This window comes from Pseudomonas sp. Root569, assembly GCF_001427465.1.
GTDB lineage: Bacteria > Pseudomonadota > Gammaproteobacteria > Pseudomonadales > Pseudomonadaceae > Aquipseudomonas > Aquipseudomonas synxantha.
This window is the reverse complement of record NZ_LMGQ01000007.1, coordinates 55,914-171,256: the sequence shown is the minus strand read 5'-3', so window position 1 is coordinate 171,256 and position 115,343 is coordinate 55,914. Positions and strand designations below refer to the sequence as shown.

Annotated in this window: 89 protein-coding genes and 2 pseudogenes (2 of these 91 cut by a window edge); 46 read left to right on the top strand and 45 right to left on the bottom strand. The window is 60.8% G+C overall.

Features of this window, described 5'->3' with window-relative positions; translation table 11 throughout:
- On the top strand, positions 1-1,347 hold the 3' portion of the coding sequence (locus tag ASD70_RS08775; RefSeq protein WP_056846220.1) for a TerC family protein. The gene continues 216 nt to the left of window position 1, outside the view; only the last 1,347 of its 1,563 coding nucleotides appear in the window; its start codon lies off the left edge, out of view; the stop codon is at positions 1,345-1,347.
- A gap of 43 nt (positions 1,348-1,390) precedes the next feature.
- Here ASD70_RS08775 and ASD70_RS28255 read toward each other — a convergent pair.
- A pseudogene (locus ASD70_RS28255) lies at positions 1,391-1,669 on the bottom strand (thioredoxin family protein); the annotation flags it as partial.
- 339 nt (positions 1,670-2,008) lie between these two features.
- Here ASD70_RS28255 and ASD70_RS08770 point away from each other — a divergent pair.
- The 8 genes from ASD70_RS08770 (at position 2,009) to ASD70_RS08735 (ending at position 8,572) form a co-directional block, all read left to right on the top strand.
- On the top strand, positions 2,009-2,857 hold the full coding sequence (locus tag ASD70_RS08770; RefSeq protein WP_005788838.1) for a transporter substrate-binding domain-containing protein: 849 nt from the start codon (positions 2,009-2,011) through the stop codon (positions 2,855-2,857).
- 52 nt (positions 2,858-2,909) lie between these two features.
- Complete coding sequence (locus ASD70_RS08765; RefSeq protein WP_043051429.1) at positions 2,910-3,572, top strand: amino acid ABC transporter permease; 663 nt, start codon at positions 2,910-2,912, stop codon at positions 3,570-3,572.
- Positions 3,573-3,583: 11 nt separating this feature from the next.
- Entirely contained in the window at positions 3,584-4,246 is a 663-nt protein-coding gene (locus tag ASD70_RS08760) for an amino acid ABC transporter permease (protein ID WP_046068496.1), read from the top strand.
- Complete coding sequence (locus ASD70_RS08755) at positions 4,243-5,025, top strand: amino acid ABC transporter ATP-binding protein (RefSeq protein ID WP_056846219.1); 783 nt, start codon at positions 4,243-4,245, stop codon at positions 5,023-5,025. Before ASD70_RS08760 ends, ASD70_RS08755 begins: the two co-directional genes overlap by 4 nt.
- Positions 5,026-5,040: 15 nt before the next feature.
- On the top strand, positions 5,041-5,430 hold the full coding sequence (locus ASD70_RS08750; RefSeq protein WP_005788829.1) for a RidA family protein: 390 nt from the start codon (positions 5,041-5,043) through the stop codon (positions 5,428-5,430).
- Positions 5,431-5,575: 145 nt separating this feature from the next.
- Positions 5,576-6,340 carry an IclR family transcriptional regulator gene (locus tag ASD70_RS08745; protein ID WP_046072489.1) on the top strand — a complete coding sequence of 255 codons (765 nt, stop codon included), beginning with the start codon at positions 5,576-5,578 and terminating at the stop codon, positions 6,338-6,340.
- Between the two features lie 9 nt (positions 6,341-6,349).
- The gene (locus ASD70_RS08740; RefSeq protein WP_046068494.1) at positions 6,350-7,558 is read left to right on the top strand and encodes an amino acid deaminase; all 1,209 of its coding nucleotides are present in this window, start codon (positions 6,350-6,352) and stop codon (positions 7,556-7,558) included.
- A 108-nt stretch (positions 7,559-7,666) separates the two neighbouring features.
- The gene (locus ASD70_RS08735; RefSeq protein ID WP_056846218.1) at positions 7,667-8,572 is read left to right on the top strand and encodes a sugar kinase; all 906 of its coding nucleotides are present in this window, start codon (positions 7,667-7,669) and stop codon (positions 8,570-8,572) included.
- 120 nt (positions 8,573-8,692) lie between these two features.
- On the opposite strand, the gene ASD70_RS08730 is transcribed toward ASD70_RS08735, so the two are convergent.
- The 12 genes from ASD70_RS08730 to ASD70_RS08675 form a co-directional block, all read right to left on the bottom strand.
- The gene (locus ASD70_RS08730) at positions 8,693-8,968 is read right to left on the bottom strand and encodes a peptidylprolyl isomerase (protein ID WP_003174397.1); all 276 of its coding nucleotides are present in this window, start codon (positions 8,966-8,968) and stop codon (positions 8,693-8,695) included.
- 43 nt (positions 8,969-9,011) lie between these two features.
- Positions 9,012-11,549, bottom strand: coding sequence for a PAS domain-containing hybrid sensor histidine kinase/response regulator (locus ASD70_RS08725; RefSeq protein WP_056846217.1), 2,538 nt, complete (start codon positions 11,547-11,549; stop codon positions 9,012-9,014).
- A 139-nt stretch (positions 11,550-11,688) separates the two neighbouring features.
- Positions 11,689-13,644, bottom strand: coding sequence for an acetoacetate--CoA ligase (locus ASD70_RS08720; protein WP_056846216.1), 1,956 nt, complete (start codon positions 13,642-13,644; stop codon positions 11,689-11,691).
- Between the two features lie 162 nt (positions 13,645-13,806).
- Complete coding sequence (locus ASD70_RS08715) at positions 13,807-14,580, bottom strand: 3-hydroxybutyrate dehydrogenase (RefSeq protein ID WP_046068490.1); 774 nt, start codon at positions 14,578-14,580, stop codon at positions 13,807-13,809.
- A gap of 7 nt (positions 14,581-14,587) precedes the next feature.
- Positions 14,588-15,979, bottom strand: coding sequence for a GntP family permease (locus tag ASD70_RS08710; RefSeq protein ID WP_056846215.1), 1,392 nt, complete (start codon positions 15,977-15,979; stop codon positions 14,588-14,590).
- Between the two features lie 281 nt (positions 15,980-16,260).
- Positions 16,261-17,664, bottom strand: a complete 1,404-nt coding sequence (locus ASD70_RS08705) for a sigma-54 interaction domain-containing protein (RefSeq protein WP_056846214.1) — start codon at positions 17,662-17,664, stop codon at positions 16,261-16,263.
- Between the two features lie 22 nt (positions 17,665-17,686).
- Positions 17,687-19,258, bottom strand: a complete 1,572-nt coding sequence (locus ASD70_RS08700) for an ABC transporter ATP-binding protein (RefSeq protein WP_056846213.1) — start codon at positions 19,256-19,258, stop codon at positions 17,687-17,689.
- A gap of 10 nt (positions 19,259-19,268) precedes the next feature.
- Positions 19,269-20,291, bottom strand: coding sequence for an ABC transporter permease (locus ASD70_RS08695; protein WP_043050504.1), 1,023 nt, complete (start codon positions 20,289-20,291; stop codon positions 19,269-19,271).
- Entirely contained in the window at positions 20,291-21,349 is a 1,059-nt protein-coding gene (locus ASD70_RS08690; protein WP_056846212.1) for a microcin C ABC transporter permease YejB, read from the bottom strand. The genes ASD70_RS08695 and ASD70_RS08690 overlap by 1 nt, the downstream gene beginning before the upstream one ends.
- Positions 21,349-23,208: an extracellular solute-binding protein gene (locus ASD70_RS08685; RefSeq protein ID WP_056846211.1), complete on the bottom strand. Its 1,860-nt coding sequence runs from the start codon at positions 23,206-23,208 to the stop codon at positions 21,349-21,351. Before ASD70_RS08685 ends, ASD70_RS08690 begins: the two co-directional genes overlap by 1 nt.
- Positions 23,209-23,338: 130 nt before the next feature.
- Positions 23,339-23,620 carry a peptidylprolyl isomerase gene (locus tag ASD70_RS08680; protein ID WP_044274278.1) on the bottom strand — a complete coding sequence of 94 codons (282 nt, stop codon included), beginning with the start codon at positions 23,618-23,620 and terminating at the stop codon, positions 23,339-23,341.
- A 108-nt stretch (positions 23,621-23,728) separates the two neighbouring features.
- Positions 23,729-24,223: a DUF1543 domain-containing protein gene (locus ASD70_RS08675; RefSeq protein ID WP_046068484.1), complete on the bottom strand. Its 495-nt coding sequence runs from the start codon at positions 24,221-24,223 to the stop codon at positions 23,729-23,731.
- A gap of 106 nt (positions 24,224-24,329) precedes the next feature.
- Between ASD70_RS08675 and ASD70_RS08670 the strand changes: the two genes are divergently transcribed.
- Positions 24,330-25,151 (top strand): aldo/keto reductase, encoded by an 822-nt coding sequence (locus ASD70_RS08670; protein ID WP_046068483.1) that lies wholly within the window; start codon positions 24,330-24,332, stop codon positions 25,149-25,151.
- Between the two features lie 53 nt (positions 25,152-25,204).
- On the opposite strand, the gene ASD70_RS08665 is transcribed toward ASD70_RS08670, so the two are convergent.
- Positions 25,205-25,720: an Hcp family type VI secretion system effector gene (locus ASD70_RS08665; protein ID WP_043050510.1), complete on the bottom strand. Its 516-nt coding sequence runs from the start codon at positions 25,718-25,720 to the stop codon at positions 25,205-25,207.
- 467 nt (positions 25,721-26,187) lie between these two features.
- Here ASD70_RS08665 and tssA point away from each other — a divergent pair, with 467 nt between their 5' ends.
- Genes tssA through ASD70_RS08590 form a run of 15 tightly spaced genes read left to right on the top strand, consistent with a single transcriptional unit; the run spans position 26,188 to position 43,463 of the window.
- Positions 26,188-27,741: a type VI secretion system protein TssA gene (tssA, locus tag ASD70_RS08660; RefSeq protein WP_056846268.1), complete on the top strand. Its 1,554-nt coding sequence runs from the start codon at positions 26,188-26,190 to the stop codon at positions 27,739-27,741.
- A 25-nt stretch (positions 27,742-27,766) separates the two neighbouring features.
- The gene (gene tssB / locus ASD70_RS08655; protein ID WP_056846210.1) at positions 27,767-28,276 is read left to right on the top strand and encodes a type VI secretion system contractile sheath small subunit; all 510 of its coding nucleotides are present in this window, start codon (positions 27,767-27,769) and stop codon (positions 28,274-28,276) included.
- Between the two features lie 15 nt (positions 28,277-28,291).
- Entirely contained in the window at positions 28,292-29,770 is a 1,479-nt protein-coding gene (tssC, locus tag ASD70_RS08650) for a type VI secretion system contractile sheath large subunit (RefSeq protein ID WP_046068481.1), read from the top strand.
- A gap of 14 nt (positions 29,771-29,784) precedes the next feature.
- The gene (gene tssE / locus ASD70_RS08645; protein WP_046068480.1) at positions 29,785-30,186 is read left to right on the top strand and encodes a type VI secretion system baseplate subunit TssE; all 402 of its coding nucleotides are present in this window, start codon (positions 29,785-29,787) and stop codon (positions 30,184-30,186) included.
- A complete protein-coding gene (gene tssF, locus ASD70_RS08640; RefSeq protein WP_056846209.1) occupies positions 30,176-31,963 on the top strand; it encodes a type VI secretion system baseplate subunit TssF in 1,788 nt (595 codons plus the stop codon). Before tssE ends, tssF begins: the two co-directional genes overlap by 11 nt.
- The gene (gene tssG / locus ASD70_RS08635) at positions 31,927-32,952 is read left to right on the top strand and encodes a type VI secretion system baseplate subunit TssG (protein ID WP_056846208.1); all 1,026 of its coding nucleotides are present in this window, start codon (positions 31,927-31,929) and stop codon (positions 32,950-32,952) included. Before tssF ends, tssG begins: the two co-directional genes overlap by 37 nt.
- Positions 32,945-34,471, top strand: a complete 1,527-nt coding sequence (locus ASD70_RS08630) for a sigma-54 interaction domain-containing protein (protein ID WP_056846267.1) — start codon at positions 32,945-32,947, stop codon at positions 34,469-34,471. The genes tssG and ASD70_RS08630 overlap by 8 nt, the downstream gene beginning before the upstream one ends.
- 35 nt (positions 34,472-34,506) lie before the next feature.
- The gene (locus ASD70_RS08625) at positions 34,507-34,638 is read left to right on the top strand and encodes a hypothetical protein (protein WP_056846207.1); all 132 of its coding nucleotides are present in this window, start codon (positions 34,507-34,509) and stop codon (positions 34,636-34,638) included.
- A gap of 17 nt (positions 34,639-34,655) precedes the next feature.
- Positions 34,656-35,846, top strand: a complete 1,191-nt coding sequence (gene tagH, locus ASD70_RS08620; protein ID WP_056846206.1) for a type VI secretion system-associated FHA domain protein TagH — start codon at positions 34,656-34,658, stop codon at positions 35,844-35,846.
- A 5-nt stretch (positions 35,847-35,851) separates the two neighbouring features.
- Positions 35,852-36,337 (top strand): type VI secretion system lipoprotein TssJ, encoded by a 486-nt coding sequence (tssJ, locus tag ASD70_RS08615; RefSeq protein ID WP_056846205.1) that lies wholly within the window; start codon positions 35,852-35,854, stop codon positions 36,335-36,337.
- Position 36,338: 1 nt separating this feature from the next.
- Entirely contained in the window at positions 36,339-37,667 is a 1,329-nt protein-coding gene (gene tssK / locus ASD70_RS08610; RefSeq protein WP_056846204.1) for a type VI secretion system baseplate subunit TssK, read from the top strand.
- Between the two features lie 5 nt (positions 37,668-37,672).
- Entirely contained in the window at positions 37,673-38,533 is an 861-nt protein-coding gene (gene icmH / locus ASD70_RS08605; RefSeq protein ID WP_046068429.1) for a type IVB secretion system protein IcmH/DotU, read from the top strand.
- Positions 38,534-38,548: 15 nt separating this feature from the next.
- A complete protein-coding gene (gene tssM, locus ASD70_RS08600) occupies positions 38,549-41,899 on the top strand; it encodes a type VI secretion system membrane subunit TssM (protein WP_056846203.1) in 3,351 nt (1,116 codons plus the stop codon).
- A complete protein-coding gene (locus ASD70_RS08595; RefSeq protein WP_056846202.1) occupies positions 41,896-42,627 on the top strand; it encodes a PP2C family protein-serine/threonine phosphatase in 732 nt (243 codons plus the stop codon). Before tssM ends, ASD70_RS08595 begins: the two co-directional genes overlap by 4 nt.
- Complete coding sequence (locus ASD70_RS08590; RefSeq protein WP_056846201.1) at positions 42,624-43,463, top strand: serine/threonine-protein kinase; 840 nt, start codon at positions 42,624-42,626, stop codon at positions 43,461-43,463. The genes ASD70_RS08595 and ASD70_RS08590 overlap by 4 nt, the downstream gene beginning before the upstream one ends.
- Positions 43,464-43,471: 8 nt before the next feature.
- Here the strand turns inward: ASD70_RS08590 and ASD70_RS08585 are convergent, their stop codons facing one another.
- Together ASD70_RS08585 and ASD70_RS08580 are read right to left on the bottom strand one after the other, a co-directional pair.
- Positions 43,472-43,801 carry a DUF6388 family protein gene (locus ASD70_RS08585; RefSeq protein WP_046068425.1) on the bottom strand — a complete coding sequence of 110 codons (330 nt, stop codon included), beginning with the start codon at positions 43,799-43,801 and terminating at the stop codon, positions 43,472-43,474.
- Between the two features lie 11 nt (positions 43,802-43,812).
- Complete coding sequence (locus ASD70_RS08580; protein WP_233518707.1) at positions 43,813-44,067, bottom strand: hypothetical protein; 255 nt, start codon at positions 44,065-44,067, stop codon at positions 43,813-43,815.
- Positions 44,068-44,410: 343 nt separating this feature from the next.
- On the opposite strand from ASD70_RS08580, the gene ASD70_RS08575 reads away from it, so the two are divergent.
- Positions 44,411-46,480, top strand: coding sequence for an EAL domain-containing protein (locus ASD70_RS08575; RefSeq protein ID WP_056846200.1), 2,070 nt, complete (start codon positions 44,411-44,413; stop codon positions 46,478-46,480).
- A gap of 527 nt (positions 46,481-47,007) precedes the next feature.
- On the opposite strand, the gene ASD70_RS08570 is transcribed toward ASD70_RS08575, so the two are convergent.
- Genes ASD70_RS08570 through ASD70_RS08560 form a run of 3 tightly spaced genes read right to left on the bottom strand, consistent with a single transcriptional unit; the run spans position 47,008 to position 50,291 of the window.
- On the bottom strand, positions 47,008-47,850 hold the full coding sequence (locus tag ASD70_RS08570; protein ID WP_046068422.1) for a metal-dependent hydrolase: 843 nt from the start codon (positions 47,848-47,850) through the stop codon (positions 47,008-47,010).
- A 15-nt stretch (positions 47,851-47,865) separates the two neighbouring features.
- Positions 47,866-48,756 carry an SDR family NAD(P)-dependent oxidoreductase gene (locus tag ASD70_RS08565; RefSeq protein WP_056846199.1) on the bottom strand — a complete coding sequence of 297 codons (891 nt, stop codon included), beginning with the start codon at positions 48,754-48,756 and terminating at the stop codon, positions 47,866-47,868.
- On the bottom strand, positions 48,753-50,291 hold the full coding sequence (locus tag ASD70_RS08560; RefSeq protein WP_056846198.1) for a flavin-containing monooxygenase: 1,539 nt from the start codon (positions 50,289-50,291) through the stop codon (positions 48,753-48,755). The genes ASD70_RS08565 and ASD70_RS08560 overlap by 4 nt, the downstream gene beginning before the upstream one ends.
- Positions 50,292-50,576: 285 nt before the next feature.
- Between ASD70_RS08560 and ASD70_RS08555 the strand changes: the two genes are divergently transcribed.
- The 11 genes from ASD70_RS08555 (at position 50,577) to ASD70_RS08510 (ending at position 64,626) form a co-directional block, all read left to right on the top strand.
- Positions 50,577-51,575, top strand: coding sequence for an alpha/beta fold hydrolase (locus ASD70_RS08555; RefSeq protein WP_046068419.1), 999 nt, complete (start codon positions 50,577-50,579; stop codon positions 51,573-51,575).
- Between the two features lie 309 nt (positions 51,576-51,884).
- The gene (locus ASD70_RS08550; protein WP_056846197.1) at positions 51,885-53,165 is read left to right on the top strand and encodes an alkane 1-monooxygenase; all 1,281 of its coding nucleotides are present in this window, start codon (positions 51,885-51,887) and stop codon (positions 53,163-53,165) included.
- A gap of 124 nt (positions 53,166-53,289) precedes the next feature.
- The gene (praA, locus tag ASD70_RS08545; RefSeq protein WP_046068418.1) at positions 53,290-53,784 is read left to right on the top strand and encodes an alkane oxidation protein activator PraA; all 495 of its coding nucleotides are present in this window, start codon (positions 53,290-53,292) and stop codon (positions 53,782-53,784) included.
- A 134-nt stretch (positions 53,785-53,918) separates the two neighbouring features.
- Positions 53,919-54,401 (top strand): alkane oxidation protein activator PraB, encoded by a 483-nt coding sequence (praB, locus tag ASD70_RS08540; protein WP_046068417.1) that lies wholly within the window; start codon positions 53,919-53,921, stop codon positions 54,399-54,401.
- 92 nt (positions 54,402-54,493) lie between these two features.
- The gene (praB, locus tag ASD70_RS28895; RefSeq protein ID WP_145916475.1) at positions 54,494-54,985 is read left to right on the top strand and encodes an alkane oxidation protein activator PraB; all 492 of its coding nucleotides are present in this window, start codon (positions 54,494-54,496) and stop codon (positions 54,983-54,985) included.
- A gap of 51 nt (positions 54,986-55,036) precedes the next feature.
- Complete coding sequence (locus tag ASD70_RS08535; protein WP_056846196.1) at positions 55,037-56,482, top strand: outer membrane protein transport protein; 1,446 nt, start codon at positions 55,037-55,039, stop codon at positions 56,480-56,482.
- A gap of 193 nt (positions 56,483-56,675) precedes the next feature.
- Positions 56,676-59,201, top strand: a complete 2,526-nt coding sequence (locus ASD70_RS08530) for an acyl-CoA dehydrogenase (protein WP_056846195.1) — start codon at positions 56,676-56,678, stop codon at positions 59,199-59,201.
- A 156-nt stretch (positions 59,202-59,357) separates the two neighbouring features.
- A complete protein-coding gene (locus tag ASD70_RS08525; RefSeq protein ID WP_046068414.1) occupies positions 59,358-60,701 on the top strand; it encodes a 3-oxoacyl-ACP reductase in 1,344 nt (447 codons plus the stop codon).
- Between the two features lie 4 nt (positions 60,702-60,705).
- Positions 60,706-61,596, top strand: a complete 891-nt coding sequence (locus tag ASD70_RS08520) for a MaoC/PaaZ C-terminal domain-containing protein (RefSeq protein ID WP_056846194.1) — start codon at positions 60,706-60,708, stop codon at positions 61,594-61,596.
- Positions 61,593-62,891, top strand: coding sequence for an acetyl-CoA C-acetyltransferase (locus tag ASD70_RS08515; RefSeq protein WP_056846193.1), 1,299 nt, complete (start codon positions 61,593-61,595; stop codon positions 62,889-62,891). Before ASD70_RS08520 ends, ASD70_RS08515 begins: the two co-directional genes overlap by 4 nt.
- A gap of 31 nt (positions 62,892-62,922) precedes the next feature.
- The gene (locus ASD70_RS08510; protein ID WP_056846192.1) at positions 62,923-64,626 is read left to right on the top strand and encodes an AMP-binding protein; all 1,704 of its coding nucleotides are present in this window, start codon (positions 62,923-62,925) and stop codon (positions 64,624-64,626) included.
- A 24-nt stretch (positions 64,627-64,650) separates the two neighbouring features.
- Here ASD70_RS08510 and ASD70_RS08505 read toward each other — a convergent pair whose 3' ends face one another.
- Positions 64,651-66,726 carry a M10 family metallopeptidase C-terminal domain-containing protein gene (locus ASD70_RS08505; protein ID WP_236708697.1) on the bottom strand — a complete coding sequence of 692 codons (2,076 nt, stop codon included), beginning with the start codon at positions 66,724-66,726 and terminating at the stop codon, positions 64,651-64,653.
- 390 nt (positions 66,727-67,116) lie between these two features.
- Positions 67,117-68,232, bottom strand: coding sequence for a Gfo/Idh/MocA family protein (locus tag ASD70_RS08500; protein WP_046068409.1), 1,116 nt, complete (start codon positions 68,230-68,232; stop codon positions 67,117-67,119).
- 331 nt (positions 68,233-68,563) lie between these two features.
- Here ASD70_RS08500 and ASD70_RS08495 point away from each other — a divergent pair, with 331 nt between their 5' ends.
- Positions 68,564-69,604: a WD40/YVTN/BNR-like repeat-containing protein gene (locus ASD70_RS08495; RefSeq protein WP_046068408.1), complete on the top strand. Its 1,041-nt coding sequence runs from the start codon at positions 68,564-68,566 to the stop codon at positions 69,602-69,604.
- 16 nt (positions 69,605-69,620) lie between these two features.
- Positions 69,621-71,996: an efflux RND transporter permease subunit gene (locus tag ASD70_RS08490; RefSeq protein ID WP_046068407.1), complete on the top strand. Its 2,376-nt coding sequence runs from the start codon at positions 69,621-69,623 to the stop codon at positions 71,994-71,996.
- Between the two features lie 56 nt (positions 71,997-72,052).
- On the opposite strand, the gene ASD70_RS08485 is transcribed toward ASD70_RS08490, so the two are convergent.
- Positions 72,053-77,002, bottom strand: coding sequence for a hypothetical protein (locus ASD70_RS08485; RefSeq protein ID WP_236708696.1), 4,950 nt, complete (start codon positions 77,000-77,002; stop codon positions 72,053-72,055).
- Positions 77,003-77,231: 229 nt separating this feature from the next.
- Here ASD70_RS08485 and ASD70_RS08480 point away from each other — a divergent pair, with 229 nt between their 5' ends.
- The 3 genes and pseudogenes from ASD70_RS08480 to ASD70_RS08470 all read left to right on the top strand — a co-directional run bounded on the left by ASD70_RS08480 (position 77,232) and on the right by ASD70_RS08470 (position 79,020).
- Complete coding sequence (locus tag ASD70_RS08480; RefSeq protein WP_046068406.1) at positions 77,232-77,522, top strand: DUF5629 family protein; 291 nt, start codon at positions 77,232-77,234, stop codon at positions 77,520-77,522.
- Positions 77,509-78,684 (top strand): annotated as a pseudogene (locus tag ASD70_RS08475) (lactonase family protein). The gene ASD70_RS08480 and the pseudogene ASD70_RS08475 overlap by 14 nt, the downstream one beginning before the upstream one ends.
- Positions 78,685-78,840: 156 nt before the next feature.
- On the top strand, positions 78,841-79,020 hold the full coding sequence (locus ASD70_RS08470) for a hypothetical protein (RefSeq protein ID WP_043050891.1): 180 nt from the start codon (positions 78,841-78,843) through the stop codon (positions 79,018-79,020).
- Positions 79,021-79,077: 57 nt separating this feature from the next.
- Here the strand turns inward: ASD70_RS08470 and ASD70_RS08465 are convergent, their stop codons facing one another.
- The 10 genes from ASD70_RS08465 to ASD70_RS08420 form a co-directional block, all read right to left on the bottom strand.
- Positions 79,078-79,671: a glutathione S-transferase gene (locus tag ASD70_RS08465; RefSeq protein ID WP_056846190.1), complete on the bottom strand. Its 594-nt coding sequence runs from the start codon at positions 79,669-79,671 to the stop codon at positions 79,078-79,080.
- Positions 79,668-83,306: an AAA family ATPase gene (locus ASD70_RS08460; RefSeq protein ID WP_056846189.1), complete on the bottom strand. Its 3,639-nt coding sequence runs from the start codon at positions 83,304-83,306 to the stop codon at positions 79,668-79,670. The genes ASD70_RS08465 and ASD70_RS08460 overlap by 4 nt, the downstream gene beginning before the upstream one ends.
- On the bottom strand, positions 83,303-84,544 hold the full coding sequence (locus ASD70_RS08455) for an exonuclease SbcCD subunit D C-terminal domain-containing protein (protein WP_056846188.1): 1,242 nt from the start codon (positions 84,542-84,544) through the stop codon (positions 83,303-83,305). Before ASD70_RS08455 ends, ASD70_RS08460 begins: the two co-directional genes overlap by 4 nt.
- A 328-nt stretch (positions 84,545-84,872) precedes the next feature.
- Positions 84,873-86,513, bottom strand: coding sequence for a BatD family protein (locus ASD70_RS08450; RefSeq protein ID WP_056846187.1), 1,641 nt, complete (start codon positions 86,511-86,513; stop codon positions 84,873-84,875).
- Positions 86,510-88,249, bottom strand: a complete 1,740-nt coding sequence (locus ASD70_RS08445; RefSeq protein ID WP_046068401.1) for a tetratricopeptide repeat protein — start codon at positions 88,247-88,249, stop codon at positions 86,510-86,512. The genes ASD70_RS08450 and ASD70_RS08445 overlap by 4 nt, the downstream gene beginning before the upstream one ends.
- Positions 88,246-89,334, bottom strand: a complete 1,089-nt coding sequence (locus tag ASD70_RS08440) for a vWA domain-containing protein (protein WP_056846186.1) — start codon at positions 89,332-89,334, stop codon at positions 88,246-88,248. Before ASD70_RS08440 ends, ASD70_RS08445 begins: the two co-directional genes overlap by 4 nt.
- Positions 89,327-89,821: a DUF4381 domain-containing protein gene (locus ASD70_RS08435; RefSeq protein WP_046068399.1), complete on the bottom strand. Its 495-nt coding sequence runs from the start codon at positions 89,819-89,821 to the stop codon at positions 89,327-89,329. The genes ASD70_RS08440 and ASD70_RS08435 overlap by 8 nt, the downstream gene beginning before the upstream one ends.
- Entirely contained in the window at positions 89,818-90,750 is a 933-nt protein-coding gene (locus ASD70_RS08430) for a DUF58 domain-containing protein (RefSeq protein ID WP_056846185.1), read from the bottom strand. The genes ASD70_RS08435 and ASD70_RS08430 overlap by 4 nt, the downstream gene beginning before the upstream one ends.
- A 5-nt stretch (positions 90,751-90,755) precedes the next feature.
- On the bottom strand, positions 90,756-91,715 hold the full coding sequence (locus tag ASD70_RS08425; RefSeq protein WP_046068397.1) for an AAA family ATPase: 960 nt from the start codon (positions 91,713-91,715) through the stop codon (positions 90,756-90,758).
- A gap of 256 nt (positions 91,716-91,971) precedes the next feature.
- Positions 91,972-92,325 carry a hypothetical protein gene (locus tag ASD70_RS08420; RefSeq protein ID WP_056846184.1) on the bottom strand — a complete coding sequence of 118 codons (354 nt, stop codon included), beginning with the start codon at positions 92,323-92,325 and terminating at the stop codon, positions 91,972-91,974.
- A 479-nt stretch (positions 92,326-92,804) separates the two neighbouring features.
- Here ASD70_RS08420 and ASD70_RS08415 point away from each other — a divergent pair, with 479 nt between their 5' ends.
- Positions 92,805-97,664: an NAD-glutamate dehydrogenase gene (locus ASD70_RS08415; protein WP_046068395.1), complete on the top strand. Its 4,860-nt coding sequence runs from the start codon at positions 92,805-92,807 to the stop codon at positions 97,662-97,664.
- A gap of 96 nt (positions 97,665-97,760) precedes the next feature.
- Here ASD70_RS08415 and ASD70_RS08410 read toward each other — a convergent pair whose 3' ends face one another.
- From ASD70_RS08410 to ASD70_RS08395, 4 genes are all read right to left on the bottom strand, one after another.
- The gene (locus ASD70_RS08410) at positions 97,761-98,765 is read right to left on the bottom strand and encodes a tetratricopeptide repeat protein (RefSeq protein ID WP_156382913.1); all 1,005 of its coding nucleotides are present in this window, start codon (positions 98,763-98,765) and stop codon (positions 97,761-97,763) included.
- A gap of 65 nt (positions 98,766-98,830) precedes the next feature.
- On the bottom strand, positions 98,831-99,526 hold the full coding sequence (locus ASD70_RS08405; RefSeq protein ID WP_046068393.1) for a GntR family transcriptional regulator: 696 nt from the start codon (positions 99,524-99,526) through the stop codon (positions 98,831-98,833).
- A gap of 17 nt (positions 99,527-99,543) precedes the next feature.
- Complete coding sequence (locus ASD70_RS08400; RefSeq protein ID WP_046068392.1) at positions 99,544-100,245, bottom strand: FadR/GntR family transcriptional regulator; 702 nt, start codon at positions 100,243-100,245, stop codon at positions 99,544-99,546.
- An 81-nt stretch (positions 100,246-100,326) separates the two neighbouring features.
- Positions 100,327-101,637, bottom strand: coding sequence for a C4-dicarboxylate transporter DctA (locus ASD70_RS08395; protein WP_043051317.1), 1,311 nt, complete (start codon positions 101,635-101,637; stop codon positions 100,327-100,329).
- 231 nt (positions 101,638-101,868) lie between these two features.
- Between ASD70_RS08395 and ASD70_RS08390 the strand changes: the two genes are divergently transcribed.
- Positions 101,869-102,498: a DNA-3-methyladenine glycosylase I gene (locus ASD70_RS08390; protein WP_046068391.1), complete on the top strand. Its 630-nt coding sequence runs from the start codon at positions 101,869-101,871 to the stop codon at positions 102,496-102,498.
- Positions 102,499-102,713: 215 nt separating this feature from the next.
- Here ASD70_RS08390 and ASD70_RS08385 read toward each other — a convergent pair whose 3' ends face one another.
- The 7 genes from ASD70_RS08385 to ASD70_RS08355 all read right to left on the bottom strand — a co-directional run bounded on the left by ASD70_RS08385 (position 102,714) and on the right by ASD70_RS08355 (position 108,830).
- Entirely contained in the window at positions 102,714-103,115 is a 402-nt protein-coding gene (locus ASD70_RS08385; protein ID WP_046068390.1) for a cupin domain-containing protein, read from the bottom strand.
- An 84-nt stretch (positions 103,116-103,199) separates the two neighbouring features.
- A complete protein-coding gene (gene pdxR, locus ASD70_RS08380; RefSeq protein WP_056846182.1) occupies positions 103,200-104,633 on the bottom strand; it encodes a MocR-like pyridoxine biosynthesis transcription factor PdxR in 1,434 nt (477 codons plus the stop codon).
- A 70-nt stretch (positions 104,634-104,703) separates the two neighbouring features.
- A complete protein-coding gene (locus tag ASD70_RS08375) occupies positions 104,704-105,471 on the bottom strand; it encodes an SDR family oxidoreductase (protein WP_043050946.1) in 768 nt (255 codons plus the stop codon).
- Positions 105,472-105,492: 21 nt separating this feature from the next.
- Positions 105,493-106,560, bottom strand: coding sequence for a phosphotransferase family protein (locus ASD70_RS08370; RefSeq protein WP_056846181.1), 1,068 nt, complete (start codon positions 106,558-106,560; stop codon positions 105,493-105,495).
- 129 nt (positions 106,561-106,689) lie between these two features.
- On the bottom strand, positions 106,690-107,643 hold the full coding sequence (locus tag ASD70_RS08365; protein WP_056846180.1) for a 2-hydroxyacid dehydrogenase: 954 nt from the start codon (positions 107,641-107,643) through the stop codon (positions 106,690-106,692).
- Between the two features lie 179 nt (positions 107,644-107,822).
- Positions 107,823-108,257, bottom strand: coding sequence for a hypothetical protein (locus tag ASD70_RS08360; RefSeq protein ID WP_046068386.1), 435 nt, complete (start codon positions 108,255-108,257; stop codon positions 107,823-107,825).
- 72 nt (positions 108,258-108,329) lie between these two features.
- Entirely contained in the window at positions 108,330-108,830 is a 501-nt protein-coding gene (locus tag ASD70_RS08355; RefSeq protein ID WP_056846179.1) for a DUF4822 domain-containing protein, read from the bottom strand.
- A gap of 478 nt (positions 108,831-109,308) precedes the next feature.
- Here ASD70_RS08355 and ASD70_RS08350 point away from each other — a divergent pair, with 478 nt between their 5' ends.
- Positions 109,309-110,586, top strand: coding sequence for a serine/threonine transporter (locus ASD70_RS08350; protein ID WP_056846178.1), 1,278 nt, complete (start codon positions 109,309-109,311; stop codon positions 110,584-110,586).
- 413 nt (positions 110,587-110,999) lie between these two features.
- Here the strand turns inward: ASD70_RS08350 and acnB are convergent, their stop codons facing one another.
- Positions 111,000-113,609 carry a bifunctional aconitate hydratase 2/2-methylisocitrate dehydratase gene (gene acnB / locus ASD70_RS08345; RefSeq protein ID WP_056846177.1) on the bottom strand — a complete coding sequence of 870 codons (2,610 nt, stop codon included), beginning with the start codon at positions 113,607-113,609 and terminating at the stop codon, positions 111,000-111,002.
- 396 nt (positions 113,610-114,005) lie between these two features.
- On the opposite strand from acnB, the gene ASD70_RS08340 reads away from it, so the two are divergent.
- Positions 114,006-114,476 carry a DUF1289 domain-containing protein gene (locus tag ASD70_RS08340; protein ID WP_056846176.1) on the top strand — a complete coding sequence of 157 codons (471 nt, stop codon included), beginning with the start codon at positions 114,006-114,008 and terminating at the stop codon, positions 114,474-114,476.
- A gap of 38 nt (positions 114,477-114,514) precedes the next feature.
- Here the strand turns inward: ASD70_RS08340 and ASD70_RS08335 are convergent, their stop codons facing one another.
- Positions 114,515-115,343, bottom strand: the 3' portion of a protein-coding gene (locus tag ASD70_RS08335; protein ID WP_056846175.1) for a universal stress protein. The gene runs 35 nt beyond the window's last position; only the last 829 of its 864 coding nucleotides appear in the window; its start codon lies off the right edge, out of view — the gene reads right to left on this strand; it ends in the stop codon at positions 114,515-114,517.

Genomic DNA, 115,343 nt, shown 5'->3' with positions numbered 1-115,343 from the left:
CAGCCGCTGTTCGAGGTGTTCGACAAGAGCTTCTCCGGTCGCGACCTGATCATGCTGTTTGGTGGTGTGTTCCTGTTGTTCAAGGCCACCATGGAATTGCATGAGCGCCTCGAGGGCCACGTGGCCCACCACAAGGGCAGTGTGGCCTACGCTATGTTCTGGCCGATTGTCGCGCAGATTGTGGTGCTGGATGCGGTGTTCTCCCTCGACGCTGTAATTACCGCCGTGGGCATGGTGGACGAATTGGCGGTGATGATGATCGCCGTGATCGTCTCCATCGGCCTGATGATCGTGGCGAGCAAGCCGTTGACCCGCTTCGTTAACGCGCACCCCACGGTGATCATGCTGTGCCTGGGCTTCTTGATGATGATTGGTTTCGCCCTGACCGCCGAAGGCTTGGGCTTCCATATTCCGAAGGGCTACCTGTACGCGGCCATTGGCTTCTCGATTCTGATCGAGCTGTTCAACCAGATCGCCCGGTCGCGGCGCAAGAAGTCGGCGCAGGGTGTGCTGCCCGTGCGTGAGCGTACTGCCCATGCGGTAATGCGCTTATTGGGCGGCCGCAGCCTGGCGGTGGAGGAGGTGGGTGAGGATGTCGCTGATCTGTTGGGCGAGCCGGATGCAGCCCAAGGTCCGCTGTTTGACCGACGCGAGCGGGTGATGATCAGCGGTGTGCTGCAACTGGCCGAGCGGCCGATTCGCTCCTTGATGACGCCTCGGGCCAAGGTTGACTGCATCGACCTGGCGGACGATCCCGAGACTATCCGCCTGAAGTTGATGCATTCGTCCTACTCGCGCCTGCCGTTGATCCGCAATGGCGCGGTGGATGAGCCCCTGGGCTTTGTGCACAAGAAAGAGCTGCTCAAGGAATACCTGGCCGGTAACGAGCCGAACCTGGAGCACTTGGCGCGCCGGGCAATCAACCTGCTGGAGAGCTTTTCGATCCTCAATGCCCTTGAGCAGATGCGCCAGGAGTCCACCCACATCGCCTTCGTGATCAACGAATTCGGGGACTTCATGGGCGTGTTGAGCATGACCGATATTCTGGAATCCATCGCCGGTGAATTGCCCGATGCCAGTGAAATCGAAGGCCCGGACATTGTCGAGGAGGGCGCGGGCTTTCGTGCCAATGGTGCCTTGAATCTTAATCAGGTGAGCCGACGCACCGGCTTCAAGGCCGTGGCGACGGAAGATTACCAGACCCTGGCAGGCCTGGTGATGAGCCTGTTGGATCGCTTGCCGGTTGTGGGCGATAGTCTTGAATACGAGGGGTGGCGCCTGACTGTGGTCGCGGTGGAAGAGCGGAGGGTGACGCAGGTTTGTTTGTCGCCGCTAACGGCCCCTTGATCTGAAGGCGAGCGAACCGCTTGAACGCGTCTTCAAGCGCTTGCTCGCCGAGTCCGGGAACGGTTTCCTGAAGCTGTTGGTCCTGGTAGATCAGCAGCATTGGAATCCGGTCCACGCTTGGATGGCGCGGTGTTTCGGCGCAATCGAGGATCATGATCTTGACCTGGTTCTCGTACCGTTGGCTTATCCGCATGAAGCGTGGCATCGCATCAGTGCATGCCGCGCAACCATGGGAAATGAATACAACGAATACGGGCTGCTTCGTATCGAGTTCGCGGTCAAATTGCGCCTTATCTCTGATCACTGCATTGACGTAGTCCATCGGGCATCTCCTGTCACTCCATGGCTCACGCTAAGTCGGAAAATCGTCCAGGTCTACTGTCAACCTTCACAGGGCCGTCTTCACGCACCTTGCATCTGGAGCGTCATCCAGGCACCCAGATAGGTGCGCAGTAACACCGTTGTGGGGCGTTGCGTAGCAAAACCCTACGCTTTCGGCGCAACGCCGTTAAGCGCTTCAATACCTATCTTACTGAACCATAAAGAGTTTCCCGACAGCATATTTTTCCTGCCGTGGCTGTGGCACACTTTCTGCTGTCTATTCCGTTGTTACATACCAAGTTCCGGTATAGCGGAATAAACAATCCCTGGAGTGCTTGTCATGCATCACCGACCTTCCGTATTCAAAGCGTGTGTATTTCTTGTTGCCGCATCGGCTTCCTTCACAAGCATGGTGCAAGCGGCGGACAGCAAGCTGGATGATGTGCTCAAGCGCGGGCACCTTATCGTGGGTACAGGCAGTACTAATGCGCCGTGGCACTTCCAGGGAGCGGACGGCAAGTTGCAGGGGTTCGATATCGACATCGGCCGCATGGTGGCCAAGGGTTTGTTCAATGACCCGAGCAAGGTCGAGTTTGTGGTGCAGTCGTCCGACGCACGCATTCCCAACCTGCTCACCGACAAGGTCGATATGAGCTGCCAGTTCATCACCGTCACAGCCAGCCGTGCGCAGCAGGTGGCCTTCACCCTGCCGTACTACCGCGAAGGTGTCGGCCTGTTGCTGCCGAACAACAGCAAGTACAAGGAAATCGAAGACCTGCAGGCGGCGGGCGATGACGTCACTGTGGCTGTGCTGCAAAACGTGTATGCCGAAGAGCTCGTGCACCAGGCGCTGCCCAAGGCCAAGGTCGACCAGTACGACAGTGTCGACCTGATGTACCAGGCCGTGAACTCCGGTCGCGCCGATGCCGCCGCCACCGACCAGTCTTCGGTCAAATACCTGATGGTGCAGAACCCTGGCCGCTACCGCAGCCCCACATACGCCTGGAGCCCGCAAACCTACGCGTGCGCGGTCAAGCGCGGCGACCAGGATTGGCTGAACTTCGTCAACACCGCGCTGCACGAAGCCATGACCGGTGTGGAATTCCCCACCTACAAAGCTTCATTCAAGCAGTGGTTTGGCGTGGACCTGCCAGAACCGGCGATTGGTTTTCCCGTGGAATTCAAGTGATCCGCAACAATAGGGGCGTGCCTGAACACGCCCCACTCAGGTATTGCTAACCATGAACTATCAGTTGAATTTTGCCGCCGTCTGGCGTGATTTCGACACCTTGCTGGCGGGGCTCGGCCTGGGCCTGCAGTTGGCGTTGCTGTCGATTGCCATCGGCTGCGTGATCGGCCTGCTGATGGCGTTTGCCATGCTGTCCCGGCACCGCGCGTTGCGCATCCTGGCTTCGGTGTACGTGACGGTTGTGCGCAATACGCCGATCCTGGTGCTGATCCTGTTGATCTACTTTGCCTTGCCGTCCCTGGGGATCCGCCTGGACAAGATTCCCTCGTTCATCATCACCCTGTCGCTCTACGCCGGTGCCTACCTGACCGAAGTGTTCCGCGCCGGGCTACTGAATATTCCCAAGGGCCTGCGCGAAGCCGGGCTGGCCATCGGACTTGGCGAGTGGCGGATCCGCGCCTATATCACCGTGCCGGTGATGTTGCGCAACGTGTTGCCGGCGCTGTCGAACAACTTTATCTCGCTGTTCAAGGACACCTCCCTGGCCGCTGCGATTGCGGTGCCGGAGCTGACCTATTACGCCCGCAAGATCAACGTCGAAAGCTACCGGGTGATTGAAACCTGGCTGGTCACGACTGCGCTCTACGTGGCTGCCTGCTACCTCATTGCCATGCTGCTGCGTTACCTTGAGCAGCGTCTGGCGATCCGTCGTTAAGGAGGGTTTCCATGTACGAATCCCCCAGTTGGCTGCATGAATTATGGGTCGCCCGCGATACGCTCTGGGCCGGCTTCCAGGCCAGTGTATACGTGTCGGCCCTGGCGATTATCTTTGGCACCCTGATCGGCATCGTCGCCGGGTTGATCCTGACCTACGGCAAGTTCTGGATGCGCGCGCCGTTTCGCCTGTACGTCGATTTGATCCGGGGCACACCGGTGTTTGTGCTGGTACTGGCGTGTTTCTACATGCTGCCGGCGCTCGGCTGGCACATCAGCGCATTCCAGGCCGGTGCGGTTGGGCTCACGTTGTTCTGTGGCTCCCATGTGTCGGAAATCGTGCGCGGCGCGCTGCAAGCCATTCCCCGTGGACAGCTGGAAGCAGGCAAGGCAATTGGCCTGACGTTTTACCAGTCCCTGGGCTACGTGCTGTTGCCCCAGGCGCTGCGGCAGATCCTGCCGACCTGGGTCAATTCTTCCACGGAAATCGTCAAGGCCTCGACCTTGCTGTCGGTGATCGGCGTGGCTGAATTGCTGCTCAGTACCCAGCAGGTGATCGCACGCACCTTCATGACCCTGGAGTTCTACCTGTTCGCCGGGTTTCTGTTCTTTGTCATCAACTACGCCATTGAATTATTCGGGCGCTACATTGAAAAGCGGGTGGCCTTGCCATGAACCAAGCTCAAACCAACCAACCGCTGCTGGCTATTCGCGGGCTGCGTAAACAATACGGCGAGGTGGAAGTGCTCAAGGGCGTGGACCTGTCCATGCAGCGCGGCAATGTAGTGACCTTGATCGGCTCCAGCGGCTCCGGCAAGACCACCTTGCTGCGCTGCGTGAACTTGCTGGAAGAATTCCAGGGCGGGCAGATCACCCTGGATGGCGAGTCCATCGGCTACCGCGAGGTCGGCGGCAAGCGCGTGCGCCATCCGGAGCGGGTGATTGCCCAGCACCGCGCCATGACCGGCATGGCGTTCCAGCAATTCAACCTGTTCCCGCATCTGACCGCGCTGCAGAACGTCACCCTTGGCTTGCTCAAGGTCAAGAAGATGGGCAAGGATGAAGCCGTGGCCTTGGCCGAAAAGTGGCTGGACCGCGTCGGCCTGCTGGAGCGGCGCAACCACTTTCCCGGCCAATTGTCTGGTGGTCAGCAACAGCGCGTGGCGATTGCCCGCGCCATTGCCATGAACCCCAGCCTGATGCTGTTCGACGAGGTCACATCGGCCCTCGATCCGGAGCTGGTAGGCGAAGTGCTCAGCGTGATCAAGGGGCTGGCGGAGGAGGGCATGACCATGTTGCTGGTCACCCACGAAATGCGCTTTGCCTATGAAGTCTCCGACCAGATCGTCTTCATGAACCAGGGCCGCATTGAAGAGCAGGGTACCGCCAAAGATATCTTCGAGCGGCCGCAGTCGCCGCGCCTGGCGGAATTTCTCAAGAACATTCGTTTTTAACAAGGAGCAACTTTCATGAGCATTACTCGTTACGGTACCGGCAGCACCGCAGGTGGCGGCCAGCCACGTCCATTCGCCCGTGCGGTAGAGGCCGATGGCTGGCTGTATGTGTCAGGCCAGGTGCCCGCCGTGGACGGCGAAATCATCAGCGGCGGCATCGTCGAGCAAACCCGGCAGACCATGCGCAACGTGGTGGCGATCCTCGAAGAGGCCGGCTACGAACTCAAGGATGTGGTGCGCGTGGGTGTGTGGCTGGAAGACCCACGGGACTTCTGGAGTTTCAACAAGGTCTTCGGCGAATACTTCACCCCGGAACACGCCCCGGCGCGGGCCTGTGTGCAGGCCAATATGATGGTCGATTGCAAGGTCGAGATCGATTGCGTGGCCTACAAGAAAAAGGGCTGAATATTCAAACCCTGTAGGAGCGAGCTTGCTCGCGAAGATCGTCAATGATGACGCGGGTATTCTGTATGAACGCGTTGTCCTGAAGTTTTTCGCGAGCAAGCTCGCTCCTACAGAAGACTTCATACCACTCGGGACCGAGTCCGCCATGACCGAAGACCTCATCAAGCGCCGCGCCAAAGGCCTGGACCGTGCGTTCGATATCCTTGATTTTCTCAAGGAGATCGGCCAGCCCCTGCGCCCGAATGACATTGCCAGCGGCATCGGCAGCCCAAAATCAACGGTCTATGAGCTGGTCGCTTCGTTGCTCGAACGGCGCATTTTGGAGACCGTGGGCAAGGACGGTCACGTGTATCTGGGCCGCCAGCTGTATTTTCTCGGCCAGGCGCACCTGCGCCACTTCGACCTGACCCGCGAGGCCGACCATGCCCTGCAGGACATCGTCAGCCAGACCCACGAAACCGCGCAGATGTGCTTGCTCAATGGGCGCAAATACACGGTGGCGCTGATGCGCGAGGGCCAGCGGCATTTCAGGATTTCTTCGGATATCGGTGAAAACGCGCCGATCCCGTGGACCGCTTCCGGGCGCCTGCTGCTCGGGCATTTGAGCGACCAGCAGATCATCGACCTGATCGACCCCGACGATTTCATCCTGCCGGACGGCCAGCGCCTGCCGTTGCACATCTTCCTGGCACAGATCCGCCAGGCCACCCTCGATGGCTTTTTTTCCTTCGACAGTGTGGCCGACACCTTTACCCATTGCTTTGCCGCCCCGGTGCGGGACGCCCAGGGCGTCAGCATTGCGACCCTGTGCATCGTCGCCCCCCGGGCCGATGCCAGCAAAAACTACCACGACTATCGCCGGGTGCTGATCGACAGCGCCAACAGCCTGGCCCGGCGTATCAACGAATAGGAGTTTTCCATGTCTGCCCTCAATGCCGTTGAAAAAGGCGCCGCCGCTATCGGTGCCCACTTGGTCCGCGACGTCAGCCTGCCGGCCCTGGTGCTGCACCGCGACGCCCTGGAACACAACATTCGCTGGATGCAGGACTTTGTCAGCCGCAGCGGCGCTGAGCTGGCGCCCCACGGCAAGACCAGCATGATGCCCGCGCTGTTCCAGCGCCAGCTCAGCGCCGGCGCCTGGGGCATCACCCTGGCCAGCGCCGTGCAGACCCGTGCCGCCTACGCCGGTGGCGTGCGTCGCGTGCTGATGGCCAACCAACTGGTGGGCGCGCCGAACATGGCGTTGATCGCCGAGCTACTGGCCGACAAGGATTTCGACTTCCATTGCATGGTCGATCACCCGGATAACGTCGCCGACCTGGGACTGTTCTTCGCCGCCCGTGGCCTGCGCCTGAACGTGATGATCGAGTACGGCGTGGTCGGCGGCCGTTGCGGTTGCCGTAGCGAGCAGGAGGTGCGCGAGCTGGCCAAGGCAATCAAGGCCCAGCCCGCGCTGGCCCTGACCGGTATCGAAGGCTACGAAGGGGTGATCCACGGTGAGCACGCCATCAGCGGCATTCGTGACTTCGCCGCCAGCCTGGTGCGCCTGGCGGTGGACTTGCAAGACAACGGCCTGTTCGACCTGCCCAAGCCGATCGTCACGGCCTCGGGCTCGGCCTGGTACGACCTGATCGCCGAGTCGTTCGAAGCGCAGAATGCCGCCGGGCGTTTCCTCAGTGTATTGCGCCCCGGCAGCTATGTGGCCCACGACCATGGTATCTACAAAGAAGCCCAATGCTGTGTGCTCGAGCGCCGCAGCGACCTCAACGAAGGCCTGCGCCCGGCGCTGGAAGTCTGGGCCCATGTGCAGTCGCTGCCGGAGCCGGGCTTTGCGGTGGTTGCCCTGGGCAAGCGCGATGTGGCTTATGACGCCGGTTTGCCGGTGCCGCTCAAGCGCTACAAGGCCGGGATTGTGCCGGCCCAAGGCGATGATGTGAGTGCCTGCAAGGTCACGGCGGTGATGGACCAGCATGCGTTCATGACCGTGGCACCGGGGGTTGAGTTGCGCATTGGCGACATCATTTCGTTTGGTACTTCCCACCCTTGCCTGACCTTCGACAAATGGCAGCTGGGCTGCCTGGTGGATGAGCAGTTGCAGGTGGTCGAGTCCCTGCGTACCTGTTTCTAGACCGAGTCGCTCCTATCGGGGGCAAGCCCTTCCCATATTTGGAATGCGTTCCCCTGTGGGAGGGGGCTTGCCCCCGATGAGGCCATCAGCCCCACCGAGACCGCAGCCATGACCAACCAACCGCGTATCGCCCTTATCGGCGAATGCATGATCGAACTGCAACACCGCGCCGACGGTAGCCTGCATCAGAGCTTCGGTGGCGACACCCTGAACACGGCGGTGTACCTGCGCCGCGAACTGGGCGAGGTCGGCAGCGTCGACTATGTCACCGCCCTGGGCGATGACAGCTTCAGCGATGCCATGTGCCAGCAATGGCACGAAGAGGGCGTTGGCCTGGGCATGGTCCAGCGCCTGCCCGGACGCCTGCCGGGCTTGTATTGCATCCAGACCGATGCCAATGGCGAGCGCAAATTTCTGTATTGGCGCAACGAAGCGGCGGTGCGCGACTGCTTCACCACGCCGGCGGCCGAGCCGATACTGGCGGCGCTGCCGGATTATGACGTGGTGTATTTCAGCGGCATTACCCTGGCGGTGTTGGGAGCGGTGGGGCGCGGGCGCCTGCTGCAAACCTTGGTGCAAACCCGCCGTCGGGGTGGCAGGGTGGTGTTCGACAACAATTACCGGCCACGGCTGTGGGCTGATGTCGCAGCGGCCCGTGAGGCTTATAGCAAGGTGCTGGCCGAAGTGGATATCGCCTTGTTGACCGAGGATGACGAGTTTGCGTTGTTTGGCTATCAGGACAGCGAGCAGGTGTTTTCGGCGTATCCATCGATTGCAGAGGTGGTGCTCAAGCGTGGGGCGGACGCCTGTCTGATTCGTTGTGCGGGGGAGCGTTTCGTGGTGCCGGCGTTGAAGGTGGAGAAGGTGGTGGACACCACGGCGGCGGGGGATTCGTTCAGTGCGGGGTATTTGGCTGGGCGGCTTAAAGGTGAGTCGCCGCAAGAGGCTGCCTTGGCGGGGCATCGGTTGGCGAGTCGGGTGATTCAGGTGTCGGGGGCTTTGATACCGAGGTGAATGGCCGCCTGGGGCGGATCGGGAGCAAGCCCCCTCCCACATTAGACTGCATTCCTTCAGTTGGAACAGGGGCAAGTGTGGGAGGGGGCTTGCCCCGATGAGGGCTGAAAGCCAAGCCCATCAGTCCCGGTAAAACACCTGCACCAGGTGATACCCGAACTTGCTCTTGATCGGCCCATGCACCACCTTCACCGGCTTCTTGAAGATCACCGCATCAATTGCCCCCACCATCTGCCCTGGCCGCACTTCACCCAGGTCGCCGCCGCGCTTGCCCGACGGGCAGGTGGAGTACTTCTTGGCAAGCACATCAAAGGCTTCGCCCTTGGCAATGCGCTGTTTGAGCTGTTCGGCTTCTTCGCTGGTTTTCACCAGAATATGACGGGCTTGGGCTTTCATTGGTCTCTACCAGCTGTGCGACGGCGCGCGATTATGCCTGAACTCATGTCTCGACGCCGAGCATGCTGCGGATTTTAGTGGCCAGCAGGTCGATGGAAAACGGCTTGGCCACCATGTCCATGCCGTCTTCCAAGAAGCCTTGGCGCTCAGCGGCTTTTTCGGCATAACCGGTCATGAACAACACCCGCAGGACCGGGCGATGCTGGCGGGCGATTTCTGCCAGTTGCCGACCGTTCATGCCCGGCAGGCCGACGTCGGTCACCAGCAGGTCGACGCGCAGGTCCGACTCCAGCAGCGGCAGCGCCGCGCGGGCATCCGCCGCCTGGTGGGCGGTATAGCCCAGCTCATTGAGCACGTTGACCACCAGCATGCGCACCGCCGGGTCGTCCTCGACCACCACCACGGCTTCACCGGCCTGGGCCACGGGGGCTTCGGCCAGGCTGGCGGGCAGGTTGCTTTCCAGCGCGGTGCCATACAGGCGTGGCAGGTACAGGCGCACACAGGTGCCCTGGCCCGGTTCGCTCTGGATGGTTACATGGCCTCCAGACTGCTGGGCAAATCCATAGATCATCGACAATCCCAGGCCGGTGCCTTGGCCGATGGGCTTGGTGGTGAAGAATGGATCGAAGGCCTTGGCGAGGATTTTCGGCGCCATGCCGCTGCCATTGTCGCTCACGCCGAGCATCACATAGTCGCCGGCCTTGACCGGCTCCAGGGTGGTGATGTCGGTGCCGTCCAAATAGCTGTTGGCGGTTTCGATCAGCAACTCGCCGCCATCGGGCATGGCATCGCGGGCGTTGATCACCAGGTTGAGCAGGGCGTTTTCCAGTTGGCTGGCGTCGGTGTTCACCGGCCAGATGTCCTTGCCCAATCGCACATTGAGTGTGATATGCGCGCCCTTGGTGCGCTGGAACAGGTCTTCCAGGGACGCCACCAGCTGGTTGGGATCGGTGGGGCGCCGGTCCAGCGACTGGCGCCGCGAGAACGCCAACAGGCGATGGGTGAGGGCCGCGGCACGGTGGGCGGAGGCGACGGCGGCGTCGGCAAAGCGGCCGATATCGTCGCTGCGTCCGGCGGCGATGTAGCGTTGCATCAGGTCGAGGCTGCCGATGATGCCGGTGAGCATATTGTTGAAGTCATGGGCGATACCGCCAGTGAGCTGGCCCACCGCTTCCATCTTTTGCGCGTGACGCAAGGCATCTTCGGCGCGCTCGCGCTCGAACATCTCGTTTTGCAGGCGCTGGTTGGCTTCGGCCAGGGCCTGGGTGCGCTGGGCCACGCGTTCTTCAAGGTTTTCGTTGAGATGGCGCAGCGCTTCTTCGGTGAGCTTGCGTTCGGTCTCATCAATCACAAAGATGTAGAAACCATTGACCGAGCCGTCGTTGCTGAAGCGCGGCAGGTACTTCATCAGCGCGTGGCGCGGGCGACCGTCGCGATGGGGCGTGATGGTCATGAAACTGCACGCCTTGCCGTTGAGGGCGGCTTCGATCTTGTCTGCGCGCCCGGCATACACCTCGTCGCCGAGCACTTCGCGGATGGTCTTGCCGTACAGCTCCTGGGGGGTCATGCCGTACCAGTCGAGGTAGGCGCTGTTGTTGAGGCGAAAGCGCTGCTCATGGTCGACATAACCGATCAGCACCGGCATGGCGTTGATGATCAATTGCAGCTCGGTCTGGCTTTGGCGCAGGGCCTGTTCGGTGTGCTTGCGCTCGGTGAGGTCCAGCGCGGCGCCGAGGAACCGCGCAGGGCGGCCCTGCTGATCCTTGTAGCAGCGGCCACGAGCGAACACCCAGCGCACTTGGCCGTCGGCTTGCAGCAGGCGGTATTCCTCGGCGTATTCGGTGCCAAAGGTGATGCAATGCTTGATGCTGCGCGCCACCATGCCACGGTCTTCGGGGTGCACGCCTTGCAGGTAGGCACTGATGGGCAACAGGCCGGCGTCATTGGGGTCGACGCCATGCAGGTGGGCGAAATGGGCGTCGGCGATAAAGCGGTCTTCGCCGATATCCCAGTCCCAGGTGCCTACCGCATCGGTCGCCGCCAGGGCCAGTTGCAGGCGCTGCTCGGTGCTGTGCTGGGCCTTGAGGCTCTCTTCGGAGCGCTGCTGCAGTTCGAGGGCTTTGCTGCGCCGCTCGTTGGTTTCGATGGCGGTGACCAGGATACCGGCCACCAGGCCGCTTTCATCGCGCACCGGGCTGTAGGTCAAGTCGAGCCAGATGTCGGTGTCGCGGCCCTGGCGTTGCACCACGAAGCGCTGCTCGCTGAAGGTGCGCACCTGGCCGCTGAGGACCGCGTCGTAGACCGGCCCGGCGAAGCTTTCCAGCTCAGGCCACGTATGGTGCGCCGGCTGGCCAAGGGCGCCGGGGTGCTTGTTGCCCACCAGCAGGGCAAAGGCGTCGTTGTAGAGTTGAGTGAGTTGCGGGCCCCACAGCAGCACCATCGGCATCGGGGAATGCACGACGATATCGACGGCGGTGCGCAGGCTCTGCGGCCAATCAGTGGCCTCACCGAGGGGGCTTTGCGCCCAGTCCAGCCGCTTGATCAATGCAGCGGCTTCGCTACCGGTGGATGTTCCATTCATGAAAAAGCCCTGAGCATGACGCTTTGAAATATGACAACACCCATTGTCCCAAGGGATAACAACGGGTGACTACCCCCGAAAAATAACATGTCTTGAGGGTTTTTCTTCAAAACGCTGCGTCAGCGCTGAAACCTTTCATCTAATAATCCAGTTCAGCCCGATTGCGAAACTGGTCCAGCGCCTGGGGGTTGGCCAGGGCATCGGTGTTCTTCACCGGCTCCCCGTGCACCACGTTGCGCACGGCCAATTCAACGATCTTGCCGCTGATGGTGCGGGGGATATCCGTGACAGCGAGGATCTTTGCCGGTACGTGGCGCGGTGTGGTATTGGCGCGGATCACCTGGCGGATCTGCTGTTGCAGCGCCTCAGCCAGCTCGACTCCATCATCGAGACGCACAAACAGCACCACGCGCACATCGTCCTGCCAGCGCTGGCCGATGGCGAGGCTTTCCAGCACCTGGGGGAGTTTTTCCACCTGGCGATAAATCTCGGCGGTGCCGATGCGTACGCCGCCGGGGTTGAGCACCGCGTCCGAACGCCCGTGGATCAAGAGGCTGCCATTGGCGCGTTGCTCGGCGTAGTCACCCTGGGCCCACACACCGGGAAACTGGCTGAAATAAGAGGCGCGTAGTTTTTGCTGGTGCGGGTCGTTCCACAAGCCGATGGGCATGGCGGGAAAGTGCCGGGTGCACACCAGTTCGCCTTTCTCCCCAAGCAGTGGTCGGCCCTGGTCGTCCCATACTTCAATGGCCATGGCCAAGCTCTTGCACTGCATCTCACCGCGCCGCACCGGCAGTACCGGATTGCCAATCACAAAGCAGGAGACGATATCGGTACCGCCGGACATCGACGACAGGCACAGCTCGGCCTTGATCTCGCGGTACACATAGTCATAACTCTGGGGCGACAGCGGCGAGCCGGTGGAAATCAGGCCCTTGAGGCTGCTCAGGTCGTGGCTCAGGCGCGGTTGCAACCCGGCTTTCTCCAGGGTCGCAAGGAACTTGGGGCTGGTGCCGAACACACTGATTTTTTCCGCATCGATCAGGTCGATCAAGCGCTCGGGGCCGGGATGAAACGGTGAGCCGTCGTACAGCACCGCGGTGGCACCGAGCGCCAGTACCGACACCAGCCAGTTCCACATCATCCAACCGCAGGTGGTGTAGTAGAACAGGCAGTCCTCGCGGCCGAGGTCGGCATGCAGGCCGTGCTCCTTGAGGTGGGTGAGCAGCACTCCGCCGGTACCATGGATGATGCACTTGGGCACGCCGGTGGTGCCGCTGGAGTAAAGGATATACAGCGGGTGATCGAACGGCACCGCGACAAATTCGGGCTCGCCACCAGCTTGGTAAAAGTCGTTCCACAGCGCGACCCGGGCTTGGGTGCGGTAGTCCCCGACCTGCGCCTGGGGCTGAGCGTAGGGCACGATGATCAACTGTTGCAGGGACGGCAGGCGTTCGAGGATTTCATTGAGCTTGGCGCTCTGGTCGATGGCCTTGCCGGCATAGCGGTAGCCGGCGCAGGTGATCAGCACCTTGGGTTCGATCTGGCCGAAGCGGTCGATCACGCCCTGGGTGCCGAAGTCCGGCGAGGAGCATGACCAGATTGCACCAAGGCTGGTGGTAGCCAGCATGCCCACCAGGGTTTGCCAGGTGTTGGGCATGCACGCCGCCACCCGGTCGCCGATGCCCACACCTGCCGCCCGCAGGCTGCGTTGCAGGCCGGCGACGTGGGCGGCCAGTTCGGCATAGCTCAGTTGTTCGCGCTGGCCGTCCTCGCTGATGGCCACCACGGCGGGGTGATCGTCGCGGCGGCGCAACAAGTGTTCGGCAAAGTTCAGGGTCGCGCCGGGGAACCACTGGGCGCTGGGCATTTCAGCGCCCTCGACCAGGGTCGTGGTGGGTGGGCTGCGAAATTGCACGTCGAAGAACGCGACAATCGCCTGCCAGAAGTCCGGGCGCTGGTCGATGCTCCATTGGTGCAGGGCAGGGTAGTCGTGGAGCTGCAGGCCGTGGCGATCATTGATAAAGCGCCGGAACTGGTCCATCCGCGTGTTGGCGATGCGTTCGGGGGAGGGTTGCCAGAGGATGTCGGACATAGCGAAATCTCTTGTTCTTGTATCGGTCTTCCAAACAATAGAGTTCCAATGTGGGAGGGGGCTTGCTCCCGATAGCAGTGTGTCAGGCAAACGTCTGTAACTGAACCACCGCTATCGGGAGCAAGCCCCCTCCCACATTTTGATCTCCGGTGTCTGGGAGGGTTATTGGGCCAGCCAGCCGCCGTCGATATTCCACGCGGCGCCACGTACCTGGCTGCCGGCCTCGCTGCACAGGAATAACACCAGCTCGCCCAGTTGCGAAGGCGTGACGAACTCCAGAGACGGCTGTTTCTCCGCGAGCAAATCCTGCTGCGCCTGCTGCGGGTCGACCCCCGTGGCCACCCGGTCGTCAATCTGCTTCTGCACCAACGGCGTCAGCACCCAGCCCGGGCAGATGGCGTTGCAGGTCACGTTGCTGGTGGCAGTCTCCAAACCCACCACCTTGGTCAGGCCAATCACCCCATGCTTGGCCGCCACATACGCGGCCTTGCCCACTGAGCCGACCTGGCCGTGCACCGAGGCGATGTTGACGATGCGCCCCCAGCCCTTGGCCTTCATGCCCGGCAAGCCCAGGCGTGTGCTGTGGAACACCGAGGACAGGTTGATGGCAATGATCGAGTCCCAGCGTTCCACTGGAAAGTCTTCCACCGCCGCCACATGCTGGATGCCGGCGTTGTTGACCAGGATGTCGACGCCGCCGAACTCGCGCTCGGCGTAGGCGAACATGTCGGCAATCTGCGCCGGGTCGCTGACGTCTGCCGGGTGGTGCCCGACCTTGCCGCCAAACGCCTGCACCTGGGCGATCACCGCGCTGGCGTCGCCGAAGCCATTGAGGATCAGGCTGGCACCGGCCTTGGCCAGGCTCAAGGCTATGCCTAAGCCGATGCCGCTGGTGGAGCCGGTGACCAGGGCGGTCTTGCCATTCAAAGTCGTCATGAAAACCTCACACAATGCCAGTGGCGTAGAAAGTACCGATCACCACGAACACCGCGAGGGTCTTGATGATGGTGATGCCGAAAATGTCCTTGTAGGCCTCGCGGTGGGTCAGCCCGGTGACCGCCAGCAGGGTGATCACCGCGCCGTTGTGGGGCAGGGTGTCCATGCCGCCGCTGGCCATGGCCGCGACCCGGTGCAGCACTTCAAGGGGGATATTGGCCGCGTGGGCCGCCGAAATAAAGCTCTCGGACATCGCCGCCAGGGCGATGCTCATGCCGCCGGAAGCCGAACCGGTAATACCGGCCAGCAAGGTCACGGTAATCGCTTCGTTGACCAACGGGTTGGGGATGCCCTTGAGCCAGTCCGCCAGTACCAGAAAGCCTGGCAATGAGGCGATCACCGCGCCAAAGCCGTATTCCGAAGCGGTGTTCATGGCGGCGAGCAACGCACCGCTTACCGCGCTCTTGCTGCCTTCGGCCAGCTTGCTTTTGATTGCGGAAAAGCCGAACACCAACACCACGATAATCCCCACCAGCAACGCCGCCTGCACCGCCCAGATGGCGGTGAGCTTGGCGATTTCGGTGGACACCGGCGCGCTCATGCCTGGCAGGCTGAGGCTGTGGGTCTTGCCGTACCACTGCGGGATCCAGTGGGTAAACAGCAGGTTCATCACCCCCACCAGGATCAGCGGCGACAGCGCGATCCAGGGGTTGGGGAGGGTGAGGTTTTCAGCCGTCTCCGGCTCGTTACGCAGCTCGGTGCCATAGCCTTCGCCGGCTCGCTGGGCCTTGTTGCGCTGGCGCGCCAGGTAGAGCATGCCGGCGCAGAACACAAAGATCGTGCCGATCAACCCCAGCCACGGTGCGGCCCAGGCAGTGGTGTTGAAGAAGGTGCTGGGGATGATGTTCTGGATCTGCGGCGTGCCGGGCAGGGCGTCCATGGTGAACGAGAACGCGCCAAGGGCAATGGTCGCCGGGATCAGGCGCTTGGGAATATTGCTCTGGCGGAACATCTCCGCCGCGAACGGGTACACCGCAAACACCACCACGAACAGCGACACGCCGCCGTAGGTGAGCAGGGCGCAGACCAGCACGATGACCAGCATCGCCTGGCGCGTGCCCAGCAATCGGATCGCAGCGGCGACGATGGAACGTGAGAAACCCGACAACTCGATCAGCTTGCCGAACACTGCGCCAAGCAGGAACACCGGGAAATACAGCTTGATAAAGCCCACCATCTTTTCCATGAACACCCCGGTAAAGGCAGGGGCCACGGCGGACGGGTCGGTGAGCAGCACCGCACCAAGGGCGGCAATGGGGGCAAACAGGATGACGCTATAGCCACGGTAGGCCGCCAGCATCAGCAGCGCGAGCGCAGCCAGGGCAATGATCACACTCATGGTGTGTCTCCATCGGATTGTTATTGTTGTGGGTGAAACGGTGGGAAGAGCTATAGCTAGATATGTGCCATGTTTTTAACTAATTGAAAAACAACAATATTTTCAGGATCTTTAACAGCACTTTGAAATTTTATCTCTATTTGGAGACAAACAATTACCTAATGTGGGAGGGGGCTTGCTCCCGATAGCAGTGGGTCAGGTACAGATGCTCAACCTGACACACTGCTATCGGGAGCAAGCCCCCTCCCACATTGGATTGTCTTTTTATTGAGATTGCTGTCTCAATTTGGAGAATGGGTGAGGCCCAGCGCTACCATTTTCTTGTACAGGGTCGACCGCCCCAGCCCCAACCGCTTGGCGGCCTCCACCACATTGCCTTCGCACATCCTCAACGCCGCACCAATCACCTGCCGATCAAACCGCTCCCGCGCCGCCGCGAACGTTTCATCCTCGACCGCCGCCACCGTGCCACGGGCCACCGGGCTGAACGTGCCAATCGCTGCGCGAATCTCACTGGCGTTCAATACCAGGTCATCACTCAACAACGCCGCCCGCTCCAACACATTGCGCAGTTCGCGGATATTCCCCGGCCACGCATGCTGGGCCAACAACGCCAAGGCCTCACCATCAAGCTCATGCTGGCTGCGCAGCTCTTCGAGGATCGCCTCGCTCAGCGCCGGTATATCTTCCAGGCGCTCGCGCAACGGCGGCACTTGAATAGGCAGTACATTGAGGCGGTAGTACAAATCCGCACGGAACTCGCCGCGCTTGATCGCGGCTTCCAGGTCCATGGACGTGGCAGCAATCACCCGCACATCGCTGTGCAGCATCTCGTTGGAACCCACCGGTTCGAATTCCTTTTCCTGCAATACCCGCAGCAGTTTGCTTTGCAGCGGCAGCGGCATGTCGCCGATTTCGTCGAGGAACAGTGTGCCGCCCTGGGCGATTTGGAACTTGCCGGGGCGGCCCTTGCGGTCGGCGCCGGTAAACGCGCCGGGGGCGGTGCCGAAGAACTCGGCCTCGAGCAGGTCATGGGGAATCGCCGCGCTGTTGATACTCACAAAGGCTTTGTGCGCCCGCGGTGACGCGCCGTGGATGGCCTGGGCGAGCAGTTCCTTGCCGGTGCCGGTCTCCCCCAGCAGCAACACCGGTGACTCGGCGCTCGCACTGCGCCGCGCCCGGCGCTTGACCTCGAGGCTGGCGGCGCTGGTGCCGATAAAGTGCGCGAAGTTGTATTTGCTTTGCCGCGAACGCAGCAGCGAGCGCGTCGAAGCCAGCTCCTGCTGCATGCTCAGGTAGCGCTCGATCAGCGGCGACAGGTTACGCAGCTCATCGAACAGCGCAAAGCCAATCGCGCCGATGACCGCGCCGGCATCGTCGTGGATCGGCAGGCGCATCACCACCAGCGGCCCTTTGGGTGTGTCCTGGATATCCAGCAGGATCGGCTGGTCGTTGCGCACCACCTGGCGCAACAGGCTGTTGGAAATCACCTGTTCGCAGGGCTGGCCGATGGCTTCATCGGCCCTCTTGAGGCCGAAACGCTTGGCATAGCGCTCGTTCATCCAGACGATATTCGCATCGCGGTCGACGATGACCGTGCCTTCGCTGGACTGCTCGATGATCTCGAACAGCGACTGGATGGCCAGGCCGCGGACTTGCTGGTAGTCCTTGAGGCTAGTGCTCATGGAGGCAGAATCCTGTTAATCATCACAAAGGGATGTGCGCTGCAGCCAGCAGTTCTTTGGTATAGGGATGCTGGGGTGATTCAAACACAGCATGACTGGCACCGCGCTCCACCACCTTGCCATCCTTGACCACGATCAGGTCATGGGCCATGGCGCGGACCACGGCCAGGTCATGGCTGATAAACAGGTAGGTCAGGCCGTATTTGTCCTGTAGTTCACGCAGCAGCGCCACCACTTGTTTCTGCACCGTACGGTCCAGGGCCGATGTGGGCTCGTCGAGCAGCATCAACGCCGGCTTGAGCACCAGGGCGCGGGCGATGGCGATACGCTGGCGCTGGCCGCCGGAGAATTCATGGGGGTAGCGATGTCGGCTGGCGGGGTCGAGGCCCACATCCTTGAGCACCTGGATCACCTGCGCATCGCGCTCGGCCAGGCTGCAGGGTGCATGCACTTCCAGGCCTTCGCTGATGATCTGCTGCACCGACATGCGTGGACTGAGGCTGCCATAGGGGTCCTGGAACACCACCTGCATCTGCTTGCGCCATGGGCGCATCTGCTGATGGTTAAGTGGGTCGAGGGCCTCGCCCTGGAAGCGGATGCTGCCGCTGGAGTCGAGCAAGCGCAGGATCGCCTGGCCCAGGGTGGACTTGCCCGAGCCGGACTCGCCGACGATCCCCAAGGTCTTGCCGCGTTGCACGCTGAGGCTGATGCCGTCCACTGCATGCAGGTAGGTCTTGCGCCGAAACAATCCGCCACTGAGGGGGAATTTCACGCTCAGGTCATCCACCTGCAACACCGTCTCGCGCTCATCACCGCACAGCGTATCGCCCGTCGGCTCGGCGTCCAGCAACAGGCGGCTGTAGGGGTGCTGCGGGGCCGTAAACAGTGTCTGGCAGTCGGCCTGCTCAACGATTTCGCCGGCACGCATCACGCAGACACGCTGGGCAATGCTGCGTACCAGGTTGAGGTCATGGCTGATCAGCAGCAGTGACATGCCCAGGCGTTGCTGCAAGGACTTGAGCAGCAGCAGGATCTTGCGCTGCACGGTCACATCCAGCGCTGTGGTGGGTTCATCGGCAATCAGCAGCTCCGGCTCGCAAGCCAGGGCCATGGCGATCATCACCCGCTGGCGCTGACCGCCGGACAGTTGGTGCGGGTAGGCCTTGAGCCGTTCCTGGGGCTTCTGGATGCCCATCAGTTCCAGCAGTTCGAGGATGCGCGCCTGCGCCGCCTTGCCGCCCAGGCCCTTGTGTAGCAGCAGAGTTTCGCCGATCTGCTTTTCGATGCTGTGCAGCGGGTTCAAGGAGGTCATCGGCTCCTGGAAGATCATCGCAATGCGGTTGCCGCGCAGCTTTTGCAGGGTGGCCGGCGACGCGCCCATCAGCTCCTGGCCACGGTACTTCACCGAGCCGGTGCTCAATGTGCCGGCTTCGGGCAGCAGTTGCAGGATCGAATGGGCCGTCACCGACTTGCCCGAGCCCGACTCACCCACCAGCGCCAAGCACTCGCCGGGGCGTACGTCCAGGCTCAGGTTGCGCACCACGGTCTGGCCGCTGAACGCGACGCACAGGTCGCGGATTTCGATCAGGTTCATAGGCAATTACTCATGAGCGAGGGTCGAAGGCGTCACGCAACGCCTCGCCGATAAACACCAGCAGCGACAGAATCAGCGCCAGGGTAAAAAACGCCGTGAGGCCCAGCCACGGCGCTTGCAGGTTCTGCTTGCCCTGGGCGATCAGCTCACCCAGCGAAGCACTGCCGGCAGGCATGCCGAAGCCGAGAAAGTCCAGGGCGCTCAAGGTCGAAATCGCCCCGGTGAGGATGAACGGCAAATAGCTCAAGGTGGCGGTCATGGCATTGGGCAGGATATGCCGGCGAATGATCTTGCCGTCGCCCAGGCCCAGCGCCCGTGCCGCCTTGACGTATTCCAGATTGCGTCCGCGCAGGAACTCGGCACGCACCACGTCCACCAGGGCCAGCCAGGAAAACAGCGCCATGATCCCCAGCAGCCACCAGAAATTCGGCTCCACAAATCCGGACAGGATAATCAGCAGGTACAGCACTGGCAGACCGGACCACACCTCGAGAATGCGCTGTCCGAGCAAGTCCACCCAGCCGCCGTAGTAACCCTGCAAGGCTCCGGCGGCGATGCCGATGGCGGCACTGATGGCGGTCAAGGCCAGGGCAAACAGGATCGACACTCGCGCGCCAAAGATCACCCGCGCCAACACATCGCGGGATTGGTCATCGGTGCCCAGCCAGTTCACCGCCGACGGTGGGCTCGGGGCAGGGCGGGTCAATTCGTAGTTGGGCGTGTCGTCGCTGAATGGAATCGGCGGGAACAGCATCCAGCCGCCGTCCTGCTTGATCAGCTTTTGCACGTAGTCACTGCGGTAGTCGGCCTGGAAGGGCAGTTGCCCGCCGAACTGTTGCTCGGTGTAGCGCTTGAACACCGGGAAATACAGCTCGTTCTTGAAGCTCAGCACCAGCGGTTTGTCGTTGGCGATCAACTCGCCGCCCAGGGTCAGGATAAACAGACCGATAAACAACCACAGTGACCACCAGCCGCGACGGTTTTTCTTGAACCGCTCGAAACGCCGACGAGCTACGGGAGACAGGTTAAGCATCAGGCGTTCCTCGCGGCAAAGTCGATACGCGGGTCCACCAGGGTGTAGCAGAGGTCACCGATGAGCTTTATCAAGAGCCCGAACAGCGTGAAGATAAACAGCGATCCGAACACCACCGGGTAGTCCCGGGATACAGCGGCTTCATAGCTCATGCGGCCCAGGCCATCGAGGGAGAAAATCACTTCGATCAGCAGCGAGCCGGCAAAGAACACACTGATGAATGCCTGGGGAATACCCGAGATCACCAGCAACATGGCGTTGCGGAACACATGCCCGTACAACACCCGGCGTTCGCTCAAGCCCTTGGCGCGGGCGGTGACCACGTACTGGCGCGTGATTTCATTGAGGAAAGAGTTCTTGGTGAGGATGGTCAAGGTGGCGAACCCACCGATCACCAGCGCCGTCACCGGCAGCACCAGGTGCCAGAAATAGTCGGCAATCTTGCCCACCGTACTCAGCTCGGCAAAGTTTTCCGAGACCAGCCCGCGCACCGGGAACCAGTTCAGCGAGGTGCCGCCGGCGAACACCACGATCAGGAACATCGCAAACAGGAACGCCGGCATCGCATAACCGATCACGATGGCGGTGCTGCTCCACATATCAAAGCTGCTGCCATGGCGCACGGCCTTGCGTATGCCCAGGGGGATCGACACCAGGTAAGTGATCAGCGTCGCCCACAGGCCAAGGGAAATCGTGACCGGCATCTTTTCCAGGATCAGGTCGGTGACCGTCGCGCCGCGAAAGAAGCTGTTGCCGAAATCCAGCTGGGCGTAGTTCTTGAGCATCAGCCACAGGCGTTCCGGCGCGGACTTGTCGAAGCCGTATTGTTTTTCGATGTCCTTGATCAGCTTCGGGTCCAGGCCGCGGCTGGCCCGCGAGCCGCTGATGCCTTCGCCGGATGCGCCGGCGACACCACCGCCGCCAATGCCTTGCAGATGGGCGATGGCCTGTTCCACCGGCCCACCGGGCGCCGCTTGCACGATCACGAAGTTCACCAGCAGGATGATCACCAGCGTCGGAATGATCAGCAGCAGGCGCCTTAGGATATAGGCAAGCATCAGCGGGCCCCTCCGCGTTTTTTCAGCTCGGCTTGCATTTGCTCATTGGTCAGCGGCGTGGGGCTGACCTCCCACCAGGTTTCCAAGGCTTCGTCGTTCCTGGCCTCGATGGCCGGGCGGCCGAAACGGTTCCACCACGCGGCGGAGGTGCCAGGCGGGTAGTAGTTGGGGATCCACAGGTAATTCCATTGCAGCACGCGGTCCAGGGCATGGGCGTAGGTGAGCATCTGCGCCTGGGTATTGGCCTTGACCAGACCATTGATCAGCGTATCGACGGCCGGATCCTTGAGCACGATGTAGTTATTGGCGCCCGAATCGAACGCGGCGGCGGAACCGAAGTAGTTGTACAGCTCCATGCCCGGCGAGGTGGTGACCGGAAAACCGGTGACGATCATGTCGTAGTCCCGGGCCATCAGGCGGTTGACGTATTGCGAGGAGTCGATGCGGCGGATGTTGAGGGTGATGCCGATCTGCGCCAGGTTGCGCTTGTAAGGCAGCAACAGGCGCTCAAGGCCGTTCTGGACATTGAGGAAGGTGAACTCCAGCGGTTCGCCCTCGGCATTGACGAGCTTGTCGCCAAGCGGTTTCCAGCCGGCCTGTTCCAGCAGGGCCAGGGCTTGCAGTTGTTTATCGCGGATCATACCGCTGCCGTCGGTGACCGGGGCCTTGAACACCTGGGTAAACACCTCGTCGGGGATCTGCCCGCGCAATGGCTCGAGGATCGCCAGTTCTTCCTGGGTCGGCAACTGGGTGGCCGCCAAGGGGCTGTTGGAGAAGTAGCTCTGCTGGCGGATGTACAGGTTGCGCATCATCTGCCGATTGGCCCATTCGAAATCCCACAGCATCGCCAGGGCCTGGCGCACACGGCGATCCTTGAATATCGGTTTTTGCACGTTGAACACATAGCCCTGGGCCGGTTGCGGCATCTCCTTGGCCAGGTGCGCACGTTGCAGGCGGCCATCGTCCAGCGCCGGGCCGTTGTAGCCGATGGAGTAACCGGTGGCCGAAAACTCACGGTTGAAATCGTAGGCGCCGCCGCGCAGCACCTGGCGCGCCACCTCGGTGTCGCCGAAGTATTCCAGGCTCAGGTGATCGAAGTTGTACAGGCCACGGCTGACCGGCAAGTCCTTGCCCCACCAGTCGGGATCGCGAGTAAAGGTGATGGTGCTGCCGGAATCGATCTTGCTGACCTTGTACGGGCCGCTGCCCAGTGGGGCTTCGTAGCCGCCACCATTGGCAAAGTCACGGGTCTTCCACCAGTGCTCGGGGAACACCGGCAAGGTGGCGATATCCAGGGGCAGGGTGCGGTTCTCGTTGCTGGAAAAATCAAAGCGCACCTGGCGCTCGCCTTCGACTTCGACCTGCTTGACGTCGGCGAACAACGTGCGAAAGCGCAGGCTGCCCTGGGTCATCAGCAAGTCGAAGCTGTAGCGCACGTCTTCGGCGGTAATCGGCGTGCCATCGGCAAAACGCGCCTTGGGGTTCAGGTAAAAGCGCAGCGACAGGCCGTCGTCGGCGCGCTCCATCTTTTCTGCTACCAGGCCGTAGACGGTGTAGGGCTCATCCAGCGAGCGCAGGGCCAGGGGCGCATACACCCAGCCGTCGATCTGGGAAACGCCGATGCCTTTGTCGATATACGGCAGCACATGGTCGAACCGCCCGACCTCCAGCGCCGAACGCCGCAGGCTGCCGCCCTTGGGCGCATCGGGGTTGGCATAGTCGAAATGGCTGAAACCGGCAGAGTATTTGGCCGGCTCGCCGTAGACCGTCAGGTAGGTTTGCGGGGCCGCGATCACCGCGGTGCTGGCCAACAACAGGGCCAGGGTGGAAGAGAGCAGAGATGAAAAAGCCAATCGCATTATCAGCCTTGAGCGCCGGGTGAAGAAGAATAAGGATTTGTACGCTAACGGCCGGGGCATCGCCAGTCATCAGATGCACAACGGCCCACCAAGGGGTGGGCCGTTGTTTATAGCATCAGCGCGGATTGAATCAATCCTGGCGGCTGGTGACTTCCAGCAGGTGATAACCGAACTGGGTTTTCACCGGGCCTTGCACGGTGTTGACCGGTGCGCTGAAGACTACGGTGTCGAATTCCTTGACCATTTGGCCTGGGCCGAAGGAACCCAGGTCACCGCCTTGGCGGCTGGATGGGCAGCTGGAATTGGCTTTGGCGATTTCTGCGAAATCAGCGCCGCCTTCGATCTGGGCTTTGAGTTCGTTGCACTTGTCTTCGGTGGCAACGAGGATGTGACGGGCGGTGGCTTTGGCCATGGGGAATAACTCCTAGAGTAAAAAACGGTGAGCCTACCGGATTCAGTCGGTTATTTCCTGGCAAAGTTCCCGTCACTTGTTTGAGTCGCTCCGAACGCGTTCCAGGGTTCAGGGCAACACGATGTAGTCGTTGTGCTGGACGATAGCGGCGTGCGGGCCTTGTACGAGATGGACATAACGCCCGTCCACCAGGTCGATCGGCAGGCAATCGTCGATATCCATGACCGCGTCGGTGTGGGCCTGGGACCATTGGCGCAACATCTGCCGTTTGCCCATGCTCATCGCTTCGCGTTTGTTGCGGGCGACCACCAGCAGGTAGTGATGATCTTCTCCGAAGCGCTTGGCCTCGTAGCCGCCGAGGTTGATGAAGTACAGGTGATGGGCATCGCCGTGGGGCGCCAGTGGGCTGAGTTCGACCTTCCAGCCGTCGACGCCATCCACCGCCATCCACGAATCGATGTGCACGCCCTTGGAGCTGCCGAACCAGGCATCGCGCAGTTGTGGGTAGGTGGCCTGCAAGGTGTCTGCCACTGCGAACACCACATCGTGCACCTCGATTTTGGCCCGTGGGTGCTTGCCCCCGAGCATGACGACAAACAGCATTGCGGGTGATTCCTGGCGACTGGCGAGAGGGCAACCATACTGGGATTGAACCCTTTTGTCCGCTCAGTGCCACAGTGTTAATCCGCGAATTCACCAGGAGGTTGTCATGCGTACCATTGATCTGGCCGGCGTTCCCGTCCCTGTCATCGGCCAGGGGACCTGGCGCATGGGCGAAGACCCGAGTCGGCGCCGCGCCGAAGTCGCCGCGCTGCAACTGGGTATGGACGAGGGCCTGACCCTCATCGATACCGCCGAGATGTATGGCGAAGGCGGCGCCGAAGAGGTGGTCGGCGAGGCCATTCGCGGCAAGCGCGACCAGGTGTTCCTGGTGAGCAAGGTCTACCCCCATAACGCCAGCCGCAACGGCGTGCCCCGTGCCTGTGAAGCCAGCCTTCAGCGCCTGGGCACCGATTACATTGACCTGTACCTGCTGCACTGGCGCGGCCAGTACCCACTGGAAGAAACCGTTGAAGCCTTCGAACGTTTGCGCGAGGCGGGCAAGATCGGCCGGTGGGGCGTTTCCAACTTCGATGTGGCGGACCTGCAGGAGCTTGCATCCCCAGCGTGCGCAACCAACCAAGTGCTCTATAACATCGAAGAACGCGGGATCGAATTCGACCTGCTGCCATGGTGGCAACAGCATCATTTGCCGCTGATGGCTTACTGTCCGATCGCCCAGGGCGGTGAGCTGCTGTCCAGCCCAACCCTCAAGCAGATCGCCCATCGCCATGAGGTGACACCGGCCCAGGTGTGCCTGGCCTGGGTCCTGCGCCAGGATGGCGTGATCGCTATCCCTAAGGCGGTCAACCCCGAACACATACGACTCAATGCCAGGGCGGCCGCCCTGGCGCTGGATGAGCACGACCTTGAAGCGATTGATCGTGTGTTTGGCGCGCCCAAGCGTAAGCACCCGCTGGCGATGGTTTAGTTCGTGAGCAGGAACGGCGCCTTCCCCGACAGCCGTTCCTGCTTCAAGCGCTGCTAGCCGGCTACCGGGCTACGCCAGTCGTCCGAACCCGACGTACCCGCCACTTCGTGGGTCCAGGTGATCTTGCGATAGGTGAAATACACCTCCTCCAGATGGGTGAAATGGGCGTTGTCAGGGTCCTGGCAACTGGGCATGCGCGACTGGATGTCCACGATGGTTGCGCCTTCCAGTTCAATGGTGAAGTAGTGCTCCTGGGTGCCGGCCGAAGAGGTGCGCAGCCATTCCAGGCGGCATGACACTTCTTCACCGGTAGTCAGCGCGCTGAACAGCAACGGTGATGATTTGTCGAAGACCTTGCTGATCATCATCGGTTTATGCACGCGTTGGCCGGTTGGCTGCCCTGATTGCGGGTCGCGTGGAATGATTACCTGATGAGCGAACGCCTGCACCAGTATCTGGTCCTCGTGACCTTCCTGATAAATGTTGCCTACCGAGTCCTGGGTGAATGTACCTGCCGTGATCAAACCTTGTTTGACGCCGGTGATAGAGAGGTACGCGGGTGTTGGCATGATGGTTTTCCTTGCCTGGTTGAGTAGGTATGCCGAACGGCTAAGTTGCCGGACCGGCAGCTGCCTATTACAAGAAACGTGCCTGAAAGTGTGGGGCTCAATAAAACTGCAGTCGGCAAGGCTGATAAAAAGAATGAGCAGGAAGTTGTCGGGAAATAATTGGTTTTTAGAGGTTGTTGTTGCGCAGGTGTGCGCAATTGTCTGCTCGCGCCCATGGATCAGTTAGTGCAGGGTGCTCGCGGTTTTTTCTCCGATTGCACTGCGCAAATAACTGCGCGGTCCCCTTTATATAACGGGCGTAGGACAATGCTTAAGTCGCGATCAGTCGCTTGCTGATCGCTTTTTTAATGGCTAAGGTTCACAGCCTCCAGTAAGCACTTTAACGGAAGTTAAAGTTTGCTCTGATACGTTTTTTAATAATATTAAAAGTTTTTTGTCTTGCCTTGGAAGGTGATGTGTTCGACGAAATGGAATATTCCGAAAAGCTGTTCGATTATTATCAGGAAGTTGCGAAAGTACCTTGTCGAGCTGACAGTTTTACCGGTGACGACATGCGTTTCTCCGGGGAGTTTGAAACCCTCGAGGACGAACTGGGCAAGACCCGATCGATTCATGCGCAAGGGCTACCTGACTGGCCGAAGGTCTGCCGGCTCAGCGAGTCTTTATTGCGCGAGCATTCCAAGGACCTGCGAGTGGCCGTCTGGTTGACCTGGGCTCTGTATCAATGTCATTCATTCACTGGGTTGCTGGCCGGTCTCGGTTTGCTGCGCAATCTTTGTGAGCACCATTGGGCGCAGGTTCACCCCAGCAAGTTGCGTACACGCGTGGCCGCATTGGGCTGGCTGGTGTTGCGCCTTGAGCCGTTGTTTGCGCAGAACCTCTGTGTTGCCGGGCAGGTGCCTGTGTTGCAGGCCCTGCTTGAGCACCTCGTGCGGCTTGATCAGCTGTGGGGTCAAAAGCTTGGCAATGAGGCGCCCCAGCTGTTGCCGGTCCGCAGGCAACTGTCGGAACGCCTGGCCCGCACCGAACAAGACGGTGCCAAACCTGAGGTCGTCGTGGGTGCCATCGCTCCCGTCAAGCCGGTAACCACCCAGTTGCCCCAACCCGGGCAACCCATTGACAACGAAAAGGACGCGCACAGGCTGCTGCGTTCATTGCAAGAGCAGGCCCGCCCTTTGTGTGCCTGGTGGTTGCGCCAGGACACCAGGGATCCGCGTGCCTTGCGCCTGGGCCGGACCTTGGCGTGGATGACGCTCATCAACTACCCCGATGCCGACAGTGAGCGGGTTACGGCGCTGCGCCCACTGGCCGCCGACAAGCTCAAACGCTACGAGGAGCGTCTGGCCCAAGGCCAATATGCCGAGCTGTTGCTTGAGCTAGAAGTCAGCCTGACGGGCGCAATGTTCTGGTTCGATGGTTTACGCATGGCCTGGGAGTGCCTTGAGGCGCTGCACGCAGACCTGGCCATGACCGAGCTGGAAATGCATTTCGCGCTGCTGTTGCAACGCCTGCCGAACCTGCCCGAGTACCGGTTCGACGATGGCACCCCCTTTGCCGACCCTGCCACCTGTGGGTGGATTGCGCTCCATGTCGGGCCTCATCTGCACCGCAGCGAGCCTTCAACCGTCGTTACAGACACTTCCCTCGAGCCCTGGGAGGCGGCCTTGGAGGCGGTGCTGCCTTGCTTGCGCACAAAGGGGCTCAAGGCAGCGGTCGTGGTGCTCAAGCAGGGCTTGCACGCCGCGCCCGGCGAGCGCGCGCGTTTTCACTGGCGCCTGGCACTGGCCAGGTTGTGTGTGAAAGCGGGCAAGCACGACCTGGCCAGGGACCAACTGGAGCAGCTGCAAGATGAATTGCAGCGTAACGGCCTGGAACGCTGGGAGCCGCAACTGGCCCTGCAAGTGGGCCAGTGCCTGTACCGATGTTATGACCTGTTGCCACAAGGCCACGGCATACGCGAGTGCAAGGAGTCTCTCCATCGACGGTTATGCCAACTCGATCTCGAAGCAGTACTTGAATAAAGCCCTGTCAAAAAGGAATAGCACCATGGCTAAAGGAAGTTCGGTAGCCCCCAAGGAACGTATCAACATCACCTTCAAACCGGCCATCGGCGGCGCACAAGAGGACGTTGAACTGCCGTTGAAGTTGCTGGTGCTGGGTGATTTCACCCAGCGCGAGGACCTGCGCAAGCTCGAGGATCGCAAGCCCATTGGCATCGACAAGCACACCTTCGACGACGTGCTGGCCAAACAAGCGCTGAACTTGACGCTGAGCGTGCCCAATCGCCTCCAGGAGCAAGCCTGCGTGGAGGAGTTGGCGATCCAGGTTCGGATCAACGCGATGAAGGACTTCAATCCCGCACACCTGGTCGAGCAGATCCCCGAGTTGCAAAAACTGATGGCATTGCGTGAAGCACTGGTGGCGCTCAAGGGCCCGCTGGGCAATACGCCGAGCTTTCGCAAAGCCATTGAACAGGCCTTGGCCAATGGCGATTGCCGCGCCCAGGTCCTGGCCGAGCTGGGGTTGCCCGGACCCCACGCCGAACCTATTCAGTAAAAGGACACTGAGAGCATGACCACGATCGAACACGAACTGCAAATCGTACACACCCCAGGTGCCGGCAGCATCCTCGATAACATCATTGCCCAGACATTGCTGAGCGCTGACGACGAGGCCTATGGCATTGCCAAGCGCGGTGTGTCGGCGTTTATCGCAGAGCTGCTCAAGCCGCATAACCGCGAAGAACCGGTGAAGAAACGCCTGGTTGACCGGATGATTGCCGAGATCGATACCAAGCTCAGCCAGCAAATGGACGAGATCCTGCACCACCCCGATTTCCAGGCGCTGGAGGCTTCCTGGCGAGGGCTGCAGTTGCTGGTCGAGCGCACGAACTTTCGCGAAAACATCAAGATCGAGCTGCTGAATGTCTCGCGCCAGGACCTGCTGGACGATTTCGAGGACTCCTCGGAAGTCACTCAGTCCGGGCTCTACAAGCATGTGTACAGTGCCGAATACGGCCAGTTCGGCGGCCAGCCGGTGGGCGCGATCATTGCCGACTACTTTCTTTCTCCCAGTGCCCCCGATGTGAAGCTGATGCGATACGCATCCAGTGTCGCCAGCATGGCCCACGCGCCCTTTATCGCTGCCGCGGGGCCGAGTTTCTTTGGCCTCGAAAGCTTCACCGGGCTGCCGGACCTGAAAGACCTGCGGGATCATTTCGAAGGACCGCAGTTTGCCAAGTGGCAAAGTTTTCGCCAGAGCGAAGACGCCCGCTACATGGGCCTCACCGCACCGCGCTTTTTGCTACGCACCCCGTACGACCCCCTTGAGTGCCCGGTCAAGACCTTTACCTATCAGGAGAACGTGGTCAACAGCCACGAGCACTACCTGTGGGGCAACACCGCCTATGCCTTTGCTACGCGCCTGACCGACAGTTTCGCGCATTTTCGCTGGTGCCCGAATGTCATCGGCCCGCAAAGTGGAGGGGCCGTCGAGGATCTTCCGCTGCACCACTTCCAGAGCATGGGAGAGATAGAAACCAAGATTCCTACCGAGGTACTGATATCGGACCGGCGCGAGTATGAGCTGGCACAAGAAGGTTTCATCGCCCTGACCATGCGCAAGGGTAGCGATAACGCCGCGTTCTTCTCCGCCAGCTCGGTGCAGAAACCCAAGTCCTTTGGTACCAGTGAAGAGGGCAGGGCTGCAGAGTTGAATTATCGGCTGGGTACCCAGTTGCCCTACATGATGGTGGTCAATCGCCTGGCCCATTACCTCAAGGTGCTGCAACGCGAGCAATTGGGGGCGTGGAAGGAGCGCACGGACCTGGAGCTGGAGCTCAATAAATGGATTCGCCAGTACGTGGCGGACCAGGAAAACCCCAGTGCCGAAGTGCGCGGGCGGCGCCCATTGCGTGCTGCGCGCATCGTCGTCAGCGATGTCGAGGGCGAGCCTGGCTGGTATCGGGTCAACCTGAGCGTGCGCCCGCATTTCAAATACATGGGGGCCGACTTCACCTTGTCCCTGGTCGGTAAGCTCGATAAAGCATGAGCAGAGGCCAGGGGATGTCCCCCCACAACAGCCTGTTCGAACGGCTTGAACGCGATGCGTCGACCCGCGCGTGCCCCGTTGCGTCCGTCGCCGCACATTTGGGCAGGATGCTCAGCACCCGCGCAGGCAGCGTCCAGGCGCTGCCTGATTATGGTTTGCCCGACTTCAATGATATGCAACTGAGCCTGCATGAGTCCCTGACCCAGTCACGGCTGCTGATCGAGCGGTTCATCCAGGCTTACGAACCTCGGCTGGCGAACGTACGTGTGAGGCTCTTACCCGCTGCCAGCGAGCCTTTGGCCTTGGCATTTGCCATTGATGCCGGGTTGGTCATCGACGGTACTACCCAGCCCGTCGTGTTCCAGGCGCGCCTGACGGATGCCGGACAAATCAAGGTCTGTGTCGATGACCATTAACCGTTATTTTCAACACGAGCTCAGTGCCCTGCGCCAACTTGGGCGGCGCTTTGCCGAGCGCAATCCTGCCCTGGCGCCGTTTCTCGCAGAGGCCGGCCAGGACCCGGACGTCGAGCGCTTGCTGGAAGGTTTTGCGTTTCTGACCGGACGCCTGCGCCAGAAGCTCGATGATGAACTGCCGGAGTTGACGCATTCGTTGATGCATTTGCTGTGGCCCAATTATATGCGACCCATTCCGGCCTTCAGCATCCTGCAGTTTGACCCTTTGAAGCGTGCAGGCCCCAGCGTCCGAGTGGCGCGGGACACTGCGGTGGAAAGCACGCCGATACAAGGTGAACGTTGCCGTTTTCGTACCTGCTATGCCACCGACGTCATGGCCCTGCAACTCAGCGGCCTGGAGTACCGGTGCCAAGCCGAAGGCGCGTGGCTGGACCTGCGCCTGACCATGAGCGCAGAAGGCAGCTTCAATGACCTGGCGTTTGATTCGTTGCGGTTGCACCTGGCCGGCGACCACTACGTCAGCCAGGGCTTGTACCTTGGCCTGCTGCGCCATCTTGACGGTATCCAGGTGTTGCTGTCGGGCCACGACGGCTTGCCGCTCAACACCGCCGATGGACATCCCGTGACGCTGCATCTCAGTGCCGGCCAGGTTCAGCCAGTGGGTTTTGCCCCGGAACAGGCGCTGATGCCTTACCCGCAAAACACGTTCGGTGGTTATCGCCACCTGCAGGAGTACTTTGCCTTTCCCGAGAAGTACCTGTTTGTCGACGTTGAAGGACTGAATGTATTGCACACACTGCCCCGCGAGCTGCTCAAGCAGGCGCACGGAATGGTCGTGCGTTTCCAATTGCACACGCAGGGGCGCGATGGCCTGCGCCCGAGCCTGGATAACGTGAAGCTGTATTGCACGCCTATCGCCAACCTGTTCAATCAAGACGCGATTCCCATTCGCCTGGACGGCAAGCAGGACGAGTACCTCCTGATGCCCGGTGGATATGCGCCGGGGCACGCCAGTGTGTTCTCCGTGGATCGGGTCACTGGGTGGCGCCCTGGTGGGTTGGGTCACCAAGCCTATGTGCCTTTCGAGTCCTTTGAACATGATGCAAGCCATGAATCGCTGGCTGCACCTCCCAGCTACAGCATTCGCCAACGCTCCTCGGTGCAGCATGGCGGGCTGGAGACCTGGATGGGCTTTGGCACGCGGCGCGCGCAGGGCCAGGAAACGTTGTCGATAGAACTGACCTGTACCAATAGCAACCTGGCGCAGCAGATCCGTCTAGGCGAAATCAACCAGCCCGGCGAGCAGGCACCGGAGTCGTTGACGTTTCACAACATCACGACGCCTACCGCGAGCTTCACGCCGCCCTTGGAACAAGACTTCCTGTGGCGGCTGATCAGCAACATGTCGCTCAACTATCTGTCGTTGACCGATATCAACGCCTTGAAAGTGGTCCTCGAAACCTACGACCTGCCGCGCTATCACGATCGACAGGCACTCAAGGTCAGCCAGAAAAGGTTGGGTGCGTTGCGTTCCATTCGCCACGAGGCGGTGGACCGGCTGCACCGTGGGCTGCCCATCCGGGGGCTGCGCATCGACCTGACCGTCGATCCCCAAGGCTTCGTCGGCCACGGCGACCTGTTTCTGTTTGCCTCTGTCATCAATCAGTTCTTTGCACTCTATGCCAACCTCAATTCGTATCACGAGTTGCGGGTCCTCAGCACACAAGGAGACGTGTATCTATGGCCATCCCGGACGGGCCAGCAACCCCTGCTCTGACCCGGCTTTGCCGTGTTATCCGCGAGTACACGCTGTTCCAGGCGGTCTTGCAGGTGACCGAACGGTTGCGCGAGGCGCATCCGCTGCTGGACGAAGATGCGTTGTACGACCAACTGGAATTCCAGGCCAACCCGAGCCTGGGGTTTGCGGCACACGATATTGACCGGGTGGAGTTCTTCATGGACCACGGGCGTTTGCGTGCCCGCCTGCGCCTCAACGTGCTGGGGTTATTCGGCGCAGGGTCGCCACTGCCGGCGTTTTATGCTGAACAGGCGCTAGCTGAGCAACCAGGGGGCAATCCTACCCGTGACTTTCTGGATATGTTTCATCACCGTTTGCACCGTCTGATGCTGCCGATCTGGCGTAAATATCGCTATCGGGCGTGTTTCCAGACGGGTGCCAACGATGCGTTCTCCGCGCAGATGTTTGCGCTGATCGGCCTGGGCGGCGACGCGATACGGCGTGCATCGCAACTGGACTGCAAACACCTTCTGCCTTACCTGGGGCTGTTGAGCCTGCGAGCGCGCTCGGCTGCCGTGGTCGAGTCCGTGCTGCGTCACTACTTCAAGCACGACGCGTTGTTCATCGAGCAATGGGTCGAGCGCCGGGTTGATATCAACCCTGTGCAGCGCAACGGCCTGGGGCGCGCCAACTGTGCACTCGGTGAGGACCTGGTCCTGGGGCAGCAGGTTGCGGACCGCTGCGGCAAGTTCAGGGTGCAGTTGCAGGCGCTGGGCTGGCAACGGTTTCACGACTTCCTGCCGACCGGAAAGGCCCATCAGCCGCTGTGTGCACTGGTGCGCCTGGCTACTGGCAGCCCTTTGGACTATGACCTGCGCCTGGTGCTGGCGCGCAGCGAAATCAAGGCGCTGCACATTGGCCAGGACAACGTTTGCCGCCTGGGTTGGACCAGTTGGCTGAACCATGAGCGAGCCGATGGCGTGGTGACGCTTGCCGGCCATTTTTTAGGGACTGATGACCATGCTTAATGAGGACATGCAAGCGCTGACCGGCACGTGTGCATTCACTGTCGATGCGCTGTCCGTCTGCTTCACCCGCCTGGGATTTGAACATGATGAACACGTGCTGCCCGGGAAATGCGTGGCGGACGTCGCGCAACTGGCCCAGTGCGAGCTCAGCCAGCTGTATCTGTTCGATGAAACGAGTGACCGATTGGAGCTGGTCGCCCAACATTATCCCGACGGGCCTTCGCTGGACTCGGCATGCACACGCGCAGACCCGCGCAATCAACAACTGCTGCACTACACCTTGAACCAGCGCGCCGCCTTCAGCCTCGATGAGGTACAAGGCAGTTGCTATGACACCCGCTTCCTGCCTATGTCGCCGGCACCGTGGCGTGCACTGCTGAGCATGCCGCTGTTCAGCGGATCTGGCCGGCTTACCGGAGTGTTGTTGTGCGCCAGCCAACGCCCGGTCCAGTTGCACGGCTACGCAATATCCCTGGGCCAACTGGGCAGTTTTGCCGTGGAGCGGTTGCATGTGCTGCGCGGCATGCGCACCAGGGTTGGCGCGCCGCCAAGGCAGGCTGTGCCGTTGGACGGGGCATACGGTTTGATCGGCAACAGTGCAGCCATGGCACAGACGCGCCAGTTGATCAGCAAAGTCCTGCATACCCCTTACACCGTCCTGCTGTTCGGCGAGACCGGCACTGGCAAGGAGGTGGTGGCCCGGGCCATTCACGCGGCGGGCCCACGCAGTGCCAGGGCCTTTGTCGTGCAGAACTGTGCAGCATTTGCCGAAGGGTTGCTGGAGAGTGAGCTGTTCGGCTATCGCAAAGGCGCGTTTACCGGTGCAGACCGCAATCATGCGGGGCTGTTTGACGCTGCCGACGGCGGTACGTTGTTGCTCGATGAAATCGGTGACATGCCGCTGCTATTGCAAGCAAAGTTGTTGCGGGTTCTGCAGGAAGGCGAGATTCGTCCGCTGGGCGCCAGTGCGGCGCACAAGGTCGATGTGCGCATCATCGCCGCAACTCATCGCGACCTGGCGGCCATGGTCGCCGAGGGGCGCTTTCGCGAAGACCTGTATTACCGGCTTGCGCAGTTCCCCCTCCAATTGCCCGCACTGCGTGAGCGTGACGGCGATGTGCTGCAACTGGCCCGGCATTTCACCGATCAGGCCTGTGCACAGTTGGGCAGGGCGCCGGTCGAGTGGTCGAACGCTGCGCTTGACCAGCTGTCGAGCCATGGTTTCCCCGGCAATGTGCGCGAGCTCAAATGCCTGGTCGAACGCGCCGTCCTGATGTGTGACGACAACCTGGTTCTACCGCTGCACCTGTCGATGCCACTGACGCCGACGGCGGCTGACGACGCGACGCTACGCAAGCGTATGGAGCGGGTCGAGCGCGTGTTCCTGCTCGATTGCCTGCACAAAAACCACGGCAACCGTACCCGTACCGCGCGGGAGCTGGGGGTGGCACGGCGCACACTGCTCTACCGGCTTGCACGCTTGAACATACCTGTTGGCGGTGCCAGGGAAGAGCGCTGAATGGCACACATGATTTTGACTGAGGGAGAAACCGGATGCCTGATCGTCCGTTGCAAGCCGTTTTGCTGGTGCTGTGTTTGTTGGGCGGCTGTAACGCCAACACCGTCTTTGACGATGCCGAGTATCGTCCTTTGGGCGAGCCCCAGGCGGTCACCCGTGGCCGATGAATGGAGGGGGCCAGAGGATGCAACTGGTGTTTGAGGTCTGTGAAGTCGAACGCGCAAAAAACATACCCCTGGCCCGCAAGGTATTTGACGGCACAGGCGGTGTGATCGGCCGCGGCTCCGGGTGTGACTGGGTAATACCCGATCCGAGCCGCGTGCTCTCCAGTCATCACGGCTTGGTCGGCTATCGTGGAGGCCGCTATTTCCTGACGGATATCAGCCGCAATGGGACCGGGATGGCGGGCAGCGCAGAACGCCTGCGCAAAGGGCAGGCGCGCTTGATCAGTGATGGCGATGTATTTGACCTTGGGCCAGTGACGATACGCGCGCAATTGCTGAAAGCGCCCCGCCACGGCAGCGAGCAGCGGGTCATCACAGGGGGGCCGATTCCAGATGATGCGTTCCTGTCTTTGGATCCTCTGCATGCGCTCGACCATGATCACCCGCGTCGAGCCCGCTCGGAGGACCTGGAGGCATTGAGCGAGATAGTCGATGAGCCCTGCACGTGGGTTGACAGCCAGGGCGCCGAGCGGGAACACCTGGTAGTGCCTTGCCCGGTCGATCCCGCGGTGGCGCCTGGCCCGGTGGACCCGATAGCGGTGGCGGCGCCCTCCGACGAGCTGTTCTGGGGGCAGTTTGCAACAGCGCTGGGCATCGACCTGAATACCCTCGAGAGGTCCGGCCGGGAAGCCCTGGCAATCAAGGTGGCGCGCCTGTTCCACCTGGGCGTGAATGGCCTGCAACAGACGCTGCGTACCTGTGACGAACTGAACAGCGAGTTTGCTTCGGCGCCAGGTGCCAGTCTGGACCTGGCCCAGAACCCTTTGAAGGTGTGCCCCGATACGGGGGCTGCGCTAGCCGCAATGCTGGGTTCGCAGGTATTGGGCCAGCTGTCCGCTGAACGGGCGATCGTCCAGGCCCATCGGGACCTGCAAGTGCGCCAAGCCGCCCTGCTGGCCGCATGCCGAAGCACGCTGCGTAATGCCAGGACCGCCTTCGAGCCCAGCTACCTGCTGGGGTGTTTTGAGTCCCAGGGCAGGCCGCCCAGATTTTTTGCGGATGCGTGGCATTGGCGGGCTTACCAGCGTTACTACCAGCGGCTGGCGGCGGATGAACAACTGAATCGGCGTCCGCTGGAAGGTGATTTTGCCAAGGCCTACGAGGAGCAGGTTCGCCTGATTGGCGCCTTGCATATGGATTTCCCAGGATGAGAGTCATGCATCGAATTACCCTTGCAGCCCTGCTGTTCCTGCTCGGTCCGTTGGCAGGCTGCAGCGCGATTTCGCCTTTTTCGACGCTGACCAAGTTGGACCTGGTGCTGACCGCCAGCGAACAGGTCAACCCAGACCTGCACGGTCGACCCTCTCCAGTGGTGGTTCATCTGATTGAACTGCGCCATGGCGTGGCCTTCGAGAATGCCGACTTCTTCAGCCTGTATGGCCACGCTGAGCAGGTGCTGCCAAAGGACTGGGTGAGCAGTGAGGAAGTTGAACTGCGCCCCGGCGACGGCCTGGCGCTCAAACTCAGGGTCGGGCCTGACAGTCGCTTCGTGGGTGTGCTGGCGGCGTATCGAGATTTGCCCCATGTACGCTGGCGGCTGCTGATTCCCGTCACCGCCCGGCAACTGACACGGGCCGAGCTGGTGCTGGACGGGGCCGGCATTCGGGTCGCCGGCCATTTGCCTGACCTGGAGGCGCGCTGATATGCCGATTCATAAAGTCATCTGGCAGGAAGGCATGCTGTTGCGCCCACAGCACTTGCAGCACAACGACCGTTATTACCACCAGCAACTTGAGCAGACGCGCCTGCTGGGCAGTGACGCCTGGGGTTTCCTGACGCTGGACCTCAACGTGCAGTACCTGAACCTGGGCAAGCTGGTGGTCAATCAGGCCAGCGGCGTCTTGCCGGACGGCAGCCTGTTTGAGTTGAGCGCAGCCATGGAACCCTTGGTCTTGCAGGTGCCGCCGAATACGGAACAGCAAGGGATTTACCTGGCGCTGCCCCTGGCGAGCGGCAATCAGGTCGAAGTGCGCCAACCGCAGCATAGCGATGTCCTGGCGCGTTACCTAAGCTGTGAAGTGGAAGTGGGGGATAGCAACGTGGGAGTGGATTCGCTTTGCCAGGTGCACTGCGCACGCCCCGACTTGCGTCTGCTGCTGGGCGAGCACCAGAGCGACCAGCGCTTTGTCAAACTCAAGATCGCGCAGGTGCTGAACTCCAGCGCCGAGGGGGGGCTGAGCCTGGATACGGACTTTCTCCCGTCGTTCATTTTTGTGCAGGCGCATGGCTATGTGGCGTCGTGCCTGAAGGAGGTAATCGGCCTGCTTGCCAGCCGAGGCGATGCCATTGCGGCGCGGATCCGTGCCGGAGGCAACGGCGCTGGCGCGCAAATCGGTGACTTGTTGATGCTGCAAGTGATCAATCGCACAGAGCTGGAACTGCGTCACCGCCTGAGCCAGCCCCAGGTGCGTCCTGAAGCGGTGTTCCGCGCGTTGGTGTCGATGCTTGGCGAGTTATCGACCTTCGCCAACGACAGCAAGCGTGCGCAACTGGAGGTGCATTACCGGCATGGCGACCAGGGCGCGAGTTTTCGCGGGCTGATGGAGCCCGTGCGAGCGGTGTTGTCGATGGTGCTGGAACAGCACGCTATCGAATTGACCCTGCAGCAACGCCAGTACGGCGTGCTGGTGTGTCCGGTGAGCGAATTGAAATTGCTCGGTGCGGCCACATTCATCCTGGCCGCCAGGGCGCAGTGTGACGCAGAGGAACTGCGCCAGCGCCTGCCGGCTCATCTGAAGATTGGGCCGGTAGAGCGCATACGGGAGTTGGTCAACCTGCATCTTGCCGGGATCAAGGTCAAGCCACTGCCGGTGGCGCCGCGGCAGATTCCGTTTCATGCCGCCAAGACCTATTTCATGCTCGACATGAGCGCCCGCGATATCGCGCAGTTGGAGCAGTCCGGTGGTTTCGCTTTCCATGTGGGAGGTGAGTTCGTCGGGCTTGAACTCGATTTTTGGGCCATCAGGAACTGAATGCCATGGACAGCGACTACTCACAAGATGAAAAAACCGTCCTGCTCGACCGCGAGAGCCATGGGCCTGTACAGGGGCCGCTGACGGACTTCCCGTCGCCGCCGCGCTACGAGCAACTTGAGGACCGCATGATCTACGCGGGCCATTTGCTTGACGCGCAGAGTTTCAACGCGGGGCTCAACCCGATGGTCGCCGCAGCCGGAGAGTTATTGTCGGAAATTGTGCGACTCAAGGTCAGCGCCGAGCGCGAAGACCTGGGCATGCTCAACGACCGGTTGTCATTGGCGATGACTCAATTCGAAACCCGTGCCTTGCAGGGTGGTGTTGAAAACAACCAGGTCATGTCCGCGCGTTATGTGTTGTGCAGCGTTCTCGATGAGGCGGTCGTCACCACCTCTTGGGGGGCGCAGAGCGACTGGTCGAAGATGAGCTTATTGAGCCGCTTCCATAACGAGACCTTCGGGGGCGAGAAGGTTTTCCAACTGCTGGAGCGACTGTCCCGTGATCCGCTCAAGCACGTTGCCATGCTCGAGCTGATGTACCTGTGCCTGTCCTTGGGTTTCGAAGGGAAATACCGGGTCATGGAGAGAGGTGTGTTGCAAGTCGAAGCCGTTCGCGATGCCTTGTATCGGCAGATCAGGCATGTGCGCGGGGATGCGCCGACAGGGCCCGTATTACCGCCCCCCCTTGGGCAGGCGCGGCGCAGGCGGTTGTGTGTGATCCCGACCGCGTGGTGGGTGGCTTCCACTTTGGCCTGTCTGCTGGCGATGTACACGGGGTTCGCCTGGCTGCTGAGCCAGGAGCGTGCTCATGCGTTACAACCCCTTCAATTCCTGGCGTCGGACCTGATCCGCACGCCCTTGTAAACGCTGGAGCAATCAATGAGCGCATTTTTCAAGGGCGTTGGCGCCGTGCTGTGTCGGGTTTGGGTCTGGAGCCTTCTGTTGGTGCTTTGCAGCGCTGTATTGGTGTGGTGTTTCGGGCCGCTGCTGGCGGTAGCCGACCACCGCTTCTGGCAAGGTCCGACTGCCCGCCTGGCCAGCATCAGCGTGTTATTCCTGCTGTGGGGGGTGGCGATGGTGGTGGTCGGTGGACGACGGGCTGGTGGGCGCGAACGACCAGAACGGCTGGCGCCCCCTCAAGCCTTGAAATGGGTGGAGGACGAGCAGAAACACCTGCGCAGTCGGTTCAAGGAAGCGCTCCAGGTGCTCAGGACTTCTCGCCGTTACGGGATGCACAACGCGCGCTGGCGCCATGATCTGCCCTGGTACCTGATGATCGGCGACCAGGGCAGTGGCAAGACGCAGCTGCTGGCAGCAGGCGGCTTGCAGTGGCCGCTTGATCACGCCGACACGCGTTCATTGGACAACCACTGTGTCTGGTACTTCGCCGATGCCGGCGTGCTGATCGATGCCCCTGGACGCTACCTGAGCCAACCCGACAGTGCCGTGGATGCAGCAGGGTGGGCGACGTTGCTGGACAGGCTCCGGCGGCGGCGCAGCGTACGCCCGCTCAGTGGCGTGGTCGTGACGCTCTCGGTGGACGCGTTGCTGGCCACCACCGAGTACGACTTGGATCAGCATGCGCGGCATGTGCAGTCGCGCATGCAGGACATTCAGCAGTCATTGCATGTGGACGTACCGATCTATCTGGTGCTGACACAGGCTGACCGATTGCCGGGCTTCACCGAGTTTTTCGATGTGCCGCTCAGGGAGGCACCCGACGATGTGCTGGGCCAGCCCCTCGATGGCAGCTGCGCGACTGACGTCACGCAGGTTCGCCAAGCCGTCGAGCAGTTGTTGCAGCGTTTGAACGCTGAACTGATCAGCCGCCTGCACCAGGAGCGCAATCTCGAGCGCCGCGGTCTGATGCTTGAATTCCCGCAGCAGGCTGCGCGGATAGGCGAGCGTATTTGCCTGTTCATTGAGTCGGCTTTTTCGGCTCATCGCTACCAGCGCGTCAACGGTCTGCGCGGCTTCTACCTGACCTGCGCCGGCGACAAGCACGCTCGTTTTGTCCAAGGCCTGTTCAGCCGGGTGATCTTTGCCGAGGCCGATCTTGCAGGTTTGCAGGCCCCGGAGCAGCAGCGTATCCGGCGACGCCAGGGGCTGCTGGCAATGGCTGTGGCGCTGGTACTCGGCAGTGCCGCAGCGCTGTGGATGCACAGTTATTCCAGCAATCATCAACGATTGGCGCAAATGGCGGCGCTGACAACCGCCGTCTTGCCCGTCCCGCAGGGTCATGATGACGCGTCGTCGCTATTGCAGCTGTTGGATGCACGCTTGGCGGCAACCCAGGTTTTTCCTGCGTCGGCAGAGGTGCGCCTGATTGAACGCGCCGGCTTGTACCAAGGTGAACTGAGCCGCCCATGGGTCGCCCAGGCTTATGATCAGGCGCTGCAACAGCGCATGCTGGCGTGGATAAAGGCCCAGCTTGAAGAGCAGGTGCGTGCCAGCCTTGGAGACCGCGAGCAGTTGTTGGATCACCTGCGCGCATACCTGATGCTCAACGTGCGCGAGCGTCGCAATAACGATTGGTTGGCACGACACCTGACGAGCCATTGGGCAGTACGCTTTGCCGCAGACCTGTCGACCCGCAAACGCCTGGGCCAGCACTTGGCACGGTTGCTTGAACGACCGTTCGTAGCTTCCCTTGATGACAACCTTGTGGCCCAGGCCCGCGAAGCCCTGAGGGGGGAATCATTGGCCGATGTGGTGTATCGGGTGTTGCGCGAGCAGGCACGCGACCTGGAGCCCTTGCGCCTGTCCGAAGGTAAGGTATTTGCTGCGTTCGACCCACCGATTCCCGGGTTCTATACCAAGCGCTATGTGCAGTTCCTTGATGCTCAAGGCCCGAGGCTGGTGAATACCATTGCCCAGGACAACTGGGTGCTGGGGGAGGCCACCGACTTGGGCTCCGAGGATTTGCGCCGGCTGATGATCCAATTGCAGCAGCGTTACTTCGGTGAATATGCCGATGCCTGGAGTGGGGCGCTCGGCCGCGTCCGGCTGCGGCAAACCGACAACCTGCGCGAAGATGCCGAGCAACTCACAGCGCTGACGTCGGCCCAGTCCCCCTTGATCCAGCTATTGCAGCAACTGCGTGAAAACACTCGCCTGTTGCCGGGTCACCAGCTGTTGGACCAGGCGGCCCAGCGCTCGGGCGAACTAGGGGGGATAGCCAAGGCGACGCTGGCGCAGGCGGGCCTTCCCGACGCCGGCCGGCGGGCATTGCAACGGCGTTTTGAACCCTTGCACCAGTTGCTGGACGAGCAGCAGGACCCCGGTGTGGCGCTGTCCCAGGCATTGCGGCTGCTGGATGAGCTGCACCTGCAATTGACGGCATTGAACCGCGACAGCGCACCGGAGCAGGCGGCGTTCCTGAGGGTGAAGGGGCGTATGGAGGGGCAGCAGGATGTGATAGGGAACCTGCGTGATGCTGCCGCGCGCTTGCCGTTGCCGCTTGCGGGCTGGTTTGAGGGGGTGGCCGATGTCAGTTGGCAGCACTTGTTGGAACGGGCTTATGTGCATGTCAACCAGCGTTACCAGAGCGAGGTTTATAGTCTCTACGCCAAGGCGATTCGCCAGCGATTTCCCTTCGATGCCCATGCGGCCAGCGAGGTCGCCCTTAATGACTTTCATGAGTTTTTCAAACCGAATGGGGTCATGGCACGCTTTTACGACGGGTATCTGCGGCCGTTCGTCAGTGTCGACGGGGTCCGCTATCGGTTGCGTGGCCTGGATGGTCAGAGCTTGCCGGTGTCGCGCTCGCTACTGGATCAACTGATGAAGGCCCAGGTTATCCGCCGTGGCTTCTTCACCCCGGACCAGGGTGATCTGTCGGTTCGGTTTACCTTGGCGCCCTACAGCCTGGATCAGTCAGTCAGCCGGGCGATCCTGCGGTTTGGCGACCAGCAGTTGGAGTATCGCCACGGCCCGATCGTGCCCATGGCGTTCCATTGGCCAACCGATGCAGACAATGGGCGCAGCAGCCTTGTCCTGGAGAGAGGCGTGAACCAGCGGCCACTGGGGATCGAGAAGAACGCAGGCGCGTGGTCGCTGTTCCGCTTTTTGGATCTGCTGCACAAAGAGCCCGCAAACGGGCGAAACACACAGATTTTCAAGGCGGACCTCGCCGGACTGCGTGCCAATTACCTGCTGACAGGCCAGCGTACACCTGGCCCGTTTGACATCGGCACCTGGCGTACCTTCCGACTGGCGCAGCAACTGTGAGCCAGGGGCCCCGTCAGTGGCGCAGTGCCGGGCGCACCGAGCGCGGGCAGGCGCGGTTGCGCAACGAAGACGCGTTCCTGGACTGCCCACAACATGGCTGCTGGGCAGTGGCCGACGGGATGGGCGGGCATCGACATGGAGATGTCGCCAGCCGCTGGGTGGTCAGCAGCCTCGCTTCAGTGTCGGCCCGGGGCAACCTCGATCAACGCATCGACGCGGTCCGCAAGAGCTTGCAAGGCGTCAACCAGCGCTTGAGAAGTTGCCGAGCCGGGCCTGACACAAGCGTTGATGCCACCATGGGCAGTACGGTGGTGGCGTTGTTGCTTGAGAACGGGCGTGCGGCCTGTCTCTGGGCGGGGGATAGTCGCTGCTATCTATGGCGTGGGCAGCGCCTTTATCAGTTGTCGAGGGACCATTCGCTGCTGCAAGGCCTCATCAACGAGGGGCAAGTCAGTGCGACCCAAGCCCGGGGTTACCCTGGCGCCCGGGCCCTGACCCGGGCCATTGGTGCACGTTCGCCACTGCATCTGGAGGTACTGGAACTCAGTACCCGTCCGGGCGATGTGTTTTTGTTGTGCAGTGACGGCCTCTACCAGGCGCTCAGTGATGCAGACCTGGGCCGAGCGCTACGCCTGGGCGCGCCGCAGCAGGCGCTGGAGCGGCTGTTTGCCGGGGCGTTGCGTGGGGCGGCACGGGATGACCTGACCGCTGTAGTGGTGCAGCCTTGAGCCCGGCGAGTGAGCCGCCGCGTTTGCTGGGCGGGCGCTATCACCTTGAGTCCGTACTGGGCAAAGGTGGGATGGGTGTGGTGTATCGTGCGCGTGACCTGTTGCACGAACAATTAGGTGAGGCGGGTTCGCCTATGGCACTCAAGCTATTGGCCGAGCCTTTTGCCCAGTGCCCGGATGCACATGTGTTGTTGTTCAGTGAATTCGCATTGGCGCGCAGCCTGCGGCACCCGCGTGTGGTGCGGATGTTTTCGTTCGAGGTCGATACCCAGAGCCAGATCGCGTTTTTCACCATGGAGTGGCTGCAAGGCGTGACCCTGGACCGGCTGCTCCTGGAGTGCCCCGACGGCTTGCCCTGGCGGGAGCTGCAACCCATGGCCCTGCAGTTGCTGGACGCCCTGGCCTACACTCATCAACAGAATGTGCTGCACGGCGACGTTAAGCCGGCCAATGTCATGGTGGGACAGGAGGGGGTGTGCTTGTTCGATTTTGGCCTGGGGTACGCACAAGCGCAGGTGGCGAGCCTGTCGTGCCTGAGTCGCAGCCGGTTCAATGCCTGGACGCCCGCTTATGCAGCGCCGGAGCTGCGCGAGGGCGGTGTATTGAGCGCTGCCGCCGACGTGTATGGCGTGGCCTGCATCATTTACGAATTGGCTCACGGCAAGCGTCTTGGCAAGCACACGCCGATGGATAGATTGACCTGCCCGAGGCAACTGCCCAGGCGCTGCTGGTCGGCGTTGCGCCTGGCGCTGGCAACAGACCCGCAACGGCGAACCATCACAGCCGCCGAATTAGGCAAGGTGATCGGTTGCAAACAGCCGCGTTGGTATCTGTAGGGCGAGGGTCAAACCATCAAGTCATGTAACTGACAGTATTCGACCCAGTCCAGGCCGGCCATCTGTGCGACTTCCTTATGCACCTCGCGGCGTTGCGCCTCGAAGGCCTCGATGGACTCGGCCGTCAGCTTGAGCGTCAGTTCCCAGGCGAACAGATGCTGCTGTTCAGCGTGTGCTTCGAACGCTTCGTGCAGGCGTTCGGCGCGATACTGCGCCAGGGTTTCGCCCCTGGCCTGGGCCGCCAGCGGATTGAGGTTGTCCAGCTCACTGGCGATGTGCGGGTGTTCGCGCAGGAATCTGTCCAGTGCAAGCTGGTAAGTATCACTGGGTGCTGACAACGGCGTACACCTTAATGGGAAGGCCGGGACCCGGCATCGGGCGTAGGGTTGCTGATGTGACGTCGAGCGCGTTTGCGCGACCTGCGCCGCATCCAGTTCTGCAACGGTGCGAGCAAAAAGAACGTCAGGTAGGCGACCAGCACCAATGCCAAGTCTACCCAGGTCTCGGCAACGGGCCCGGTAAACAGTTCAATGACGTTCTTGATCACGAACAGCAGCACCACGCTGCATAACCAGAGCAGGATGGTCACAAATAGGGGACGCATGTTGCTTGGACGCTTGTCTTGCATAGTAAGGCTCTCTCCTTTATGCCTGTTGTCGTTCCAGGCTAGATTCCCTGAGCGCACCCGTTGCTACGCAGGTTGTAACATCCTTTGACACGCAGAAAGGCGCGGATGATACCGACTCAGATAGGCTTAGGGGATGACTCAAGTCAGAAAGTTCGATAATTCAGTAGAGAATTCCTGTAGCAACCCCGCAGATAGTCCCGAAAAAGCCTGAGAGTCGTGGGCAAAAGGCTTTCACTCCCACCATCAGGACGTGTAGCGTTAGCGAGGGTTTCCGGCCCTGGTTTTCAGCGGCAGTAAGGTGACGGGCAGAGGGCGGCTCATGGCACAAACGCTGTTCAGACTTTTCCTTACCCAGCGCCTGGCAGTCTTGGCCAGCACCGAATCGTTGCGTGCGATTCGTGAAGGGCTGCTATGGATCCTGCCTTGCCTGCTGGTATCGGCAGGTTTCCTGATCCTGTCCGAATGCGCCCGGGTGCTGGGGTTCAACCAGCAGGTGGTGGGGTTCCTGGCAGGGCTGCATAACCAGATCAGTTCGGTGATCCCCCTGCTGGTCGCGGCCTCCATCGGTTACATGTTGGCGATCCGGCACCGCCTGCCACAGTTGCCGGTGGCGTTCCTGTGCCTCGTCCATGTGGTAGTCGCCACCTTTGTCCTGCGCGAATCCCCCAGGGCTTCGGCCACTTTCCTACTGTTTATAGCTATCGCCTCACCCTTGATCAATGTGCCCGCCATCGCCTGGCTGCACCGTTTTCGCTGGACGCGGCTGGTCAACGAAGACCTGGTTGGGCATAACCTCAAGGGCACCATCAATATGGTGCTCCCCGGTGCGATCACTGCGGTGTCGTTGGTGCTGCTGCTGTCGTTGCTGCTGCTGATCCCTTATGTGGCGCAATGGCAGGGACCTCAGGTACTCGATGCATTGCAAGCGCCCTACGGCAGCGGACTCTTTGTAACGCTGATGAATTCGCTGCTGTGGTTCTTCGGCATTCACGGCGTGTATGCCATGCAGCCGCTGTTCGACGTGCTGGACAAGGCCGTGGTGCTCAACGGCGCGGCGCAGGCGGCGGGGGAGCCAGTCCTGTACCTGCTCAACAGCGGCCTGCTGGGTAGTTTTGCGTTTATCGGTGGTTCCGGTGCCACATTGTGTCTGCTGCTGGCGATCCTGCTGTTTTCCAGGAGCCAGTCCATGCGGTTGCTGGCTATTGCCAGTTTGCCGCTGTCGTTATTCAACGTCAGCGAGGTGCTGTTGTTCGGGTTGCCGATCATTCTCAACCCGCGTTTGTTCATCCCCTTTTCGCTGGTGCCGGCATTCAACACGGTGGTGGCGCTGGCGGCAGTGCAGCTGGGCTGGGTCTCACCAGCCGTGGCCAGCGTGCCATTTACCGCGCCGGTATTGCTCAATGCCTACCTCAGCACCCATGGTGATCTGGCGGCGGTGCTGCTGCAGCTGGTGCTGCTAGGCGTGGGCACGCTGGTGTATGCGCCCTACGTGCGGGCAATGCATCGGCAAGCCGCCGAAGGTGGCACGGTGTACTTGAAATCACTGGACATGACCTTTCGCGGCCTCGAAGAAAAAGGCCGCCTGCTGGAGTTCGACCCGGTGCTGGCCTCCCACAGGACTTCGGCACGACAGGCCGTTGAGTTGAGCCGCATCCAGCAGATCAGCGATTACGAGTTCTACCTTGAATTCCAACCCCAGGTGTCCACCCGCACCGGCCTGTGCACCGGGTGCGAGGCGTTGATGCGTGCCCGGGACAGCCAAGGTACGGTGCATTCGCCCTGGGAGTTCCTGCAATGGCTGGCGCAGGCCAGGCTGATGCCGGATGTGGACGTGTGGGTGGCGTCCCAGGCCGTGCGCCAGTATCAGAAGTGGAAGAAGGGCGGTTTTCAATTGCCGATGACCATTAATATTTCCAGTGCCACCTTGAAGGACGCTGCCTATGGTGATCGTCTGGTGGACATTCTTGCCCAGGCCCATGGCTGGGTCTCTGTGGAGATCACTGAGGACGCGCTGGTCAGTGATATCCCGGCTACGCGCCAGACCATCGAAAAACTGCAAGCCATGGGTGCCAAGGTGTACCTCGATGATTTTGGCACTGGATTTTCCGCCTTGAGTTACCTGCACCAGTTTCCCGTGGACTTCATCAAGATTGACCGCAGTTTTGTGGTTGCCCAGCGTGAGCCCAAGGGCGCCCAGGTGCTGACCGGCATGTTGCGTTTTTGCGAAGCCTTGAAGCTGGGGGTGGTGGTGGAGGGGGTGGAAACTGCCGAGCAGTTGGGCTTTCTGAGTACGGGGCCCGAGGTGTTTATTCAGGGGTGGTATTTCAGTAAGGCACTGCCGGGGGATCAGTTGCCGGGGTTTGTGCGTGAGCGGGCGGCGTTGGCTTGATCCATATGTGGCAGGGGCCTGCCTCCTCTGGGCCCTGACAGCTGACCGCTATATAACTGATGCCGCATGGTACAAGTGTGGGAGGGGGCTTGCCCCCGATGGCGGCCTGACAGTTGACCAGGATGTTGGATCAGACCGAGTACATATCCATTGTTTAGGTAACGGCCAATATTGGTTCCGCTCTTACAGCGGGTCACTTTTGGAAGAGCGCCAAAAGTAACCAAAAACGCTTTGCCCCACCACTCGGCACCTCGCCCAGGCTCGGTGTGCCCGTAATCCGACAGGGATTTGGGGGGCCGCCGCCACGCGCCATCCATGGCGCGGGGCGGCTAAACCGGCATCCCTGCCGGTTTACCCCCCAAATCCCTGTCGAATTCCGGCCAGCGTGGTTTNAAACCGGCATCCCTGCCGGTTTACCCCCCAAATCCCTGTCGAATTCCGGCCAGCGTGGTTTGACGGGGCGCCTGAGATCAAAAGCAGATCAAGATCAAGAGCGGCTCGCTGCGCATCGTGGTTACGTTCGGCTCTTACGCCGACTCATACCCGTGCCGCGTCCGCTCGATCTCTTCTACCAGCCCGTCTATCCCCGCCAGGCGTGCCCGGTTGTCATGATCCCAAGGATGAAACCCCGGTTTGAAATAATGCAGCCACGGCCGCAGCATGCGCGGGAACACCCCCTTGGGGCCATACAAATACTTGACCATGCGCCACAACCCCTTGAGCTTGCCACCCGAGGTGCGGTCGGCAATCAGCAGGCGTACGTGGAAATCCAGCACCACCAACCAGAACATCAGGGTGGTGGTCAGCATGGTCCCGGTGCGCAGCAGATAGCGTGCAGGGCCGGGTGTGATGACGCGGTTCCAGACATCGAACGCCACGGCTTTATGTTCGGTTTCTTCCAGGGCATGCCAGTACCACATCTGCTGGTAACCCTTGAGCGAGTCGCCAAAGCGCGACGGGTCGCTCAGCAGGATTTCCGCGAGCATCGCGGTGTAATGTTCAAGGGCAATGGTCACTGCCAGGTTGAACGCTGGTGGCAGGTGTTTTTTCTGCAGGTCGAGGAAGAATTTCAGGCGCCGGTCGAGGGTGTGCGCCGGTAGCCCGGCCGCTTGCAGCAGGTCGTTGTAGGCCACATGTTCGCGGCTGTGCATGGCCTCTTGGCCGATAAACCCCTGGATTTCCCTTTTCAGTTCTGGATCGTCGATCTGCCCACGGTAGTGGCGCACGCTGTCCATGAAAAACAGCTCGCCCTGGGGAAACAACAGCGACAGGGCATTGAAGAAATGGCTGATGACTGGACCTTGTTCATGCCAGTTCTTGATGCGCTCGGCAGGCAAGGCAAAACGGATATCGCGACGGATCGGCAACATGGTGCGTCCTCCTGTTCAGAGACGGGACTCGTCGTTGGTTTCAAATACCGGCCTGCGTGGCTTGGGCGCCATGCGCTTGCTGGCCAGCACCACCAGCGCTTGATAGGCCGATGGCAGGCAACGGGCGAGCAGGTCGAGAAAATAGGCGTCGCGGCCGATCAGCACGCGGCGCTTGTTTTTGCGCACGCCTTGCAGGATCACCTTGGCGGCCTGGTCGGCATCGGTGATGAACAGCTTTTCAAAATCGGCGCGGGCTTGTTGCTCGCTGTGGATGAGGAACCCGGTCATATTCGCGTCGATGCGGCTGCTGCGGCAGATATCGGTGCGAATACCGCCGGGGTGCACACAGGTGGCCGAGACGCCGCAGCGTTGCAGGTCGAGTTCCTGGCGCAGGGCTTCAGTAAAGCCGCGCACTGCAAACTTGGTGGCGTTGTAGCCGCTCATGCCGGGCTGGGCAAACAGGCCGAACACGCTGGAGGTGTTGATCACATGCCCGTCGCCGCTGGCCTTGAGGTAGGGCAGGAACGCCTTGGTGCCATGCACCACGCCCCAGAAGTTGATGCCGACGATCCATTCCAGGTCGGCGTAATCCACGCCTTCCACGGTGCTAGACAACGCCACCCCGGCGTTATTGAAGACCAGGTTGACATGGCCGTGCTCGGCGGCACAACGGGCCGCCCAAGCTTGCATGGCTTTGCGGTCGGAGACGTCCAGCACCTGGGTGGTGACGGTCACGGGTGCCAAGGTCGAAGCCCGGACCAGTGTCAGGGTCTGCTCCAGTCCCTGGCTGTTCTTGTCCGCCAAGGCCAGGTGGCAACCCTCCCGAGCCAGGGCCAAGGCCAGTGCGCGGCCCATGCCGGAGGCCGCACCGGTGATCGCCGCGACGCGGCCGTTAAATGACTTCATGACAGGCTGCCTTCTGTGGCGGAGTGGGGCGCGGGTGCAGGGCGCGGTGTGGCGGGCGTCGGCAGCAGGTCGGCAAGGTAGTCCTTGAGCGCAAAATGCCGGGTGATCTGCTTGAAGCGCCAGGTCGAGCCGGGCCACAGCGTGGTGTTCTTGCCGGTGCGTGGGTCCAGGTACCAGCTCTGGCAGCCGCCGGTGTTCCAGATGGTGCGCTTGAGCTTGTCCTGCAACTGGCGGTTGTAGGCCTGCTCCACGGCGGGCTTGACCTCTAGCGTGGCGATGCGCTGGCGCTGCATTTGGCGCAGTGCGTCGAGGATGTAGCTGACCTGGGCTTCGATCATCAGAATCATCGAGTTATGCCCCAGGCCGGTATTGGGCCCCACGATCAGGAACAGGTTGGGATAGCCCGGCACGGTGGTGCCTTTGTAGGCATGGGCGCCATCGCCCCAGGCGTCCATCAGGTCAATGCCGTCGCGGCCGATGATGCAACCGCGGGGCAAGGGGTCGCTGGCCTGGAAACCCGTGCCGAAGATCAGGCAGTCAGCGGGATGCTTGATGCCGTCGGCGGTGATCACACCGTCGGCTTCGATGCGCAGCACACGATCGGTGACCACCTCGACATTGCTGCGCGAGAGGGCCGGGTAGTAGTCGTTGGAGATCAGCACGCGCTTGCAGCCGATGGTGTAGTCCGGCGTCAGCTTCTTACGCAGGGAAGGGCGTGCCACTTGTCTGCGCAGGTGACGCAGGGCGATTTTCTGCACCATCTTCATCAGCCGTGGGTGCAAGGCAAAACCCACCACCCGCCCTTCCAGCGCCCAGTAGAGGGCGCCGCGCACCAGCTTTTGGGTGAACGGCAGGTGCTTGAACAGCCAGCCCTCGAGGGGTGAAATCGGCCGGTCGGGCTTGGGCATGATCCACGGTGGTGTGCGCTGGAACAGGTCCAGGTGCGCCACTTGCGGCGCGATCTGCGGCACGAACTGAATGGCACTGGCGCCGGTGCCGATCACCGCCACGCGCTTGCCTTTCAAGGCGTAGTCGTGGTCCCAGTGCTGGGAGTGGAAGCGCTTGCCCTTGAAGCTGTCCAGGCCTGGGATGTCCGGCATCGCCGGGCGCGACAAGCCGCCCATGCCCGATACCAGCACCCGTGCACTGACCTGGCGGCCATTGCTGAACGTCAGATGCCAGCGTTGCTGCTGCTCATCGAACACCGCGCGTTGCAGGCCCATGCCGAAACGCAGGTAGGGCGCCAGCTCGAAACGCGTGGCGCATTGTTCCAGGTAAGCGCGGATCTCAGGTTGCGCCGCGAACTGCCGCGTCCAATCCGGGTTGGGCGCAAAGGAAAACGAATACACATGGGACTGCACGTCACAGGCACACCCTGGGTAATGGTTATCGCGCCACGTACCGCCGAGGGTCTCGGCCTGCTCAGCGATAAAGAAGTCGGTGAGCCCGGCTTCCTTGAGTTTGATCGCCATGCACAGGCCCGCGAAACCCGAGCCGATAATGGCGATGTCGATTGAATCACTGTAGGCATTCATAAAGGCTGCCTCATCCGTAGAACGCGCTTGGGCATCGAATCTGCTCCTGTTTTTGTTTTGTCTTTTAGATAGAACACCATTGCAAAGGAAAATTGAATTATTTATTTTAAAAAAGATTTTAAATAATCTACCTGAAAAAATCGCCTACGCTAGGTTCCGCATGTGCCATTTGTCCGACGGGCGAACACGCCATGCATCAAGTCTAGGTCCAGGGCGTGGACGATGGCTGAGGCCCTGATCAATTCCGGTCGGGTCGCCAGCCGCAGGGAAGCAGAGGACCGAGCTATGGCTGTCGAATGGGTAGTGGCTGCGGGGGTGTTGGTGGGCGCCAGCGCGGCGTTATGGGGCTTGAATGCCTGGATGACGCGGCGCATTGAAGCGGTTGTTCCGATCAACGGGCGCTTCGTCGAGGTACAGGGCGAGCGCTTTCATTATGTCGAAGAGGGCAAAGGCCCGCCGCTGGTGATGATCCACGGGCTGATGGGCAGCAGTCGCAACCTGACCTATGCCTTGTCTGGGCAACTGCGTGAACATTTTCGCGTGATCACCCTCGACCGCCCGGGTTCGGGCTATTCCACCCGCCACCGTGGCACGGCGGCAGACCTGCCAGCCCAGGCCCGACAAATCGCCGCCTTTATCAACACACTCGACCTGGGTAAGCCGCTGGTCCTGGGGCACTCGTTGGGCGGCGCGATTGCTTTGGCGCTGGCCCTGGACCATCCCCACGCAGTGTCCGGACTGGTGCTGGTGGCGCCCTTGACCCATCCCCAACGCATGCTGCCGCTGGTATTTCTGTCTCTGGCGATCCGTCCGGCCTGGTTGCGCCGCTGGATGGCCCACACCCTGACCATGCCCGTTGGCCTGCTGACCAAGGACGCGGTGGTCAAGGGTGTGTTCGCCCCCGATGCTGCGCCTTCGGACTTCGCCACCCGTGGCGGCGGGTTGCTGGGCATGCGCCCCGACAATTTCTACGCGGCCTCTACCGAGATCAACCGCGTCAACGATCACCTGCCGGACATGGTCAAGCGCTACCCGCAACTGACCCTGCCCATCGGGCTGATCTATGGCGCCCAAGACAAGGTGCTCGACTTCCAGAAACACGGCCAGGCCCTGGCGAGCAAGGTGCCAGGGTTGAAAATGCAGGTCGTGGAAGGCCGTGGACACATGTTGCCGATCACCGCGACGCAGCGAGTGGCGGCGCTGGTGGAGCAGATTGCCAAGCGCGTTCGACCCGGCGAAAGCGTCACGCAGTTACATCCACCTGTGGCCCTGGCGAGCAAATAAATGTGCGACCCGACTCGCGGTTCAACGGCGTTAATGCCTGCCCTAGACACCTGACTACGCGGCTGAAAAAGAGACTGTACGGTCACGGAAAAAAGGGCTGGAGAAACTAGTTGACGACCTAACGATTCCGCGCTATTTATTTAAAAAAATTATTTCAATGTGTAATTTGAAATTATTTTTGAAATGCCTAAGAGCGAATAAAATAATGAAAAAAACGCCTTTTATCGCATGGTCAATGTCTCGGAGCTGTCAGCGCTCCGTGAACCTCTCAGCTGCCCAAGCGTTCAGTGAATGCGTGTGGAGGTTGCCATGAATCAGACCCTGGCAACCTCGCAAGTCTGGACCGACGGCAAGCGCCACCTGTGGTGGCTGGGCATCATGCCCCTCGCAACTCCGCTAATTTCCGGCGCCCTGGCGATCGGCACCGGCGTGCAGCAACTCTGGTGGGTCGGCGTGCTGGTGATCTTCGGCTTGATCCCGTTGATCGATGGCCTGCTCGGCGAAGACGTCAGCAACCCGCCTGAATCGGCCGTCAGCAACCTCGAGTCCCAAAGTTACTACCGCTGGATCGTCTACACCGGCGTGCTGTTTGTGATCGCCTCAGTGGTCATCACCGGCTGGCTGGCCGCTGGCGGCATCGCCTGGATCATCAACGGCGGCCTGCTGCACGCCACTGCTGCGCTGGAACCGTCAAGCTGGCTGGCAAGGACCGCTGCATTTATCACCGCACGCACCGAGTTGCACGGCGAAATCAGTGTGTTCACCTACCTGGGTATGGCGATGTCCACCGGCGCCGCCACCGGCATCGCAATCAACACTGCTCATGAACTGGGGCACAAGCCTAAGCCCCTGGAAGTGTTCCTGGCCAAGGTTACCCTGGCGCCGACGTTTTACGGGCACTTCTACACCGAACACAACCGCGGCCATCACGTCCGTGTAGCCACCCCGGAAGATCCGGCCAGCTCGCGGCTGGGCGAGAGTTTCTGGGCGTTCCTGCCGCGCTCGGTGTGGTTCAGCGCCGTATCGGCCTGGAACCTGGAGCGCGAACGCCTGCGTAAACTCGGCCTGCCGGCCCTGCACTGGAAAAACGCCGTACTCAGCGCCTGGATGTACAGCGTGGTGTTGTGGGGCGCGATGATTGCCTGGCTGGGCGCGGCGGTGATTCCGTTCCTGATCATCCAGGGCATCTACGGGTTCTCGTTGCTGGAAGTGGTGAACTACGTCGAGCACTACGGCCTCAAGCGCCAGAAGTTGCCCAACGGTCGTTATGAGCGCTGCTCGCCGCGCCACTCGTGGAACAGTAATCGGATTGTCACCAATATCTTTCTGTTTCAACTTCAACGGCACTCCGATCACCATGCCAACCCGACGCGCAGTTATCAGTCGCTGCGTCACTTCGATGAATCACCGCAACTGCCTTATGGCTACGCGAGCATGATTGTCTGGGCCTATGTGCCGTACTTGTGGCGGCGGCGCATGGATCATCGCGTACTCAATCACTATGCCGGGGATATCAGCCTGACCAATCTTCAACCGTCACAACGCTTGAAGTATCTGGAGAAATACAGCAACAGCGCGAAGCCGTTTTGAGATGAAGTAAGCAGTCAGGGCTTACTCGGGATCTGTGTATCGCGCAGGTCCTTATCGACCCCAGTTTCAGTTGCAAGAACGTGGTTTGACCCTACAAAAATAATTTAAGGGAAGGACGTCCACCATGCAAAGTTCTGCCAAGTTCACCGCCCACATCGTGCTGGCTGCGATGGGCCTGATTGTCTATCACCAGGCCCAGGCTGCCCGTATCGAACCTGCCGGCAGTGCCTTCACTGCCCAGGGGCCTATCAGTTTCTCCAAGGGCAAGCTGATCAGTGCCGATTGCACCATCAAGGTGGCCGGCAAGGTGGCAGCCGATGGTTCATCGGTAAATGTCGACAAAGTTGAATTCGACGGTGGCCTCAAGTGCAGCCGCGTTGAAGCAATCAACCTGCCCTGGGTGCTGGTTGCCAAGGATACAAAAAGTGGCTCGATGTCGAAGATCAGTGTGGATGTGCACGCCTTTGGCCTGGGCGGCAAGTGTGGGCCTTCGACGGCCGACGGTACTTGGGATAACGCCACCGGCAAGTTGGAAGCTGCCGATGTGCCTATTGGCGAAGACTGCAAGATCAAGACGGTGTCGATCAAGATGCCGGCCAACTTCAAAGTTGTCGAATAAAGCGTTTCGACTGTTGTAGCGGTAGATGCATTGAAATTTGGCTGGAAAGGGAAGTTCTGCAGTTTCACCGTGACCTCTCGATCATGGCCATTACCCCTGGCGAAATGAATCGCCATAACATGTGAGGAAAAACAATGAAAAGCTTGAAAACTCTCGTGTCGTTGACTGCTCTGGCTGTTTGCATGGGTGCCGCTTCGATGGCCAGTGCGGCCACCATCACTCCTGATGGTCCATTCTCTACCAGTGCTGGCACGATCGTGGTGAAGTCGCCGTCGTCCTTCGGGGCCGCTGTGACCTGCGGCATTACCTTCACCGGTAATGTCAGTGGCGGCGTAGCGTCGATCAATGGCGCGACGCTGACAGGTGGCGGCCTGTGCGGGCTGCCGACGCTGACTAATATTCCGTGGGTGCTGACTGCAACCTCGCCAACTGTCGGTACCGTGACCAATGTCGGTTACAAGATCTCTTCGATTCCGGCTACCAACTGCGGCCCTACCACTATTGCCGTGGCTTGGAATGCGGGGTCCAAGAAGTTGACCGCTGCCAATCAGTCTCTGAGTGGCAACTGCACCGTTGTTTCCCTGGACGTAACCGCGCCAACGTTGACTGTCCAATAAGTCGCATCACTTCGTAAGGGTTGATCACCCGTGAAGGCAGGGGTCTCTAAGGAGGCTCCTGCTGACGGAGCGCAAGGTCGAGGGAACTGACTATGGGTAGTTTGTTGCGACGGGCGGCAAGTACCTTGTTGCTGACCAGTGGCGTAGGGTTTGCAAGTGTGGCACTCGCCGCGGATTTTTCTCCTGCGGGTCCATTCACCAGTGCTGCTGGGACACTAACGATAAGAACGCCTTCTACGTTTGGCTCACCACTTACATGCGGACTTACCGTGGCGGGGAATGTGAGCGCTTTTACCGGGGTTCATATCAATACATTTTCCATTACGGGGCCGGGGTTTTGTAGCTTGCTGAAACCTAAGATTTTGGGGTGGCGGATGAATGCCTTCTCTTCGACTTCTGCCCTTATCGATGACGTTGGTTTTTCGATAACAAGTCTGCCTGCAACCCATTGCGGCCCAAATCAGATTTACGCAAGTTGGAATTACGCGAGCCATCAATTAACTGTGTTTAATCAAGCCTTGTCAGGGAATTGCACGCTGGAACGAATGGAGCTCACTTTTCCGACGCTCTCGATAGCGAATTGAAATGACAGGGCTCGCTGGGATAAGCCGCTGCGATAATAATAGGGGTAATACATGAATAATAAAAAACAACACACCCGAACTTTACTCGGGTTGGCATTGGTAGGCGGACTGATGAGCACTGGCCCGGTACAGGCGGGTGGCTTCTCCACGCCGACCTACGGCGCGCCCGGTTGGGGTCGTGCGTTTGGTGGCGGCTCACTGTTTAAGAACGACCCCAGTGCTGCGTACAACAACCCGGCAGCCATGGCATTTATTGACTCGACCATCGCGCAACAGACTGTCGATTATGCCCGGGTCAAGATCAAATACTCGGGTCAGGCGTATGACCACAATGGTAATCCAGTGACCAATACGCCGGTATTGGATGACCAGGGCAGCATGGGCGATCCAGCCCTTAACACCAATAATGGCGGGCAAGGCGGTTTCACCGCATGGCTGCCAACCGGCTTCCTGGTGATTCCAATCGGCGACCGTTTTGCTTTTGGCTTGAGCCAGGTCGTGCCCCAAGGCATGAAAACGACTTGGAACGAAGATTCCAAGCTGCGCGATTTTGCGGTCGACACCAAGATCGAGACCGTCGGCCTGACAGGTTCGCTGTCGTTCAAGGTCAATGATGAGTTTTCGGTCGGTGGCGGTGCCATCGTCCAGCGCAGCCAGGGCTTCGTCAGCCAGAACATTGACTTGTTGGCTGCAGCGGATGTCTCTCCAGGCTTGGGAGGCACCGGTTTTCCTACAGGAGTAGGTCATTCTTTGATGCGCGTAAAAGTCGACAACATCTCGGTCGGCTGGTTTGGCGGTGTGGTATGGAAGCCGACGGCGCAAGACACGTTGGGCTTGAACTATCACGCCAAAATCAAAAACAAGATGACCGGTAAGTACAACGTCTACACGGATGCTATCGGCCGTAACGCAATGACTAATCCTATCGGTCCGAACGGCGAAACGCTGGTTGAAATGGCTTATCCAGGTCTTAAGCTTTTCCCGGACGGCGCGCATGCCAGTACGCAATTGGATATTCCGGCTACTGCGGCGATTGACTGGGTCCACCAATTCAATGATCGCTGGACATTGGGTGTAAGCGCTCAATGGACTGAATGGTCTTCGTTCAAAGACCTGACGCTCAAGTCCCAAGGTTCAACTATTGTTGCCATTCCCTACAACTACAAGAATGCCTGGATGACCTCAATCGGTGGCGACTATAAAGCCACCGACGAGCTAACCCTACGCGCGGGTGTAGCGTATGACCAGACCCCTACGCGTAACTCCACCCGTGACCCTCGAATCCCCGACGGTGACCGCTACTTCCTGGCGTTTGGTGCCGGTTATGACATCAAGGCTGTGCCTGGTTTGTCAGTGGATGCCGCGTATTCGCACCAATTCGTCCAGAAGGTCAACCTGAAAACCAAGAACGTCGATCGTCTCGGTGCGGCTCAACTGGACGGCAAGGCTGAATCTTCAGGTGACGTGGTCAGCCTGTCGGCGACTTATAAGTTCTAAGGCCTTCAGCGCTACTGAACGCCTTGCCGAGACGGTCGTTCGCGACCTGCGTTGTTTGCTCTTTATCAGGCTGACACGGTCAGCCTGAATTTTTTCGGCAAAGCGTTAAATAAAAATTTCAAAACAAAATTTGAATTTGTGATTTGAAGTTTGTAGTGTGGCTTTACGCCCTGAATCAAGTAGAGGTATCCCCATGCTTATCTGGTTATCGGTGGGTCTCGCAGCAGCGATTGCCCTGGCGTATCGACAAGCCGCAGCCGCGCTGTGGTTGGGCACCGGCATCATCTGGCTGGCGTTTGGTTATCTGTTCAACGCGGTGGGCGACCTGGGCCTTGCCGTCGCCGCCGTGCTGGTGGTGCTGCCGGCCTTGGTGCTGGCGATCAAGCCCCTGCGCCGCGCCCTGCTGACCAGCAAGGCCCTGGGCCTGTTTCGTACGATCATGCCGGCGATGTCTGATACCGAGCGTGCGGCCATCGAGTCCGGCACCGTGTGGTGGGACGCCGAGCTGTTCAGCGGCAAACCCAACTGGCAGCGTCTGCTGCAAGCGGCGCCGGCCAGCCTGAGCGCCGAGGAGCAAGCCTTTCTCGACAACGAGGTGGAAAACCTGTGCGACATCGCCAATGACTGGGAAACCACCCAGGTCTGGCAAGACATGTCCCCCGAATGCTGGCAGTACACCAAGGATGCCGGGTTCCTTGGCATGATCATCCCCAAGCAGTACGGCGGTAAAGGTTTCTCCCACTACGCCCACTCCCAGGTGGTGATGAAGCTGTCGACCCGCTGCTCGGCGGCGGCGATTTCGGTGATGGTGCCCAACTCCCTGGGCCCGGCGGAGCTGTTGCTGCATTACGGCACCGACGCCCAGCGCAATTACTACCTGCCGCGCCTGGCCCGGGGCGAAGACATTCCTTGTTTTGCCCTGACCAGCCCGTATGCCGGCTCCGATGCGGGCGCGATCCCAGACCTGGGCATCGTCTGCAAAGGCCTGCACGAAGGCGAGCAAGTGCTGGGGTTCAAAGTGACCTGGGACAAGCGCTACATCACCCTTGGCCCGATTGCCACGGTGCTGGGCCTGGCGTTCCGCGCCGAAGACCCGGACGGTTTGCTCGGCGCGCCCGGTTCACTGGGCATTACCTGCGCGCTGATCCCCACGTCCCACCCAGGTGTGAACAGCGGTCGCCGCCACTGGCCGTTGAACGCGGTGTTCCAGAACGGTCCTACCACCGGCAAGGATGTTTTCATTCCGTTGGAATGGGTGATCGGCGGCCGCGAACAGATTGGCAACGGCTGGCGCATGTTGATGGAATGCCTGGCGGCGGGACGGGCGATTTCCCTGCCATCGGCCAACGTCGGCCTGGGTAAAGTCGCGGTGCGTGGTACCACAGCCTATGCGGCGATGCGCAAGCAGTTCGGCTTGCCCATCGGCAAGTTCGAAGGGGTGCAGGCACCCTTGGCGCGCATGGCCGGGCATTTGTATGCCTGCGATGCGGTGCGCAAGGTGTCGGTGGCGTCCCTGGACGCCGGCGAGAAACCGTCGGTGATCTCGGCCATCGCCAAGTACCACGTCACTGAGCGTGCGCGGATCATCGTCAACGACGGTATGGATATCGTCGCCGGCAAAGGCATCTGCATGGGGCCCAATAACTTCCTTGCCCGTGCCTACCAGCAAAGCCCCATCGCCATCACGGTGGAAGGCGCCAACATCATGACCCGCTGCCTGATCATCTTTGGCCAGGGCCTGATTCGTTGCCATCCCTACGTGTTTCGCGAGATGGAAGCGGCGCGCAACCCGGATCGGCGCAAGGCGCTTGAAGATTTCGACAGCGCGATGTTCGGCCATGTGAGTTTTGTACTGGCCAACACCGTGCGCGCAGCGGTGCATGCCCTGACCGGCGGGCGGCTGATTTCGGCACCGGCCAAGACCGACCCGGCGCTGGCGTCCTACTACCGTCAGGCCAATCGGCTGTCGGTGGTGCTGGCGTTGATCTCGGACATTTCCATGGGCGTGTTGGGCGGTGCCCTCAAGCGTAAGGAAAGTATCACCGGGCGCCTGGGAGATATCCTCTCGCAGCTGTACATCCTGTCCTGCGTGCTCAAGCGTTTCGAGGACGATGGCCAGCCCCAGGCCGACTTGCCGCTGGTGCATTGGGCGGCCCAGGACGCATTGCTGCGTGCCCATGAAGCCTTGGCCGAAGTGCTCGATAACTACCCTTCAAAACCCGCTGCGGCGGTGATGCGGGGCTTGAGCTTTCCGCTGGGCATTCCACTGCGCAAACCCTCGGATCGGCTGTTGGCCCAGGTGGCGGATGTGGTGCAGACCCCAGGGGAAACCCGCGACCGTTTGCTGGCCAATTCCTACATCCCGCGCCCGGAAATCGACAAGCTGGCCTATGGCGAACTGGGTTTCCGTCTGTTGCCCCAAGTGGAGTTGATCGAGGCTCGGCTCAAGCCCGCCATCAAGCAAGGCCTGCTCGAGCCGCTGCCGATATCGGCCATGGCTTTCACCGTCTGGCGCGTCAAGGCGCGGGCACTGGACTTGATCAGCGATGACGAAGACACCTTGCTGGCGCGCTATGTGGAATACGCCGACCACGGCATTCAGGTCGATGACTTCCCCCAGGATTTTGGTTTGTTGGAGGCCTTGCAGCAGCGTAAGCAGGCGTTGGAGCCGACCGCCAAGCGTCGCAGCAATCAAAGCGAAAACGCCCCGGTCAACTAAGAAAAACGCGGTGCAAATGTGGGAGGGGGCTTGCCCCCGATAGCGGTGTGTCAGCCCAAGCAGATTTACCTGATAGACCGCCATCGGGGGCAAGCCCCCTCCCACATGTTTGACCGGGTTTACAAGGCAGGATTTGTGTTGTGAGTGGAACCCTCTATGAGTGACAACTACCTTTCATTCGTCAATTCCCCCTGGGGCCGTCGCCTGGCCCAGGCTGTCGGCCTGCCGCAGCCTTTGCCGCTGCAACGCCATCGCAGTGGCCAGGCCGGCCTGGCCAACCCGGTGATCATCGCCGGGGCAGGGCGTCTGGTGGCATCGGTGCAGCGCATCTTCAGCGCCACCGACACTGTTGCCGCCACCCCGGCGACCCTCACGGCGCCGTCCACCGTCAAGGTGCAAGGCGCGGTGTTCGATGCCAGTGAGATCGCCGATCTGCAACAGTTGGATGAGCTCTACCTGTTCTTTCATGCTAATGCCAAGCGCCTCGGCCAACATGGCCGGGTAGTGGTGCTCGGCACTGCACCGGAACACTGCCAGGATTTGCCCCAGGCCATCGCCCAGCGCGCCCTCGAAGGTTTGGTGCGTTCGCTGGCCAAGGAACTGCGTCGGGCGATCACCGTGCAGTTGCTCTATGTTGCGCCGGGTGCAGAAGAGGCTTTGGACAGCAGCCTGCGCTTCTTCCTGTCGCGCCGTTCGGCCTATGTATCGGGGCAGGTGGTGCGCCTGCAAACACCGGTCGATGGCAACACTGCCGTCAATTGGGACAAGCCCTTCGCCGGTCGACGTGCCTTGGTCACCGGCGCCTCCCGGGGCATCGGCCTGGCCATCGCCCAGGTGCTGGCGCGGGACGGCGCCCATGTGGTGTGCGTGGATGTGCCCCAGGCCCAGGATGCGTTGCAGCAGGCCGCCGCCAGTGTCAGTGGCTCGGCCTTGCCCCTGGACATTACCGCCACTGACACCGCCGCGCTGTTGCAAGCCCACGTCAGCCAATACGGCGCCTTCGATGTGGTGGTTCACAACGCCGGAATCACCCGCGACAAGACCATCGCCAAGATGACCGAAGCCGCTTGGCGCAGTGTCTTGGCAGTCAATCTTGAGGCGCCGTTGCAGCTCAGTGAGGCCTTGCTGGACAGCCAGGGTTTGAACCCGGGTGGGCGCATCGTGTGCGTGTCGTCGATTTCCGGTATCGCCGGCAACCTCGGGCAAAGCAACTATGCCACCTCCAAGGCCGGGGTGATCGGCCTGGTGCAGGGGCTGGCGCCGCGTGCGGCGGCTCGCCAGGTCACAGTGAATGCGGTAGCCCCCGGCTTTATCGAAACCCAGATGACCGCAAAAATCCCGCTCATGATCCGCGAAGCGGGGCGACGCATGAACTCGTTGTCCCAGGGCGGGCAGCCTATTGACGTGGCCGAGACTATCGCCTGGCTGGCCCATCCCGCGTCGGGCGGGGTCAATGGCCAGGTGGTGCGGGTGTGTGGCCAAAGCCTGTTGGGAGCCTGAGTCGATGGATTACGTCACGCAGATTATCGACCCAGCGCCCTCGCGCACCCAGTTGTTGCTCGATGGCATGCGCGCCTTGCGCAAGCCCAAGCTCGACGGCGCGCCGCCGTTGCCTACGGCGCGACTTGTGCGCTCGGCGGTGGAGCTGTCGCCCACAGGCATCGCCGCTTACGCCCGAGCCTGTGGCTTTCGGCGTGAACAGGGCGTGCCACTGTCCTACCCCCATGTGTTGGCATTCCCACTGCATTTGATGCTGCTGACCCGGCCAAGCTTCCCGTACCCGGCCAGCGGCATGGTGCACCTGGCCAATCGCATTCGCCAGCACCAACGCCTGCACGAGGGCCAGGCGCTGCGCCTGGAGGTGTATTGCGAGCGTTGGGTCGCCCATCCAAAGGGGCAGGCGCTGAGTATCGCCACCCGCGCCTACGGTGCTGAGGCCCTGGTGTGGGAAAGCGACAGCCTGTACCTGCGTCGTGACGTCGACGACCCCGTGGGCGACCCCTGGAGTGACCCTTTGCCGCTGCAGGAAGAGGGTTTGTTGCGTACCCAACGCTGGGTGTTGCCGGCTGACCTGGGGCGACGCTTTGCCAAGGTCTCGGGGGATTTCAACCCGATTCACACCTCGGTCATCGGCGCCAGGCTCTTCGGTTTCCGGCGTGCCATCGCCCATGGCATGTGGACCCTGGGGCGCGCATTGGCGGCGCAACAACCACCCGGTGGCCTGGACCAGGCCCAGGCCCATTGCGACTTCAAGTTGCCGATCTTCCTGCCCGGCCAGGTCGCCCTGTGGAACCACCCGGTGACCGGCCCGCGGCGTGAGTTCGAAGTGCGCAATTTTGCTGGGGACAAGCCCCATATGCGTGGGCTATTCATTTGGAAAGAGAGCCAGGCATGAGTGACTACAGCTTCAATCCGGCCCCGACCCGCCGCGTGGCGATCATCGGCGGCAACCGCATCCCGTTTGCCCGCTCCAACACGGTGTACGCCCACGACAGCAACCAGGATCTGTTGGTCGCTGCCCTGCAAGGCCTGGTAGACCGCTACAACCTGCACGGCCAGCGCCTGGGCGAGTTTGCCGCCGGGGCGGTGGTCAAGCATTCGCGGGATTTCAACCTGGCCCGTGAGTCGTTGTTGTCCACCACGCTGTCGCCGCAGACCCCGGCCTATGATGTGCAACAAGCCTGTGGCACCGGGCTTGAAGCCGCGCTGTTGGTGGCGAATAAAATCGCCCTCGGCCAGATCGAAGTCGGGATTGCCGGTGGTGCCGACACCACCTCCGATGCGCCCATCGGTATCAACGAAGCCTTGCGGCACACCTTGCTCGCCGCAAATCGGGCCAAGGGCATGGGCGACAAGCTCAAGACCTTGCTGAAAGTGCGTCCATCGATGTTCTTCAAACCATTATTGCCGCGCAATGGCGAGCCGCGCACCGGGCTGTCCATGGGCGAGCATTGCGAGGAAATGGCCAAGCGCTGGCAAATCAAACGCCTGGCCCAGGACGAACTGACCCTCACCAGCCATCAGCGCCTGGATGCGGCGTATAAACGCGGCTTCTTCGACGACCTGATCAGCCCCCATCGCGGCCTGGCCCGGGACAACAACCTGCGTGCCGATATCAGTCTGGAAAAACTCGCGGGCCTGTCGCCCGCATTCGACCGGCACAACGGCACGCTCACCGCCGGCAACTCCACTCCGCTGACCGACGGCGCCTCGGTGGTGCTGCTCGCCAGTGAAGAATGGGCGAACGCCAACGGCTGGCCGGTGCTGGCTTATTTGCGCACGGGTGAGACGGCGGCGGTGAATTTTGTCGACGGCACCGAGGGCCTGCTGATGGCGCCCGCTTACGCCGTACCACGCATGCTCCAGCGCGAGGGCTTGAGTTTTGCCGACTTTGATTTGTTCGAGATCCACGAAGCCTTTGCCGCCCAGGTGCTGTGTACGCTCAAGGCCTGGGAAGACCCCGAATACTGCCGCGGGCGCCTGGGCTTGGACGCTCCCCTGGGCGCCATCGACCGCAGCAAGATGAACGTCAACGGCGGCTCCCTGGGTTGCGGCCATCCCTTCGCGGCCACCGGCGGCCGACAACTGGCGGCGCTGGCCAAGGCGATCCATGAACGCGGTGGGGGGCGCGGCCTGATCTCGATCTGTGCAGCCGGCGGGTTGGGCATCACCGCCATCGTCGAAAAGTAACGCTGTTAAAAACAACAATAAGGACACTGTCATGAACGCTATCAGCCTGGAACACAGCGAACGCATCTGGTTGAACGCTTACCTGCCCGGCGTTCCGGCCGACATCGATGCCGGGATCGAAGATTACCCGTCATTGCGCGAAGTGTTCCTGGAACACCTGGAAAAATTCCGCGAGCGGGTGGCCTACGTCAGCATCGGCACCGAAATGACTTACGCCGACTGGCAGGTCCAGGGCATTGCGTTTGCGGCCTGGCTGCAGGGCCAGGGCGTGAAGAAGGGCGACCGCGTGGCGCTGATGATGCCCAACTGCTTGCAGTACCCGATCTGCCTGTTGGGTACCATCCTGGCCGGGGCCGTGGTGGTCAACGTCAACCCCTTGTACACTGCCCATGAACTCAAGCACCTGCTCAAGGACAGCGGCGCCGAGACCGTAGTGATCTTCGAGAATTTCGCCCACACCCTGGAAAAAGCCATCGCAGGCAGCAGCGTCAAGCGAGTGGTGGTTGCGGCAATCGGCGACTTGCTGGGCGCCTTGAAGGGCGCGGCGATGAACTTCATCCTGCGGCGTGTGCAGAAGCAGGTGCCGGCCTTCACGCTGCCCGGCGCGCTGCGTTTCAATCAGGTGATGAAACAGGGCAGGGCGCTGACCCATCTACCGGTCAGCCTGGATCGCGATGAACTGGCCTTCCTGCAGTACACCGGCGGCACCACCGGCGATGCCAAGGGGGTGATGCTCAGCCATCGCAATATCATCGCCAATCTATTGCAAGCCAAGGCCTGGGTCGGCGACCAACTGGACCAGCACAAGCAGGAAACCAACGTGACCCTGCTGCCGCTGTATCACATCTTTTCCCTGACGGTGAACTGCCTGATGTTCATGTGCCTGGGCGGGCGCAATATCCTGATCGCCAACCCGCGGGACGTGAAGCGTGTGCAGATGATCCTGCGCAAAGAGCGCTTCAACGGGATTGCCGGGGTCAACACGTTGTTCAACGGCTTGCTGGAGAACAAGGACTTCTGCGCTAGGGACTTTTCTGACCTGCGCCTGGTGATCGCCGGTGGCATGGCCACCCACACCGCCGTGGCCAAGCGCTGGAAAGAAGTCACTGGGCTGCCGATCGTCGAAGGTTACGGACTGACCGAATGTTCGCCGGTGGTGAGCATCAGCCCCATCGATATTTCACGCATGCGCGAGATGGAATTCACCGGCAGCATTGGTGTGCCGCTGCCATCGACCTGGGTGCGCTTTGTTCGCGAAGATGGCCAGCTGGCGGATATCGGCGAGCAAGGCGAACTGCAAGTACGCGGCCCGCAAGTAATGCAGGGCTACTGGCAGCGCCCGAAGGAAACCGCCGAGGTGCTGGACGCCGAGGGCTGGCTGTCCACCGGTGATATCGGGGTGATGGACGCCCGCGGCTATATCCGCCTGGTGGACCGTAAGAAGGACATGATCCTGGTCTCGGGTTTCAACGTGTACCCGAATGAAATCGAGGATGTGGTGGCGATGCACCCGGGTGTCGGTGAAGTGGCAGCCATTGGCGTGGAAGATGCGGTGAGCGGGGAGAAGGTCAAGATCATCGTAGTGCGCAAGGACCCGAACCTGACTCAGGAGCAGATTCTTGCACATTGCCGGGAATACCTGACGGGGTACAAGGTGCCGCGGTATGTGGAATTTCGCAGTACCGAGCTGCCCAAGACAACAGTCGGCAAGGTACTGCGGCGGGCATTGCGCTGACACCGTTGACGTTGTCAGTAACGGTTAGAGGTAACCATCATCCTGAATGTTGAGGCCAATGACATCCTCGTTGTAGATCGGCCGAGTGCTTTTGATCAGAAAGTCAGTCTTGCGATCACCCGTCAGATCAATGGCGAGAAAGTACCGCTGGGTATTCGGGTTGAAGGTCAGGAGGGTATCGCCCGGTCGCCCGCTGTATTGACTGACGTGGTTGAGCGTGACCTGTGTGTTTTTACTCAGGCTACTCAAGTCGATCTTGTCTTGGCCTGTGGTGAAGTCCATGAGCAAGTCCGGGTTGTTGCGCGTGGAGTCGCTGGCGGCATGGTAGGTGAACGTGTTGAAGCCACCATTACCAGTCAGGTGGTCGGCTCCGCCCCCGCCGGTCAACACGTTATCGCCGCTGTTGCCGGCAATACGGTCGTTGCCCTGGCCGCCGACGGCATTTTCGATGAGGGTGTCGGGTGTGATGTACACATTGTCAGTCAAGCCACCGACGCTGGAGCGCGAATTCGGCGCCAGGTTGATTCGCTGGGCTTGCGTGAAACCGGAAAAGTCCAGGGTGTCATTGCCCTTTTGGTCATGCACGCTGAAAGCCGGTTTGTCTGTGGCCGACGAGAGGCTCGTTCCACGCTGGCCGGTATTGGCGTTGAAGCCGTAGACGGTGTCAGCCGTTTCGCAGTCTGAAAGTGGAGGTGTGACAGGGGGCCGCGGAGCAGGGGTTGGCTTGGGGACCGGAGTGGGCGTAGGTTCTGGCTCTGGCTCTGGCTCTGGCTGAGGTGGCACGACTGGTGTAACCGGCACATCTGGCGTAACGGGCGTGTCAGGTGTGGCTCCAGTAAGGATATCTTCAAGTTTTATGGGGCCTTTGCTCAGGATCACCAGCGCGGATGCAGGGTCGCCATTCACATTCAGAATCAGCCTGTACAGCTTGATGTTTGCATCGTAGTCCAGGGTCAGTTCACCTTTGCGCCCCATGTGTTGTTCAACGAGTTGGAGAGACTGGAGGCCCGCCTCTTTCAATAGCCCAGATAGATCGATCTTGTCGATACCGCTTGTGAAATCCGTGAGCCTATCCGGGTTTTTAGCCGGTGAGTCGCTGGCCCGGTTATAGACAAAGGTATCTGCGCCTCCGCCGCCGGTCAGCGTGTCGCCGCCTGCCCCTCCCGTCATGCGGTTGTTGATCTGGTTGCCAATCAACACATCGTGCCCGGATCCACCGATGGCATTTTCCACGACAACGCCCTTGGCAATGGATACGTTGCCCACGCGGCCACCCACATCCGAGAGTGTCTCGGCGCCCAGGTTGATCTTTTGATTCTGCCTGAAGCCGGAAAAATCCAATGTGTCTTCGCCGCCGCCGTCCCAGACACAAAAGTTGGTCAACTCGTCGGCGGAAGTCAACGAATAGTGGTCACGCTCAGTGTTGGAGTTGAAACCATAAGTTGTATCTCCTTTTCGAGTTTCGTAATTGGGTTCGTATAAGCGATGAATGGCTGCGATATCGTGCATGGCCGGTGTCAAGTTGCTATCCGAAACACTCACGCCGCGCTCGTCGGCCGGGCGCCACCATTTATTGTTGTAACTCATGGCCGTATGCGTGTGGCTGTTTTCGGGATAGTTCTGGTTTGGATGTTGTAACCCCAGGCTATGACCAAGTTCATGAATCATCGACGAATGAGGGGGAGAGTTCTTGTTGCCAACGCCGATGCCTATATTTGCTGTTCCCTGGTCATTTGGCATGACTGCATACCCACCGACCCCATTGTTGGCATGAAGTACAAAAAATGCATCTGCATGCCTGGCGTTTTCGGTGAACTTGACCTTGACCACGTCTTCCCAAGCCTTGATTGCGCTCCTGAACGCTTTCTTTCTGGCCTGGCTGAACTCAAGCGCACCACCGCCCTTGAGCCAGGCTGTTTGCGGATCTGCGGCGTCGAAGAACTTGTAAGAAACGGATAGTTGGCCATCGCCATCCCTGTCCTTTAATTTGAAGTTGTCGCGGGTCAGTTGCTGGGCGACTTTGTCTGATAAAGAGGACGAGGCTTGCAGTGAAGTGTCGCCAGTAGGAGGTTGGATTTGTCGGTGCAGGTGCATCGGCATGTGAGTTCCGGTACTAAGCATGTTTATGTCTCGCAGGTGTTTGGGTTTGTATGAGTACGCAAGAGGTGTTTGAGTGTCGAACGCGGTTTAAGGTGGCGTGTTTCTTTAAAGAAGGCTAGGGGGTATTTATGTCGATGTTTGATTAAATATGGGGAGTTTTTTCAAGGCGGGTGTGTGTGCGCTGGCAGCGTATGAAGTGTGTTTTTTTGAGGGGGGATACAGCTATTTGAAGTTGGGAAAAGTTACGGATGTAAGTGCGATCAAACAGGTTTTTACTTGAGTTGAATGATGGTCAGCGCTCCATCCGCGTGAACGCACTGATGGATAGGCAGGACAGTGCACGCCGACCCTGTAGGCAAGGGCGGCGTTTAACCGGCAGATCAGCGTGCTCTACAGCTCGCTGACCTTGACCCAGCGTTCTTCACGAGCCGCCGTACGAATCGCCGTCGCCAGCCGCTCGACTGCCCACGCCGCTTCGAAGTCTGTTCCATCCGCACCCTGGCCGGCCATGGTCATGATCAACTCGTGCACCTCCAGGGTCTTCAATTCGTTGTAGCCCAGTTGATGCCCCGCGGCGGGGCTGAACGCCGCATAACCGGGCAGGGCCGGGCCTGCCAGTACGCGCTGGAAACCGTCCTGGCCGATACGGTACAGGCGCAGTTCATTCAAGCGTTCCTGGTCGAACGCCAAGGTGCCCTGGGTCCCGCTGATCTCGAAACTCAGGTGATTCTTGTAGCCGTGCTTGAGCCAGCTGCTACTTACCGTGCCGCGGGCACCGTTGGCAAAGCGCAGCAGGGCGTGCACCTGGTCATCCACGGCAATGGTTTTTGACGTTTGGCTGCCGGCCGTGGCGGGGCGCTGGGCATGCACGGTCTGGGTATCGGCGCACACACTGACCACATCGCCGACCAGATAGCGCGCCATCGACAGCAGATGGCTGCCCAGATCGGCCAGCGCGCCACCGGCGTGTTCGACCTCACAGCGCCATGACCAGGGTGAAACCGGGTCGGCCATGAAGTCTTCGCTGAATTCACCCTGGAAGCTGATGATTTCGCCGAGGTCGCCGTTGGCAATCATTTGCTTTGCCAGCACGATCATCGGGTTGTGCTGGTAGTTGTAGCCCACCCGTGTCACTACCCCGGCGGCACTGGCGGCGCGGCGCATGGCGTCGGCTTGCTCAAGGCTGACGGCCAGGGGTTTCTCGCAATACACCGCCTTGCCCGACGCGATGGCCGCCATCGCCATGGGATAGTGCAAATGGTTGGGAGTGGTGATGGCCACGACGTCGACCTTGGGGTCGTCGATCAGTGCTTGCCAGTCGCCGTGGGCCTGGCCAAAGCCCCAGGCGTCAGCGCAACGCTGGGCGCGTTCGGTGTCGGCATCGGCCAGAGCCGCCAGCTTGAGCTGTACCGGTAGTTCAAACACCGCCCGCGCGTTATTGAACGCCAGCGCGTGGGCGCGGCCCATGAAGCCTGTGCCGATCAAGCCGATTCCGAGTTCACGCATAGCCGTGGTCCTTTGGATTATTGTTTTCAGGAAGGCTATTAATGGAATAAATATTCGTTTAATTCAATAGGTGGAATAAAAATTCATTGCTCGTCAGCAAGAGGGCCACGCGCCTTGGGCTCATCATTTCTGCTGATAAAGCCATATTCACCCCTGGCCAAATGCCGCCAGTTAACAAAAGATAACGCAGCACCGATTGTCAGACGATTCCAAAGCCCGATAGGATGGCCCCTGCTTACTCCAGGCGCTCTAGATTGCAGGTTTCACGGCCCTGGAAGATGAGACGACCTAACAATAATAAATGGGAGAAAGGTCTATGAGTGAGCCTGTCATGGGTTGGGTTGTTTGCCGCCCACGCGCCGCACGCAGGGTTGCGTTGCTGGCCACAGCGCTCTCGCTGTTTGCCGGTGCCGTGTTGTCGACGCCGGTACTGGCTGCCAGCGATTCCACCGCCGCCGCGGTGTTTGCGATTGAATCGCCCAAGGCTGCCAAAGGCCTGATGATTGATGTAGTCCACGCAGGCAAGCGCTTGGTGGCGGTCGGTGATCGCGGGCATATCCTCTATTCCGATGACCAGGGCAACACCTGGACCCAAGCCAAGGTACCTACCCGGCAACTGCTCACGGCGGTGTTTTTCGTCGATGACAAGCACGGTTGGGCTGTCGGCCATGACGCGCAAATCCTTGCCAGTGCCGATGGCGGTGCTACCTGGACCCAGCAATATCAAGACCTCAAGCGCGAAGCCCCGTTGCTCGATGTGTGGTTCAACGATGCCAACCATGGCCTCGCCGTGGGTGCCTATGGTGCGCTGATCGAAACCACCGACGGCGGCACGTCCTGGAACGACGTGAGCGACCGTCTCGATAACGAAGACCAGTTCCACCTCAACGCCATCGCCTCGGTCAAGGACGCCGGCCTGTTTATCGTCGGCGAGCAAGGCAGCATGTTCCGCTCCAGCGACGACGGCCAGACCTGGGAAAAACTCGAAGGCCCCTATGAAGGCTCGCTGTTTGGCGTGATCAGCACGGCGCAACCGCAAACCCTGCTGGCCTATGGTTTGCGCGGCAACCTGTATCGCTCCACCGATTTTGGCAGCAACTGGGATCAGGTCGAACTCAATGCCACACGCGGTGCGTTGGAGTTCGGCTTGTCTGGGGCGACGTTGCTCGATGATGGCTCCATTGTCGTCGTCGGCAACGGTGGCAGCGTGGTGGTCAGTCATGACGACGGCCAGACGTTCAGCGTATTCAATCGTCCGGACCGGATTTCACTCTCGGCGGTCACGGCCGCAGGCAATGGCAACCTGATTCTGGTCGGGCAGGGCGGCGTTCGTGTCGCCACGCCCGCTGGCGCCGAACTCGTAAAACAATAATAAGGGCGGGGAAAGCATGAGCAGTCATCACAACGATAAAGCGACCTTTCTTGAGCGCCTGATCTTCAACAATCGCCCGGCGGTGATCGTCATCTGCCTGCTGGTGAGCGTGTTCCTGTTCTGGCAGGCGACCTTGATTCGCCCGTCCACCAGCTTTGAAAAGATGATCCCCCTCAAGCATCCCTTCATCGAAAAGATGATGGAGCACCGCAACGACCTGGCCAACCTGGGCAATACCGTGCGTATCTCGGTGGAGGCCAAGGACGGCGACATCTTCACGAAGGAGTACATGGAGACCCTGCGGCAGATCAACGACGAGGTGTTCTACATCTCCGGCGTCGATCGCTCGGGCCTCAAATCATTGTGGAGCCCCAGCGTACGCTGGACCGAAGTAACCGAAGAAGGCTTTGCCGGTGGCGAAGTCATCCCGCAGAGCTACAACGGCTCGCCGCAAAGCCTCGACCAGCTGCGTAACAACGTGCTCAAGTCCGGCCAGGTCGGGCGTCTGGTGGCCAACGATTTCAAGTCGAGTATCGTCGATATCCCGCTGCTGGAGTCCTACCCGGACCCGCAGGACCAGGGCAAGTTGCTGGCCCTGGACTACCAGAAGTTTTCCCATGAACTTGAGGACAAGATCCGCAACAAGTTCGAGGCGCAAAACCCTAATGTGAAAATCCACATCGTCGGTTTCGCCAAGAAAGTCGGCGACCTGATCGATGGCCTGATCATGGTGGTGCTGTTCTTCGGCATTGCCTTCATGATCACCCTGGTGTTGCTCTACTGGTTCACTTGGTGCATCCGCAGCACCATCGCCGTGTTGATTACCACCCTGGTGGCGGTGGTGTGGCAGTTGGGCTTGATGCACGCGGTCGGCTTTGGCCTGGACCCGTACTCGATGCTGGTGCCGTTCCTGATTTTCGCCATTGGTATTTCCCACGGCGTGCAGAAGATCAACGGTATCGCCCTGCAATCCAGTGATGCCGATAACGCCCTGACCGCCGCACGGCGTACCTTCCGCCAGTTGTTCTTGCCGGGGATGATCGCGATCCTCGCCGACGCGGTGGGTTTTATCACGCTGCTGATCATCGATATCGGCGTGATCCGCGAACTGGCCATCGGTGCTTCCATCGGTGTGGCAGTGATCGTGTTTACCAACCTGATCCTGCTGCCGGTGGCGATCTCCTATGTGGGTATCAGCAAGCGCGCGATTGAGCGCAGTAAAAAGGATGCGCACCGCGAACACCGTTTCTGGCGGTTGCTGTCCAAATTCGCCAGCCCGAAAGTCGCGCCGGTCTCGATTTTCCTGGCGCTGATCGCCTTTGGCGGCGGTCTCTGGTACAGCCAGAACCTGAAGATCGGCGACCTTGACCAAGGCGCCCCGGAACTGCGCCCGGACTCGCGCTACAACAAAGACAACAACTTCATCATCAGCAATTATTCCACCAGTTCCGATGTGCTGGTGGTGATGGTCAAGACCCGTGCCGAAGGCTGCTCGCGCTACGAAGCCATGGCGCCTATCGACCAGTTGATGTGGAAGATGCAGAACACCGAGGGCGTGCAGTCGGCTATTTCGTTGGTGACCGTATCCAAGCAGATGATCAAGGGCATGAACGAAGGCAACCTGAAATGGGAAACCCTGTCGCGTAACCCGGACGTGCTCAATAACTCCATCGCCCGTGCCGATGGCCTGTACAACAACAATTGCTCCCTGGCGCCGGTGCTGGTGTTCCTCAACGACCACAAGGCCGAAACCCTCGACCGCGCCGTGCATGCCGTGCAGGACTTCGCCAAGGAGAACAACAAGGACGGCCTGGAATTCATCCTCGCCGCTGGTAATGCCGGGATCGAAGCGGCTACCAACGAGGTGATCAAGGAATCGGAGTTGATCATCCTGATCCTGGTGTACCTGTGCGTGGCGACCATGTGCATGATCACCTTCCGCTCCTGGGCGGCGACCCTGTGCATCGTGCTGCCGCTGGTATTGACCTCGGTACTGGGTAACGCGCTGATGGCGTTCATGGGTATCGGCGTCAAGGTTGCGACCTTGCCGGTAGTGGCCCTGGGCGTGGGGATTGGCGTGGACTACGGCATCTACATCTACAGCCGCCTGGAAAGCTTCCTGCGTGCCGGCCTGCCGCTGCAAGAGGCGTACTACCAGACGCTGAAATCCACCGGCAAGGCCGTGCTGTTCACCGGCCTGTGCCTGGCCATTGGCGTGTGCACCTGGATCTTCTCGGCCATCAAGTTCCAGGCCGACATGGGCCTGATGCTGACCTTCATGTTGCTGTGGAATATGTTCGGCGCGCTGTGGCTGTTGCCGGCCCTGGCGCGGTTCCTGATCAAGCCGGAGAAGCTGGCGGGGCAGAAGGGCAATTCGTTGTTTGCTCACTGAGGCCCTTCAAGGGGCGTCCTGCAGGAGCGAGCAAGCTCGCTCCTGCAGCGCCAGGGTTATAGCTTCAAGAACAGTTTCTGATCCAGGGGTGGGTTGATCCGGGTATGCACGATTTCTTCGATTGAAGAGTTATCCTGGCCAGCCTGGCGCACCAGGTCCTTTTGCGTCAGGTAGCGCTGCTCCGGAATCTTCAAATGCGCAGCGCTGTGGTCGGCAACGGGTGAGTTGGCCTTGGTGTAGTGAAAGTGCGCATACCACAAGTCCTTGAGTCCGTTTTTGTCGCGTATCGCGTACTCGGTGAGAAAATCGCCGCCCTTGAGGGGTTTATAGCGCTTGACTACACCGATATCAACGCGGCCATGGGTCCACAGGTAATCGATATTTTCCGGCCGTGGCGCCTGGCGCAGGTAGCCATCGCACCTGTGGGCAATGGCCTGCTCGCGCATGTGTGCCACTGCATTCTGCCATTGCTCCACCAGGGTTGCGGTTCGCCTATCGGCCTTGTGGTTGGCCTGCGCTTCCCGTGCCACTTGCTCAAGGCTATCCGCCTGGGCTTCGAGCATGTCGCTCCAGTCCTGGGGGTTGACGGATTCCCGTTGAGTCGGGTCATCAAGCTTCCTTTTCTGGAATTGAATCGAGCGTTCGATACTCAGCTGTTCGCTCATTAATTGGCGGGCCGAATCGACATAGGCCGATAAGGGTTTTGTCGCGGGCACCGGTTTGGGTTTGACTGCTTTTGGCTTGTCCACCGTCACCCATTCGCCGTCGGCCTGATGCCAGCTGTAGGTTTTCAGTGCCTGGCCGCTCTGGGGATCGAGGACATCAATGATCGGAACCGTTTCCCCGGGTTGCCTGGTGCGTAGTGTGCCGACCAGGGTTTGCTTGTCTCGGGTCTTGAACACCCGTTTGTTTGCCGACTTGCGCGCCCGCTCCTCCCGACGAAGCATCAAAGGTGGCAGGTGTTGTTCTTCACGGATCAGGTCGGCCAGTTCGGCCTGGGCCTGGGTGATGACTTTTTGCAGGGATTCAATAAAGTACGCGCCATAAACCGGACGGACGCTTTCGGGGCTGATGTCCTGGAGGGCTTGAGTGTTGCTCAGCTCGGCCTTGTATTTATCGATCAGTTCACTGAGTACCGCGATACGTTCGTCGGCGGTATAGCCCTCGTGCTGCTGCAACTCGATATGGGACATGGACACCGCGTTGAGCTCGGCACGGTTGAAGCGATCAAGGAAGAACCTTTTCTCGGGGGCGTTAGTAGGGACCATACGGTCGATGCTCAACTCACGCAGTGTGCTCAGTTGCTCCAGCCGACTTGTCAGTACCAAGTTGGCTGGTGGTTGTTGGGTGCTCCTGATAAAGATTTCGGCCTGTTTCTTGTTGGCGGGCGAGTCGCTTTTCCATTCATCGAGCAGTGCCTCATAGGCGTCCCCGGCCCTTATCAGGCGGGTCAGGCGCATCTCGCGCAGGCTCATGGCTTCGACCATTTGGGCATAGGCCTCGGGCTGATTGGCGCGGACCTTTTCAGCCAGGCTGGACATCGGCTCCCCCGAGGGGGCATGGGTAAACTCATTGGCGTCGTACAAGTGGTCGACGTAGATCGAGCGCAGGGTTTCGGCGATTGCCCGGTACTCGCCACCCCGTACATCCTTGAACACCTCCAGGTCCATGGCCGGGTTATCGCTGCTTACCGCCTGGATCGCGTCTTTGCGACCCTTAATGGCGAAGCTGGCGTAACGTTGATAGTCATCCAGGCGCTTGCGCAGTAATGCTGTCAGGTTATGGTTATTGCTCAGCTCCTGCTGGTAGCGCTCGGCGAAATCAGCGCCGCGCTCTCCGCTGTTGACCAGGCCCCAGAGCGTCTTGAGGGTCTTGTCCGACTTTTTCAGGCTCTCCTCGGTTTGCTGGAGGCGCTCCCGGGCACCCATCATGAGCACTTCCATCGGCAGCACACGCTGGCGATGGGCCGCGAAGTTGTTGAGCATGCCTTCACTCTGGTTGAAGTTCTCTTCGAGGGCGGCTTGCACCCGTTCACTGATGGGCATTCCGCCCTTGAGCCGGGGAGCTATATCCAATTGCCAATGGGCCTGGGCATCGCGCCTCAAAGGCGGGCCGGTACGCGTCTTGTCGTGCTCGTCTATCACAAAAACGCCGTCGAGATCCCGGGCCACCCGGAACCAGTGGTTATCGATATGGGCATGCAGTTTGTCGTCGATAAGGTAGAGACCTTCGGTTCTCCCGGTTTGAATCGGTGTGACCTCGCCGGCCGGTGCCGGAACGCTGAAGGTGTTGATATAGGCGCGCTGGGCAGGGCTCAGGCCCCGTAGGTTGGAGAAGGCAAAGTCGAACGGCTGGTGGCTGTCGAGCAGCCCGCTGGGCGCAGGCGCGTCTTCTTCGATCAGCACCTGGGTGGGCGGCGCCGTCTCGGCAGTGCGCCGCAGCGGGATCGACACTTGCGCACGCTCCATAAAGGGCACCTTGCCCAAGGGCCGTGCGGTGGCCTCGCTCGGCGTAGCGTGACTCAACAAGGTGGCGACATTCACCAGCAGGTCCACCATCGCTTGCGTGGTGTCTGCATGCTTCGACTCAGTGGCGTGCTTGATGTCGTTTTCGACACTGGCCAGTTGCAGCAGCCAGCCGGCCATGGCTCCTGGGCCGCGCAGTACTGGAAGCAAGGTATTGAACAGCAGCCAGCCGAGTTCCTTGTGCAGCGCCCAGCGGCTTTGGGCATCCGAGGTGGACTGGCCTTGGGCAAGGGTCACCAGGCTTCGGGCATTGCTGTTGTACAGGTGTTGCATCAGGTCGCCGTCGAGCAGGTCGCTTCTGAGCGTGCGGGCTGCAGCAAAGTCGTCGAGGGCCAATGCGGTCGGCGCAGGCGTTGCTGGGGCGTCGAACTCGTTGAACACGCTGTAGTGGGCGACATGGGGCGTCTTGAAGCCGCCATTGCCGTACACCGCACGGGCTTTGTCATCGGGCAGCCAGGCCAGGACACTCTGTTGCAACTCACCCGGTGCCTGGATGGCGGCCAACAGCGCGTCACGGCTGGCGAACTCGAGTAGCGCCGGCGAAAGCATCGGGCGATAGAGCAGATGCGGGCCGCGTGCGGAGTCCAGCGGCTCGATCAGGAACATATTGGCAACCTCATCCGGTGTCGCGCCAGGTTTGCGCAGGAACGCCAGGGGGCGCACAGTTATCTCCTGGTCGTCGACCCTGCGCGCGCCGGTGCCAGGCCGAGTCACGGCCTCGACAAAGCGGCAGCCTTGCGCGGTGATGCCAGCCAGGCCTTTGAGCTTGAGTTCCTGGGCCTGCATGTTCAGTTGCAGCGGTACCTGCTCGACAAATAATGCGGTGCGTTCCCGGGCGTCGGCTGTGTCGCTGAGCAGGCGCTGGTTCAGCAGGGCGGGGTAGTGCTCGCCGATATTGACCGTGCTGATCAGGTCCTTTAGCCTCTGCGGCATCTGGGGGTCGGTCACCGGCTGCCCGCGCAGGCGGATATCCATGCTGCCTTTTGGCAGGCCGGCGAGGTTAGCCAGGGCCATGTCCACCAGGCTCATCTTGATCGGCTCGATGTAGCCGCCGGCCAGGGTGCCCACGGCCACCTTGAAGGTGACCTCCAGGTCGCCTGCGCTATAGCCCATGGACGCCAGTTGGGCGTTGAGCTGTTGTTCGGTATAGGTGCGGATATCGGGAATATCGCTGAGAAAGGTGCGCCCCTGGTGACGCGCTACGCTGCTGGCCAGGGCGAGGGTGTTGCGCTGGAAAGCAAGCTGCTCGGCGGCGCTGGCGTTGTTGAGCCATGCGGGCAGGTTGCGCTTCATCTGCGCCAGCCGTCCTGGCGTTGTGCTCGGCTGGCTATTGAACAGCTCAGCCGTGTCGGTGGCCTGGGAAAACAGTTGCTCGAGGTCGCCCACCTGCATCCTCGCCGGTAGGTGGATGGCCTGCAGGTTGTGCAACTGGCGGTTGAGGATCACAGCGGCCTGGGTGTCGAAAATATTGCCGTCTGGCTCCATGCGCTTCCAGGACAGATGATCGAAACTGCGTTGCCCTTCGAGCTGTTTTGACAGGGATGCGGCGAAATCCTCCATTGAGGCATGGGGCGTCACCACCCCCGCGGGCGTCACCTGCAGTATCAGCTTCTGGTCGCCAACCTGGCGCGTGATCAGAAGGTCTGGGCTCAGAAGGGTGGCGGTGGTGGCTGCCTGTTTCAAGGTGGTCTGCACCATGAAGACTTGCGCCGCATCGTCGCCGATCACCCGACGGCGCTGCGTGATATCGGGATAACGTACGACCTGATCGAGGGTCTCGCGCTGCACTGCGCTCAGGCCCGGTTGCTGCAAGCCTGACACGCGCACGGTGTCATTGAGACTGTCGCTGAGCCAGAGCCAGTGGCTGGTGGCGCTGGGGGTGTCCTGGCCCCAGAACCGGGTCAGGGCCTGCGCGTAGGCGTCCACAAGATTGGGTCGCAGGCTACGGATGGCCAGTTCGACAATGCGCGTATCCAGGGTCTCGCTACGGTTGCTGGCATCGACGACGCTCAGGGGATTGGCGGAGTGGGATTCGACCCATTGACTCTGCGCCGTGAAGCCCAGGTCGCTGCCGGTTGCCAGGTGTTCGAGGGCCAGGTCCAGCAGTGGCGTCAGCTTGTACTGTACCGAATCGGTCGGCAGGCGGGTCGCCAGGGAAGTATTGGCGCTGTCGAAGTGCAGCGTCGGGTAATGGCGTTTGAGGGCCTCGTCCAGCATGCCCGCGACCACTGAACGCACCGTAGGCCGGCTGGCGAACTGGTTGGCGATCACCTCGGCGGGTGAGTTGGCCGCTGGCGCTGGCATTTCACTGAGCCTGCTCTGGAGGGTAGAGGGCATGCGTACGGGTGTCGGCAAGTTCGAGCGTCGGGGCTGCGCATCGCTGAGTGATGGCTGGTCGACCTTTGGCTCAAGCGGTGGCGGCGCAGGTTCGGCGGGTAGTGTGGCAGTAAATACGCGAGGGTTGTTTCTGATCGATTGCATGGCGCAATTCCTTTGCTGGGATGGAAATCGAGCAAGAAAAATATCGCGTTGGCAGACGGGCGAAATCGGCATTGCGTTAGGAGCTATTGCCGGAGCGTGCCCAAGCCCCGTATTCCCTGGAGCCGCCCGGTGTATTTCCTCGTATTTGTAACCGGCGTGCACGGCAAAGCAGGACCGCACGCGCTGCCCTGCGCTATCATCGGGGCTTTCCCGTAGATGATTGACTACCATGACTGCCGACACCCTGACCACCGTCCTTGCCACCAGCGACATGCTTGAAATCGATGGCCTGCATGCCTTTGACTTCGAACTCAAAGACGAAAAGCTGCTGATCACCGCCATGGACGGCCGTGCAGAAAAGCGCTGGGCATTCAGCTCGGCCCAGGTGCAGGCGGCCACGTTTGACGACACCCTGCAAAGCTGGACCCTGACCGGTGATTCGGGCGAGCACCGCCTGATCTGCATGAGCGCCTTCACCGGCAACAATAACGATGAGGATGAAGCTGATGTTGATGCGTAAATTCTGGCCCCTGTTGATGGCGGGCAGCGTCGGAGCCATGTCGGTGCAGGCTGCGTCGGCTGACACCTATGAACTGCTGGTGGGCAGCTACACCGCCGGTACCAGCGAAGGGATCTACCGCCTGCAGTTTGACAGCCGCACCGGCCAGTTCAGCGGCCAGCCCGTACTGGCGGCCAAGACGGCCAACCCCTCGTGGCTGACGGTTTCCCAGGACCAGAAGTACCTGTTTGTGGTCAACGAGAACGGCCCGGGCCAGAAAGACCCGGTCGGCCGTGTCAGCAGCTACCGCATCGACCCCAAGAACTATCAGCTCACCCTGATCAACCAGGTTCAGAGCCTGGGCAATGAGCCGACCCATTCCAGCGTCGCCGCCGATGGCCGCCACCTGTTCGTCGCCAATTATTCGGTGCTGGAAGACCCGGGCGGCAGCCTGGCGATCCTGCCGGTAGACGGCGAGGGCAAGCTGTCGGCCCCGGTGCAGTTGAGCGGGCACCCGGCCAGCCGGGTGAACCCTGAGCGCCAGGCCTCCAACCATGTGCATTCGGTGGTGTCGTCGCCGGATGGTAAGTATGTATTCGTGCAGGACCTGGGGGCGGACAAGGTGTTTGTCTACCAATACGACCCCAAGGCCAACCACGAGCTGCCGCTGACCCCGGCCAACCCGCCTTCGGTACAGTTGCCACCGGGCAGCGGCCCGCGCCACTTGCTGTTCAGCGCTGACGGCAAGCACGCCTGGCTGACCACCGAAATGAGCGCCCAGGTCGCCGTGTTCGACTACAACGACGGCAAGCTCACGCAAACCCAGTTGCTGGACTAGGCCGCCGGCCAACCGGTATCCGACAAGGCCGGTGCTGCGTTGCATGCTTCAAGCGATGGCAAGTTCCTCTATGTAAGCAACCGTGGCACGGCCAATCAGTTGCTGGTGTTCAGCATCGATCCGGCCACCGCGCACCTCAAGGAAGTCCAGCGCCGCTCCGTCGAAGGTGATCACCCACGCGAGTTCAGCCTGGACCCCAGCGGCAAGTTCCTGCTGACCGCTAACCAGAAAAGCAATGAAATCGTGGTGATAGAACGCGACCCCAAGACCGGCCTGCTGGGTAAAACCGTGCAGAAGTTGCCGATCGATGCGCCCAGCGACCTCAAGTTCCTGGTGCGTCAATAAGCCGCAGGCCCCGCATTGCGGGGCCTGAGCCTTTGTATTAATTGCATTGATAGCAGCTACTGTTTCAAAGCATTTCTAAGGTCCAACCCTCGGGCGTAAGTTGAGTTCCAAGGCCTCCACCGGCCACTCAACCAAACGAACACAAGGGTTACCGCCATGAACTTGAATCTCTTCTCCATCATCGCCGCTTCCGCTGTCTCCGCCACCGTAGCATTGCCAGCCGCTGCCAGCGTGGAAGTCACCGGCAAAAAATCCAGCGTTACCGCCTATACCCAGAAATACCTGCAACAGAGCGCCAACTTCTACGCGGCGCTGGATCATAAGACCCAGGCTTAATGAAGATCAAACTGTGGGAGGGGGCAAGCCCCCTCCCACAGTTTGATTGTGTTGGTTTCAAGATTTTGCCATTACTGCGATAAACAGTGGTGACTCCAGAATCCGCTGCAGCCACGCCTGAAGCCGTCGATACGGCGCCCCCGCAAACCATGCCCGGTCCACATGAGCGAACTGCCGCACGAACGGCACTACGGCCGCGTCCGCCAGACTCATGTGCTCGGCGAGCAAGTACTCCCGGTTCGTCAGCAAATCCTCCAGCTTCTGCAAGAACACTTCACCCTCGGCGCGATAATGCTCCATCGGCTGCTCCGGGTAGCGCTCGGCATACTTGTATCGATTCAAGTGATGTTTGAACACCTGATCATTCTCGGCTATCAGCGCCAATACCTCAGGTTTGCCCTCTAGCAGCCAATCATCAGGATCGTGCTGTGCCAGGGCCCATTGCATGATGTCCAGGCTTTCTTCGAGCACTCGACCCTCCACGCTCAACACCGGCACCGTACCCTTGGGCGACAGCGCCAGCATCTCGGCCGGCTTGGCTTTCAGGCTGACTTCGACAATGCGCACCGCCACGCCTGAATAACGCAACGCCAACCGCGCCCGCATCGCATAGGGGCAGCGCCGGAACGAATACAGCAGCGCCTCGTTCACTTGACCTCCAAAGTACTCAAGCCATTACCCTGGCGCTTGACCTGGATCTGCACCGGGATGCGTTCGTGCATTTCCTGCACGTGGGAGATCACCGCCACCTTGCGTCCCTGGGCCTGCAGGCCGTCCAGGGCGTCCATGGCCAATTGCAGCGACTCGGGGTCCAGGCTGCCGAAACCTTCGTCAATAAACAGCGATTCGATCTTCAAGGTACTCGACGCCATGGACGCCAGGCCCAGGGCCAGCGCCAACGACACCAGGAAGGTTTCGCCACCCGACAGCGAGTGCACCGAGCGCAGTTCGTCGCCCATCTCGGTGTCCATCACCAGTAGGCCGAGCATGCTGCCACCGCGTTTAAGCCGGTAGCGGCGCACCAGTTGACGCAGTTGTACGTTGGCGTGGTGCACCAGCAAATCGAGGTTATAGGCCTGGGCGATCTTGCGGAAGGTGTCGCCGGTGGCCGAGCCGATCAGCGCATTCAGGCGCGCCCAGCGTTGCCACTCTTCGTAAGCCTTGGTGATCTGTTCGGTGAGGGCCTGGTTGGCGTCCTGGCGGCGCTGGTCTTCAGATTGACGTGCGCGCAGTTCCGCGCAGTGTTTCTCGCCGTCGGCCAGTTGCTGATTCAGCATCGCCAGGTTGCTGTCCAATTGCGCGGAGTCCAGGTTGCCGTTGTGCAATGCCTGGTGTTCGGCCAGGCGCTGTTCACGCTCTTGCAGCAATACCTTGGCCTGCTCGACGGCTTTTTCGCTGTTGTGCAACTGCTGGCGCAGTTGCGCGACCTGTGCTTCATCGAAGGCCAGCAAGCGTGTCAGGCCGTCGTCATCCAGTTCAGGGTGCAGGGCGCGCCACTCGGAGACGCGTGTGGCCAGGTTGTGTTGCTCAGCTTGCAGTGCTTGCTGGCGTTCCTGCAGGGCCTTGAGGTCCGCCGCCACCTGCACCAGGGCCGTGTGCACGCTATGCAGTTGCTGGTTGGCGTCGTTCTCGGCCTGGCGTGACTGCTCGACGCTTTGCTCCAGCTGTTGCTGCCAGTGTTCGGCGCTGGGATGCTCACCCAACAACGCGCTGAGTTTTTCCTGGATCACCTGTTGCTGCGCCGCCAACTCGTTGACCTGCAGATTCAGGGCGTCGAGTTGCTGTTGACGGTGTTGCTGGTGGGTCTGTTGTTTTTCGATGGCTTGTTGGCGCTCTTGCTGCTCGGCCAGTTCATCACGTTGATGGCCCAACTGTTCCAGGCGTTGGCTGACCTGTTGGTCGAGGCGCATGAAGGTCGTCGCGGGGTCGTTGCGCAAGCCTTCCAGGGTGTCGGCGGGCAACAGGCCGGCGAAGGCGTTGAGTTCTGCGTCGAGGCGTTCGCGGTCGTTGGCCAGTTCGCGCTGCTGGTCCAGCAGCAATTGCCGGGCTTGCTGGCTGGCGTCCTGGGCCGCTTGCAGTTGTTGCTGCAAGCGACCGGCATTTTGTTGCAGGTTGAGCAGGGCGCTTTGGCGCTGTTCGTCCTGGCTGATGCTTTGGGTCAGCTGTGCCAATTGTTGGACCAGCCAGGTGCTGCGTTGGGCGACGTCCTGATTGAACAGCGAAGCGGACAGCGAATGGGCTTGCAGACTTAGTGCCAGGCCCTGTTGCTGTGTAGCCAGCTGTTCCTGTTGGCGCAGAAATTCCTTTTGTTCGGCGATCAGGCCGCCGACCTCACCGCGCAACTCGGTGAGTTTTTCCTTGAGGCTGTCGACGGCTTTCTGTGCCGTGGCTTCTTCGTTTTCATCGTGGCGACCGAGGCTTTGCAGCAGGGCTTCGGGTTGGTGAAACGGATGCTCGTGACTGCCGCATACCGGGCAGGGTTGGTCATCCTGCAACTGCCCGCGTAGTTCCTCGACGCTGGCACTGCGGGCCAGGCGTTGGCGCTCCAACAGTTGTTTGGTCACCGACAAGGCTTGCTCGGCAACACTGAGTTCGGCCTTGGTTTGCAGGCCAGCCTGGTTCAGCTGCTCACGTCTTTGCGCAGCGTCGGTCAGTTTCTGCGTCAGCGTGGCAGCCTGTTGATCCAGCTGTTGCTGGCTGTCCCACAAGCGTGCCAGGTCTTCGAAGGCGCGCTGTTGCTTGCGATTGTCTTGCAGCAGGCCGGCCAGCAGCTGGATCTGTTCGGCTACGGCGTGGGGTTCGGCACCGGCTTCCTGGTAGAGCAGCTCCAGGGCTTCACGCTGTTGGCTGAACTGCACGGCGGCGGCGTTGGCACGCTGTTCGAGTTGCGGCAGTTCAGCCTGGCCTTTGTTCAGGCGATTGCCGACCTGCATCAGCTGTTGGAGGCGGTCGCGGTAGGCGTTCCAGGCCTCGCTCAAGGGGGCGAGGGCGGCGCTGTGCTCAAGCTCGGTGGCCAGGCGCTGCAGGCGCTCGGCGACTTGGGCCTGCTTGTCTTGCAAACCCTCGAGCAGGGCCTGGTCTTCAGTGCAGGCGTTTGCGAGCTGCTGTTTTTCCTCGGTGCGCTTGGCCAGTTCCCGGGTCAAGTGGGCGAGGGTGTTTTGTTCTTCCACGGCCTGGCGCAGCAAGGGCGCGGCGTCGGCCTGGTTTTTCAGCGCGTCGGCCAATGCCGCGTGGGCGGCTACTTGCTGTTGTTGGGACTGTTCCTGGCGGACGTACAGTGCGGCTTGCTGATCGATGTGTTGCTGAATCTGCGCGGCCAGTGGCGTCAGCAAGGTGTCTAGTTCTGCCTGGCGCAAGAAGTGATGGCGTTGCGGCGCCAGCTGGTCGAGGCGACCCAGGTCCTGGCGTTGCCGGCCTTGGCTGTCCCAGTGTTGCTGGGCTTGCTGCAGCTGTTCGACGGCGCTGAGCTGGCGCTCTTGCCATTCACGCAGCTCCTTGAGCCAGGTGTGCTGCAACTCCAGTTGCTTGAGCTGGGCTTGCCGGGTCTTGAGCTGTTGCTGGGCGTCGGCCAGCTGTTGATCCAGCTCGGCGCGGGCTTCGGCGGCCAGGGGCACTACGCCTGTTGCTTGGTCTTGCAGTTGTTTGTGGGCGTCCTTGGCGTCCTTGGCCTTGTCGAAGGCACGGCGGCCAAGTTGGGTGTACAGCGCGGTGTCGGTGAGCTTTTCCAGCAGTTCGCTGCGCTCATTGTCATTGGCCTTGAGAAAGGCGCTGAACTCGCTTTGCGCCAGCAACACCGCACGGGTGAACTGCTCGAAGTTCAGGCCCAGGGCCAGTTCCAGCTGGGTCTTGTATTCGGTTTTCTGACTGGCCAGCAGTTGCTCGCTGTCCAGGTCGATCAGGCTTTGGCGGCTGTTCTGCAATTTGCCGCTGGCCTTGTCGCGGGCACGGTTGGCTTCCCAGCGCGCGCGATAGCGACGGCCGCTGACGCCGACGAAATCCACCTCGGCGTAGCCACCACCGGTACCGCGGCGAATCAGGGTGCGCGGGTCACCGATGGAGATATCGGTGTCGGCATCCGGCATCTTCGCCTGGCCGGTATCGCCCAGGCGCGGCACCGCGCCAAACAGCGCCAGGCACAATGCATCGAGCAGGGTACTTTTACCGGCACCGGTCGGCCCGGTGATGGCGAACAGGCCCGCACTGGCCAGGGGCTCGGCGGTAAAGTCGATTTCGAACGGGCCGGCCAGGGAGGCAAGGTTTTTCAGGCGGATGGCAAGGATCTTCATGGTTGTTCACCCGCTTGTTGTACTTCCTGGAGCAGCACGGCGAAGTCTTTCAAGGTCTGTTCATCCACTTCGCTGCCATAGCTGTCCTGCCAGGCGCGGCTGAACAGTTCCTGGGGCGTGAGCTGGTCGAGTTCGATCAAGCGCTCGTCGTCGGTTTCGGTACTGCCGCGCTGGCCGGCGTATTCGGCGGCGATGCGCACCAGGCGCACGGCCTTGCCTTGCAGGGCGGTTTCGATTTGCTGGCGCAGGTTGGGTTGCGGCTCGTCAAGGCGCACGCGCACTTCCAGCCACGGGTGGCGCTGGGTTTCGGCCAGCAGGTCGATGTCCGGCAGCGCGGCCAGTTGCGTGAGGATCTCGGCCAGAGGCGCGGCTTCCAAGCGTTGCAGGTTGACCGAGCGTGGAATCAGCAGCGGTTCGACGCTGACCAGCCGTTCGCCCTGGAACATCACGTCGAGTACCTGGTGCTTGTAGCCGATCTCGGAAAACGACAGCGGAATCGGCGAACCGCTATAGCGAATACGCTCTTCACCATTGACCTTTTGCGGCTTGTGCAAATGGCCAAGGGCAACATAGCCAACAGTTCTATCGAACAGGCTGGCCGGCAGCGCCTCGGCATTACCGATGATCAGGCTGCGCTCGGAGTCTTCCGACACCGAACCGCCAGCCATATGTGCATGGCTGATGGCTATCAGCGCCTGGCCTTTCTTGCGTTTGGCGTTGGCGGCGGCGATCAGCCATTCATGCACCTGGCCGATACCGCGCAGGTAGTCATCACCCAGCTGTGCACCGGTGACTTCCGCCGGGCGCAGGAAGGGCAATGCCAGGCACCACGCGGCGATCTTGCCTTTGGCATCCGGCAAGGGGATCAGCAGGCGTTCGGCATCCAGTTGGCCGTCGTCCAGCCACAACACCCGGCCCAGGGCATGGGTGCGCAGGCGGCGCATCAGCGGTGCGGGCAATTCGATACGCGAACCGGAGTCGTGGTTACCGGCGATCATCACGATGGTCAGTTTCGGGTTTTGTTCGTGGGCGCTGATGATGAAGTCATACAGACGCTCCTGGGCCTTGAGCGGCGGGTTGACCGTGTCGAAGATATCGCCGGCGATCAACAGCACATCCGGGCGCTGGGCGTTCAGTTGGCCCAGCAGCCACTCAAGGAAGCAGGCATGTTCGAAGTCGCGTTCCTGGCCGTGGAGGTTTTGGCCCAGGTGCCAGTCGGAGGTGTGGAACAGACGCAAGGCGAACTCCGTGGAGAAGGTGAAAAGGAGGGGAGTTTACCTGTAAAAGCACACGGGGTGCCTGCGGGTGACCCAGATCTGATGTGAGAGGTCAGTCAGCTTAGCGGTCGCTGACACCGCCCCTCCCACAGGGGTTATGGGGTGTTAGTGGATTTGGATACAGACAATCCAGCGCGCGGTGAGACCATATCGATCAGGCGACGCAGGGCAAATGTGGGAGGGGGCTTGCTCCCGATGACGGTGGGGCAGTGACGAATAGTCTGGCTGATCCACCGTCATCGGGGGGCCCCCTCCCACAGTTGATTTGAGTAGTGTCAGGGGCCTTGGATTATTTAGGATAAAGCGGCGGCAAGCTGGTGGTGTCGGTCGCCGGGTCTTGGTCGCGCTCGGCCACGGGGATGGCCTTGATTGCACGCCACAGGTCGTCACCCATCCAGTACTGGCCGCTTTCGCTGTACAGCGCACCATTCAAACCATCCAGAGCATCTGACAGTGGTACAAACCGCGCCGCCATGTCGGCCAGGGTCTCTGGCTGTTGCCGGGCCCAGGCGTCTAGAGCCTGGCGGGTGGCATGGGGGTCGTTGGCCTGGGTGGCGCGCTTGAGGTCGTCGAGCAAAGTGCGTGGGCTTGGGCCGGTTTGCGCGGCGCGTTGCACGGCCGGTTGTCGGCGGGCACGCCACCAGAGACCGAAGCCCAGCAGAGTGGTGCAGGCCAGGAGCAGCGTGCTCAGTTGCCACTGCCACAGGCGCTCATCGTCAGGGGCGGTGATGATGGTCGGTGTGGCAGGTGTATCCACCATCAGGCTTGGGTTAACCGCCACTTGCACGGTGCGCGCCGGCAGGCTGGTGCGTTCCAGGTGGTCTTCGTGGGTGTTCCACCACACCACTTCAACCGGCGGCAGTTCCAGGGCGCCGGCGCGGGTTGGGACCAGGGCTTCGCGGTCTTCACGGCTGCCGGTCAGGCCGCGGTCGCTGGTCTGGTTACCGAGTACCGGTTGATCGGGGTAACGGCGCAGGCCATTGACTTCAGTGCTGGGCATTGCTGGCAACTGCGCGCTGGACAGGCCTTCGGCCTCGACGGTGAGGCTGCGTGTCAGTGAATCGCCGACTTGTACATGGTCCGGCGTGGGGTTCCAGCCTTCGCTCAGGGTCAGATTGCGTGCCGGCAGCCAAGGCGCGTCGGCGGGGTAGAGGTCCGGTTTGGGCTTGATCGTCAAGGGCAGGGCCGTGGAGCTGACGTGAATCATCTTGCCCGGCTTGGTGCCCTGCAGCGTGTTTTCCTGGGCCGGGCGCGACTCCACCAGCGTGGCGCTGAAGGTCTGCGCCGGAATCATCACGGTGCCGCTGTGTTGCGGGTAGAGGGCGTAGCGGGTCTCGATCACGCCATGGCGGATGCTGTTGATGACCTTTTCATAGGTGCGCGACTCGCCCAGTTGCTCGACTCGGGCATCGGGAATCTGCAACGGCGTCAGGCTGCTGTCGTCATACAGCGATACCGAGTGGTATACGCGCACGGTCAATAGCGCCTGGGCCTGGACGTACACGCTGGTCTGGTCGAGGTTGGCTTCGATAAACACCGGGGCCAGTTCGGCGCTGGTGTTCTGGCTGGCGGTTTCCACCACTTGCAGGGTGATCGGCTGGGTCTTGAGTGCGCCGACTTGCAGCGGCGGAATGATCACCGTGCCGTTTTCCTTGGGCAGCAGGGTGATGATCCAGCGTGTGGTGGCGTGGTTATCGCCGCCCAGTGTGGTGAGTTGGTTGATCTGGCGGGTGCCGCTGACTTCGAACTGCGCATCCAGGGGCGACAGGTCCGGCTTGCCGAACTGGGTCACGTCACTGGATTCCACCGTCAGCTCCACCGTTTCCCCGGAGTTGAGGCGGCTGCGGTCAACGCTGGCGACCAGGTTAGCCGCCTGGGCGTGGCCTGCCGACATCGCAAGCAGGAGCAGAAGGGTGGTGTGGCGGCTCATCGAGTCGTGTCCTGATGTTGTTGCTGTTCGTACCAGAATTTGCGCCGCAGCAGCTCGCCGGGGTTGTCCGGGATCTCCTGCAGCCATTGCTCCAGGGCCTGGCGGCGCTCGCCTTCAAGGCGGGTATCGGCTGGGCGCAGGGGCGGCGTGGTGGTGCGCTCGTCGCCCAGTTCGCTGCCCGGCACTTCATTACCGCTCGGCTGTGGCGTGGCGCCGGTCTGGGCCTTGTCAGTGCCGGCTTCGCCCTGGCCTTGAGACGACTGCTCGCCACCCTGGGCCGTTTGCCCGCCGGCGCCCGGCTGCGCAGTTTGGCCGGGTTGGGCGGTTTCGTCATCTGCGTTTTTTGTTGGCTGGTCCGGTTCGGGCTGCGCTTGCGCCTGCATCAGCGTTTCAACCAGGGCTTTGTTTTTCAGTGCTGGTTGCAGGTCGGGCTGGGCTTCCAGGGCCTGTTCATAAGCGTCAATAGCGGCCTCCAGTTCACCGGCCTTGGCCAGGGCATTGCCCCGATTGTAGTGGGAATAGGCGTCGCTGCCCTGGGCAAAACGTTTAATGGCCTCGGCGTAGTTGCCCGCCTCGTACAGCGCCACGCCTTGCCATTGCGGGTCCTGGAAGCGTTCGGCGGCTTCGGCCGGGCGCTTGTGCTTGAGCAGGTACTGGCCTTGCTGGTCGGGGCGCAGCCATAGGTCTTGCAGTTCAAAGGCATAGCTGGGCTGCGGCGCGCCCAACAGCAGCAACGGCAAGCAGAACAGCCAGCCGCGGCGCCCGGCGCAGGCAGCCAGCAGCAACAGCGGCAGGAGCAGCCAGTAACCCTGGTCGGCCCAGGTTTCCAGGTGCAGCAACTGGCCGTCGTTGCGCAGGGCTTGTGCGCTATCGAGCAGGCCGAGCTGGCGCAGGTCCTTGTCGTCCAGGCGCGCCGCACGGTAGCGGCCGCCCATTTCACTGGCGAAGGCCTTGAGGGTCGGGCTGTCGAGGCGCGGCACCAGTATCGCGCCCTGGTCGTCCTTGAGGAACTCGCCGCTTTCCTGGGTCACTGGCGTACCTTCGCGGCTGCCGATGCCGAGGATCGACAAGGGCGGTGCCTGGGCACTTTGCAATTGCAGGCGGATGCCTTGGCGTTCCTGTTTCGACAGCGAGGAACCGACCAGCAGCAGGCGCCCCTGGCCCAGGCCGCCTTGCTTGAGCAGGCCCATGGCCTTTTCAACCGCCAGGTCGGCACGGTGGCCGGGCTCGGGCATGATCGAGGGGCGCAGGGCTTCGAGCAGGTTGCGGCTGGTGGCCAGGTCATCCGAGAGCGGCACCAGGGTGTGGGCGCTGCCGGCATACACAACGATGGCGGTTTGCGCATCGCTGCGCGCTTGCAGCAAGTCGTACAGCTTGCGCCGCGCCTGCTCCAGGCGGTTGGGCGGGCTGTCGGTGGCGAGCATTTCCGGGGTCAGCTCCAGCAGTACCACCAACGGGTCGGAGGGTTTCTGGCTGGACTGTTCCACTCGTTGCCAGCTAGGGCCAAGCAGCGCCAGTACGGCCAACAGCCAGGCAATACCCAGCACCACCCAGGGTGATTTGCTCTCGCGACCATTGCCACCACTGAGCAATACGGCATGGAAGGCCGGCGGCAGGATCATCTGCCAGCGCCCGGCGCGCTTTTGCCGGTGCCACAACTGCCACAGCAACCAGCCAAGCAGCGGCAACAGCAACAGCCACCACGGGCGCAACCAATGCGGCCACAGGGCAATCATCGGCGCCTCCGCAAACGCAGGCGCTGAAGGCGCTGGCGCCATTCAGGATGTTGTTGCAGAAAAATCCCCTTGCTCGACAGCTTGTTGAACCAGCGTTGTAAAACGTTGTTCGGCCAACGCTCCTGGATCACCAGCAACAGGCTCAAGATCAGCGCCAGGGCCAACGGGGCGCTGTACAACGCGTGGGCCGGGCGCGCTTGGGTCGGTTGTTGTTCGACGGGCTCGAGGGTGTCGAGCGTCTCCTTGACTTGCTGCAGCTCCTCGCCGTCATGGGCGCGGAAATATTGACCGCCAGTGGCTTCGGCCAAGGCTTTGAGCGCCGGCTCGTCGAGGTCCAGACTCGGGTTCACGCCGAGGATGCCCAATGAACCGGTTTGCTCTGGGTCGGCACCGATGCCGATCGGGTAGATTTTTACCCCTTCTTCGGCCGCCAGGCGCGCCGCTGTCAGCGGGTCGATCTGCCCTGCGTTATTGGCGCCGTCAGTGATCAGGATCAGCACGCGGCTCTGCGCCGGGCGCTGGCGCAGGCGCTTGAGGGCCAGGCCAATGGCGTCGCCGATAGCGGTGTTTTTGCCGGCAATGCCGATGCGCGCTTCATCCAGCCAGGTGCGCACGGTGCGCCGGTCAAAGGTCAACGGAGCTTGCAGGTAGGCTTGCGTGCCGAACAGGATCAAGCCCACTCGGTCACCTTCACGTTCTTCAAGAAAATCCCCGAGCAGGTGCTTGACCAGCGATAAGCGACTCACGTCGTCGCCCTGCCAATGCATGTCGGGGAAATCCATGGATCCGGACACGTCGACCGCCACCAGCAAGTCCCGACCACTGGCGGCAATCGGCAAGGGTTCGCCAAGCCATTGCGGGCGGGCGGCGGCGGTCAGCAGCAACAGCCACAGCACCACGAACGGCGCTTGCTGGCGCCAGCCGGGCAGGTTGGCGCGGGCGCGACGGCGGGCCAGGCCTTCGAGGTCGCTGAGGTAACTGACTTTCAACGCCGGCTCGCCGCTGTCGGCCACCGGCAGCACCAGGCGCATCAACCAAGGCAAAGGCAACAGGGCGAAGATCCACGGCCAGGCGAACTCAAACATGTTTGCGAATCCAGGTGTCGACGGCCTGCGTCAGGCCGGCGATGGCTTTGTCATCGAGTTTGCATTCGGGTTTGTAGGCGCCTTCCACCAGCACCATCCAGCGCGTCAGGCCGGCCGCGGGGCAGCGGTTATCCAGGAAGGCCAGCCATTTGCGCCCGTTGAGGGTGTGGCTCTGGCTGTAAGGGTAGTCGTTGCGACACAGGCGCTTGAGCAGGCCGTTGAGTTGCTGCAGCCAAGCGCCGGCGGGGGCGCCGTCGTAAGGCTTGGGCATCAGCGCCAGCTCGGCCAGGGCGGCGATGCGCAACGGGTCCAGCGGTTGTTCGGCGCGGGCTACAGGGCGGCGGGTCGGCAGCAAGCGACGCAGGGACCACAGGCCCCAACCCAGGAGCGGGATGACCAGCAGCAATAGCCACCAGCCCGGCGCCGGAGGCCAGAAACCAATGGCTGGCGGGGCAATCAGCGGTTGCAGTTGGTCCAGGCTGCTCATTGTTTTTTAACCGGGCGTTGCGGGTTGAGGTATTCGCGCAGTTGCTCGACCATTTCACTCTGGGTGCTCAAGGGCATCAGCAGCACGCGCAATTTCTGCGCGAGCCGCTCCCAGCGGGCGATACGCGCCTCGGCCTGGGCCTTGTAAGCCTGGCGCAAGTCGATGTTCAGCGTGTCCAGCTCCAATTGCGCGCCACGTTCGGCGAAACGCAGCAGCCCGGCGGCGGGCAGGGCGTGGTCCAGTGGGTCGGAGATCGGCAGCAACAGCAGGTCGCAATGGCGTGACAGCAGGCTCAGCTGCTGCTCGGCGCCTTCGGTCAGTGCGCGTTCATCGCAGATCACAATCCCCAGGCTACCCGGGCGCAGCACCTCGCGACCACGGCGCAGGGCCATGCCCAGGGCGTCGGCCTCCGGGCGGCTTTCGGTATTCAGGCTCTGGTTGACTCGCACCAGGCGGTTGAGTAGCTGCAGCAGGCTTTGCTTGCTGCGCCGCGGCTTGATCTCGTAGTGCTCACTGTCACCGAATACCAGGCCGCCGACCCGGTCGTTATGCCCCAGCGCTGCCCAGCCGATCAGGCTGGCGGCCTGGGCAGCGAGCACCGACTTGAACATCTGCCCCGAGCCGAAAAACAGCCGGCAGCTCTGCTCGACCATGATGAAGATCGGCCGTTCGCGTTCTTCGTGGAACAACTTGGTGTGCGGCTCCTGGGTGCGCGCCGTGACGCGCCAGTCGATGGTGCGCACGTCGTCGCCGGCCTGGTACACGCGTACCTGATCGAAGTCGACACCGCGCCCGCGCAGCTTGGAATGATGCAGGCCGATCAATGGGCTGCGCTGGCCCGGCGTAGAAAACAACTGCACTTCACGCACGTGGTGGCGCATCTCAATCAGTTCACTGAGGGTTACGCGGATACCATTGCCTGCGTTCATCGACTTCAAGCGACGGCAACAACGTCAAGAATGCGTTGCACCACGCGATCCTGGTCCACCCCGGCGGCTTCGGCCTCGAACGACAGGATGATGCGGTGGCGCAGTACGTCGAACAACACCGCCTGGATATCTTCCGGGCTCACGAAGTCGCGACCGGCCAGCCAGGCATGGGCGCGGGCGCAGCGGTCCAGGGCGATGGAACCACGTGGGCTGGCGCCGTAGGCGATCCACTCGGCCATTTCCGCGTCGAACTTGGCCGGGGTGCGCGTGGCCATCACCAGTTGCACCAGGTATTCCTCCACCGCATCGGCCATGTACAGGCCGAGGATTTCCTTGCGCGCGGCGAAGATCGCCTGCTGGCTCACGCGGCGCTCGGGCTTGGTTTCACCATTGAGTGCTTCGCCGCGGGCCTGTTGCAGGATGCGTCGTTCGACGGCGGCGTCCGGGAAGCCGATCTTGACGTGCATCAGGAAACGGTCGAGCTGGGCTTCGGGCAGCGGGTAGGTGCCTTCCTGCTCGATCGGGTTCTGGGTGGCCATCACTAGGAACAGCGGCGACAGCTCATAGGTACTGCGGCCCACGCTGACCTGGCGCTCGGCCATGGCCTCAAGTAAGGCCGACTGGACCTTGGCCGGGGCGCGGTTGATTTCGTCGGCCAATACCAGGTTGTGAAAGATCGGCCCCTGCTGGAACACGAAACTGCCGGTTTCCGGGCGATAGATCTCGGTGCCGGTGATGTCGGCCGGCAACAGGTCGGGGGTGAACTGGATACGATGGAACTGCGCTTCGATGCCTTCGGCCAACTCCTTGATCGCCTTGGTCTTGGCCAGCCCGGGTGCGCCTTCGACCAGCATGTGGCCGTCGGCGAGCAGGGCGATCAGCAGGCGATCGATGAGTTTTTCCTGGCCGAGAATCTGCGTAGAAAGAAAGGTTCGCAGCGCAAGCAGCGCTTCACGATGTTCCATCGATGACGGTTCCTGGAAAGATGAGCCTGATGATCGAGCACGAGCGTCAGGCTTGGGAGGCTTACTTTAATGCATCGAAGGGGGTGGCGACTAACGACGTCACGGGTATTTTCAGAAAAACTTGTAGGGTTTTTGTGTGGGAACACGGTCAATGTGGGAGGGGCTTGCCCACGATGGCGGTGTGTCAGCCACAGATGTATGAACTGACCCGCCGCTACCGGGGCAAGCCCCCTCCCACATTTGATCTATGTGCAGCTCAAGTCCGGATGAAAGTACCAGTGCCTTTGAGGATGTTCTGCAAGGTTTTCTCCACTTCGGCCAGGTCGGATGCGGCCGTGGCGTGGGTGATCTCCAGATGATCCTCGCCGCCCAATGCATCGGCATCGCCTGCGGCGAGATCTACCAGCAATGTCGTGTCACTCAGGGTGATCTTCAGGCCATCCAGGGTCGACGGCTCGTAATCCCAGGTCAGTTCCACTTCATCTTCATCTGGGTAGCGGCTGAGCATGAACATCTCGCCGTTCTTGCCATGGCAGCAGAGCATGGCCATGTTGTCTTCTTCTTCGTCGCACGGGGTTGCCATCAGGGCGTCGGTTTTCAGCTGCAGCATGGGAAATCCTGTGTGGAGGAGGGTGTTGCGCTGGCAATTGTGCCATTACGGCGAATTTTATGCTGCAGGGTGTGTCAGGCCCCGGGCATGACCTGGGGTGCGGTATCAGTCATTTTCGGTACTCGGGGGTTGAAAAACGCAGGTTTTTTGCACGGAAAAATGCGGTTGCCCAAGTTGCAACCTATTGCCTGCTTACCGATGACCGAATATGTCGCAGCGTCGCAAGCACCAGTCTTCGTACACTCGTTAAGCTGCGCAACGTATGTGCTCCGCGCCAGGCGCTTGACCTGCCCGTCGTACCGTCACCTGGCAGGGGCACATCTTATGGACGTTGTATGTGACCTGACTGTCTTGTCCAGCTTCACCCACCTGTCGCCCTGATTCGTTTATCGTGTCCCACGAACAGAGCCGACGGTCTCCCCGCAAGGGGATAACACGCGACGCTTCCATCAATAACAAGCCCAAGCGGAGTACCACAGATGGCGTTCTTCACCGCAGCCAGCAAGGCCGACTTCCAGCACCAACTGCAAGCGGCACTGGCCCAGCACATCAGTGAACAGGCACTGCCACAAGTGGCGCTGTTTGCTGAGCAATTCTTCGGCATCATTTCCCTGGATGAACTGACCCAGCGTCGCCTTTCCGACCTGGCCGGTTGCACTCTGTCTGCCTGGCGCCTGCTTGAGCGCTTTGATCACACCCAGCCCCAAGTGCGGGTCTACAACCCCGATTACGAACGTCATGGCTGGCAATCGACCCACACTGCGGTCGAAGTGCTGCACCATGACCTGCCTTTTTTGGTGGACTCGGTGCGCACCGAGCTGAACCGCCGCGGCTACAGTATCCACACCCTGCAAACCACCGTGCTCAGTGTGCGTCGTGGCAGCAAGGGCGAGCTCCTGGAAGTCCTGCCAAAAGGCACCCAGGGCGACGGCATCCTGCAAGAATCGCTGATGTACCTGGAAATCGACCGTTGCGCCAACGCCGCCGAATTGAACGTGCTGAGCAAAGAGCTTGAGCAGGTGCTGGGCGAAGTGCGCGTGGCAGTTGCCGATTTCGAGCCGATGAAAGCCAAGGTCCAGGACCTGCTGGCTGGTATCGATGCCAGCCCATTTGCCATCGACGGCGAAGAAAAAGCCGAGATCAAGAACTTCCTCGAATGGCTGGTGGGCAACCACTTCACCTTCCTCGGCTACGAAGAGTTCGTGGTACGTGACGAGGCGGACGGCGGTCATATCGAATATGACGCCAGTTCCTTCCTCGGTCTGACCAAACTGCTGCGCGCCGGCCTCACCGCCGAAGACCTGCGCATCGAAGATTACGCCGTGGCCTACCTGCGCGAACCGACCGTGCTGTCGTTCGCCAAGGCTGCACACCCAAGCCGCGTGCACCGCCCGGCTTACCCGGACTATGTGTCGATCCGTGAAATCAGCGCCGACGGCAAGGTCATCAAGGAACACCGCTTCATGGGCCTGTACACCTCCTCGGTGTATGGCGAAAGCGTGCGGGTGATTCCTTACATCCGCCGCAAGGTCGCGGAGATCGAACGTCGTTCGGGCTTCCAGGCCAAGGCGCACCTGGGCAAGGAGCTGGCCCAGGTGGTTGAAGTGCTGCCCCGCGACGACCTGTTCCAGACACCGGTCGACGAGCTGTTCAGCACCGTGATGTCAATCGTGCAGATCCAGGAACGCAACAAGATCCGCGTGTTCCTGCGCAAGGACCCGTACGGTCGTTTCTGCTACTGCCTGGCCTACGTGCCGCGTGACATCTATTCCACCGAAGTGCGCCAGAAGATCCAGCAAGTGCTGATGGATCGCCTCAAGGCCTCGGACTGCGAGTTCTGGACCTTCTTCTCCGAGTCCGTACTGGCCCGTGTGCAACTGATCCTGCGGGTCGACCCGAAGAACCGCCTGGACATCGACCCGCTGCAACTGGAAAAAGAAGTGGTGCAGGCTTGCCGCAGCTGGCAGGACGACTACGCCAGCCTGGTGGTGGAAAGCTTCGGTGAAGCCCACGGCACCAACGTGCTGGCGGACTTCCCGAAAGGCTTCCCGGCCGGCTACCGCGAGCGTTTCGCCGCGCATTCGGCCGTGGTCGACATGCAGCATCTCAACAGCCTCACCGAAGCCAACCCGCTGGTGATGAGCTTCTATCAGCCCCTGGGCCAGGTCTCCGGCCAGCGTGAGCTGCATTGCAAGCTTTACCACGCCGATACCCCGCTGGCGCTGTCCGACGTGTTGCCGATCCTGGAAAACCTCGGCCTGCGTGTGCTGGGCGAGTTCCCGTATCGCCTGCGCCATGCCAATGGCCGTGAATTCTGGATCCATGACTTTGCATTCATCGCCGCCGAAGGCGTGAACCTGGATATCCAGCAGCTCAACGACACCCTGCAGGACGCGTTCGTGCATATCGTCCACGGCGATGCCGAGAACGATGCGTTCAACCGGCTGGTGCTGACCGCCGGCCTGCCATGGCGCGACGTCGCGTTGCTGCGTGCTTATGCTCGCTACCTCAAGCAGATCCGCCTGGGCTTCGACCTGGGCTATATCGCCAGCACCCTGAACAACCACACCGACATCGCCCGCGAGTTGACAAGGTTGTTCAAGACCCGCTTCTACCTGGCACGCAAGCTTACTGCCGACGACCTGGAAGACAAGCAGCAGCGCCTGGAACAAGCGATCCTCACCGCCCTGGACGACGTTCAGGTGCTCAATGAAGACCGCATCCTGCGTCGCTACCTGGACCTGATCAAGGCCACGCTGCGTACCAACTTCTACCAGACCGACGCCAACGGCCAGAACAAGTCGTACTTCAGCTTCAAGTTCAATCCGCATGCGATTCCTGAGCTGCCTAAGCCGGTACCGAAGTTCGAAATCTTCGTGTACTCGCCGCGTGTCGAAGGTGTGCACCTGCGCTTTGGCAATGTCGCCCGTGGCGGCCTGCGCTGGTCCGACCGTGAAGAAGACTTCCGTACCGAAGTATTGGGCCTGGTAAAAGCTCAGCAGGTGAAGAACTCGGTGATCGTGCCGGTGGGTGCCAAGGGCGGTTTCCTGCCGCGTCGCCTGCCATTGGGTGGCAGCCGTGACGAGATCGCGGCCGAGGGTATCGCCTGCTACCGCATCTTCATTTCCGGCCTGCTGGACATTACCGACAACTTGAAGGATGGCGCTCTGGTGCCGCCGGCCAACGTCGTGCGTCATGACAGCGATGACCCTTACCTGGTGGTGGCGGCGGACAAGGGCACTGCGACCTTCTCCGACATCGCCAACGGCATTGCCATCGACTACGGCTTCTGGCTGGGCGACGCATTTGCCTCCGGCGGTTCGGCCGGTTACGACCACAAGAAAATGGGCATCACCGCCAAGGGCGCGTGGGTCGGTGTGCAGCGTCACTTCCGTGAGCGCGGCATCAACGTGCAGGAAGACAGCATCACTGTGGTGGGCGTCGGCGATATGGCCGGTGACGTGTTCGGTAACGGCTTGCTGATGTCCGACAAGCTGCAACTGGTCGCAGCCTTCAACCACCTGCATATCTTCATCGACCCGAACCCTAACCCGGCCACCAGCTTCGTCGAGCGCAAGCGTTTGTTCGAGCTGCCGCGTTCGTCGTGGACCGACTACGACACCAGCATCATGTCCGAAGGCGGCGGTATCTTCTCGCGCAGCGCCAAGAGCATCGCCATCTCGCCACAGATGAAGGAACGCTTCGACATCCAGGCCGACAAGCTGACTCCGACCGAACTGCTCAACGCCTTGCTCAAGGCACCAGTGGATTTGTTGTGGAACGGCGGCATCGGTACCTACGTCAAGGCCAGCACCGAGAGCCATGCCGATGTGGGCGACAAGGCCAACGACGCGCTGCGTGTCAACGGCAACGAGCTGCGCTGCAAGGTGGTGGGTGAGGGCGGTAACCTCGGCATGACCCAACTGGGCCGTGTGGAATTCGGCCTCAATGGCGGCGGTTCCAACACCGACTTTATCGACAACGCCGGTGGCGTGGACTGCTCCGACCACGAAGTGAACATCAAGATCCTGCTCAACGAAGTGGTGCAGGCCGGTGACATGACCGACAAGCAACGCAACCAGTTGCTGGCGAGCATGACCGACGAAGTCGGCCACCTGGTGTTGGGCAACAACTACAAGCAGACCCAGGCCCTGTCCCTGGCGGCGCGCCGTGCCTACGAGCGTGCCGCCGAGTACAAACGCCTGATGAGCGATCTGGAAGGTCGTGGCAAGCTGGACCGCGCCATCGAGTACCTGCCGACCGAGGAACAGCTCAGCGAGCGTGCTTCTACCGGCAAGGGCCTGACTCGTCCGGAGTTGTCGGTGCTGATCTCGTACAGCAAGATCGACCTCAAGGAGGCGCTGCTCAAGTCGCAGGTGCCGGATGACGAGTACCTGACCCGTGACATGGAGACCGCGTTCCCGCCGAGCCTGGTGGCCAAGTTCGGTGAGGCCATGCGTCGTCACCGCCTCAAGCGCGAGATCGTCAGCACCCAGATCGCCAACGACCTGGTCAACCACATGGGCATCACCTTCGTGCAGCGCCTCAAGGAGTCGACCGGCATGAGCCCGGCGAACGTGGCCGGCGCCTATGTGATCGTGCGCGACATCTTCCACCTCCCGCACTGGTTCCGCCAGATCGAAGCCCTGGACCACCAGGTCTCTGCCGACGTGCAATTGGAGCTGATGGACGAGCTGATGCGCCTTGGCCGTCGCGCTACGCGCTGGTTCCTGCGCAGCCGTCGCAACGAGCAGGACGCCGGGCGTGACACCGCGCACTTCGGTCCGCACTTGGCCGCGTTGGGTCTCAAGCTCGACGAGTTGCTGGAAGGTCCGACCCGCGAAGGTTGGCAGACCCGCTACCAGGCGTACACCGAAGCCGGTGTGCCGGAGTTGCTGGCGCGCATGGTGGCCGGTACGACCCACCTGTACACCTTGCTGCCGATCATCGAAGCCGCCGACGTGACCGGGCATGACGCCGCCGAAGTGGCCAAGGCCTACTTCGCCGTCGGCAGCGCCCTGGACCTGCCGTGGTACCTGCAGCAGATCAGCGATCTGCCGGTAGCCAACAACTGGCAGGCCCAGGCCCGCGAAGCCTTCCGCGACGACGTGGACTGGCAGCAACGGGCGATCACTATCTCGGTCCTGCAAATGGCCGACGCGCCACAAGACATGGAAGCCCGCGTGGCCCTGTGGCTTGAGCAGCACCAGGACATGGCTGATCGCTGGCGCGCGATGATGGTGGAAATTCGTGCTGCTGTTGGCACGGACTACGCCATGTACGCAGTGGCCAACCGGGAGTTGCTGGACCTGGCGTTGAGTGGTCAGTCGGTGCTGTAAGGTGCTGGCAGAGCGTTAAAACCAGAAAAAACCTCGTGTCGTAAGACACGAGGTTTTTTTTCAGCCGCGCTAATCAGGCTCCAGGCCAAGGCACGATCAATTGGGTGAGTAACCTACAACTACCTTGGGTTCGTAGTATTTAGGCGCCGAGGCTATTTTGCTTGCCAGCTCCGACTCAATAGCTGGGACGGCATCATGGTCAGTCGCATTCATCTGATGAGCGATGAAAGCGAGGGTCTCTTCCAACCCTGGAACAGGCCTGGTGTTAGCCGTTCTATCCCACTCGAACTTCAGCGCGGCATAGGCCTTGGGCAGGTCTCTGGCCAATCCATAGGTGCGAGCCGGCCTGGTTTTGTCTCGTGCAAGCGCGGCAAGTGCATAGCCATACTCCAGCAACCCGTCCTGGTCACCTGTCCACGCCAATTGAGCAAGCCTTCGCTGCTTTTCAACCATCGTGGCGGTTGAGGCCGGGGAGAACAAACGGTCCGCGAGTGCCAATGGATATCCGCTATCAGCGGCTCTTTGACACAGCACTTCAATTTCTGCCGTGCGCGCTACGGCGTTGGGCATCAGTCCCGGGTGTTCCCGGTAGGTTTGGGCGAGTTTGAATAAGGCTCTGGGGTTGCCCGTTTCGGCAGCCTTGGTCAGCCAGGTGAAGTCCTCCGTCAAGGTATACAAATTGAACATGCTTTGTATGTCACCCTGGGCTGCGCTCGCCGTGGACAGGGCCTTAGCCTTAGTCAGCGATTGGCTATCACCCAGCCACATCAAGGCCAGGACATGATCCTGTGCCGCTGCGAGCTTGAGCCATCCCACTGTTCGCGGGAACGGGTAGCGGAACGCTCCGAGTTGGTAACCGCTGCAGATAGCCATGCCGTATTGCGCTTCGGCATCGCCGGCCAGCCCAGGGAACGTCAAATAAAACTCGGCCTCGTCAAAGCGTTCTTGTTGGAATAACGCTGTTCCGATGGCTTTCGAGGCATTGGTCAGTTCGGTCAATGAAGTCTTTAGCGGCTCGGTCAGAGAAGCCTTATGCTCGTTCAATTGGCTGATCAGGGTGTACAGGTTCTCGTAAACTTTTGGATCAATGATCATCTTCAATGCCAGTCATGAAGCACTCAATCAGTGCGAAATCCAGACTATGGAAAGATGTCGGTAAGCCGGCGCTATATATCTAGGGCAGGGGCGATGAGGCGGCATTGGAGGTGATTCAGGTGTTGGGTCATTCGCTCTACAGCGGTGGCGCAATCATGCTGCTCCACGGCATCGGCAATCGCAGTGTGTTCTTCCCAGGTACAGGCCGTATGGTCTGTACCTGGGCAATGCGCAATAGCCAGAGCCGTCAAAGGCACCAGGCTATTGAGGAATTGCGACAGTGGCGCATTCCTCGCCATCGCCGCCAATTGCAGGTGGAATTCTCCCGACAAGCGAAGTGCGGCCCCGCGTTGTCCACGGGCAATGCAGTCACGTTCACGGTTGATCAGTTCGCGCAGTTGGCGTATTTGCGACGGCTTTGCTTGAGCGCACGCCAGTTGAACCAAGGTTATTTCGACCATGCGCCGTGCTTCCAGGATCTGCCGCGTTTGCAGGGCGTGCGGCGCAGCCACCTGGGCGCGTTGGTTGGGGCGCAGGATGATCACTTGTTGTTGGGATAGCTTTGCCAGCACGCGGCGAATCACACTGCGGCTCACACCAAAGATTTCAGCCAGGCCTTCCTCAGTAAAACGACTGGCAGGGGCGATGCGTTGTTCCAGGATGGCGTCGAACAGTCGAGGGTAGATGTCATCCACCGAAGGCTTTTTGCCGCCGACCAGGCGCAGGGGCGCAAGGATGGTTTCGTAGTGCAAAGCGTGAGCATTCATGGCCTGCCTCCAAAAATTCAGCTGCCCAGATGGTCGTCCGGGATATTCAGGCGAATGCCCATGCGCAAGCCTTCCTGAAGAATGTGCCGACGCATTTCGGCACTGGCCAGGGCGCTGTTCTTGTTGCGGATGGCGCGCACCACGGCTTCGTTTTCCCGCAGACGCTCAGCCAGGTGTTCAGGCGAGTTGCGCAGCACTTGTGCGCTTTGCTTGAGTGCGTTGCTGGTTTGCTGCACCACATTCTGGAAAATCGGGTTGGAGGTGAGGGCGAACAGTTCTTCGTGGAAATCGATATAGGCGTTCATGCCGGCTTCGGCATCGCCAGCATCCAGGGCTTCGCGCATGTCCATCAAGGTCAGGCGCAATTGGCCGACTTCCTTGCTGCTGATGGATTGGGCCACCAGGCCCACGATAAAAGGTTCGAGGGTGTAGCGCAGTTGCAGGATGTCTTCGAGGCTGGCATCGGCCACGGCGTCGCTCGATTGCGGCTCGCTGACGCTGGTTTCCAGCACAACGACGCCTTTGCCGGGCATGGAGCGCACCAGGCCGAGTGTTTCCAGCACGATCACGGCTTCACGCAGGCTCGGACGGCTGATGCCCAACTGTTCAGCCAATTCACGCTGGCCGGGCAGCATTTCCCCGCGCCGCCACTGGCCGCGCTTGAGTGCGGCGCGCAGTTTCTCTACAACTGAATTGACGACGGTTGAAGTGCTGATCACGTCGTGTGCTCCTTGAAGTTGCGAATACGAGGTTCAAACTGTTGAAGATCAAAGTGTGGGAGGGGGCAAGCCCTTCCCACATTAAAATTCCTGATGCGCCGGCAGTACCGGTTTCTTGGCCTGGAAGGCATACCCTTGCTGGCCGTCCAGCACCTTGTTGGCGCGTTGGATATCAATGTCTTTCTCCCAGCGCGCAATCGCCACGGTAGCCACGCAATTACCGATCAGGTTGGTCAATGCACGGCCAATGCCCATGAACCAGTCCACTGCCAGTACCAGCACCAGGCCGACCACTGGGATCGCCGGGATCGCCGTGAGCGTCGCCGCCAGAATCACCAGCGCCGAGCCCGGAATACCGTGGGCGCCTTTGGAGGTGATCAGCGATACCAGCAGGATGGTCAGCAAGTCGGTCATCGACAAGGGTGTGCCGGTGGCGTTGGCGATAAACACGATGGCCAGGGTCAGGTAGATGGAAAAACCGTCGAGGTTGAACGAGTAACCGGTGGGAATCACCAGGCCCACGGTGGAGCTGCCAATCCCTAAGTGTTCGAGCTTGCGCATGATCTGCGGCAGCACGGCATCGGAGGAGGCGGTGCCCATCACGATCAGCAGCTCTTCACGCAGGTACTTGAGCAGCGGCAGCATGCGCAGGCCCGACAGGCGCATCACCAGGCCGAGGATCAGCGCGACGAAAGCAAAGCAGGTCAGATAGAACAGCCCAACCAGGCTGCCCAGATGTTGCAGGGAGTCGAGGCCGTAGGTGCTGGTGGTGAACGCGATCGCGCCGAACACGCCAATCGGCGCCAGGCGCACGATCATGCCCATGATGCGGAAGATTACATGGCTCAGCTCGTTGATCAGTCGCGAGATGCCGCTGGCCGCTTCGCCCACCAGGTTCAGCGCACTACCGAACAGCACCGAGAACAGCAGCACTTGCAGCACGTTGTTGTCGGCGAATGCGCCGATCACCGAGTTGGGGATCAGGTCCATCAGGAACTGGCTGGTGCCCTTGATGTGCTGGCCCTTGTCGGCCAATTCGTTCAAGCCAGCAGACGACAGTTGCTCCAAATGAATATTGGCGCCGCTACCAATGCCGGTGCTGAACGCCATGATCAGCCCGAGCACCAGGGCAACGGTGGTGAGCACTTCAAAGTAGATCACCGACTTGAGGCCGATGCGTCCGACTTTCTTCAAGTCGCCGGCGCCGGAAATACCGCTGACCACCACGCAGAAGACAATCAGGCCAATCAGCATTTTGATCAGCTTGATAAAGCCGTCGCCCAGGGGTTTGAGTTGCGAGGAGAATTCGGGGAGGGCCAGGCCGCAGACTATGCCCAGGATCAGGCCAATCACGACTTGCAGGAAAATCGAACGCGAGCACCATCTGAGCATGGGAAGGATCTCTATTCGGTGCCCTGGTGGTTCCAGGGCTTAATTGTTGTGGTCTTACCGGTAAGTCCAGTGCGCGGCCAGTCTACGCTTGGCTTTTTTCAAATCACAAGTAAATATTCGGCGGTCGGCGGGTCCCGGTCTGACCAGTGGGTCGGTAAGTCCGGTGCTTGAGCGGTTGGCGGGGTTTGAATTTTTTTGCGTATCATCCGCCCTCGGCACACGAGGTGATGGATGGACCAATCAGGACTGACCACCGACGCAAAAGGGCATGCCCATTGCTCTTGGCGCAACGCCGCCCCCGAATACCCCCATTACCACGACCACGAGTGGGGCGTGCCGGTGGCCGATGACATCCAGTTGTACGAGAAGATCTGCCTGGAGGGCTTCCAGGCGGGGATGGCGTGGATCACCATCCTGCGCAAGCGTGAGCGTTTTCGGCAGGCCTTCGAGGGTTTTGATTTCCGCCGGGTGGCGCAGTATGGCGAGGCGGATGTCGAGCGCTTGATGCGTGACCCGGGCATCGTGCGCAATCGGGCCAAGATCGTTTCCACGATCAACAATGCGCGTCGGGCCTGTGAGCTGGTAGATGAAACCGGCTCGCTGGCGCGCTGGTTGTGGGCATTCGAGCCCGCCGAGCAAGAGCGCCCGGCGGTGGTGGACATTGCGTACTGGACAGCCAATCCGACCTCACCGGCTTCGGTGCGCCTGTCCAAGGCCCTGAAGAAGCGTGGCTGGACCTTTGTCGGTCCGACCACCATGTACGCGCTGATGCAGGCGATGGGCATGGTGAATGATCATCTGGAAGGCTGCGTTTGCCGCCCGCGCATCGAAGCGCAACGGTGCACGTTCAAGCGCCCTTGAATCGGGCGTGGGAGGGGGCGGCCTCCCGACCGCGGTGTGTCAGACATGGGTATCTACACAACTTTCCGCCCGACGACTATCTAGCCAATGCGCCGCGATCCAAATGTGGGAGGGGGCTTGCCCCCGATAGCGGTGGCTTAGCCAACATCAATGTTTGCTGGGCCGACGTCGTCGCGGGCAAGCCCCCTCCCACATTGGTTCAGCGGTGCGGCGGGTTACTGTGGCAGGGGTGTGAGCACTTCAGCCTTGTCATCCATCACCATCACCACCAGCAGTTTCGCCGGTTGGGTCTGGCTGGCATTGCTTGACTCAAAGTGCCGCGAGCCCGCCGGTTCGTAGAACGATTCCCCGGCTTTGTAGGTGATCGCCTTCTCATCGTTGACCCGCGACGTGACCTGGCCCTCCAGCACATAGGCCACGGCAGTACCGGTGTGGCTATGGGGTACCGTGGCCTGGCCGGGGGCGTAATCCACGGTCAGCATGAGGACTTTCTTGCCGGGCACGTTGGTCAAGGCGTGCTCTTGCAGCACCTCGAGCGTTTCCTTGTTGTACACCGGGTCGTGGGCGTAGGCGCTGAGGGACGCGAGCATCAGCGTGGCGGCGAGTATTCGTTTCATGGTGAGGGTTCCAGGTAGTTCGAGACCGCTTCACCCTACGCCGTAGCCTGCACGCCACCAATGACCAATGCGCCGGAAAAAACCTTAGCCAATCTGCTGGAGGATGTCGCGGACCTTGTCCAGCGCCGGGTCGATGTCCAGGGTTTCAATGGCGCCGAAACCGATGATCAGGCCCGGGCGAGCAGGTGCGTCGTGGTAGAACACGTCCAGCGGATACAAGCCCACTTCGGCCTGGCGTGCCATTTCTATCAGCAGCGTGATATCCACCGGCACTTTGCACAACGCTGCCATGTGAAAGCCGGCCACCGTGGGTACTGCTTCAAACCAGGGTGACAGATCACCGGCCAGGCGTTGCAGGATGCGTTGGCGGCGCCCGGCATAAACACCATGACAGCGGCGGATATGCTTGAGCAAATAGCCTTCGCTGATGAACTTGGCCAGTGCCCATTGCGGCAGGGTCGAACAGTGCTGGTCGGTCAGTTGCTTGGCCTTGAGCACCGCGGCATAAATCGCCGGCGGCAGCACCGCGTAGCCCAGGCGCAACTCTGGCAGCAGGGTTTTCGAGAAAGTCCCGACATAGGCCACCACGCCACGGGTGTCCATGCTTTGCAGGGAGTCGGTGGGGCGGCCTGCGTAGCGGAACTCGCTGTCGTAGTCGTCTTCGATGATGATCGCGCCAAGCTCGATGGCCCGTTCCAGCAGGGCTTCGCGGCGTGGCTGGCTCATGGGCATGCCGAGTGGGAACTGGTGGGACGGGGTCACGTAGATGAGCCGGGTACCCTCGGGAATGTCCTTGACCCGGATGCCCTGGTCGTCCACCGGCACACTGGCGACGCTCGCGCCCATGGCCACGAACAGTTGGCGTGCGGGGCTGTAGCCCGGGTCTTCCATGGCCACGATACTGCCCGGCTCCAGCACCACACGGGCGATCAGGTCGAGGGCCTGCTGGGCGCCATTGGTGACCACGATGTCGCGGTCCAGGCATTTGACCCCGCGGGAAAACGCGATGTGCCCGGCGATGGCACTGCGCAGGGCGGGCAAGCCTTCGGGCTGGCTGTAGAAACCGCTGTGCTGGGCGATACGGCGCAGGGCATGCTGGGTGCAGCGCCGCCATTCCTCCTGGGGGAATTGATTGCGCGTGGTGGCGCCGCCGATAAATTCGTAGCGTAGGATATTGTCGTCGGTGGGGTGGCGCATGGGCGAGGGCAGTGCCGCCCACTTGCCCAGGTTGGCGGCGCAGGCCAAGTCGGTGGCGCTCTGCACGCGGTCGGGCTGTGGCGCCCACGCATTGACGAAGGTGCCCCGGCCAATCTTGCCGACCAGCAGGCCTTCGTAAGTCAAGGTAGCGTAGGTGTCGGAGACAGTTTTGCGCGATATGCCCAGTTGCTCGGCGAGCAGCCGGCTGGGAGGCAGTTGTGCACCGGCCGAGAGTCGCCCGGTGGCGATGGCTTCGCGCAACTGCTGGTAAAGCTGGGCAGCCAGGTCCTTGCGGCCGGTGATGACGAGGTGCAGTTCCATGTTTCATCCTGGGACAGATCGATCTGCGCCAAGGTTACGCGCAAACCGATCCGAAGAAACCCAGGCGATGTCAGGACAGGAAGCCGCCATCCACATTCAGCGACACGCCGGTGGTGTAGCTCGATGCATCACTGGCCAGGTACAACACCGCGCCGGCCATTTCGCTGGGGGCGGCCACGCGCTTGAGCGGGATCTGCGCCAGGGCCGTTTTCAGGATCGAGTCGTTCTTGACCAGCGCCGAGGCGAACTTGGTGTCGGTCAGGCCAGGCAGCAGCGCGTTGCAACGGATGCCGAACGCCGCGCACTCCTTGGCGAACACCTTGGTCATGTTGATCACGGCGGCCTTGGTCACCGAATAGATGCCCTGGAACACACCTGGCGAGATGCCGTTGATCGAAGCCACGTTGATGATGCTGCCGCCGCCGTTTTCGCGCATCAGCTTGCCGGCTTCCACCGACATGAAGAAGTAGCCGCGAATGTTCACGTCAACGGTTTTCTGGAATGCACCGAGGTCCGTGTCCAGCACGTTGCAGAACTGTGGGTTGGTCGCGGCATTGTTGACCAGAATATCCAGGCGCCCGAACTGCTCGCGGATGCCGGCGAACACCTGGGCGATCTGCTCCATTTCCCCAATGTGGCAGGCAATGGCGGTAGCCTTGCCGCCGTCGGCGATGATTGCATCGGCCACGTGCTGGCAACCTTCCAGTTTGCGGCTGGAAACAATCACATGGGCGCCTTGCTGGGCCAGCAACTTGGCGATGGCCTCGCCGATGCCACGGCTGGCGCCGGAAACGAAAGCAATCTTGCCGTCAAGGTCGAACAGGTTGGTCTTGGACATGAGGGTTCCTTGTGGTTGCAATCAGAGCGCGGATTTGCCGATGACATTCAGGCTCATCTGCTCAAGCAATGTGTTCATATGGATGAACTGCGCAAAGCGTTTGTCCTGGGTCTGGCCGTGAAAGAAGCGGTAGTAGATCTGCTGCACAATGCCGGCCAGGCGGAACAGACCGTAGGTGTAATAGAAATCGAAATTGTCAATCTGGATGCCGGAGCGCTCGGCGTAGTAGTCGACGAACTCGCGGCGGGTGAGCATGCCGGCGGCGTTGCTCGGCTGGCGTCGCATCAGTTGCACCGGCGCCGGGTCGGCGGCTTCGATCCAGTAGGCGAGGGTGTTGCCCAGGTCCATCAGCGGGTCGCCCAGGGTGGTCAGTTCCCAGTCCAGCACGCCGATGATCTGCATCGGGTTGCGGGGGTCGAGGATCACGTTGTCGAAGCGGTAGTCGTTGTGCACGATGCTGGAGGTCGGGTAGTCGTCGGGCATTTTGTCATTGAGCCAGGCACGCACGGCTTCCCATTTTGGTGCATCGGGGGTCAAGGCCTTTTCGTAACGGTCGCTCCAACCGCGAATCTGCCTTGCTACGTAGCCTTCGGGCTTGCCCAGGTCGGCCAGGCCGCAGGCCGCATAGTCGACCTGATGCAGTTCGACGAACTTGTCGATGAAGCTTTTGCACAAGGCTTCAGTCCTGGTCGCGTCCAGCCCCAGTTCGGCCGGCAGGTCGGAGCGCAGGATGATGCCGTTGACCCGTTCCATCACATAGAACTCGGCGCCGATCACTGACTCATCGGTGCAGTGCACGTAAGCCTTGGGGCAGTACGGGAAGCCATCCTTGAGTTGATTGAGAATGCGGTATTCGCGGCCCATGTCGTGGGCGGATTTGGCCTTGTGGCCAAACGGTGGGCGGCGTAGCACGAACTCCTGGCCCGGGTATTCCAGCAGGTAGGTCAGGTTTGACGCGCCGCCGGGGAATTGGCTGATCTTGAGCGTTCCCTGCAAGCCTGGGATATGAGCCTTGAGGTAGGGATCGATCAGGCTGGCATCAAGCTCTTCGCCGGGGCGAATCTGGGTCGATTGGTCGTTCAGCGCCATGCTTATCCCTTCTGCTTATTCTAAAGGCCTTGGACTATTTCCTAATCTAATGCGCACCACCGCCCAGCGACAAGGTCGGGGCGGTTTAATAGGTTAGCGTGTTGAAGGGTGATCAGCGTGCCTGATTGGTCATTTTGCGGGCGCTGGCAACGGGACCGGCGTCAGTACAGGGCGGCCGGCAAAGTATTCCACCAGGTTGTCGGCCACCCGTTGCACCGTGTCGTGAGCGGCTTCCGGTGACAGGCCGGCCACGTGGGAGGTGAGCACGGTATTGTTCAGGCGCTTGAGGGCGTCCGGCACCTTGGGCTCATCGTCGAATACATCCAGCGCGGCGCCGCCGATACGCCGTTGTTCCAGCGCGGCCACCAAGTCAGCGGTCACCACCACGCTGCCGCGGCCGATATTGACCAGATAGCCATTAGGGCCCAACGCATCCAGGGCGTGTTTATCGATCAGGTGGCGGGTGCTGGCTCCACCGGGCGTGGCCAGGATCAGGAAATCGGACGTGCGAGCCAGTTCTACGGCAGTTGAGCAATAGGTGTAATCCACATCATCGCGGGGTTGGCGGTTGTGATAACTGACCTCCATGCCGAAGCCAAGGGCGGCACGCTTGGCGATCTCCAAGCCCACGGCACCCAGCCCGAGAATCCCCAATTGCTTGCCCGCAAGGGAAGGGCGCATCACCTTCGGCCATTCGCTGCGCCGCACGGCCGCATCGGTCTGGGGAATGCCGCGCACCAGTGACAGCAGCAATGCCATGGCGTGGTCGGCCACCGAAGGCGCGTTGACCCCGGCACCATTGGTCACCACGATCCCACGGTTGCTCGCCGCCTGCAGGTCTACATGCTCGTAGCCGGCACCGATCACGCAGATGATCTCCAGCAAGGGCAGCGCTGCGATTTCCTCGGCGTACAACCCCAGCGGTCCGCGGGTCAGCACGGCCTTGATCTGCCCTGCGTGGGCCTTGATCGCCTGTGCCCGCTCTGCGGGCGTCGGCGCCAGGATCACGTGAAAGTCGTTGCTCTCGATGATTTGCAGGTATTCGTTGATGGTTTCAACCAGGACCAGGACAGTGTTGGGCATGGGGCAGCTCTTACTGTGGGGTTCGATCCTGGGATTATGCGGGATTTTTGTGGCACTAAAACCGGGGGGCCAAAAGAATGTTTGCCTGGTCGAACAGACGCCTGGGCCCAACGCCGAACCGATTGGCAATCTCGGAGCGGCGCTTCGGTTCCAGGAGACGCCGCGTAGTTGCCAAAGGATTAATTGCTTTCCTGGGCCTTCTTTTGTAACCCCTGGAAGATGTCACGGTAATCGTAGCTGGGAAAGAACTCTGTTTTATAAGGGCCCCAAGCGGTACTTTCCAGCGCCATGTTGAGCGCCACCAGTTTGGACGCGGGCAAGCGCAACACAATGATGTGGCCGATGCCCATGGTGATGTTCCAGCTGACAACCTCTATTCCCGGTGGTGGGAATGACTTGAAGAAATCCTGCTTATGAAGTTGAGCCCTCAATTCACTCAGTGAACGTGATTGATCGTGCCTCAAGAACACTGTAAGTAGCAGTGCATTGTCTGCGGTAATAGCAGCAGTCTCTTTGACGGCTGCAGGTGATGCAGTCTGGGCAATAACGCCGGTTGAAAAAAAGGCGGACGTCAGTACAGTAGAGATTAATAGTGATTTGAGCGGGTTGTTCATAAGTAAAGATCTTCTTTTTTTGAGGGGGAAGTCAGTGATCGGGCACTGCGCGGGAAGTGTTGTTGGATACGGTTAATGGGTAGGGGTGGTTTTTATCGGCCCCGTGTAAGGCGCATGCACCACATAGATTCGTACGTTTTCGTTGGTCTGCACCATGTCGCGAGGTACTTCCCGCGAATAAGTGAATTCCTGATTGTTCAGGACTTCCAGCCGCCTGACGATGCTCCTGTGCGGGCCTTTGTCAGGCACCAGGATATGGGTCTTCCTGTCGCCTGTGACCATGAAGTATCCACCACCACCCTGATCGTATTTCGAGAGACCAGTGTCGGTATAAAAGAATTCATAGCGGTTGCGTTCGGGATCCCACATCGAGATGCCAACCACGCCTGGGTACTTATCCTTGACGTCTATATCAGGCGCACCTTCGATATAAACTTTGGTGGTCAACCATTGGGGCGATGTGCCGAATGCGCGTATATCAGGATATTGCGCTGTCGATTGTGCTTGCGCCACGAGTGGGTTGAGCAACCCTGCAAGAAGTGCGATGGCGAAAAAAACAGAGCGTTTTTGCATGGAGTGATACCTGGCAGATAGTTAATATTATGGCGGTCTTGGTTTGCTGGGTTGGAATATAGACGTGATAAAGGCGGCTCTCAATGCTTGAGTAAACCCTTGTAACAAAAGCTGCCATTAGTAATAAAAAGTAACTTCCAAAATAATATTTGAATGTTATGTAAATAGGCTTTTTCTTGTGGATATTCATATTAATTGATACTTAGGTGTTCTCTCTTTTACTCACGTACAGATACGCCTCTGCTGTTTGAATTCCTCTGCTCCCATGCCGGGCCTGGCATCTTCTCAATGAGAGTTAATTGCCGTTGTCGGGGCCGCAGCGCAACAGTTCAATGGAGGCGGCCGCCCCGCCATTCCTCAGCTAAGTCTTTGCTTATTCGAGAGAATCCCGGACAATCCGGCCCTTGTTATGGCCAGGGCGCTGCCTGTCAGGTTTTTCTGACTCGTCCTGGCCGTGTGAATGCGGAGATCCGACCGGATGAATGATCAGGCCAATAGCGTCGACGAACGCTATGCAACGACACCTGCAACCCTCACAAGCTGGAGCCGCCAGGACACGACCTGGATGCTCGGGCTGTTCGGTACCGCCATTGGCGCCGGTACTTTGTTCTTGCCGATCAACGCGGGCCTGGGGGGCTTCTGGCCGCTGGTGATCCTGGCGCTGTTGGCCTTCCCGATGACATTCTTTGCCCACCGTGGGCTGACCCGTTTCGTGCTGTCGGGCCGTGAAGGCTCCGATATCACCGATGTGGTCGAAGAGCATTTTGGCATCAAGGCCGGTGCGCTGATCACGTTGCTGTACTTCTTCGCGATCTTCCCGATCCTGTTGATCTACAGCGTGGCCCTGACCAATACCGTCAGCAGTTTCATGGAGCATCAGTTGCACATCATGCCGCCGCCCCGGGCGATCCTGGCGTTCGTGCTGATCCTCGGCTTGCTGGTCGTGGTGCGTTGCGGCGAGCAGGTGATCGTCAAGGCCATGAGCCTGATGGTGTATCCGTTTATCGTCGCCTTGCTGTTCCTGGCCGTGTACCTGGTTCCGCATTGGAACGGTGGCATTCTCAGCACCGCCAGCGAAGTGCCGGCCCCTTCGGCGTTGCTTAATACGCTATGGCTGGCGATTCCGGTGATGGTGTTTTCGTTCAACCACTCGCCGATCATCTCGGCCTTTGCGGTGGACCAGAAGCGCCAGTACGGTGTACATGCCGAGGAGCGCAGCTCGCAGATCCTGTCTCGCGCGCACCTGCTGATGGTGGCGATGGTGCTGTTCTTTGTATTCAGTTGCGTGTTGACCCTGTCGCCCGCGCAGTTGGCCGAAGCCAAGGCACAGAACCTGTCGATCCTGTCGTACCTGGCCAACCACTTCGACAACCCGACTATCGCCTTCGCTGCGCCATTGATTGCGTTCGTGGCGATTGCCAAGTCGTTCCTGGGCCACTACATCGGTGCCAGCGAGGGCCTCAAGGGCCTGGTGGTCAAGACCGGCCGCCGCCCGGCACCGAAGACCCTGGACCGCATGACCGCCGCCTTCATGCTGGTGGTGTGCTGGATCGTCGCCACGCTCAACCCGAGTATCCTCGGCATGATCGAGACCCTGGGTGGGCCGGTGATTGCGTCGATCCTGTTCCTGATGCCGATGTACGCGATCCGCAAGGTTCCGGCCATGGCCAAGTACCGTGGGCAGGCGTCGAATGTGTTTGTCGCGGCAGTCGGCTTGGTTGCCATTACGGCATTGGTCTATTCGCTGATTGCCTAAGGCCTGACACAGCCTGCAAGGGCTAAGCAGATCCAAATGTGGGAGGGGGCTTGCTCCCGATAGCGGTGTATCAGTCACCCATGAATTGACTGAGCCACTGCTATTAGGAGCAAGCCCCGTCCCACAGCCACTGCTATYRGGAGCAAGCCCCSTCCCACAGTTGTTTGGTGGTGTTGCTGATGCCGAATTACARYCTGGCTGGTGTATCCGCTGCTTGCTCAASGCCTGACACRGYCTGCRAGGRCRACASAGATCCAAATGTGGGAGGGGGCTTGCTCCCGATAGCGGTGTATCAGTCACCCATGAATTGACTGAGCCACTGCTATCAGGAGCAAGCCTCCTCCCACAGTATTACGGGCATAAAAAACGCCGCGTATCTTGCGATACGCGGCGTCTTTCACATCAACACACCGTTAAGCTTGAATCACCGGGATGTTGGCGCTTGCTGCGATCTTGCGGAACTCAGCGATCTGGTCGAAGTTCAGGTAGCGATAGACGTCGCTGGCCATGGTGTCCAGTTTCGCTGCGTAGCCCATGTACTCTTCGACGGTCGGCAGGCGACCCAGAGTGGAAGCGACTGCCGCCAGCTCAGCCGAAGCCAGGTAGACGTTGGCACCGTCACCCAGGCGATTCGGGAAGTTACGGGTCGAGGTCGACACCACGGTCGAATTCGGCTCTACCCGTGCCTGGTTACCCATGCACAGCGAGCAGCCCGGCATTTCCATGCGTGCGCCAGCCTTGCCGTAGATGCCGTAGTAGCCTTCCTCGGTCAGCTGATGCGCGTCCATCTTGGTCGGTGGCGACAGCCACAGGCGGGTTGGCAGCTGGCCCTTGACCTGCTCCAGCAGCTTACCGGCAGCGCGGAAGTGACCGATGTTGGTCATGCACGAACCAATGAACACTTCGTCGATCTTCTCGCCGGCAACGCTGGACAGCAGACGGGCGTCGTCCGGGTCGTTTGGCGCGCAGAGGATCGGCTCGTTGATCTCGGACAGGTCGATCTCGATGATTTCGGCGTATTCGGCGTCGGCATCGGCTTCCATCAGCTCCGGGTTGGCAACCCAGGCTTCCATCGCTTGGGCGCGACGTTCCAGGGTGCGTGCATCGCCGTAGCCTTCGCCGATCATCCAGCGCAGCAGGGTGATGTTGGAGTTCAGGTACTCGGTGACGGAGTCCTTGGACAGCTTGATGGTGCAGCCGGCAGCCGAACGTTCGGCCGAGGCGTCGGACAGCTCGAAAGCCTGTTCCAGCGTCAGGTCGTTCAGGCCTTCGATTTCCAGGATGCGCCCGGAGAAGGCGTTCTTCTTGCCTTTCTTCTCTACGGTCAGCAGGCCAGCCTGGATCGCGTAGTAAGGAATGGCATGCACCAGGTCACGCAGGGTGATGCCAGGCTTCATCTTGCCTTTGAAGCGCACCAGGATCGATTCCGGCATGTCCAGTGGCATCACGCCAGTGGCTGCGGCAAACGCAACCAGGCCAGAACCTGCGGGGAACGAGATGCCCATCGGGAAACGGGTGTGGGAGTCACCACCGGTGCCGACGGTGTCCGGCAGCAGCATGCGGTTCAGCCAGCTGTGGATGATGCCGTCGCCTGGACGCAGCGATACACCGCCACGGGTCATGATGAAGTCAGGCAGGGTGTGGTGGGTGGTCACGTCGATCGGCTTAGGATAGGCCGCGGTGTGGCAGAAGGACTGCATCACCAGGTCGGTCGAGAAGCCCAGGCACGCCAGGTCCTTGAGTTCATCACGGGTCATGGGACCTGTGGTGTCCTGGGAGCCCACGGTGGTCATCTTCGGCTCGCAGTAGGTGCCAGGACGAACGCCTTTGCCTTCTGGCAGGCCGCAGGCCTTGCCGACCATTTTCTGTGCCAGGGTGAAGCCTTTGCCGGTGTCGACAGGCGCTTCAGGCAGCTTGAACAGGTCGGTAGGGCCCAGGCCCAGTTCTGCACGGGCCTTGTCGGTCAGACCACGACCAATGATCAGCGGGATACGGCCGCCGGCGCGAACTTCGTCCAACAGCACCGGGGTCTTCATTTCGAAGGTGGTCAGGACTTCATCGGTGCCGTGCTTGCAGACTTTGCCAGCATGAGGGTACAGGTCGATCACGTCGCCCATGTTCATGTTGGTCACGTCGAATTCGATCGGCAGTGCGCCCGCATCTTCCATGGTGTTGTAGAAGATCGGAGCGATCTTGCTGCCGAAGCAGAACCCGCCGGCACGCTTGTTCGGCACGTAAGGCACGTCGTCACCGAAGAACCACAGTACCGAGTTGGTTGCCGACTTACGCGACGAACCGGTACCGACCACGTCACCGACGTAGGCGATCGGGAAGCCTTGGCCGCGCATCTCTTCGATCTGCTTCATCGGGCCGGTCTTGCCTTGCTCGTCCGGCACGATGCCTTCACGGGCCATTTTCAACATGGCCAGGGCGTGCAGCGGGATGTCTGGACGGGACCAGGCGTCAGGCGCCGGGGACAGGTCGTCGGTGTTGGTTTCGCCGGTGACCTTGAACACACGCAGGCTGATCTTGTCGGCCAGGGTAGGGCGGTTGCGGAACCACTCGCCGTCGGCCCAGGACTGGATCACGCCCTTGGCATGCTCGTTGCCATTGCGGGCTTTTTCAGCCACGTCGTGGAATGCATCGAACATCAGCAGGGTGTGCTTGAGCTGGGCGGCCGCGACGGGCGCCAGGGTGGCGTCGTCCAGCAGCTCGACCAACGTCACGATGTTGTAGCCGCCTTGCATGGTGCCGAGCAGTTCAACAGCGCGTTTCTTGTCGATCAGGGGGGAAGTGGCTTCGCCCTTGGCCAGGGCAGACAGGAAACCGGCCTTGACGTAGGCAGCTTCGTCGACGCCTGGTGGAATGCGGTTGGTGATCAGGTCAACGAGGAATTCTTCTTCGCCAGCCGGAGGATTTTTCAGCAGCTCGACCAGGCCTGCGGTTTGTTCGGCGTTAAGCGGCTGGGGAACGATACCCAGGGCGGCACGCTCTTCGATATGTTTGCGGTAGGCTTCAAGCACAGTTATTACCCTCATCAGTGGTCCCACGGGACGCTCATCCAGGCATGAACGGCACGCATGCGCTCGGGGGCTTTTTGAGCCGCAAAGCCAGCGCTGCCGTCATTCCTTTACAGAAGCTGCTTTCAAAGTTTTACGCCTGCAGAACGGAGCTGATGAGGGTTGGCGCGGGTTCTGACCTACCGGGTCGAGCCCACGCCAACACCGTTCTGAAGGAACGACTGTGCTCGTGACGCTTTGAAAACAGCTTCCAGCGGATTATTGGCGCCTTACAAGGCCGGGTGATTCTACGGCAAAAAAAATCTAAAGGTAAGTTGCCTGGCCAAGTTTGCTGGGTGATCAACCTTAGACAAAGGGCTAACATGGCGCACTGTTTCGCTGATTTGCGTGTTGTTGACCATGCCCAACCAAACCATCAAGACTCCCTGCGTCGGCCTGTGCTCCACGGTCTACGGCGATCTCGTGTGCCGCGGCTGCAAGCGCTTCCACCACGAAGTGATCCAGTGGAACGGCTATAACGAAGAGGGAAAACGCGCAGTCTGGCGCAGGCTTGAGCAACTGCTGGTGCAGGTCATGGCCGGCAAAGTGGAGGTCTTCGACCCCAAGACCCTGCGCGGGCAGTTGGAGCAACGCAAGATTCGCTTTGTGCCGCACCAGTCCGAATACTGCTGGGCCTACCAGCTGATTGCACGCGGGGCGCGGGTGATCAATAACCTGGAGGCGTACGGCATGGTGCTGTTGCCGGAGTTTCGCGATTGGGCGTTGCCGGAACTGCGCGATGCCATTGATCGGGAGTTCTTTATCCTCTCCGAAGCGCATTACCAGCGCTATATCGCCCCGGGATTCTTGAAAGATGCGCTATCTACCTGACAGCAAGCCCCCTCCCACATTTTGCCCTCTATTGTTCTTCAGGGCTTGGTTGCCAGTTCTTGCAGATGATCCATCAACACCTGCGGCTTGAGCACCAGCACATCGCTTTGCACCGCATCCAGCACCACCTCCGCCGTATTGCCAATCAACGCCCCGGAAATCCCGGTGCGCGCCACGGTGCCGATGATGGTCACTGCCGCTTGCAACTGATGGGCGATGTGCGGGATCAGCACATCGGCCGGGCCTTCCTTGATATGCAGGTGCCTTTCGTCCACGTCGAACTCAGCCTGGAACGCCCGGCACTGCTCGCGATAGCGCGCCTCGATGGTTTCCTTGAGCTGGAAGGTGGGATCCGCCGCCGACAGCATTGGCGACGGGTGGGCGCTGATCACATGCAGCTGCGCCTTGGCCAGGCTGGCGATATCAAACCCGTGGTCGATGATCGAATTGTGCAGCGAGCGGTGTTCGCCGTCGGTGTTGCCCACATCGATAGCCGCCAGAATCACCCCGCCGGCCCATGGCGTGGCGGTCTTGACCAGCAGCACCGGCGTCGGGCAATAGCGCAGCAGTTTCCAGTCCGCTGGCGTCAGCAGGGCCTTTTTCAGCGGGCTGTCGGGAAAGTGTTGCTTGATCACCAGGCCGCAGCCCTCGGCTTGCTGCACATCGATGATGGTTTCATGCAGGCTGTCGTTCCACGCCTGTTCGGTGGAGACGCTGTAGCCGTCGTTCCTTAAACCTTCCTTGAGCACGCTCAAGAGCGCCGAATGCTCATGGTTCTTGTCGCAGACCAGCAGGTGCAGGTGTGCGTCGGTCACCCCGGCGATCAGCTTGGCGCGCTTGAGGGCCAGGCTTTCCGAATGCTCGGGC

Coding starts and splice junctions, on each gene's coding strand:
- ASD70_RS08770 (WP_005788838.1), top strand. CDS start 2,009: ATGCATCACCGACCTTCCGTATTCAAAGCGTGTGTATTTCTTGTTGCC.
- ASD70_RS08765 (WP_043051429.1), top strand. CDS start 2,910: ATGAACTATCAGTTGAATTTTGCCGCCGTCTGGCGTGATTTCGACACC.
- ASD70_RS08760 (WP_046068496.1), top strand. CDS start 3,584: ATGTACGAATCCCCCAGTTGGCTGCATGAATTATGGGTCGCCCGCGAT.
- ASD70_RS08755 (WP_056846219.1), top strand. CDS start 4,243: ATGAACCAAGCTCAAACCAACCAACCGCTGCTGGCTATTCGCGGGCTG.
- ASD70_RS08750 (WP_005788829.1), top strand. CDS start 5,041: ATGAGCATTACTCGTTACGGTACCGGCAGCACCGCAGGTGGCGGCCAG.
- ASD70_RS08745 (WP_046072489.1), top strand. CDS start 5,576: ATGACCGAAGACCTCATCAAGCGCCGCGCCAAAGGCCTGGACCGTGCG.
- ASD70_RS08740 (WP_046068494.1), top strand. CDS start 6,350: ATGTCTGCCCTCAATGCCGTTGAAAAAGGCGCCGCCGCTATCGGTGCC.
- ASD70_RS08735 (WP_056846218.1), top strand. CDS start 7,667: ATGACCAACCAACCGCGTATCGCCCTTATCGGCGAATGCATGATCGAA.
- ASD70_RS08730 (WP_003174397.1), bottom strand. CDS start 8,968: ATGAAAGCCCAAGCCCGTCATATTCTGGTGAAAACCAGCGAAGAAGCC.
- ASD70_RS08725 (WP_056846217.1), bottom strand. CDS start 11,549: ATGAATGGAACATCCACCGGTAGCGAAGCCGCTGCATTGATCAAGCGG.
- ASD70_RS08720 (WP_056846216.1), bottom strand. CDS start 13,644: ATGTCCGACATCCTCTGGCAACCCTCCCCCGAACGCATCGCCAACACG.
- ASD70_RS08715 (WP_046068490.1), bottom strand. CDS start 14,580: ATGACGACTTTGAATGGCAAGACCGCCCTGGTCACCGGCTCCACCAGC.
- ASD70_RS08710 (WP_056846215.1), bottom strand. CDS start 15,979: ATGAGTGTGATCATTGCCCTGGCTGCGCTCGCGCTGCTGATGCTGGCG.
- ASD70_RS08705 (WP_056846214.1), bottom strand. CDS start 17,664: ATGAGCACTAGCCTCAAGGACTACCAGCAAGTCCGCGGCCTGGCCATC.
- ASD70_RS08700 (WP_056846213.1), bottom strand. CDS start 19,258: ATGAACCTGATCGAAATCCGCGACCTGTGCGTCGCGTTCAGCGGCCAG.
- ASD70_RS08695 (WP_043050504.1), bottom strand. CDS start 20,291: ATGCTTAACCTGTCTCCCGTAGCTCGTCGGCGTTTCGAGCGGTTCAAG.
- ASD70_RS08690 (WP_056846212.1), bottom strand. CDS start 21,349: ATGCTTGCCTATATCCTAAGGCGCCTGCTGCTGATCATTCCGACGCTG.
- ASD70_RS08685 (WP_056846211.1), bottom strand. CDS start 23,208: ATGCGATTGGCTTTTTCATCTCTGCTCTCTTCCACCCTGGCCCTGTTG.
- ASD70_RS08680 (WP_044274278.1), bottom strand. CDS start 23,620: ATGGCCAAAGCCACCGCCCGTCACATCCTCGTTGCCACCGAAGACAAG.
- ASD70_RS08675 (WP_046068484.1), bottom strand. CDS start 24,223: ATGCTGTTTGTCGTCATGCTCGGGGGCAAGCACCCACGGGCCAAAATC.
- ASD70_RS08670 (WP_046068483.1), top strand. CDS start 24,330: ATGCGTACCATTGATCTGGCCGGCGTTCCCGTCCCTGTCATCGGCCAG.
- ASD70_RS08665 (WP_043050510.1), bottom strand. CDS start 25,720: ATGCCAACACCCGCGTACCTCTCTATCACCGGCGTCAAACAAGGTTTG.
- tssA (WP_056846268.1), top strand. CDS start 26,188: ATGGAATATTCCGAAAAGCTGTTCGATTATTATCAGGAAGTTGCGAAA.
- tssB (WP_056846210.1), top strand. CDS start 27,767: ATGGCTAAAGGAAGTTCGGTAGCCCCCAAGGAACGTATCAACATCACC.
- tssC (WP_046068481.1), top strand. CDS start 28,292: ATGACCACGATCGAACACGAACTGCAAATCGTACACACCCCAGGTGCC.
- tssE (WP_046068480.1), top strand. CDS start 29,785: ATGTCCCCCCACAACAGCCTGTTCGAACGGCTTGAACGCGATGCGTCG.
- tssF (WP_056846209.1), top strand. CDS start 30,176: ATGACCATTAACCGTTATTTTCAACACGAGCTCAGTGCCCTGCGCCAA.
- tssG (WP_056846208.1), top strand. CDS start 31,927: ATGGCCATCCCGGACGGGCCAGCAACCCCTGCTCTGACCCGGCTTTGC.
- ASD70_RS08630 (WP_056846267.1), top strand. CDS start 32,945: ATGCTTAATGAGGACATGCAAGCGCTGACCGGCACGTGTGCATTCACT.
- ASD70_RS08625 (WP_056846207.1), top strand. CDS start 34,507: ATGCCTGATCGTCCGTTGCAAGCCGTTTTGCTGGTGCTGTGTTTGTTG.
- tagH (WP_056846206.1), top strand. CDS start 34,656: ATGCAACTGGTGTTTGAGGTCTGTGAAGTCGAACGCGCAAAAAACATA.
- tssJ (WP_056846205.1), top strand. CDS start 35,852: ATGCATCGAATTACCCTTGCAGCCCTGCTGTTCCTGCTCGGTCCGTTG.
- tssK (WP_056846204.1), top strand. CDS start 36,339: ATGCCGATTCATAAAGTCATCTGGCAGGAAGGCATGCTGTTGCGCCCA.
- icmH (WP_046068429.1), top strand. CDS start 37,673: ATGGACAGCGACTACTCACAAGATGAAAAAACCGTCCTGCTCGACCGC.
- tssM (WP_056846203.1), top strand. CDS start 38,549: ATGAGCGCATTTTTCAAGGGCGTTGGCGCCGTGCTGTGTCGGGTTTGG.
- ASD70_RS08580 (WP_233518707.1), bottom strand. CDS start 44,067: ATGCGTCCCCTATTTGTGACCATCCTGCTCTGGTTATGCAGCGTGGTG.
- ASD70_RS08575 (WP_056846200.1), top strand. CDS start 44,411: ATGGCACAAACGCTGTTCAGACTTTTCCTTACCCAGCGCCTGGCAGTC.
- ASD70_RS08570 (WP_046068422.1), bottom strand. CDS start 47,850: ATGTTGCCGATCCGTCGCGATATCCGTTTTGCCTTGCCTGCCGAGCGC.
- ASD70_RS08565 (WP_056846199.1), bottom strand. CDS start 48,756: ATGAAGTCATTTAACGGCCGCGTCGCGGCGATCACCGGTGCGGCCTCC.
- ASD70_RS08560 (WP_056846198.1), bottom strand. CDS start 50,291: ATGAATGCCTACAGTGATTCAATCGACATCGCCATTATCGGCTCGGGT.
- ASD70_RS08555 (WP_046068419.1), top strand. CDS start 50,577: ATGGCTGTCGAATGGGTAGTGGCTGCGGGGGTGTTGGTGGGCGCCAGC.
- ASD70_RS08550 (WP_056846197.1), top strand. CDS start 51,885: ATGAATCAGACCCTGGCAACCTCGCAAGTCTGGACCGACGGCAAGCGC.
- praA (WP_046068418.1), top strand. CDS start 53,290: ATGCAAAGTTCTGCCAAGTTCACCGCCCACATCGTGCTGGCTGCGATG.
- praB (WP_046068417.1), top strand. CDS start 53,919: ATGAAAAGCTTGAAAACTCTCGTGTCGTTGACTGCTCTGGCTGTTTGC.
- praB (WP_145916475.1), top strand. CDS start 54,494: ATGGGTAGTTTGTTGCGACGGGCGGCAAGTACCTTGTTGCTGACCAGT.
- ASD70_RS08535 (WP_056846196.1), top strand. CDS start 55,037: ATGAATAATAAAAAACAACACACCCGAACTTTACTCGGGTTGGCATTG.
- ASD70_RS08530 (WP_056846195.1), top strand. CDS start 56,676: ATGCTTATCTGGTTATCGGTGGGTCTCGCAGCAGCGATTGCCCTGGCG.
- ASD70_RS08525 (WP_046068414.1), top strand. CDS start 59,358: ATGAGTGACAACTACCTTTCATTCGTCAATTCCCCCTGGGGCCGTCGC.
- ASD70_RS08520 (WP_056846194.1), top strand. CDS start 60,706: ATGGATTACGTCACGCAGATTATCGACCCAGCGCCCTCGCGCACCCAG.
- ASD70_RS08515 (WP_056846193.1), top strand. CDS start 61,593: ATGAGTGACTACAGCTTCAATCCGGCCCCGACCCGCCGCGTGGCGATC.
- ASD70_RS08510 (WP_056846192.1), top strand. CDS start 62,923: ATGAACGCTATCAGCCTGGAACACAGCGAACGCATCTGGTTGAACGCT.
- ASD70_RS08505 (WP_236708697.1), bottom strand. CDS start 66,726: ATGCCGATGCACCTGCACCGACAAATCCAACCTCCTACTGGCGACACT.
- ASD70_RS08500 (WP_046068409.1), bottom strand. CDS start 68,232: ATGCGTGAACTCGGAATCGGCTTGATCGGCACAGGCTTCATGGGCCGC.
- ASD70_RS08495 (WP_046068408.1), top strand. CDS start 68,564: ATGGGTTGGGTTGTTTGCCGCCCACGCGCCGCACGCAGGGTTGCGTTG.
- ASD70_RS08490 (WP_046068407.1), top strand. CDS start 69,621: ATGAGCAGTCATCACAACGATAAAGCGACCTTTCTTGAGCGCCTGATC.
- ASD70_RS08485 (WP_236708696.1), bottom strand. CDS start 77,002: ATGCAATCGATCAGAAACAACCCTCGCGTATTTACTGCCACACTACCC.
- ASD70_RS08480 (WP_046068406.1), top strand. CDS start 77,232: ATGACTGCCGACACCCTGACCACCGTCCTTGCCACCAGCGACATGCTT.
- ASD70_RS08470 (WP_043050891.1), top strand. CDS start 78,841: ATGAACTTGAATCTCTTCTCCATCATCGCCGCTTCCGCTGTCTCCGCC.
- ASD70_RS08460 (WP_056846189.1), bottom strand. CDS start 83,306: ATGAAGATCCTTGCCATCCGCCTGAAAAACCTTGCCTCCCTGGCCGGC.
- ASD70_RS08450 (WP_056846187.1), bottom strand. CDS start 86,513: ATGAGCCGCCACACCACCCTTCTGCTCCTGCTTGCGATGTCGGCAGGC.
- ASD70_RS08445 (WP_046068401.1), bottom strand. CDS start 88,249: ATGATTGCCCTGTGGCCGCATTGGTTGCGCCCGTGGTGGCTGTTGCTG.
- ASD70_RS08440 (WP_056846186.1), bottom strand. CDS start 89,334: ATGTTTGAGTTCGCCTGGCCGTGGATCTTCGCCCTGTTGCCTTTGCCT.
- ASD70_RS08435 (WP_046068399.1), bottom strand. CDS start 89,821: ATGAGCAGCCTGGACCAACTGCAACCGCTGATTGCCCCGCCAGCCATT.
- ASD70_RS08430 (WP_056846185.1), bottom strand. CDS start 90,750: ATGAACGCAGGCAATGGTATCCGCGTAACCCTCAGTGAACTGATTGAG.
- ASD70_RS08425 (WP_046068397.1), bottom strand. CDS start 91,715: ATGGAACATCGTGAAGCGCTGCTTGCGCTGCGAACCTTTCTTTCTACG.
- ASD70_RS08420 (WP_056846184.1), bottom strand. CDS start 92,325: ATGCTGCAGCTGAAAACCGACGCCCTGATGGCAACCCCGTGCGACGAA.
- ASD70_RS08415 (WP_046068395.1), top strand. CDS start 92,805: ATGGCGTTCTTCACCGCAGCCAGCAAGGCCGACTTCCAGCACCAACTG.
- ASD70_RS08405 (WP_046068393.1), bottom strand. CDS start 99,526: ATGAATGCTCACGCTTTGCACTACGAAACCATCCTTGCGCCCCTGCGC.
- ASD70_RS08395 (WP_043051317.1), bottom strand. CDS start 101,637: ATGCTCAGATGGTGCTCGCGTTCGATTTTCCTGCAAGTCGTGATTGGC.
- ASD70_RS08390 (WP_046068391.1), top strand. CDS start 101,869: ATGGACCAATCAGGACTGACCACCGACGCAAAAGGGCATGCCCATTGC.
- ASD70_RS08385 (WP_046068390.1), bottom strand. CDS start 103,115: ATGAAACGAATACTCGCCGCCACGCTGATGCTCGCGTCCCTCAGCGCC.
- pdxR (WP_056846182.1), bottom strand. CDS start 104,633: ATGGAACTGCACCTCGTCATCACCGGCCGCAAGGACCTGGCTGCCCAG.
- ASD70_RS08375 (WP_043050946.1), bottom strand. CDS start 105,471: ATGTCCAAGACCAACCTGTTCGACCTTGACGGCAAGATTGCTTTCGTT.
- ASD70_RS08370 (WP_056846181.1), bottom strand. CDS start 106,560: ATGGCGCTGAACGACCAATCGACCCAGATTCGCCCCGGCGAAGAGCTT.
- ASD70_RS08365 (WP_056846180.1), bottom strand. CDS start 107,643: ATGCCCAACACTGTCCTGGTCCTGGTTGAAACCATCAACGAATACCTG.
- ASD70_RS08360 (WP_046068386.1), bottom strand. CDS start 108,257: ATGAACAACCCGCTCAAATCACTATTAATCTCTACTGTACTGACGTCC.
- ASD70_RS08355 (WP_056846179.1), bottom strand. CDS start 108,830: ATGCAAAAACGCTCTGTTTTTTTCGCCATCGCACTTCTTGCAGGGTTG.
- ASD70_RS08350 (WP_056846178.1), top strand. CDS start 109,309: ATGAATGATCAGGCCAATAGCGTCGACGAACGCTATGCAACGACACCT.
- ASD70_RS08340 (WP_056846176.1), top strand. CDS start 114,006: ATGCCCAACCAAACCATCAAGACTCCCTGCGTCGGCCTGTGCTCCACG.